Genomic DNA, 115343 nt, shown 5'->3' with positions numbered 1-115343 from the left:
CTGACGCGGCGCTTCGAGGAAGTGGCAGAGCGGTCCGACCGCGAGTTCGGCATCGTCAAGAGCGACCTCACCGCGCTCCGCCTGCAGGTAGGCAACCTTGATCAGAAGGTGAGCAACCTCGACGCGAAGCTGGGGGAGCTGGCCGAGAAGATGGACCGTAACCAGGCGCAGATCGTTGAACTGCTTACTCGGCTGGTCGGCCGGGACTCCGGCGTCGGCTGATTCGACCCACACATGGCTGTGGCCCCGAGCACCAGGTGAACCTGGTGTTCGGGGCCACAGCTGTATGCCACGGAGATCAGCTGGTGAAAGCGGCCCGGACCGGCTGCACGGTTGCCTGCTCTACGCCCCTTGCGGGCCAAGGGCCGGTGGTGTGCTGGGTCGCGGCGCCCGCTGCTGTATTCGGCCAGGCCCGATGGATTTGTGCCATTCGTCGGCAACCCGCCTCCAACGTCAATCAGGCGTGGCTTCATAAGGAGGCTGGGGCGGCGTGATGCCTCTCCGCGCGGTGGCCGGTCGTGTGGGGGAGGTTGTGACGGTTGCTGACCATCAACGTGGCGGTGTTGCTCGCAGTCATGGTGTTCTTCCGGCTGCGGCGTCGTACGGAGGCCCGTAGCCGCTTCGACGAGAAGCTGACCGTCGTCATCGTCCTGGCGCTGGGCATCCTGATCGCACCCACCCCGGCAGGCGAGGGGGTCCTGAACATCCTGGGGCAGCTCGCGAGCGGCGTCACCCAGGCTGGCCGATGAGCCCCCGCACACGGAAGGGCCGGACGGCGTTGCGCGGTGCGCGCTGCGGGGCACGGTTCTGGAGGGCGGGGGAGTGATGGCGGCACGACGGCGTCGGCGCTTGAAGAAGCAGACGCGCAGGCAGCTGCAGGGCTGGGGTGCGGTGGCGGCGGTGGCTGCCGCGGTGTGGGTGGCCCGGCACTGGTCGGTGGTGTGGCCCGTTCTGGTGACCGTGCTCGCCGCGGCCGTGGTGGGCGGGGCTGGCTGGGCGCTGCTGCGATCGCACCGTCTCGCGGTCAGCCAGGACCGCGCGTGGCGAGCGCGGGAGGAGGCCAGGGCGCGGGAGCTGTCGATGGCCGAGGTCGACGCGTTGTCGTGGCAGGAGTTCGAGGCGTACATCGCCGATCTGTGCCGGCGGGACGGTTGCAGAGACGTCGTCGTCAGCGGCAAGAGCGGTGACCTGGGCGCGGACGTCGTCGGCTATCTGGCCGACGGCCGCAAACTGGTCGTTCAATGCAAAAAGTATGCGCCGCACCGGAGCGTGTCCTCGCAGGACATGCAGAAGTTCGTCGGCACTGCCCGTCTTGAGCACGGCGCGGACGTCGCACTGTTCGTCACCACCTGCCGCACGTTCACGAAGGCCGCACTGGGCCTCGCGCTGCGCCAGGACATCGTGGCCCTGCACCGCGACCTGCTGGGCTCCTGGGCCAAAGGCGCTCACCTGGAAACCCTGATCCCACTGAACGGAAGCGGCGGCGGCATCAAGCGGCGCCCCTTTGCCTGATCGGCCCGTCAAGGACGTCACCCTCGTGGAAGGCCTACCGGTCACCACAGTCGACCGCACCGTCTGCGACCTTCTCAAAAGCCGGGCCGACGCCGGCCACCTCGGCCGCCTGATCGCGGACGCCGACCGCAAAGGTTTCACCGACACCCGGATCCTGGCTGCGCGCATTCAACCCTTCACTCGCTTCTACGGCCTGCACCGTACCGCCAGCGGCGACGAACTCATCGAGTCCCTGACCGAGCCTGCCGGCTCCACCTGCGCGACCACCAGCTGAAACCGGCCGGTGAACTCGCGGTCGTCGCCCCGCCCTCGATACGCGACCAGGCCGCGAGCGCCTGTGACCCGGAGGCGAGGAAGTGGCTCTGAAAGGACACAGCACAGCTTTCGCCGTTCGGCGGGGAGCTCGGCACAGGTGCCCTCGTCCAGCCGGGCGAGGGCACCAGGATGCCTTGAGACTCACTCAGGCGGGGGTGATGTTCTCGGCCTGGGGGCCCTTCTGGCCCTGCGTGACGTCGAAGTTCACCTTCTGGCCTTCCTGCAGCTCTCGGAAGCCGCCGCCAGAAATGTTGGAGTAGTGGGCGAAGACATCCGGTCCGCCCCCGTCCTGCTCAATGAAGCCGAAGCCCTTTTCCGAGTTGAACCACTTCACCGTTCCGCTGGCCATGCACGTCCTCCAAAGAACTCGGGGTACCGGCCTCGCACCGTGCGGGCCGGAGGTGATCGCCGGGCCCTCAGCAACGCTGGGCAGCAAAACCGCCCGCGCATGTGCTCCACGGGCGGAGAAGACTTCGGAACCGCGACATCTCGAGCCGAGGCTACACCGGCCGCGGACACGTAGCACCGGGACGTGCCGCGTGCTACCAGCCGTTCCCGTCCTGGGCGGGTGCCACGACAGGAAGGTGCTCGCACTGGGTCACGCGTTCGTGGGTGATCCAGGAAGGAAGTCAGGATGGTTGCTCCAGGACTTCGCGAGCACCAGCTGGATGGGGCACAGCCCATCGTGAACCGGCGTGTAGTCATGCGGGCCGACACACCCTGGGCAGAAGGATTCTGCATCCGGAGGGCCCGGGTGCCGCGGGATGGCCCTGGTCGCGGCGGATGCTGCCAGGCTGTCCGGCGCCCCGCCACGCCCGTCCGCATCTGCGTGGTGTAAGCAGTACGCGGAGGCCGACTGGGTGCGCGGACGTATGAGAAGAACCCGGCCCCCGCTGTGCGCATGGGAGCCGGGCTGCGGCACTGGATCGTCAGCAGGTGAGGGCGTCGTCCTGGATGGCGCCGATGAGCGTGGCGAAGGCCGTTACCGCGAGGACGATGGCGGGGCCGCTCGGGTTCTTCGAGTCTCGAACGGCGATGCCGCCGTGGGCGGGCACGTCGGCGATCTCGACGCACTCGCCTTCCCCACCCGAGTAGGAGGACTTCCTCCATGAAGCTCCTTCGAGTGAAGCGGTGTGCAGGTCGCTTCGGGATTCGATCACTGGTTCTTCTCCTTGACGATCATCTTCTTGATGACTTCCCTCGACTGGTCGGCGGGAAGGGCTGCGGCGGTGACCCGCTCGAAGGCCCCAGGACCGCGATGGTCCGCCGCCCGCTGCTCATGGCCTCAAGGGCGCCGAGGGCGGCCTTCACCGAATCGGGGTTCGCGTTGAACGCGTCGTTGATGACCCGTACCTGGTCGGGCCGGTCGGTGACCTCCATGCGGCCCGACGCCACCAGCACCGCACGGGATAGCGCGGCGGCCGTCTTGTCCACGTCGGCGCCCAACCCGATCGCGACCGCCGCCGCAGCCAGCGCGTTGGACACGTGGTGCGCGCCGTGAAGGGGCAGGGTCACCTGTGCGTCGCGGCCGGCGGCGACGTGGTGAAGGAGACCCGGCCCGCCGAGTCGAGCTTGACGTCCACCGCCCGTACGTCGGCGTCCTGCCCAGTGCCGAACGTCAGGACCCGGGCGCGGGTGCGGGGAGCCATGGCGGCCACCAGCCATCTGACCGAGACCTGCGCGTCCGACGGCCCCGACGTGATGACAGACGTGGCCACCACCGCGGCCACCACCCACGACAGCCGGGTCCTGCCCGGCATCCACACCCGCCTGTCCCGCCGCGGGCTGCTGCCCGCCGAACACCTGGTCGACGCCGGCTACACCTCCCTGCCTCATCTGGAACAAGCCGCCCGTGAACACCAGGTCACCGTCTCCGGGCCGCTGAAAAGCAACCCCACGCACCAGCACCGACGAGGCGAGGGCCTCGCCCGGGACGACTTCCACATCGACTTCGATCTTCGGCAGGTCACCTGTCCCCAGGACCAGGTCAGCGCGGGCCGGCACGGCCCCTACCCGACTTCCTCGCCCACCGCTGCCCCGCTGATCGTGGCACGGTTCACCAAGAGCCAGCACCGCCCCTGCCCGACTCGCACCCGCCCCGCCGCCCGACTGCCTTCCAGAACTACCTCGACCAGCGCGAGATCCCCCGGTCGAAGTCCTGGCGAACCCTCGGCACCTGACCTCGGCAGCACCAAGATCCCCGACAGAGTCAAGCTGAGACCAGGCCGGCAGTCATACCCGCCTGAGGACGCGCTCGTCGTCCCGCCGACGGCGCTGGACACCAAGATGCGCCGTAGGCTCGATCCCAAGAGGTGCTGTCGCAATTGTCTCAGTGCGGAGGACAGCCGCATGAGCTGCATGTACACTACTCCTTTTGACTCCGGCGCCGATGCGGCCACGGCGCGGTTCGGGGGCAAGTGCGCTGGGCTGCTGACGATGACCGCCGCCGGTCTCCCGGTGCCCACCGGGTTCGCGTTGACCACGGACGCCTTCGGCGCACTGCTCGACGGCGGCGGCCTGCGCGCGGAGATCGAAACCGTCCTCGCCGGGATCGATGTCACCGACACGGCCGACACCGAGGCGCGCGCTGTGGAGGTCCGCCGACTGGTGACCGAGTGGCCCGTGCCGTCCCCGGTCGCGGCGGCCGTCACCAGCGCCTACCAGGCCCTCGGGGAGGCCGGTGACACCCCGGTGGCGGTACGGTCCAGTGCGGGGATGGAGGACCTGCCTGCCATGAGCTTCGCCGGACAGTACGACACGTACCTGTGGGTCCGGGGCGCCGATGCCGTCCTCGACGCCGTACGCGGCTGCTGGGCGAGCCTGTGGACGGCCCGCGGGATCAGCTACCGCATCGCCAGGGGCGTGTCCGAGCGGGGGCTGGCGATGGCGGTCGGCGTGCAGAGGATGGTCGACGCCCGCACGGCCGGCGTCGCACTGACCCTGAACCCGTCCGACGGCGACCCGTCGAAGATCGTCATCGACGCGACATGGGGACTCGGAGGACCGATCGTGTCCGGTGAGATGACCCCCGACCACTACGTCGTGGACAAGGTGCTGCTCGTCCCCGTACGGACGACGGTTTCGCGCAAGCACCAGGAACTCGTCGCAGCGCCGGACAGGGGCACCCTCGTCCGGCGCCCGGTCGAGAACGCACGCCGGGAGGTGACCTGCCTGGCGTCGGCCGAGGTCACCGCAGTCGCCCGGCTGGCCAAGGCCGTCGAGAGTTACTACGGATGCCCACAGGACATCGAGTGGGCCATCGACCGCGCCCCCGCCCCGCTGCCGGACGGCAGTCCCCGAGTGCTGCTGCTCCAGACACGTCCCGAGACGGTCTGGAGCAGCAGGCCGCGCACGACCGCCGAGGTGGTGCCCGGGGCGGGTGTCATCAGCATCGCCGAGACCATGCTCGGCCTCCGCGGTGACTCGACCCGGGACCCTGGTCGGGGCACCGCGCACCCTCCGAAGGGAAGTCGCCATGGCGACCCAGCCGCGCACGACATCCGGAACACGTAGGACCTTCCCCAGCCCCCACGAGCTGCCGACACCCGCCGGAGCCGAGGACTGGCGGAGCCTGTACCCGTACTCCGTGCTCTTCCAGCCCGAGCGGCGTACGGCGGATGAAGCGGCGTTCTGGTTCTGCGACAGCCAGCACTGGCCCACGGTGCTCAAACCGTTCGAGACGATCGGCCCCGAGCTGGCGGCCAAGTGCCTGGGCCAGTTCAACACCCGCCACTTCCTCGTGCCGCCCGCCTCGGGCATGGAGTGCCGTGTCCACCTCGGCTACGTCTATCTCAGCCCGATCTCCGCACCACCGGACGAGGCCGCGGCGCGGGTCCCGGAGTTCCTCAGACGCGCGGGGTATTACTTCGAGCACTGGGACGCGCTCCTGGACAACTGGAAACGCAAGGTCCTCGCCACGATCCGGGAACTTGAGGCGATCCGCTTCGCCGAACTGCCCGACGCGCAGCCGTACGAGGAGATCGAGCGCGGCATCGGGCTGGACGCGGCCGACTCCCTGCTGGGCGACTACGACCGGCTGCTGACGCTGTGCCACCGTGCCTGGCAATACCACTTCGAGTTCCTCAACCTCGGCTATTCGGCCTACCTGGACCTATTCCAGGCATGTCGGCAGTGGTTCCCCGGCATCCCGGACCAGGGCATCGCAGCCATGGTCCAGGGCGTGGACATGGAGCTGTTCCGCCCGGACGACGAGCTGAAGCGGCTGGCGGAGCTGGCCGTCGAACTGGGCCTGGAAGAGCTGCTGACCTCCCCCACTCCCGGCTTCGCCCGGACGGAGGGACCTACGTCCGGCCCCGGCCACGACACCCTTGCCGCCATCGCCCGGGCGCCCCGGGGCCGTGTCTGGCTGGACGCCTGGGAGGCGGCTCGCGACCCATGGTTCAACTTCACCTCGGGCAACGGCTTGTACAGCGACGACCGGTACTGGCGGGACGAACCCGCGCTGCCCCTGGGGTACATCCGCGACTACGTCCGGCGGCTGCGGCGCGGCGAGTGCATCGGCCGCCGCCTTGCCGAGCTGGTCTCCGAACGCGTCCGGATCACCGGTGAGTACGCCGCTCTGCTCGACCCCGGTCGGCGCGCGGACTTCGAGGCCAAGCTGCGGCTCGCCCGCCAGGTCTACCCGTACGTCGAGAACCACAACTTCTACATCGAGCACTGGGCCATGGGCGTCTTCTGGCGCAAGGTCCGGCAGCTGTCCGCGCTGCTGCAGCGGGCGGGCTTCTGGCCGGGCGAGAACGACATGCTGTACCTCACCCGCGACGAGGTCCGCGGCGCGCTGTTCGACTTCGCAGCCGCCTGGGCGCAGGGCAGCGCACCGATCGGCCCTGCCTACTGGCCGCCCGAGGTGGAACGGCGACGGCGGCTCGTAGGGATCCTCGCGGCCCGGCGCCCGCAACCGGCGCTGAACCGCCCCCCGGAGGCCGTCACGGAGCCGTTCAGCATCATGTTGTGGGGCATCACCAGCGAACGGGTCCGTTCCTGGCTAACCGACCCCACTATGGGCGGCGATCTGACCGGCATGGCCGCCTCACCGGGATGCGCGGACGGCCGGGCCCGGATCGTCCACAGTCCCGCCGAACTGGACCTGGTACAGGACGGCGAGATCCTCATCGCGCCGGTCACCTCGCCCAGCTGGGCCCCGGTGTTCGGCCGGATACGTGCCGTGGTAACCGACATCGGCGGGGTGATGTCGCACGCCGCCATCGTCTGCCGCGAGTACTCCCTGCCCGCCGTCACGGGAACAGGGACGGCGTCCACCCGTATCAGGACGGGACAGCGGATCCGGGTGGACGGCATGGCCGGCACGGTCACCCTTCTCGACTGAGTGTGCCCGCGGCCACAGGAGACCGACATGCCCCACGACCATCCGCTTGACGCTTCGCAGACCGAGCACGCTGCGGTGCCGGTGGTCCGGGCCGCCACTGCCGGACCTGGCCACCCCTCGTGGACCCGTCCCTGGACGAGCCGGTCCGCCGCGGCGGGCGGACCTGCGCGACTGCTCGTACGGACGCAAGCCGTTGCGGCGCTTCGAGCCGTCCGGCGACCCGGGTGCCTGGATCCCGCCGATCGCCGCGTCCCGGGGTCACCTGCGTACGCCGGCGACCCTCGACGCGGCGTTCAGCCGCCGGTGGCCGGAGACCTCTTCGCGGAGGCCGGGATCCCGGCGTCGTCCCGAATCGCCGCCCACAGCTGTCCCGCCTGCGGTTCGGCCGCCACGACGCGGTTCGGGTCCACCGGGTCGTACCTGACCGGCAGCATGATCGTCTCCATGGAGGCGGGGTCGACGCCCTCCATGCTGTGAGCGAACTCCGCGAGCTTGGTGAGCGAGTCCAGCCCGGAGTCGGTGGTCAGCGACTTCGTGAGCGAGTCCGCGATGGTGTACGACTTGGCGGGACTGCCCAACAGGTCCTGCGACTTCACTTCGTTGAGCAGTGCCAGCATGAACTGCTGCTGCAGACCGATCCGGCCGAGGTCGCTGCCGTCGCCGATCCCGTGCCGCGTCCGTACGAACGCCAGTGACTCGGTGCCGTCGAGCTTGTGGGACCCGGCCGCGAGATCGAGCCCCGAGGCCTTGTCGTGGATCGGTTCGTCCATGTCGACGGTCACGCCGCCGATGGCGTCGACCAGTTCCTTGAAGCCGGAGAAGTCGATCTCCATGTAGTGGTCGATGCGGACGCCGGACATCTTCTCCACGGTCTTGATCACACAGGCGGGACCGGCGCTGGTGTAGACGGAGTTGAACATCACCCGCTGCGCCGAGGGAAGCGTGGAGCCGTCCTTCCTGGTGCACTCGGGCCGGGTCACCAGCGTGTCGCGCGGAATGCTCACGGCCACGGCTTTCTGCCGGCCCTCGGGTATGTGGACGACCAGGGCCGTGTCGGAACGGGCCGTGCCGCCCACGTTGCCGCCGGCGAGCGCCTGGTTGTCCCCCGAGCGCGAGTCGGACCCGAGCACGAGGATGTCCTTGGCGCCGGTGGCGAGCTTTTCGGGACGCTCACCGTTGATGGCGTCGTCGATGTCGAACGACTCGATGTTGCCGTCGAGACTGCTGTACAGCCAGTAGCCGGTCCCCGCCCCCGCGAGGACGAGTACGAGCAGCGTCCCGAGGATGATCCGCAGAACGGGCCGCTTCGCGGAACGGCTCCGCTTCCTGCGGCCGCCTTCGTGAGCCATGGTCGTCCAACCTTCGTACCGAGCCCGTTCGGGCATGTGTCATCGCGTCGCCGTGAACGGCCGTTGGGTGTGGGGAGCCGCTGCCACTGAGCTTCTTAAGCTCCGTCACTCGCTGGTGAATCAACGGCCATCTGACCAGCACATTCAGCGAGCCGTGTCACCCGATCGGTGACCAGCCTGAAGAGGCTCACTGAACGACCGGCCGGGGCCGGTGGGGACGGCCTCCTCCGACGTGCCTGTACCGAGCAGGGCAGCGGCGAAGCGATCGTACGTGAACGTAGTATGACTATCCAGCGGTCAAAATGTGAATGCGCATCTACTCGATCCGAACCCTACACACTGGCCGAGCACGGCCGGTCCGCGCCCCTCGAAGCGGCCGGACCGGTGGCCCCGGCGGGTGGCTCACACCCAGGAAAGGCGGCCCGCGGCATGGCGCGAGGAAGGCGTACGACCGCGGACCGCGGCTTCGCGACAGCGGTCCGTGGCGTACCCGGATCGTCGATCGCCGAGGCTCTGCGGGAGGGGGCGACCCCCACCGCGCGCTGGCTCTTCCTCGGGAAGGACGGCCGGCTCTCGGCGTACTGCCCGGTGCCGGAGGGCATCGTCCGCTGGACGGAGTCCGCTCCGGGGTCCACCGAGTGGACAGGCCCCGAACTGTTCCGCGTCGACGGCTGGACGGGCCGTGCCTTCCTGAGCCAGGGTTCGGATGGTTTGGTGTACTTCGCCGGAATGCGTCACCGGGACGGTGCGCCGGGCGGCCGCGAGATCGTCCTCGCCACGCAGTTCCAGACGGGACGTCCGCTCAGCTCCTGGCGCTCCGTCGGAAACCCCTTCCCCGACGACGCGTACACGGCCGAGCGGCTCGGCGAGCCGTCGGTCGCCGCCGACGCCTCGGGCGCCCTCCATGTCTTCGTCCACTGCTTCGGTCACGGGGTACGGGCCCGCAGACGAGACCCCGGAGGAATGTGGGGACCCTGGACGGACATGGGCAATCGATGGGTGCGCACACCCCTGGCACCCGTGGCCACCTCGCTCGGTTCCGTCCAGGCGCTCGCGACGTTCAAGGACGGCGTCGTGCACTGGGCGCGGGAGGCGCCGGGCGAGGACTTCCGGCTGCTGGGCAGGCCGAGCGGGCACGTCGTCGAGCTGACCCACACCGGCTGCGAGACCGGCCGCGGGAGCGTCACGTTCTTCTGGCGGCACCCGGCCGGCGCCGTGGTGGCCTATCGGCGACAGCAGGGCGGGCAGGGTGCACCCGGCGCGCTGACGTCCCTGGGCGGCGACGGCGGCGAGGGACCTGTCGGCGTGGTGCGGCATCCGATCAACGGGTACGACTGCACGGTGCTGGTCCAGCGCGGTGCCCACGGCGGACCCGAGGTCGCCGCCTACCCCACCGAGGGCGAGCACTACGGAGCCTGGTGGGCTCCGGTCGGCGAGCCGTGTGTCGGCCTGCCCTCCGTGCAGGTCGACGGCATGGGGCGGATCGTGCTGGCGATGATCCGCCCGGACGGAAGCCTCTGGCTGTCCCGGCAGAGCATGCTCGACCGCGGGCTGAGCTTCGAGGCCTGGCGCGGCGTGGGATGAGATCAGCCACTGCCCGCCCGAGGTCTTCCTCACATCGTGACAACCGCTACCAAGCAATGACCATCATTGGTCACTTATGACCGATTTTTACGGTGCCCATCGAGTGGAATGTCCCGATTCGGCACAGTGATTAAAGTGTTGACGATCTTCGGGTGTGGCTTAATATGTGCAAGCTCCATGAAGGATGTATTCCCTTTATGTTCGCTTGATGGACATCCTTGTCATGGACGGGAAGCCGGCGAAGACGCCGGCGCTGGGGGCAGGTCTACCGGTGGCCCGAACACTTTCCGTGGCCCGCCGCACAGGTTCAACGGAGGGGTGAGGGGTGGCGGACAGGCCTCGGCTGAGCGTCGTCGTGCCGTTCATGGACGTCGAGGAGTACCTCGGCGAGTGTCTGGAGTCGATCGCGCGACAGACCTTCAGGGAACTGGAGGTCCTTCTCGTCGACGACGGCTCCACCGACGCGTCGACCCGCATCGCCGCCGAGTTCTGCGGGCGCGATCCGCGCTTCAAGCTCATACGCCAGGCCTCGCACGGCCCCGGTCACGCGCGCAACACCGGCATCGGTGCCGCGCATCCGGAGGCCGAGTTCCTCGCCTTCGCCGACGGTGACGACGTCGTCCCGGAGCACGCCTACGAGCTGCTCATCCGTCGCCTGGAGGGCTCGGAGTCCGACTTCGTCTCCGGGAACGTGCAGATGATGAACTCCACCTCGAAGTGGCAGTCTCCCCTCCACAAAGGCGCGATGGCCAAGGACAAGCGCCATACGCACATCACCCGGTTCGACGCACTGATCTACGACCGCACGGTGTGGAACAAGGTCTTCCGGCGCTCATTCTGGGACTACCACTTCATCCGGTTCCCCGAGGGCGTCCTCTACGAGGACTCCTGGGTGAACATGGTCGCCCACTTCCGCGCCACCAAGGTCGACGTCATCAGCGACTTCGTCTACTTCTGGCGGCGCCGGGACGGCGCCTCGGCGCCCTCCATCACCCAACGGCACACCGAGCTGAGCAACCTGCGGGACCGTGTCGCCGCCGTACAGTCGGTGAGCCGCTTCCTCGGCCGCCACCGCTCCCGCGCCTACCTCGAACACAAGCGCAAGTACGACCTCGCCTGCCTGAAATCGGACCTGATGCTGCACCTCAAGGTGCTGCCCGACGCGGACGAGGAGTACCGGCACGCCTTCATGGAGTGGTCCAACGAGTTCCTCGACGAGGCCGCCGAGAACGTCATCGACGACCTCGACGCCGCGTCCCGGGTGAAGTGGCACCTCGTGCGCTCCCGGAAGCTCGACGAACTCCTGGAGGTCATCGCGTTCGAGCGCAAGGGCGGTCCGATGCCCGTCCGGCGCCGGCTCCACCGCTACCTGAATTACCCGTACCTCGGCGACCGCGAGATCGGACTCGACAAGAAGACGTACCGGCTCGACAAGGAACTGTCGCTGCACGGTTCGGTCGCGAACGCCCAGTGGTCGGGCGACTCGCTGCACCTCTCCGGTGCGGCGTACATCCGCTTCATCAATGTGCACAGGCGCCGGATGTCGGTGAAGGCACTGGCCCTGCGCAACAAGAAGCAGGGCCGGATGCTCGTGACCCCGGCCACGACCACGTACCACCCCCAGGCCACCGAGCACTCCAACCAGAACCGCTACTGCTACGACTGGTCGGGATTCGATGTACGGATCAACACCACGCGGCTCAAGCACAAGGGCAAGTGGGTCGAGGGAACCTGGGACGTTGCCGCGGGGGTGCTGAGCCGGGGCCTGTTCCGGTACAAGGGACTGGCCCGCGGTGGCGCGGGCAGCGCCTCCAACCCTCCGTACCGCTACGTCGACAAGAACACACGCATCGTTCCGCTCTTCCTCCAGGGCACCCTGAAGCTCCGGGTCGAGATCGTCCGGTGCCGCATCACCCGCCACCGGATCGTCGGTGACGCGCTCGAACTCGGCGGCGTGTACCTCGGTCCCACGGTTCCCGAGTGGGGCAAGTTCCGGGTACGCGGCCTCAGCGGCGCCGCGCAGCACGACTCCTGGGTGCACTTCTCCCAGGGAGGTGAGGGGTGGTGCACCTTCACCACCCGCATCCCGCTCGCCGGGCTCGTCCCGGGCTCGCGCGGCGAGGAGAGCGCCGGCCTCCCGAGCTCCTGGAACATGGGCAGCAACGGCTGGAAGACCACGCTCCACGTCGAGGGCCGGAAGGCGCCGATCTATCCGGTGATGGCCGAGGAGACCGCGGACGGCCGCTACCACCTGCCCGCCTCCCTCCAGACGCCAGAAGGTGACCGCGAGGTCGTGGTGCACCGCAACGGTTCCGGCTACGTCGTACTCTTCGAGCGGGCTTGCCTTCCGTCGACGACGAAGGTGGCCTGGAGGGAGGACGGCTCCCTGGAGATCTCGGGGCGCTACTCGGCGGTCGACCGGCTCACCAGCGCGGAGTACCTGGCCTCGCACATGGTCGTCCGCTCGCGTGCCCAGGGCGCGGAACGGAGGTTCTCTCTCGCCTGGACCGGCCACGAGTTCCGCTGTGTCGTCACACCGGCGGCCGTGCGGACCCTCGCCGGCGCCATCCCGCTCGCGGCCGGCCGATGGGACTTCTTCCTGCGCCGCCAGGACCTGTCCACGGTCGCGCCCGAAGAGCGACGCGAAGACCTGATGGTCAAGATCGAACAGGAGCTCATCGGCGAGCTTCCCCTCGCGGTCGAGGTCGACGGCCGGGAGTACGAGCTCCAGTCGGAGGCCTACGACAGGCTGTCGCTCCTGGTGCACTCCGCCATGCCCGATCGCGCGCGCGGACCGTACCGCCAGAAGCAGATGCGCACCGAGCTGTACCCGGCCGCCAGGCGCGACCCGATCCGCCCCGCCGTGCTCTTCGACGCGTTCAAGGGCACGCAGTACTCGGACAGCCCGCGTGTCGTGCACGAGGAACTCGTCCGCAGAGGGCTGCCGCTGGAACACCTGTGGGTGGTTCGGGACGACCAGGTCGACGTGCCCGCCACGGCCCGCGCGATCCGCATGTGGTCACCGGAATGGTACGAGGCACTGGCCACCGCGCGCTACGTCGTGGCCAACAACCATCTCCCCGACTGGTTCACGAAGCGTCCTGAGCAGGTGGTCGTACAGACCTGGCACGGCACGCCGCTGAAGAAGATCGGCCACGACATCGAGTCGGTGCATTTCGCCGACAAACGCTACCTCGAACGTGTCGAGAAGGAAGTGCAGAACTGGGACATGCTGGTGTCCCCCAACAGCTTCTCCACTCCGATCCTCCAGCGCGCCTTCCGGTTTCCCGGCGAAATGGTCGAGTGCGGCTATCCCCGCAACGACATCCTGCGCCGCTCCGGGACGGAGAACAGAGCGGCGCAGATCAGGCAGCGGATCGGTCTCCCGCGGGGCAAGCGCGTCATCATGTACGCCCCCACGTGGCGGGACGACCAGTTCTACGCACCCGGAAAGTACAAGTTCGACTTCCGTATCGATCTCGAGGATGCCCGCGCCCGGCTCGGAGCGGACCACGTGCTCATGGTGCGCCGCCACCCCAACGTGGTGGACCCGGTCCCCGGGGCGGGCGACGGATTCGTGTTCGACGTGTCGGACTACCCCGACATGGCCGATCTCTCGCTGATCACCGACGTAATGATCACCGACTATTCGTCGCTGATGTTCGACTTCGTCAACACGGGACGTCCGCTCCTGTTCTTCACGTACGACCTCGACCACTACCGCGACACTCTCCGGGGCTTCTACTTCGACTTCGAGGAAAGCGCTCCGGGACCGCTGCTCTTCGAGTCGGCGGAACTCATCTCCGCGGTCCGCGACATCGACGCCATCCAGGAGGCGTACGCCGCCCGCTACGAGTGGTTCCAGGAAGAGTTCTGCGATCTCGACGACGGCTACGCGGCGGCACGGCTGGCCGACCGGATTCTGATCGCCGGCGGGGACCTCGACCCCGCGCAGGCTAAGGCGCCGGCGGTCGGCGCCGCCAGGCACTACATCACCGACCAGGTCGTGTCACGGCACGATCGCACCCTTGCCGGGGTGCCGCAGCAATCGACGGGCAGATTGGACTCCGCGCATGTCTAAGGCAGCCTCCGGCGGGCGCCCGACACTCACCGGCATCGAGGCCTCCAGGACTCATCCCGTCGAATACCGGTTCGCGCACGCGAAGAACGGCAACCGGCACCTGGTGGTGGTGTTCGCCAACTTCTCGGCACCCGAGGAATACGGTTGGTCGAACGGTGTCTTCGACAACCTCCGGTCCAACATCCTCTGGATCCGGGACCTGTTCGACGGAAAGAACAGCTACTACCTGTGCAAGGGGATGGACTTCTCTCTGGAGCAGTCCGTCGTCAGGCTGATATCCAACGTCATGCGGTCCCTCGACCTGACTCCGGACGACTGCACGATGTTCGGCGGTTCGAAGGGCGGCAGCGCGGCGCTCTATTTCGGGCTGAAGTACGGCTTCCGGAACATCGTGTCCATCGTGCCGCAGTTCAAGGTCGGCAGCTACGTCCTGAAGCATCCGACGGTCGCGCAGTTCATGATGGGCGAGGTGACGGACGAGAACGTCCGCGTCCTCGACTCCGTCATTCCCGACCTGGTGCGGCAGGGAGCGAACCGTGGAGCCAACGTCTACATGCTCTCCTCGCCCCGGGACGAGCAGTACACAGAGCAGGTCGAACCGTTCCTGCAGCTCTTCAGCGGGTACGAGAACTTCAACTTCGTCTACAGCGAATCCCCGTACATCACCGACCACACGCTGGTGACCAGGCGGAACGTTCCGATTCTCATGGGAATCGTCAACCTCCTGATCGACGGGATCGCTCCCCGCCTGGGGTTCGTCCGCAACGGCCACGAACAGCCCGATGCCGACAGGTCGGGCATCAACGCCTACCTCGAAGCCACCTCGAAGGTGCAGTCGTCGTTCCCCGCGCCGGTGGTCTCGGTGCCGGCGGTCGGCGAGCGCGTGCCCGGCGGCATCGTACGGTTCACGGGGTCCGCCCCCGGCGCCGTGCGCGTGAGCATCTGGGAGAACGGGAAGTTCATGGGGTCTCCGGGTGTGGCCCCCGACGGCGGCTGGACCTGGGATCCGGGCAGAGCCTGGAGCAAGGGCGAGCACGTCGTCCGCATCTTCGCGGTGAGCGCAGCCGGCTACCACTCGGAGCGGACCGAGGTCACCTTCACGGTCGTGGAGGGGACGCCCACGCCGGTGTTCACGGTTCCGGTGCCGGGTCAGCAGGTGCCGGGGCCAGTCGTCGGCTTCATGGGTTTCGCCCCGGGAGCCGTGCGCGTGGGGTTCGAGGAGGGCGGCATCAGCCTCGGGTGGGGCGATGTGGCCCCCGACGGCGGTTGGGCCTGGGAATCCGGCTGGTCCTGGAGCGAAGGCCGGCACGTGGTCGAGGTCTTCGGGGTGGATCGGGCCGGCAACGAGTCCGCGCGGTCGTCGGTCGACTTCACCGTGACGAGCGCATTCGCCGCACACCAGCCGGACGGCTACTTCAGCCGGAGCCACTGACCGGAGTCGGCCGGCGGATCAGGCCCCGGCGGCGGGTGCCCGCCCCGTCCTCACCGACAGGATCAGCGCACGGTGGTCCGAAGCGCCGGTGTCCCGCACGGAGCAGCCGTTCCGCGGCAGCCCGGTGAAGAGGTGATCCACCTTGTGTCCGGAGCGGTGGGTCGGCGTCGCGCCTCGCGTCGCGGCGGACGACTGGTCGCACTCGCGGTAGCGGCGGTGGAGCTCGTGCGGCCAGAGCCGGCTGTCGGGATTGCGGAACGACGGCGGCCCGATGTTCAGGTCGCCGCCGAACACCGTCCGCGGACCCGCCGCCGCCCGGACCAGGGCCGTCAGCTGGTCGTCGCGGTACTCCCGGTCCGGATGGGCCCGATCGCCGCCGGGCAGGCTGAGGTGGGCGTTGCACACCCGGATGCCGTGCGCGGCAACCGTGGCGCAGACGATGCCGCGTTGCAGACCGGTCGCCGGCTGGTGCGAGCGCACCGGGGTGACCCGGGAAAGCGGGAACGCCGCCATGATCCCGTAGCCCGCCGAACCCTGCTCCGGCACCGCGCACCGCACCGTCCGGCGCTTCCCCGCCCCGTCCACGGAGACGTACGCCCGGAACGTGCTGTGCCAGGCGCTTCCCAGTTCCCTGCGGGCCGCGTCGAGGTCACCCGAGCAGGTCTCCTGGAGCAGGATCACCCGTGCGCCGTCGGCGGTGGCCAGCAGCGTCAGCTCGCGCACCTTGCGGCCGCTGCTCCCGGTCGCCCCGCAGCCCCACTGCCGCACGCCGCACATGTTCCAGGTGGCTACCTTCAGCTCCCGCACCTCCCGAGGTACGGCGATCGAGCGCTCGGCGTCCCCGGCGAGGTGCGCGGACACCGCGGCGACGAGGCAGGCCAGGGCCGCGCCCACGGCGAACAGCCGCCGGTGGCGGCGCGGTGCGGTGCCGTACGTGTCCCGAAGCAATCGATCGTCCTCCGGCGAAATCGTACGGGGTGTGGGGGAACGCATCCCGTGCGCCCCGTGGCTCGTGCGGCCGGCGTCCTCTGCTTGCTCGACGCCGACGCCGACGCCGACGCCGACGCCGACGCCGACGCTGGTGCCGTGCGGTCCGATGCGGGTCGGCTCGTCTAGAAGGCTGCTGAAAATCTTGTTGTGGGGGCGGTCCGCCGGTGGCGGGGCCGCCCTCCGTGCTTCACGGTGTGGCCGGGGTCAGGGTCCAGGTGCCGTCGGCGGCCACTTCGAGGCCGAGGTTGACGAGCCGTCGGAGGTTGAGGGCGGCGGCTCGGTTGCGGAGCCAGGTGTCGTTCTTGAGGGTGCCGAGGTAGCGCAGTCTGCGGTTGCCTTTGGTGGTCAGCCAGGCGATGCCGCGTTCGACGGGTGGCCGCCAGCGGCGGTAGGTGTCTTTCCAGGCGGGGTCGGTGGCCTGGGCACGGGCGTCGGCCAGGCGCTGGTGCTGGGGGTGGACTTGCAGGACGCGGCCGGTCTTGGAGGTGGTGCAGCGTTCGCGCAGCGGGCAGCCGGCACACAGCTTCTTGAACTGAGCCTGCCGCAAGCCGGTCTTCCGGGGCTTGCCGAGGGGGACGATGTGCCCGGCAGGGCAGGTGACCTGGCCGTTCTCGGTGTCGATGTGGAAGTCGTCGCTGGTGAAGCCGCCGGGCACGGCCGCGCGAAGCGGGGGTGGTTTGAGGACGGCGTCGTGGCCCTGCTGTTCGAGGTGGTCGCGCAGGTCGGCGGTGCCGTAGGCGGAGTCGCCGAGCACCTCGCACGGCTCGTCCTCGGCGGCGAGGAGGTCCTCGGCGATCTTCGCCTCGTGGTTCTCGGGGCCGCAGCCCGCGGCGAGGGCGACCTCGGTGAATAAGCCGGTCTCCGGCTCGACGGCGACGTGGCCCTTGAAGCCTTCCTGGTGGCGGGTGCGGTTCTTGTGGATGTGCCTGGCCTCGGGATCGACGGTGGACACCACGCGGTCGCGGACGGTCCCCTGGGTGATGCGCCAGCGCCCGTCGCGCCCGTCGGAGCCCTCGGCGGGCTCCACATCCTGGCCCGCGACCAGCGCCAGCAGGCCGACCGCGTTCGCGGCCCGCTCGCCCAGCTCCTGCTCGGGCAGGCGGCCCAACAGGTTGAGCGCGTCCGTGACCAGCGCGTCCACCAACCCGGCGCGGGCCTGCTCGTCGTCCCAGGCGATCTTCGGCTTGCCCGGGTCGGTGTAGTCGTGAGCGGTGCAATGCCCGGCGGCGACGCGGCCGGCGCCGGGGACCTCGCGGATCACCCGGCGGATCGCCGAGATCAGCTGGGTGACCGTGTCCTGGGTGGCCACCGCGTCGTCGAACACCGTGGAGTCCAGCGCGCGGCGCCGCTTCCCGCGCAGGATGCCGGTGGCGGCCACGACCTCCTTGACCCGGGTGAAGATCCGCCCCGGATCCGAGGACCGCTGCAGGCGGCGCCGGAAGTAGGTCAGCAGCGACGGGTCGAACGCCGTGTCGTTCAGCCCCAGTCCGCACGCCGCCTTCCACCGCAGGTCGCACCGCAGCTCCAGCACGGTCTCCACATCCGAGGTCCCGAACAGGCTCTGCAGCACCACCGCCGTCGCCAGCACCTGCGGCGGCAGGCTCGGCCGCCCGTTGGCCGAGGGGTACATGTCCGCGAACATCTCCGGCGGCAGCAGCCGCTCGCGGTGCTCGGCCAGGAACGCGAACACACTCCCTGCCGGGATCAGCTCCCGGCAGGTCTCCCACACATCCGGCCCGACCGTCTCCCCGGCCCATTCCCCCTGCACACACAGCAGTCTGGCCCCGCGGGGCCACCCGCGGGGCCCAAACCCGAGATTTTCAGTGATCTTCTAGGCCCAATGCCGCTGACTTTGGGGTGAGTTGCTTGTAGCTTGTGGTCGGGGAGGGGTGCTGTGCCACGGGCTGGGCAGGTGAAGCCGCCGGTTGAGGAGCGGTTGTCGGACCGGATTGCGTTGGGTGCGTTGACGCGGGCGTTCCCGGCGGAGTTGGTCGATGAGGTCGTCGCCGAGACGGGTCGGGTTGAGCAGCGGAGCCGGTTGCTGCCGGCTCGGGTGACGGTCTACTTCGTGCTGGCGATGTGTCTGTTCTCCGGGCAGGCGTATGAGGAGGTCGCGCGGCTGCTGACGGAGGGTCTGGCCTGGGCGGGCCGGTGGCGGGGCAGGTGGGAGGTGCCCTCGACCGGGGCGATCTCCCGGGCGCGTGCCCGGCTGGGGCCGGAGCCGCTGCGGGCCCTGTTCGGCCGGGTGTGCCGTCCGGTGGCGACGCCGGACACGGTCGGTGCTTGGTACCGGGGCCGGCGGCTGGTGGCGGTGGACGGCACGACCCTGGATGTGGCGGACACCCCTGCCAACGATGTGTTCTTCGGACGGCCGGGGTCCGGGCGGGGTGAGAAGAAGGGCGCGTTTCCGCAGGTGCGGCTGGTGGTGCTGGCCGAGTGCGGCACGCATGCGGTCTTCGCCGCGGCCACCGGGGCGTGCAGAGCGGCCGAGACGGTGCTCGCCGACACACTGCTGCCGCACCTCCAGCCGGGGATGCTGCTGCTCGCCGGCCGGGGCTTTCCCGGTTACGAGGGTCTTCGAAGTTAAGCGGTGCGTGCGTACATGACAGCTTCCGGGCGGACGGCCGACGCGGTGCGCTGCCCGTGCAATGACTGGCCTGACCGCCCTCCCGGCCGACGACCGTCGCATTGGCATGGCCATGCCGCACCGCTTAACTTCGAAGACCCCTCAAACGTGCCCACCACCGCACCTGGCTCCAGCCCGCCGCCCCCACGGCCGAAGCAGTCACCATCACCCCCGCCTCCAAGATCGCCCCGACCAAGCGAAAACCCAAGGCCACGGCTTAAAGCAGCGGCATTGGGTCTAGTACTCCAGCTGTAGATCGTGATCTTCATGTCTGGGATGCGGCTTGCCGCCGGTAGTGACTGGTGCGTGATCGTGCCTGGTGGCGGCGGCGCCAGTCGGACCAGGCAAGCCGGTGGGCCGCGTCGAGGACGGGCCGGACGACGAGCGCGATGAACAGGCGGCAGATCTCGTTGCAGGACAGCGGGATCAGGTCGTCCGGCGTGGGTCGGTGTGCGTGTTCGTCGGCGCGGACGACGGCGAGGAAGGCGTGGGCCAGCATCGCGAGGGTGACCCAGCGGGCCCACGAGGGGTAGCGGCGGACCTGGTGCTCATCCAGCCCGGCCAGTCCCTTCTCTGTTTGGAAGGTCTCCTCCACCCGCCATCTGGAACCTGCGACCTTGACCAGGGTGGCCAGGGATGCTGGCGTGGTGGAGTGACAGCGGTAGTAGGCGAGTTCACCGGTGCTGCGGTTGCGGCGGATCAGCAGCTGGTGGTGGCCCGGGGCTGCCTCGGCGAGGTCGATGACGGCCCAGTCGTAGAATCGCTGCCCCTTCGCGCCGTGTCCGGCCGAGAGCTTCTGCCAGGCCCGCTTCGGCACCTTCGCCGCCAGGGCATCGGCGCGGAACTTGCCTGCGCCGGTGGGCACTTCGGCCGAGCAGGCCACCGCGAGGACATAGCCGATGCCGCGTTCCTCCAGAGCCGTACGGAGTCTTGGGTTGCCGCCGTAGACCTCGTCCCCGGTGACCCAGCCGACGTGGTGTCCGGCGTCCAGGAATCGTTCGATCATCGTGCGGGCCAGTTCCGGCTTGGTCGCGAAGACGGTGTCCTGGCCGAGTCCGGCTGCCCGGCAGCGGTCCGGGTCGCACGTCCAGGAGCGCGGGATGTACAGCTCCCGGTCGACCGCCGCGTGCCCGCGCGTCCCGGCGTAGACGAGGTAGACCGCGACCTGGGAGTTCTCGATCCGGCCGGCGGTGCCGGTGTACTGGCGCTGGACCCCGACCGTGTGGGTGCCCTTCTTCACGTCGCCGGTCTCGTCGACAACCAGGACCGCGGCCTCGTCATAGAGGTGCTCGACGACGTATTCGCGCACGTCGTCACGGATGCCGTCGGCATCCCAAACGGCTCGGCACAGCAGATGCTGCATGCCGTGCGGGCTGGCCTCCCCGGCCCACTCCGCGATCGTCCAGCAGTTCTTGCGCGGCAGGTCCGCCAGCAGGCCCAGCACCAACCGCCCGGCCCGCATCCGTGGTTCGACCCGGACGAACCGGCCCGCGATCCGGCCCATGGCCACCTCGAACGCATCCCGCCAACGGACGGGATCTATGCTGTGACCTGCGGCCACCGTCTCATCGTTACTCCACACAAGTCACGATGATCAACGGTGGCCGCACCCGTCTCCACACCGGCCCACCTTGGCTGAGGGCCCTGCTTAGCCCGTTTCACCGTAACGCTCAACAGCACAGGCCGATGGGCCTACGGTGCCGACAGGGCTGTGCTCTCGGCTTTCTCCAGCCAGTCGGTGTACCAGCGGGCGAACGTCACCGGCGTACCGTCGTCGTCGAGCAGCGGGGCGAGGTCGACGTCGTCCACCCGGCAATCGGACCAGATCGTGCCACGGTGGCTGCCGTTGATGACCAGCCATTCTCTCTGGGCGCAGCCCAGGTGGGAGATCACGATGGCGCCGGCGGTGCGCTCCGGGGCGAACATGATGGCCTCCCACCGCTCGTCCCAAGCCTCGATGGCGTCGTCGAAGTCCTCGATGTCGTCGAAGTCCTCTTCCTCGGGGCGTTGGGCAAGAAGGTCGTCGAGCAGTTTCGGGTCCGGGCCCTGGTCGGGAAACGGCGCGGCAAGTCTCGTCAGGTCGGCCAGGTCCGCGCCGTCGCCTTCCCAACGCCAGCGGCCTTGCACGCGCCGAACTGGGAACAGGCCGTACGCGGGGCCGGCGCCACCCGCACCAACGTGGAGCAGGAATGTCCGGTACTCCTCCGGCAGCCGCACGCCCGTCTGAGCCTCGAGTTCGGCAAGCTCACCCTGGGTAAGCGGGTCCTCCACGATCCACCTGTGCCCCAATGCCCCAAACACCCTGCTGCCGGAAGGCCCTGCACCCGCCGCCTCGAGCCGCTGACGCACGCCCACCCACCACTGATCAGTCATGCGCAGACCGTACGTGCAGCCACCGACACCTGGGGCGCGGGCCCACTGCTACGGTCCCGACGGGCTCAAGACTGGCCCAACGCCCCAGACCCCTCAGCACAACACGCACATCGGCCAGCTGAGGCTCTCGATCACGCCCCCAGCAAGATCACGATCTACAGCTGGAGTACTAGAAGCCGCCGCCTGCCCGGGCCGCTGCGACGAGGCACGCACTCGACCAGGTACTGACCATGGGACCGTGATTGATCACGTAGTTGGCAGGGTGGTCGTGCTCACTGGGTAGCAGTTGCGCACGTCGCCGAAATGATCTCCGGCTACGAAAATCACGTCAGAGTCACGTTCACGAGTACGCCGACACGCAAGACACAAGTGGGCAGCCGGAAGACCGCACTGAGAACTCCCAAGAGTCGTATAATCGATGATAAGTATCACGTGCTCTCTGCGACTCAGGACATTCCTAGGCCAAGAGATTCCCGCAATCTTCGGCGATTCAAGCCCGTGACCCGATGCGCGGTCGACTGCATGCATCGTGAAGGACTATGCATCCTGCTTGCAATGAGAATTACGCGGACCAGGAGGGATCCTTTCCATGAGTGAGTCGCATTCACAAGCTTCGGAGATATCCGTCATTTGGGTGGAGCAGAGCCTTCCCGGTTTCCATAACTGGCCCGATGCGCCGCCCGAGCGCGACTTTCTTGCACATCGTCACCGTCATGTCTTTCGAGTGCGAGCGGAGATGCTCGTCAAGCATGATGAGCGAGACCTCGAGTTCTTCGATGTCGCGGACCGAATCCGGGCCTGGTGGGGGCCGGGCGAGCATGAATTTGGTTCTGCGTCATGCGAGGCGATGGCTCGCGAACTGGGACTGCACCTGATCCGAAGTGGTCTACCGGTGACGGAGACGTCTGTCGCGATAAGCGAGGAAGGGGGCTCGAGGGTGATCTGGCGTGACATCAGCACCTCGCCCTGACGGGACGGTACTCTGCCCACGTCTTCGGAGTCTCCGAGACGCGGATGGCGACGAGCTCGGGAATCCGTGGAGACCACACTTCGTAAACCCACATAGCAATATTCTCTGCACTTGGGTTACGTTCAGGGATGCAGTCGTTCAGATGGCGATGGTCCAATGTGGTATCGATCCAGTTTTTGAACTCTGCCAGGTCCCTGTAGTCGCGAACGAAGCCAGCTTCCGTGAGCTCATCGGGAGCCGCCGCGAGCTCGATGACGAATACGTAGTTGTGTCCGTGCATTCGTCCACATGGATGGTCCGGAGGGAGGCTGTCGAGCACGTGACTCGCCGAGAAATGGAATTCCTTGGAAATGGACAACATGGCTCGATATCTCCTTGCGGTAGTCAGTGAGAATTTATTTGGAATATTTCTCATCCGGTCGGGTTCGCTGGGACCTGGAAAGGAATCCCCTGTCGCGGCAGGGTAAGCCATCCACGGACCCGTACACCGGGCGAACCCGGGTGCCATCGTGCTTCCCGGATCCGTCGCGACCGACAATGGAACTCGAATGGCCGGACCAGATGCGGGCCTAACCGTTCACCACGGCGATGGCGTCGTGGCTGTGGATGCTCTCAAGATTCTTCACCCGGACGCGGTGCACGAGATCGCGCAGCTGGCAAGCCGCGGAGATTTCCCGGGCCATGTCCTCGACGAACACCGGGTTGTCGTAGGCCTGCATGGTCAGTACACGCTCGTCCGGGCGCTTGACCAGGGGAACGACCGGCGCCGAGGCGAGGGAAGTGACCAGAGCGACCATCTCATTCACCCGGACCGGATACGGCAGGTCGCCTTCTCCTGTCACCGTCAGTGTCACCTCACTGCGCTGATTGTGCGCGCCATAGTCAGATATGTGCTTCGAGCAGGGGCACAGACTGGTGACTTCGGAGGTGACCGAGGTGTCGAGCTTCACCTGCTCATCATCCCAGTGCATCGAAAACCCGACGTGGTGCACCGTCCAGGACGGGAGTCCGCTTGCGGGTGCAGTGACCTCGGTCGCCACGTTCATGGACAGGTGAACCGACAACCCCGGGGTGTCGAGGGCTTCGATGCCGGACTTGAGGACGGAACCGATGGCTCGGGGGTCGAAGTCCCGCAGCTCGTTGTGGACGAGTGCAACCATGCGGCTCATGTGTGTACCACGCCGGTCATGCTGGAGCCGTGCGGTGACCGTGAAGTCAGCGATGCCCTCCTGACGGATGTCACCGTCATCGAGCCTCACGGGATAGCGCAGACCGCTGATGCCGACCTTATCGATTTCGATGCCTCGTGTATCGCGCTCGTTCTGGACATCGTGCAGCGTGGAAACCTCACGAGAGGTGAGAGCCTGGCGATTCGCCCCACCCGTAAGCGTCTGAAGCATTTCCTGTCCCTTTCTGATACCCAGGAGTTTTTCCCAATCGTGTTGCCGCTCGCCCTCCTGGGCCGGGGCTTCCCGACAGGCACTACTTCAGACTGGTCCTCGTCGCTACTACCGGGTACCACTGATGGGTTGGTCCAACGGGTGGACGACCTTGCCCCCCGAAAAGGGGACGCCTCAGCTTTGAGGCCGGGGCCGAGTGGTCGGCGTCGGAAATCCTTCGGGGTTGACTCCCGAGCGAGGTCGTGCACGGACACGGTAGCTGTAGTTCTTGATCACGGCTGGTCGTGAAGGTGGTGTCGTTGCTGGTGGCAGGCGGTGGCGACGGCTTGGTGATGGCGCCTCCAGGCGATCCAGCGCAGGACGTGATCACGGTCGCGGGCGGGTGGGGGCAGCACGATGGTCCGCAGGAGACGGACGAGTTCGGGACAGGTCAGCGGGACGAGTCCGGGCCGCCGCTCGGGGACCTCATGGACGGCGGCGGCCGTGAGAGCGAGGACGACTGCGGCGATCAGGGAGAACAGTGACCAGCGCATCCAGGAGTTCCAGCAGGTCACCTGCCCCTGGTCGAGTCCGGTGAAGCCCTTGGCGAGCTGGAAGGCTTCCTCGATCCGCCACCTGCGCGAGATCACTTCCACCAGCGTGCCGAGCGAGACGTCGCCGGGCGCCCAGCAGCGGAAGTAGGACACCTCGCCGGTGTAGCGGTGCCGCCGTGCGACCAGCACACCCGTTCCCGCTCCGGCCGCGTTCTCGTTCTCGTCGGGGCGGACGTCGAGCCAGGCCCAGTCGTACTCGCGGGTGCCCTTCGTGCCGTGTCCGGTCTGCCGGCGCATCCACTGCTCAGGCCGCACCTTGTTGATCAGTTTGCGGGCCTCCCACCGACGGCCGGCCCCGTCAGTGACCTGGTGCGTAGCGGCGATACCGACCGTGTAGCCGAGACCCAGCGAGCGCATGCCCCGGCGCAGTTCACGGCCGCAGTACACCTCGTCGCCCGCGAACCAGCGGCTCTTCAGCCCGGCCTGGAGCGCGCCGGTGACCATGGACAGCGCCTGCTGCGGCTTCGTCGCGAACCCGATCTCCTCTGGCACCCCGGCGGCCTCGCGGCGTTCCTCGTCCTCGGCCCAGTCCGCCGGGAGATACAAGGCCCGGTCGATGATCACCTTCGTGGTCGCCGAGACCGCTGCCAGGTGCACCGCCACCTGACACAGTCCGACACCGCCGATCGCACCGGAGTACTGCCTGCCGGCCCCCACACACTCCGTGGACTACTTCGCATCGCCCGTCTCATCCACCACCAACACCACGTCCTGCCCGGCGAGTTCATCGGTCACCAGACGGACGACCTCCTCCCGTGCTTGATTGTGATCGAACCGGGCTCGCGACAACAGGTGCTGCAGCCGGTGCGGGCCCGGATGTCCCAGCGCCTGCGCGAGAGTCCAGCAGTTCCGCGTGTCCAGCTCCGGCAACAGGCCCGCGATCAGCTCCGCCGCCGTCGCGCGTGCCTCCCGGCGCGCGAAGCAGCCCGCGACGGCCGCCATGACCCTCCCGAATGTCTCGCCCCACGCCCGCTCGGCTACCGTGGCCTCTGCGGCCACCGTGTCTTGATACGTCGTCACAAACGTTCATGATCGCGGTGGCCGTCCTCATGCCCGCACGCACCCTGGCAAGGCGCTGACCAGCACAGACGCTGGAACTACAGCTGCCGTGGTTGATCCCGCAGAACAGCACCGCCAGACCGTTCGCGACCACATCGGGAACGAGGCGATCGCGGGCGGCCTCCAGCTCGTCTGGTGTGAGCCGGGGCGTCCGGTGCGGACGGGGAATTTCGAGGTGTCCGGTGTATCAGTGGTGTCCGGTGCTTATCGATCAGAGAATCGCGCCGGGGGCGTATCCGGCGGCATCCGGGTGCTGCTTGGCGATCTCCTCGACCCGCGAGACCACCGAAGCGACCTGGTCTCCCGCCGCACCCGTGAAGGACAGCTTGTCCGCCATGAGGGCGTCGAGGGCGGCCCGGTCCAGCGGGATGCGCTCGTCGGCCGCGAGCTTGTCCAGCAGTTCGTTGCGCTCCACACCCTGCTCGCGCATCGCCAGCGCGGAGGCGACGGCGTGCTCCTTGATGACCTCGTGCGCGACCTCCCGGCCGACACCGGCGCGCACCGCGCCCATCAGGACCTTGGTCGTGGCCAGGAAGGGCAGGTAGCGGTCGAGTTCACGCGCGACGACCGCCGGGAAGGCGCCGAACTCGTCCAGCACGGTCAGGAATGTCTCCAGCAGCCCGTCGAAGGCGAAGAAGGCGTCCGGCAGCGCGACCCGGCGTACCACCGAGCAGGAAACGTCTCCCTCGTTCCACTGGTCGCCCGCCAGCTCGCCGGTCATCGAGGCGTAGCCGCGCAGGATGACCATCAGGCCGTTGACACGCTCGCAGGAACGGGTGTTCATCTTGTGCGGCATCGCGGACGAGCCGACCTGGCCGGGCTTGAAACCCTCGGTGACCAACTCGTGCCCGGCCATCAGCCGGATGGTCTTGGCGAGCGAGGACGGTGCGGCGGCGAGCTGCACCAGTGCCGTGACCACGTCGTAGTCCAGCGACCGCGGGTAGACCTGGCCGACGGAGGTGAAGGCGTGCGCGAAGCCCAGATGGGCGGCGATGCGCTGCTCCAGGTCGGCGAGCTTGGCGGCGTCACCGCCGAGTAGGTCGAGCATGTCCTGGGCGGTGCCGACCGGCCCCTTGATCCCGCGCAGCGGATAGCGGCCCAGCAGCTCCTCAAGCCGCCCGTAGGCGACGAGCAGTTCGTCGGCGGCCGTGGCGAAGCGCTTGCCGAGCGTCGTGGCCTGCGCGGCGACGTTGTGCGAGCGCCCGGCCATCACCAGCTCCGCGTACTGCCCGGACAGGGCGCCGAGGCGGGCGAGAACCGCCACCGTGCGGTCCCGCATCAGCTCCAGCGAGAGCCGGATCTGGAGCTGCTCCACGTTCTCGGTCAGATCGCGGGAGGTCATGCCCTTGTGCACATGCTCATGACCGGCGAGGGCGTTGAACTCCTCGATACGAGCCTTGACATCGTGCCGAGTGACCTTCTCGCGCTCGGCGATCGAGACCAGATCAACCTGGTCGAGCACCCGCTCGTAGTCGGCGAGCGCGGCCTCGGGCACCTCGATCCCGAGGTCCCGCTGGGCGCGCAGCACGGCCAGCCAGAGCCGGCGCTCCAGCTTCACCTTGTGCTCGGGGGACCACAGGACGGCTAGCTCCGCGGAGGCGTAGCGGCCGGCCAGGACATTGGGGATGCGGGGCTTGGCAGTCACGTACACGGAGTTTACCCGGCGTCGGTGAGGGCTGTGGGACGTCCATAGAGTCCAGCGAGTGCAGGTCGCGTGTACTCCGACCTGCACTCTCCGGTGGGTCTGTGAGACGAGTGTGAGACGGCCGTTTTGCCGCTGTCAGGATTCGGTGGCTGGCGCGTCCTCTTGGGCACATCGTGCCTTGCCGCGCGTGCAGACGTGGCTGCCGCACTTACGTGATCGCCGCGTTCGCCGGTGGTGCCCGATGACCACCATCATCAGTGCCGCCGCCGACCGCATGATCGGCCAGTTCAACGCCTACCACGCCGCGAACATCGCCGCCGGGCTCCGCGGCCCCGCCCTGGGCGACTTCCACAACCTGGTCGTCGAGATGGTCGCCGAGGCTCTTGAGCTGAAGGCCCGCATGCGGGAGATCACCGATCTCCTCGCCAGCCCCTGCCCGTTCCGGGCGCCCCGCCGGGGGTGCCCGGTGACGAACCAGGCCGGGACGGTCCGCCCCACGCGGGCCGTTCCGGCCGCCGACTCGTCGCCGCCGGATTCATCCGCCGGACCACCGGCCGCACGCTCACCCTCGACACCACCGGACTACGGGTCATCTGCTCCTTTACCTGCAGGACGGAGGCCGGCCAGTGACCACCACCGACATCCCTGAGCCCGTCCGCGACCTACTCGCCGCGATCGTCGAGACCTCGCCGGTCGACCTGACGCTGTTGGCCGAGCACCGGCGCGGGCACGGCGCGATGTACGACGCGCTCAGCCAGGGCCGCATCGACGTGGCCAGGCTGCGCAAGGCCCTGGCGATGCTGCCGCAGCCCAAGGCCGCCGACAACCGTCTGGTCCTGGCCGTCGATGTCTCCGCGTGGCTGCGGCCCGACGCGCCGACCAGCCCGGACCGCCTGTTCTGCCACGTCTACGGCCGCTCGGGACGCTCCTCGGACCAGTTCATCCCCGGCTGGCCGTACTCGTTCGTCGCCGCGCTGGAAACGGGACGCACCTCGTGGTGCCAGCTGCTGGACGCGGTCCGGCTCGGCCCTGACGACGACGTCGCTGAGGTCACCGCGGTCCAGGTCCGCCGCGTCGTCACCGACCTGATCGACGGCGGCCAGTGGGAAGACGGAGACCCCGACGTCCTGGTCGTCTTCGACGCCGGCTACGACGCCCCACGCATGGCCTACCTCCTCGACGGCCTCCCCATCGAGGTGCTCGGAAGGATGCGTTCGGACCGGGTGATGCGCCGCCCGGCGCCCTCCCGCAAGGAGTGGGACCTGGCCCACCCCTTGGGCGGCCGCTATCCCAAGCACGGCAAGGAGTTCCGCTTCGCCAAGCCCGACACCTGGGGTGACCCGGACGCCGAAACCGTGCAGGTCACCGACCGCTACGGCACCGCACAGGCGATGGCCTGGGACCGCATCCACCCCCGCCTCACCACCCGCAGTGCGTGGATCGCCCACGACGGCGAACTCCCCATCATCGAAGGCACCCTGATCCGCCTCCAGGTGGACCATCTGCCCGGTGACCGCGAGCCGCTGCCCCTCTGGCTGTGGTCCTCCAAGACCGGGATGACCAGCGAAGACGTCGACCTGCGCTGGCGAGGATTCCTTCGCCGCTTCGATTTGGAACACACCTTCCGCTTCGAAAAGCAGACGCTCGGCTGGACGCGTCCCAGACTCCGCACTCCCGAGGCGGCGGACCGGTGGACATGGATCGTCATCGCCGCCCACACCCAGCTCCGGCTCACCCGCGAAGCCGCCGCCGACCTCCGCCGCCCCTGGGAGAAACCGGCCGAACCCGGCCGTCTCACCCCGGCCCGCGTCCGCCGCGGGTTCAGGAACATCCGCCCCCACCTGCACTGCCCGGCCCGTGCACCCAAACCTTCAACTCCAGGACCAGGACGCCCACTTGGCTCGAAGAACCGGCGGCCCGCCACCCGATATGACGTGGGCAAAACGACCAGACGCCCCGAGACCATCACCGAACGTAATCAACTCAAAGCTCGCAAACCATAAAAAACAAGCTCAGGGATCCCGTCGGTCCGTGGCCGCAGGTCCCCTGACGGTGCAGAGCCGGGGGTGCCCGCTGAGGCGAGCCCGGCCCGGCGACGCGGCAGCGCTGCGTGTCACCTCGGAGGGAGGCCGTCCTGGCCGGTCAGCGCCTTGTCGAGCTGCTCCAGGAGGGCATCGACGGTTGCATGTCCCTCTGTGGCCCAGATGCCGACGACATCGCGCAGTATGCGTCGGCGCGCGGCCGTCAGCTGTTTGGCGATCTCACGGCCCTCTCCCGTCAGGACCAGGGTGGTGCCGGAGACCCTGGCGAGAGCGCGGGCTTCGAGCGCCTCCACGGCGTTGCCGATGATGCTCGCGTCGACCACGCTGTGCTGTTCGAGCCCTCGCAGGTCCAAGGGCTCCTCATGGAGCGCCGTGATGAGCAGCCAGCAGGCATGGGGCGGCAGCCGGACGTCGGCGGTCTCGGCGATCCGGGTGAAGAGGCTGCGCAGTGCCTGCCGGTTGCCGGCCGCCGAGAGGATGCGCTCCATCTCCTCGACGGACGTGCGGGGGACCGGTGCGGTGCGGAGCGGGGCGGTGATCTCCGGGGGAGTGGCACCGGGCTGGAGCGGGATCTCCCGCAGGAACCACGACAGTGTGAAGGCGATGAGCGCCAGGCCGACGGACCCCAGGTACGTCTCCCTGATGGACAGCGTGTACGCGTCCAGCAGGGTCGGAACGGCGCGGAGGGCGGCGATGTCGAGATCGCGCATGTCCTCCTCCCCCGCGAGGTTGTGCCCCAACCGGGTGGCGAACACCGCGCCCACGACGGCGACGCCGAGTGTCCCGCCCAGGGACCGGAAGTAGCTGATGCCGGACACGGACACGCCCAAGTCCTCGTACCCCACCGCGTTCTGCACGGCCAGGGTGAGGATCGGAGCCGTGAGACCGAAGCCGACACCGAAGACGAGGAGCGTGCCGACGACCGTCCAACCGCTGCTCCGCGCGTCCAGCAGGTGGCTCAGTACGAGACCGGCGGAGGTCAGGCCGGCGCCGGCGATCAGGTACGGCTTGTAGCGTCCGGTCCGGCTGACCAGTTCCCCGCTCGCCAGCGATCCCGCGGTGATCCCGACGACCAGCCACACCATGATCAGGCCCGTACCGAAGGGGCTGGCGCCCATGGCGATCTGGAGGAACAGCGGGAGGTAGACGGACGTCGCGGCCATCGCGGCGCCCGTGAGGAACGCGACCGCGGCCAGGAGCGTGAAGACACTGCTTTCGAACAGCCTGGGTGGCAGCAAGGGATGCGGCGCCCTGCGCTCGCGGGCCAGGAACAACCCACCGAACATGACGGCGAGCACGAGGTACGCGATCACCTGCCAGGCCTTCCAGGACAGCCCCCCCGGGGAGAGGCTCAGCAGCAGGCAGGTACTGAGGGCGGCGAGGAGCCCCAGGCCGATGTAGTCGAAGCCGCGGCGCACCGCGTGCGGTGCGGGCACACGCAGGGCAATGCTGCTGGCGGCGAACGCGAGGGCGCTGAGGGCGGCGGTGCCGTAGAAGATCCAGCGCCAGGAGGCGTACTGCGCGAGGAGGCCTCCCGCCAGCGGGGCCAGCCCCGTGCCGATGGCGAACACCGCGTTCAGGGAACCCTGCCGGCGCCCGCGATCGTCCGGCGGCACCAGATCGCTGACCATGGCCAGCGAGAGCACCACCAGTCCGCCGCTGCCGAGGCCCTGGACGGCCCGGAAGGCGATGAGTTGGGTCATGCTCTGGGCGGCGCCTGCCAGGACGCAGCCCACCAGCAGGATGAGAAGGTCGGCCTGAAGTGCCCGCCGCCTGCCGTACATGTCGCCGAACTTGCCCCAGAGCGGGGCGGAGACAGTGGCGGCCAGCAGGTTGACCCCCACCACCCATACCAGGTCGTGCACGTGTCCGAGGTCGGCCACGAGGTTGGGCAGGGCGACACCGAGAGCCGTCTGGTCGAAGGCGGCCACGAGCATCCCGAGTTGGAGCACTCCCATGGTTGTCCGCACTGGACGCGGCTGCCGCGTGTGCCGTTTCCCGGATTCGAAGACTCCCAATGCCCCACCACGATCGTCACTCTCGAAAGGTCGAACCGATTGTGGTGGGCGGACTGCGGGCGATCTGTGGCGACACGCTGCTCGACTTGCCGCGGCGGCGGCCAGAGCCGCTGGTCAGGACGGATGGCCACCGACGCCACGTGGCCGTACCCACGCGAGAACAAAGCCCTGACCGTGGACGACACGGTGCCCCAGCCCTACCTCCCTTCGTCCGCCGCCGGGGAGACGAAGGCCCCACCGAGCACCTCCTGCGCGCCGCGACCCGGCTTCCTCCAGGGGGCCTGAGCCCTGTACGCCTGGCGCAGGTGGTCGGTGACCCTGCGCCGGGCGATGGTGAACAGCCACGGGGTGAACCGCTCCGGCTTCCGCAGGTGCGGCAGGCCTCGCACCACCGCGGTCCACATCTCCTGAGCAAGATCGTCCGCGGGGTGGGGCGAGCCGACCATGCCTTGCTAAGGGTTGTCCGGTGCGAGCAGGGACACGGCTCGCACCGCTACGGTCTCGACGAGGGAGATCCCGGCCGCTCGGCTGGGCTGGTCGTCGCTGAGGACGGCCACGAGGAACCGGTTGCCGTCCTTCTCGACCACACCGATGCTGTTGATCACCCAGAGCCCGGTCTCGCTCCTGGACAGCCAGCCGTTCTTCAGCCGGGCGGCGGAGGCGTCGTCGGCCGCGGCCGATATGCCCCAGTCCTGGTCTGCGGCGATGCCGCCCATGAGCTGCTGCGCATAGTCGCGGGAGGCCGAGGAGAGCGGTGAGTCGTCGGCGAAGACGGCCCGCGGCAGATGGAGCTGATCGGCCGCGGTGGTCTGGGGCAGGCCCCACAGCCCGTCGGAACCGGGCGTCGTCTCCGGCAGTCCCAGCCGCCGGTTCGCCTGCGCCAGGCCGTCCGCCCCTCCGACGGCGTCCCACAGGGCGGTCGCCGACGCGTTGTCGCTCATATGGATCATCGCCGCGGCCTGCCGGCGCTTCTGGCCGGTGAGCGCGCGATCCCCGTCCTGGGCTGTCAGGAGCAGTGCTGCGAGGATGTCGACCTTGACGATGCCGGCCGTGGTGAATGCGTGGCCGTCGCCGGCCGCTGCGCTCCGTCCCGTTGTCAGGCCCATGACTGCTGCGGCGACGTGGCCCGCGGTGCCGGCAGTCGTCGCGTCCGTCGCCTCCGCCAGGACCGCCATGAGTTATGAGCTGCTCCCGCGTGGACGGTTCGCCCTTCGCCGCACCGGCCCGGTCCTGGCCGTCGGCCTCTTTGCGGCAGCGCGGCGGTCGGGACGGCACTGCCCGCCGGGCCGGACCCGGCCTGGTACGGATCGCGGGGCTCCAGGTCGGTGCCGACGACTACCTCGTCAAGCTCTTCGCACTCCAGGAACTGCTGCTACGGTTGCGGGCCCTGCTGCGCCGGCGACCACCGGAGAGCTCCGGTCGGTTGCGGGCCGGATCCCTCACCATCGACCTCACGGCCCGCGAGGCTCAACTGGGCGGCTTCTTGCTGCCGTTGACCCGGCGGGATTCGAGCTGCCGAGGACACTGGCCCGCAACGCGGGCGTGGTCCTCACCCGGGACCAGTCGCTGGACCGGGTGTGGGGGGTACGACTTCGACGTCCGGACGGGCGTGGTGGATACCTTCGTCAGCTACCTGCGCCGTAAGTTGGAGGCCGACGGCTGGCCCCGGCTCCATCCACACCGTCCGGGGAGTCGGTTTCGTCCTGCGCGACGACGGAGGCACCACCCGTGACGCGGGCCCCGGGGCGGCAGGCCGGTGAGGCTCGCTGCCCGCCTGAGGCCGTCCACGCACATGAAGCTCTCCACACGGATCGCCCTCGTGGTGGGGATCACCGTCCCTCTTCTGGTCCTGGGCGCCGGTTGGCTGCTCGTCCAACTGGTGGCGGCCGGATCCGCACACCCAGCAGGACGCACAGTTGCGCGAACGGGCCGCCGTCGTCGCCGGGAACACCCGCGGACTGCTCCGGGCGGTGGTGACGGACCGCGCTCCGGCAGTAGAGCGCGCGCGGGAGCGCGGTCTGTACAACGCCGCACTCGATGTGGGCGTCCGGCTGATCGGACCCGACGGGACCGCCTGGGGCGGACCGCAGCCCGACGTGTCCGTACCGCTTCCCGACGACGCCCCCGAGCCGATCACGGTGCGGGACGGGGACACCGGCTGGCGGGCCCTGTCGGTGCGGATCACCGGACGGCGCAACGGAGTGGACGGCACGCTGTGGCCGTTCCCTCCCGATACGACGAGCGAGGAACAACTCGGGGTCGTCCGCACCCGTGTCCTCACCGTCGCCGGGGTGACCGCGCCCCTGGCGGGCCTCCTCGCCAGGGCCGTGGCCGCCCGGGCCACCGGCCGCTGCGGCACCTGCAGCAGCGCACCAGCGGGCTCGACCCGCGCTCCACTTCGACCCGGCTGGAGCATGCCCCGACCGGGCTCGCCGAGGTGGACGACCTGGCCCGCACCCTCCAGACGGTGTTGCCCCGATATGACGAGCAGGCCGCTCGTACCGCCGAAGGACTCGCCACGGCCCGCTCCTTCTCGGCCGCGGCCTCACACGAACTGCGCACCCCGCTGATGAGCGTGCGGACCAATCTGGACATCCTCGCCGACCAGCCGGATCGTCAGACTCCCCTTCGGGAACGCGGCCCGCGCCACCCGCACCGTCTCCGCCGGAATCTCCCCAGACCCCTTCTGCTGCAACGACATCCGCACCCACCCCATACGACAACGTCGGCCTTCAAGACCACAACCAGATCTCGAAGGCCGATGTGACGCACGGACCCCGGAATTGACCAACAGCATCAATGACCCGGCCGGGGCCACCGCCGCCGTACCGCACCCATCCACGTCCGGTGCCACTGACAGGCCGGCTTCCGGCTCACCCGCAGCGGCCGTGCCACTTCCGTAGGCTGGTCTTCTGCCCGAACAGCTCAGCCGCCTGCGTCCCTACCGTCTCCCGGCGCTGACGCCCCGCAGGGTCGGCACTGCATGCCTCACACGCCACGGGGTGCGCGCTCACCCTCGCCCTTGCCGGCCAGTTCCATCAGGGCGTCAGCCGCGGAAGCCGAGGAAGCGGGGTTCTGCCCGGTGATCAGCAGACCGTCCTGCACGACATAGGGCTGCCAGTCGTCGGTCTTGGAGTAGACCCCTCCGAGCCTGGTGAGTTCGTCCTCGACCAGAAAGGGGACGATGTTGCTGAGCTGGACGGCTTCCTCCTCGGAGTTGGTGAATCCGGTGACCTTCCTGCCCGAGACCAGCGCGGTTCCGTCATCGTTGACGGTGTGTCGCAGTACGCCGGGCGCGTGGCACACCAGTCCGACCGGCTTGCCGGAACGGAGCGCCGTTTCGATCAGCCGCGCAGAGACGGTGTCCTCGGCCAGGTCCCAGAGTGGCCCGTGCCCGCCGGGATAGAAGACGGCATCGAAGTCGCTGACCGAGATCGAGTCAAGGCGCACAGTGTTGGCCAGTGCCCGGGTCGCCTCGGGGTCGGCCTCGAAGCGCCGGGTCTGGTCGGTCTGGAAGTCGGGCTCGTTGCTCTTGGGGTCCAGCGGTGGCCTGCCGCCCTGGGGCGAGGAGAGCACGATCTGCGCGCCCGCCTGCTTGAAGCGGTAGTACGGTGCCGCAAGTTCCTCCAGCCAGAACCCGGTCTTGCGGCCGGTGTCCCCCAGTTCGTCGTGGGAGGTGAGAACAATCAGAACTTTCATGACACGCCCTTTACTCGGGTGACGTGGTCGAAGTTTCGGGTGGGCATGTCCACGCCCGGATCCGGCGTGGGGCGTGGACCTTCCAAAGGCGCAGAAGCCGGCGGGGTTGCAGTTGCGACGGCGTCGAGCGGGGTGGACTGCGATGCGTCCTGATCATGGCGTCGCTTGCGCCGAGCCGCATCTCGTACGGGCCGGTGCGACGTCGCGGGCCTCTCTGCCGACGGCAGACTCTCTCCAGGCCACGGCTGATCCTGAGCGCGATGCGGTCGACGATTTCACTCGCGCCTCCCTTCAGGGCCGGGCACATCGACTCGGACGAGTCCGCCAAGTCCGCGACCTCGGCGCCGAGTGTCACGGCAGGCGGTTGCTCCGGGACTCCTCGACGCCCGGCGCTCTCCGCTACCGCGCGCCAGTGGGCCATCACCCGCCCGGCAGTTCGGAGGGTCGTGCTGCCGCGTCCACGGAGAGGACGATCTTGCCGGTGGTCCGGTCTGTCTCACCCAGGGCGTGCGCCCTCGCCGCCTCGGCGAGGGGGAAGGTGGCTTCTATGTGGGCGCGCAGGGTGCCGGATTCGGCGAGGTCCGCGATGGTGTTCATGCCGGCGTGGTCGGCCTCGACCAGGAGGGTCTCCACGCGGATCTTGCGGGCTGCGGCCCTCGCCTCCTCGTCGGCGTCCGTGGCTGGCAGGAGGGAGACGAGAACGCCGCCGGGGCGCAGCACGTCGAGGGAGCGGCTGCGGGTGTCGCCGGAGAGGGGGTCGAGGACCATGTCGACGTCCCGGACGGCGTCGCGGAAGTCGGTGGTGCGGTAGTCGATCACTTCGTCCGCGCCGAGGGAGCGGACGAACGCGTGCTTGGGGGCGCTGGCGGTGCCGATCAGTTTCGTCCAGACCAGACGTGCTCCCAAGTGCTCGAACAGGCCCAGGGTCAGGACGAAGTACACCCCGACTCGAGACGGAAGGCTACGCAACCGTCGCTGCAGCGACCGAGTTTCGTCGAGGACTGCGTCGATGAGCTCAACTGGGAGGACCTGTGTCAACTCGCCGAGATGGCCGGGAGCGAACACGTCGACGTCGGGCGGACCGCCCACCATGACAGACTGGGACACGCGGGGCCTCGGCTCTCAGGAAGATCTTGGTCGATCCCTGAAACAGCACGGGCCCCGCCCCTTCTTCCCAGCTCATCGCCCCCCTTGACGCCCCCTCACCACCCCTTAACTACGCGGCATTGCACGATCAAGGGGAAGCTTCAGCCCAGGACCACCAGGCTCGGGTCGGCTAATCGCTTCCGGCTCTCGCGCAGATGCCAGCGCAGGAGGTCGTGAACGGTCTGGTCGGTGCCGTCCTCGCGCCAGGCGGCGAAGTAGTAGTACGTCGCGCTCTTCGGCGGCAGATCGTGCGGCAGGTACTGCCACTGACAGCCGGTGCGGTTCTGGTAGAGGATCGCGTTGACGATCTCCCGCATCGCGTATCTACCCTGGTGACCGGTGGCCGAGGGGTGCTCGGCCTTCCAGGCACTGATCACGGGCTCGACCAACTGCCACTGTTCGTCGGTGAGATCACTCGGGTACGGCTTGCGGTCACTCATCCGGCCACCCAAGCGAACCCCGAACGCCTGACCGGCAGACATGCTCCAACGTCACCCCATCGAGCGACACCAAACCCGGCATCACGGCGCGAACCGCACTCTCACACCGTCACGCCACGCCAATGGGGAACCTTCAGCCGGAATTCAAGGCATTCCACAGCCGCCCGCGCGGCGGTCACTGCCTCGTCGGCAGTCTTTCCAAGCGCACGTGCGTATGCCACTCGTGATTCTGATGTCTCGAGCCTGCCAACCTCCGCACCTTGGCGCGCCAGAACAGCGATCTCGCTCACGCCCGGGAGTACCCGGGCCTCATCGAGGCCGGACACGCCGTCGAGCACTCCGGTGGCGTCGAGCGAAGCGAACCAGATGGCCGAGCTATGTGCCGGACGGTCCTCGGCGAGGGTGGCGCGGATACCCGGCAAGACCTTCTCCCCCAGTGTCTGGCGGGCCGTGCAGTCGTCCACATCGACGCCGGTCGCGTCGAGGGTCAGAGCCGGGATCTGGTCTCCGCCCATGCGGACATGGGTCTCGATCAGACGAGGGCCCTCTTCACCAAGGACAACCTCTGTGTGGGTGGGGCCGAATTCCACCCCCAGTGCGTCGAGTACGCCGCCCACGTAGGCGTGGATCTCCTCACACAAGTCTGCGGGTAGCTCTGCGGGAGACACATGGCCGAGTTCAACGAAGGTCTCCGGCTCTGAGAACTTGCGGGTGATGACCACCACTTGGTGCTCGCCCAGCTCGGAGAAGGCCTCGACGCTGAATTGCGGGCCATCAAGGAACTCCTCGGCCAAGACACCCGTGTTCGACAGTCCGAGATAGCTGCCGCCGGCCCTTGCGAAGGCGTCGGCCAGCTCGCTCTCGTGCATCACCTTGGTGACGCCGGCACTGCCCGAGCTGGAGATCGGCTTAACCACACAGGGCAGGCCGTACTGCTTTACGAAGGTGTGCAGCTCGTCAAGATCGGCAGCTCGGGTGCTGTTGGTGGAGTCGACCCCTGCCTCGCGCAGACGGACCCTCATGGCTTCCTTGTCGTGGACCAGAGATACCGTGACCGGGCTGTGGGCGGACAAGCCCAGGGCCTCAGCGATCACTGCGTAGTGGTCCTGGTCCCGTTCACCGAAGGTGCCAATCCGAGTGAAGGGGTGCAGTGCGTGCACCGCTGCGGCCAAGTCGATCCACTCCTGCTCGGGTGCATCGCTGCGCACGCCGATAACCCGGGCGTTCTCGCCGGGGGTGCGAACCTTGCCAATGTAGTCCAGCTGGCAGATCACCGTGGTTCGGGTGCCGGGCTGAGCACGGCGGATACGGGCGGGAAAGTCGCGGCCTGGGCCGACGATCAGAACGTGCTCAGACAAGGCTGCTTGTCCTCTCTGGTTGTGAAGGGGGAAGGGAAGCGGGCTGACGTCCACTCGACGCGAGGCGCCGGTCTGGCGCTAGCGCCAGACGGTGTTCTCGTGCCACCACTCCATGGCTTCGGCAAGGAGCTTGCGGACCGCCTCGGCGGTATCGGCCTGGACGAAAACGCTGGCAGCCCCGTCCCCTACGTGCTCCACACCCTCGCAATGCGCCCCGGGTTCCCGCAGCAGCGTGACCTCCGTCCCGGGAACCGGGCAGGGCTGGGCTGGTGGTACGAAGGTGCCGTGCCCAGGCGGGAGGAGCACCCAGCCAACGGCAACCAAGGGGGCCGCAGGCTGGGCGGTCTGGGCGAGAGCCAAGCCGCACTGCGCCCGAAGCCCTTCCCGCGCCAAGTGAATGCCGAAGGCGCGCTCGAATTGCTCGCCGATCAGGGATCCGCCCGCACGGCTGGCGATCTCGCACAGCACCGGTACGCCGTCCTGGCCGATCCATGCCTCGAGGTGGAAGGCGAGGGGCAACGCGGCCGCGGGCAGGCTCGCAATGACATCCTTGGCCATCCGCATCATGACTGCAGTGCGCTCATCCTCTGGCGCGAGGAGGACACTCCCCACATGCAGCTGGTCACGGATCCGCTCCGCCAGGCCTCCGCTGTACTGCCCTGGCCAGGCGTAGACGATCCGACCGTTCTGCATGATGCCGTCGACGTGGAAGAAATCGCCGGTCACATAGCTCTCGACCATCCACTGGCCCGGCAGATAGGGCACGTCCGATGTCCGCTCACGACCGAGGAAGGCGGTCACGTCTGCGGCGGCGCGCAGGATCGCCACGCCCTCGGCTCCCGCCCCGGAGCGCGGCTTGACCACGGCGGGATAGCCTTCGGCCTCGATGAAGTCGAGCAGATCCTGCGGGTTGTCGACCGGGGCGAACGCGGGGACGCGGACGCTGGCCGCGCGCGCCAGCTGCTTCATCACCACCTTGTCCCGATACGCAGTCGCGGACGCGACGTCCTGTCCCGGCAAACCCAGGCGGGCCCGCAGCCGGGCGGCCCGCAGTACATCGCTCTCACTCGTGCTCGCAACGAGGTCCACCCCGTGCTCGCGGGCTGCTTCCTCGGCGGCCTGCTCCGTGGACCAGGAGTGGTAGTCGTCAACAAGCTTGTGCTGTGGAAAGCACGCGGCCAGGGCACTCTCCGAACCGACGACCGCCTTGGGAGTCGTGACCAGGACGATGTCGTCCGCAGTGCGGTCCAGCCACTCCTGCAGAGGGCGCGTGACGAGCGGCTGGCGAGAGAGCAACAGAATTTTGGGCATGCTTCAGGTCCTTGCTGGCGTGAGGGCTGTGACCGGCTGCAGGTTCCCGTGCAGATGCACCAGGCTGGCGCCCGGCATCCCGCGCTCCACGTGATCGACGGCACCCACCAGCAGGTGGTGGTCACCGAGCCTGACCTGGTGGTATCGAGAACAGACCAGCCAGCTCAGGCAGTCGTCAAGAAGCGGCACTCCGTGGGCGCCGTGGTGCCAGCCGGTGGGCGGTGCGAACCGATCGATGCCGGACATCGCGAACCGTTGGGCCACGTCCGCCTGGTGCGCGCCGAGCAGCTGTACGCCGAACCGGTCGCAGTCCTTGATCTGGGCCAAGGTGTTCGAAACCTCGGCGAGCGAGACGGAGATCAGTGCCGGTGTGGCGCTGACGGAGTTGAGCGACGTGACGGTCACTCCTACCGGGCCGTTCGCCCCAGAGGCAGTGAGTACTGCGACCCCCGAGGCGTGCGAACGCAGGACGGACCTCAGCGCCGATGCGTCGACGGTCACGTCTTCGTTCCCGGCTCGGACGGGAAGGCAGGCCGCGGCAGCCCGAGGTTCTCCCGGAGCGTGGTGCCCTCGTACTCAGTGCGTACGAGCCCGCGGCGCTGCAGTTCGGGGACAAGCAGGTCGACGATGGCGTCCAGACCGTCGGGGTGGAAGTCGGGCATGATGTTGAAGCCGTCGGCAGCCTCGTTGACGAACCAGTCCTCCAGCTCGTCGGCAATCGACTCGGCCGTGCCGAGCAGGAAGCGGTGCCCCCGCCCGGCCGCGACGGCGAGATACAGCTCACGGATGGTCAGGCCCTGTCTCCTGGCCTGCTCGTAGATCACCTGCTGTTTGCTGGTGCTGCCCTCGACGGCGGGCAGTTCGGGCAGTGGACCGTCGAGCGGGTACCCGGAGATGTCGATCATGCCTAGCTGGTACGCGAGCATTCCGAGGCCGACAACTGGGTCGACCAGCGACTGGAGGGTGGCGTACTTGTCCTCGGCCTCCGCCTGCGTGCGGCCCACGACGATGAACGCACCTGGCAGGATCTTCACGTCGTCCGGGTTGCGGCCGTAGTCGGCTATCTGCTTCTTCAGCCCGCGGTAGTAGGTCTGCGCCTGGTCCAGAGTCTGCTGCACCGTGAAGACGACCTCCGCCCAGCGGGCGGCGAAATCCTGGCCGTCCGGCGAGGAGCCGGCCTGCACGATCACCGGATGTCCCTGGGGCGGACGAGCTACGTTGAGCGGTCCCTGTACTGAGAAGTGCTCGCCCCTGTGCCCGAGGATGTGGAGCTTGTCCGGGTCGAAGAACCGGCCCGACTCCTTGTCGTAGAGGAAAGCGTCGTCCTCCCAGCTGTCCCACAGGCCGGTGACGACCTCCATGAACTCACGGGCGCGGTGGTAGCGAGCGGCGTGCTCTGGCTGCTTGTCCAGGTTGAAGTTGCGTGCCTCGGCGTCGGTCGCCGAGGTGACGACATTCCAGCCGGAGCGGCCCGCGCTGAGGTGGTCGAGCGAGGCGAACTGGCGGGCAACAGTGAACGGTTCGTTGTAAGTCGTGGATGCAGTCGCCGTAAGACCGATGCGCTCGGTGTGTACAGCGAGCGCGGAGAGCAGTGTCAGGGGCTCGAAGTGCACCATCCGGCCCTGACGGCTCAGCTCGTCGGCGTCCTTGTACTTGGTACGCACTCCGGCTCCGTCGGACAGGAAAATCATGTCGAACTTGCCGCGTTCGGCGGTCTGTACCAATGAGCGGTAGTAGTCGAAGTCGAGTCCGCCGTCGGGACGGGCGTTGGGGTGCCGCCAGGCGGCGACGTGGTGCCCCGGCGCGGGAAGGAAGGCGCCGAGCTTCATCATGCGGCGGTGCGGGCTCACCGGTGGTTCTCCAATGGGCGTGGGACGGGGAAAGTTCGGCCAGGGCCGAGGTCAGCCGAGGCGCCGTACGGGAGCACCGGCCAGGAACGCCTGGATGTCCTCGACGGCCTGGCCGTAATAGGTGCGGTAGTTGCTCTGCGAGACGTAGCCGAGGTGGGGGGTGGCCAAGAGCCGGGGCGCGGTGCGCATGGGATGGGCGGCGGGCAGGGGCTCGACGTCGAAGACGTCAACTCCGGCTCCGGCGATCCGCCCCTCCTGCAGCACAGCAAGCAGGGCGTCCTGGTCGACAAGGGCCGCCCGCGAGGTGTTCACCAGGTAGGCGGTCGACTTGAGCAGGGCCAGCTCTGGCACTCCGAGCAGCCCGCGGGTCCGGTCGCTCAGGACGAGGTGGACGGAGACGAAGTCGCTGGTGGCAAGGAGATCCTCCTTGGAGGCAGCCAACTGGACGCCGACCTCCTCCGCGCGTTCCTTGGTGAGGTTCTGGCTCCACGCCACCACCTCCATGCCGAAGGCGAGGCCCACCTGAGCCACCCGGCTGCCGATCTTCCCCAGGCCGAGCAGGCCGAGACGCCGACCGTGCAGGTCGGCACCGACCGTGGACTGCCAGGGGCCGTTTGCGCGCAGCGCGTCATTCTCGGTGACGATGCCGCGGGCGAGGCTGAGTAGCAGCGCCCACGTCAGCTCGACCGGTGGGGTCGACGTGCTTGCCGTACCGCACACGATCACCCCGTTGCGCTCGGCGGCCACGTAGTCGATCACCGAGTTGCGCATGCCAGAGGCGATGAGCAGCTTGAGCCGGGGAAGCTGGTCGAGCAGGGAAGCGCGGAACGGCACGCGCTCTCGCAGGGTCACCACCATGTCGAAGTTCTCAAGTGCGAAGGCCAGTTCGTTCTCGGTGGCAAAGTGCTCGGTGAAGCTGACGACCTCCACACGTTCCTGGACGGGGCTCCAGTCGGCCACGGTGGTGGCGATGTTCTGGAAGTCGTCGAGCACGGCGCAGCGAAGCCGCATGTCAGTCCTTTCCGTGGATTTCGTGGACGGGGGTGGCGCCGATGCCGGGCGCCACAGGCAGAGCGAGAACGCCGCGGTCGATGCGTACGCCGGTGAACGGGTCGTCGAGCAGGCCTACCGGTCCGTCCAGGTCGAGGTGGTCGGCGAGACCGGCGAGCTGCGCCATGGCGGTGGTGCCAAGAGCGCTCTCCACCTTGCAGCCGAGCATGGTCTTCAGGCCGCAGGCCCGGGCGAGGGTGAGCATCTCGTGCGCGTGGGTCAGGCCGCCGCACTTGACCAGCTTGATGTTGATGCCGCTCACGCGGCCGCGGAGCCGCAGCACGTCCTCGCGTCCGATGCAGTCCTCGTCGGCGAAGACGGGGATCGGGGAACGTTCGTGCACGTACCGGAGGTCGTCGAGCGTGCCGGGGGCGACGGGCTGCTCCAGCAGCTCCACGCCGTGCCGGTGCAACTTCTCGGCGACACGGAGGGCCTGGTCAGGGGTCCAGGAGCCGTTGCCGTCAACGCGGATGCGGCCGTCATAGACCGAGCGGAGAACGCCGGCGCGACTGCCGTCGTCCTCGGGGGTAAGTTTGAGCTTGAGGATCGGCCAGTCGGCCAACTGCCCTGCCTGCTTGACGAGTTCGTCGTCCGAACAGGCGCCGATGGAGAGCGCGGTGGGCTCGACGGGCAGACCGTCGAGACCGAGGAGCCGATGCAGGGGCTGCCCGGCCGCCTTGCCGAGCAGGTCGTGCAGCGCCATGTCGACGGCGGACCGGGTCGCGGGGCTCACCCGCGTAAGCCGATCCAGCGCACCGTGCAGTCCGTACGGTGAGGTCCCGGCCAGCAGCCGTGCGCAGGTGTCGAGTTCCGCGGGGTCGGCGCCGCGCGCGGTCCCGTGTCCGAGCAGTCCCTCCCAGGTCATCTCGACGATGCTCTGGCGCACTTCGGTGGTGACGCCGGTGTTGCTGACGAACGGCTCCATGAGGGCGATGACGACCTCGCGGTGGGCGAGCCTCATCCCAGTACCTCCTCGAACGCCCCGACCACACCGCATGCCTGGCGGAAGGTCAGCTCGCGGAAGCCCTCGGGCTCGATGGGCACGGCGGGGTCGCGCAGGGTGTTGTCGGCGGGCACTCCGCTGCCGCTCCTGAAGCGGCCGCGCAGATACTCCGAGAGTCGGTCGCGGTTGCCGTCCAGCCAGGTCAGCGTCGTGTCGTAGGCGACCTCAGGGCCCGCCGCTCGTACTCCGCGGAACAGCTCCCCCAGTATTTCGGCGTCGTACGGTGACGTACTCGGTGGGCAGAGCATGAAGGCCTGGGCGGGCAGCAGCACGAAGGCCACGGGGTTGGCCGCGTCAAAGTGCTGGACCAACGGGTCTGTGATGGCGCGAAGGGAGCGCACCGTGGAGCGCCGGGATAGATAGCCACCGCGCCGGGGCGGGCAGCCGGCCATGGCCCGGGCGCCCCAGTGGAGATGGGTGATGAAAGGGCTCTCGGGCGGGCCCGCCGGGGGGTCCGGGTGGTGCATGTCGAGCAGCGCGAACAGCACGTTGGTGAGCTGGAGCGACATCACTGGCAGGACCGGCGGTAGTCCGGGCAGCCGCGCGAAGAACTCTGCCGGTTCCACCAGCGCGTGCACCGTGAGCATGACTGCCTCGGCGAGGGCGTGGGCCGAGGGATAGCGCTGACCGTCGAGCACAAAACCGGCGCCGTCCGGCCGCAGATCGCAGCGGCGCACCTCACCGTCCAGGCGCACAGCCTGGCTGATCAGCTCGGCGAACGCCTGGTTGCGGCCCTGCGCGGCCGCCTGTTCCAGAAGGAGGGCGAGCATGTCGGTGACGAGCGGGGATTTGTCGGTGAGAGCGGCGGCCCACTGCCTGAAGCGGTAGCCGGGCAGGGCGAGCATCCGCTGCCAGTGCAGGTCGACCAGTGGGACCAGCTGCCCGTCCACCTCCGCCTGCACCAGGGGGCAGAAGAGAGGCTTGCCGCGGTCGCGGCGGACGAAGCGGGTGCCGTCCCATGTGTGCAGCGGAAGGGTGTGCCGCCTGCCTTGGTCGATGAGCGAACCGGGCTGGTACGCCTCGTCGCCGCCCTCGGTGTCGGCCTCGGTGCGGGTGAAGCCGTAGATCAGCGGATAGCCGTGACCACCGCCGCAGATCGCGGTGTTGAAGTCCATCGGTCCGGAGCGGCCGGCCGCGATGTCCTCCCAGTTGCCCAGGTGGCCGGTGCGCGGCGGCAGCAGCGTCGGGTCGGCGTCCAGTGCGTCGAGGAGGGCGCCGATGGGCACGTCGTGGGTACCGACGTGCACCGGGACGAAGGTCTTCGCCCCGGCGGTGAGAGCATCGGCGTCGACGGCCCGCCGGAGGCCGAGCCGGTCGAGAATGTGCGTCATGAGGACGCGCCCTCCTCCGCGTGCATCCGCCGCAGCAGGTACGGCAGCGTGCCGCCGGCCAGCAGGACGTCCCACTCCCCCGCCGACTGCACATCGGCCCGTACGGTGAATTCCTTCCCGTCGGCGGTGACCCGCACCTCGCCGGTCTCCCGCACCAGGTCCAGGTCCAGCGCGAAATGCTCCCGGCCGGTCAGGCCGAGGTCGGCCCAGCCGTACCCGGCGGGCAGCAGCAGAGGCAGGATGCCCATGGCGCACAGGTTGGCGCGGTGGATGCGCTCGAAGCTCTCCGCGAGGACGGCCCGGACACCGAGCAGCCAGGGTCCCTTGGCGGCCCAGTCGCGGGAGGAGCCCATGCCGTAGCTGCGGCCGGCCAGCACGATCAGGGGGGTGTCGGCTTCGGTGTAGCGCCGGGCGGCGTCGAAGACGGGCAGCACTGCGCCGCTCGGCAGGTGCAGTGTCGTACCGCCGCTGTCACCCTCGCCGACCAGCAGATTGCGCAGCCTGGGGTTGCTGAAGGTGCCGCGGGCCATCACTTCGTGATTGCCACGGCGCGATCCGTAGGAGTTGAAGTCGCGGACCCCGCGCTCGATGAGGTGTCGCCCGGCGGGCGAGTCCGCCGGGATGGCGCCGACCGGTGAGATGTGGTCGGTGCTGATGTCGTCGCCGAGCGCGAGCAGGGCACGGGCTCCGGTCAGCGGGCCGAGGGCGGGGGCCGGTTCGACGTAGGCGGGGGGCCGGATGTACGTGGAGGTCTCGTCCCAGGCGTACACCTCGCTGTCCGGTGCGGTGATCGCATCCCAGGACGCGCTGGGCGCTTCGTCGTGCGCGAACACCTCGGGGGTAACGAACTGGTCTTCGAGTTCCCGCAGTTCGCCGTTGTGCGGCCACAGATCCCGCAGGTGGACGGGCTGGCCGTCGCTGTCCCTGCCGAGCGGCTCGTTCTCCAGGTCAGCGCGAACGTTGCCGACCAGAGCCAGGGCGACCACGAGGGCTGGGGAGGCGAGGTAACCGGCGCGGACCTGAGTGTGGACGCGGGACTCGAAGTTGCGGTTGCCGCTGAGCACGGCGGCAACCGTGAGGCCCGCGCTGTCGACGGCTTCGCCGACCCCTGGGTTGAGCGGGCCGCTGCCGCCGTTGCAGGTCATGCAGCCGTATCCGGTGACATGGAAACCCAGCTTCTCCAGGTCGGCGAGCAGCCCGGAGTCCGCCAGGTAGCGGGTGACCGCGCGGGAGCCGGGAGAGAGGCTGGTCTTGACGTGCCCGGGCACCGTCAGGCCTCGCTCGACTGCGCGCCGGGCGAGCAGTCCGGCGGCCAGCATCGCCTTCGGGTTGGAGGTGCTGGTGCAGGATGTGATGGCAGCGATGACCAGGTCGCCGTCGGAGACGTCCGCCTCGGTGCGGATCTCGCCGGGGTGCAGCGTCGCGAAGGAGGCGGGCAGCTCGCCGACGGAGATCCGCTGGTCGGGGCGGCTCGGGCCGGCGAGGCTCGGGCCGACCTCGCCGAGGTCGAAGTCGATGGTCCGCCCGAAGACGGGCTTGGTGCCGTCGCGCAGCATCCGCTGGCGCAGGCAGTAGTCCCGTACCCGGGCCACCGCGGCTTCCGTGCGCCCGGTGCGTCGCAGATAGTCCAGGATCTCCTCGTCCACCGGGAAGAACGCGGACATGGCGCCGTACTCGGGAGCCATGTTGGCGATGGTGCAGCGGTCGGGCGCGGAGAGCTCGGCGACGCCCGGGCCGGTGAACTCCAGCATCAGGGCGCGTACGTTCTCCTGGCGCAGCCGGCGGGTCAGGGCGAGCACCACGTCGGTGGACGAGGTGCCGGGGCTCACCGCGCCGGTGAGGCAGACGCCGACGATCTGAGGGATGCGGATCGGCTGGGCGAGGCCCAGCATCTGGGCCTCCGCCTCCAGGCCGCCGACGCCCCAGCCGAGCACGCCGAGGCCGTTGACCATGGTGGTGTGGCTGTCGGTGCCGAGTACGGTGTCAGGAAACAGGGTGCCGTCCGGACCCTCGGTGACGACGGTGGCGAGCCGTTCCAGGTTGACCTGGTGGACGATGCCGCAGCCGGGCGGGATGACCCGCAGCCCTTCGAATGCGCCCTCGGCCCACTTGAGGAGCGCGTAGCGCTCGTGGTTGCGGGACATCTCCAGCGCCTCGTTGAGGCCGAGCGCGTCCGGACGGCCCGCCCAGTCGGTCTGCACGGAGTGGTCGACGACAACGTCGATGGGCAGCGCGGGGTTGACCCTGCCCGGCTCGGCGACGCGGTCGCGCAGCACGGCGAGGTCGACGAGCAGCGGTATGCCGGTGTAGTCCTGCACGAGGATGCGGGCGGGGCGGAACGGCATCTCCAACCCGGGCTCCTCGCCAAGTGCGAGGCGCTTGCCGAGGACGGCGGCCTGCGATGAGTCGCCGCCGCGTAGCAGAGATTCGAGCAGGACGCGGCCGGTGTACGGGACGGCTCCGAGGTCGAAACCGTGCTCCGCGGCGAAGTCGGGCAGCGAGATCGTCGTAGGTGTCGTACGGCTCATCGGTCGTCCGCCTTCCGGTACGTCTGCCCGTGCGGTCCCACATAGGCGAGCAGCGGCCGGATCAGCACGTTGTTGGACTGCTGCTCGAGTGCCTGGGCGACCCAGCCGGGGGCGCGGCCGACGACGAAGAGCGGCACCGCCAGGTCGTCGGGCAGGCCGAGCAGCCGGTAGGCGAGCCCGGAGTAGAGGTCCACGTTGGCGGCGACGCCGTGTCGGCTGTACGGGCGCATCGCGGCGGCCACAGCGTCGAGGATGTCGAGGCCGGTGGTGTCACCGCGCTCCGCGCTCAACTCGACGACCGTGGAACGCAGATGACGCACCCGGGGGTCCTCGGTGCGGTAGACGCGGTGGCCGAAGCCCATCACGGGCTCGCCCCGGCGCTGCAGCGCCGCGACATGGGCTTCGGCATTCTCCGGGGAGCCGACCTGGTCGATGAGGCCGACGACGCGCTCGGCGGCGCCGCCGTGCACGGACCCCGCGAAGGCCGCGACGGCGGCGGTGATCGCGGCCGTCATACCGGAGCGGCAGCCGATGGCGACGCGGGCGGTGAAGGCGGAGGCATTGGAACTGTGGTCGGCGTGGACGATGAAGCCCTTGTCGATGAACCGCACCGCGGCCGGCGAGGGCCGCTCGCCGAGCAGAACAGTGAGGAACGCCTCGGCGTGAGTGGCGTCCTCGGGCGGCTGCAGTGGCTCGCGGCCACTGCGGAAGGCGTGGTGGGCGGCGGCGATCATCGGTATCCGGGCAATCAGCGCGATGCCGGTCTCGCGGGCCTCGGTATAGCTCTCGTCGGTGCCAGGCACCCGCTGCAGACCGAACGCGCCGAGCGCCGACACACAGGTGCGCAGCGCCTCCATGGGGTGCGCGTGCGCGAGGGAGCGGACGAGGTCGAGGACGGGGGCGGGCAGCGCGCGGGCGGCACGCAGTTGCTTCTCGAAGGTCTGAAGGGCGGCGGCGTCCGGGATTTCGCCGTGCACCAGCAGATACGCGACCTCCTCGAACGAGGCACGCTCGGCCAGGTCGTGGATGCTGTAGCCGCGGTATTCGAGGATGCCCTCGGCGCCGTCGATGTGCGTGATGGTGGTCTGGTCGAAAGTGACGCCCTCCAGGCCGCGGTGCACGGTACGGCGCGCGCCCCGTTCGGGTGCGGCCGCAGCGGCGCCTGCTTTCCCGGGGGCCACCCGGGCGGCTCGGCCGGCAGCGAACTCACGGATAGCGGCCACCGAACGGAGCTCCAGCGTGAGGTCGTCGTCGACCTCGACGCCGTACTCCTGCTCGATGGCGACCATCAGCGAGACATGGCCGAGCGAGTCCCACTCCCTGATCGACTGGTATTCGAGCCCGTCCGTGACGCGGTCCTCGGCGATGCCGAGGGTGCGGGCGATGAGCTGGTCGGCGTTGCTCACGATTTCCTTTCTTCGGTTGAGGTCAGAGGCCTTCGTCGAGCCTGCTGCGTAGCGCACCACGGTCGATCTTGCCGTTGCCGTTGACCGGCATCGCCTCGACGACGTGCACGGAGGACGGCGTCATGTAGGGGGGCAGCGCGGCGTCGCAGGCCTCGGTCAGCGCGGCCGGGTCCATGGCACCGGAGACCACGGCGGTGATGGTGTCGGGGTCGGGCCACAGCAGGGCGACCGCCTCGACGGCGCCCGCGCGGCGCAGCACGGCCTCGATCTCGCCCAGTTCGACGCGGTGGCCACCGACCTTGACTTGCTGGTCGTTGCGGCCGAGGCAGACGTACTCGCCGTCCTGCAGCCGAACCAGGTCTCCCGTGCGGTAGTAGGTACGGCCCTGGTGCTTGAAGTAACGTTCGGCGGTGATCTCGGGAGCCTGCCAGTAGCCGGAGGTGGTCTGCGGTCCGGCCATGCAGAGCTCGCCGGTCTCCCCGTCCGGTATTGGCTTCAACTCCTCGTCCACCACAAGGGGTTGGAGTCCGGGATAGGGGCGGCCGATCGGCACGTTGTCGTGCACGCAGGCCGCGGGGCTGGTCGCAGGGTCCCAGCGGTGCACCGTGCAGGCGATGGTGAGCTCGGTCGGCCCGTACAGGTTCTCCACTACCGACTGCGGGGCGGCGGCCTGCCAGGCCTCGGCGGTGGCGCGGGGCAGCGCCTCACCGCAGAACAGGCTCCAGCGCAGCGTGGGCATGGTGCTCGGTCGGAGCACGCCGCGCTTGCGCAGTACGGCGGCGACGGAGGGCACGGAGAACCACACCGTGATCCCGTTGCGCTCAAGGTACTTGAAGGGTGCCAGGAGCTCTATGGACTCCATCGAGCAGAGCCGCGCGCCGTTCTCCCAGGCCATGAAGAGGTCGAAGACCGACAGGTCGAAGGTCTGGTCGAAGGTCTGGGTGACCCGGTCGTCGGGGGTGAGCCGGTAGCGCTCCTGGTTGGCGTCGAGGAACGCTCGTACGTTGCCGTGAGTGACCGGGACGCCCTTCGGGACGCCGGTACTGCCCGAGGTGAACAGCAGATACGCGATGTCGTCGGGCGCCACCTCAGGCAGCTCCTCCAGCGGCGCGGCCACGGCCAGGTCCATGGCGTCCAGCACCCGTACGTCTCCGAGGTCGCTGGCCTGGCTTCGTACGATGTCGGGCAGCAGCACGACCGGCTTGCGCGGCAGGTCCCGCAGCAGGTCGGCGAGGCCGGGCACCGAGGCGGCGTCGACGATGAGCGCGTCGACGTCGGCACGCTCGAGCATGGAGCGGGTGCGCTCGGCCGGGAACTTCCGGTTCAGCGGTACGAATGCGGCGCCGGCGCACAGCGCGGCGGCGACACCCAGGTAGGAGGCCTCGCTGCGGTGGGCGAATACTCCGACTCGGCGGGGGCGGCCGCCGGCCGCCTCGACCAGTAGAGCAGCCCACCGGCGCGCGGTGGCCGCAGCCTCTTCGTAGGTGTAGTCGCGGCGGCCGATGGTCAGGGCGACGCGGTCGGGCAGGACGCGCGCGTGGTGGTGGAGGCCGGCGCCCAGGCGCAAGTTCAGTGCTGTGGTCATGTCGATCCGAACTCATCGATGGCTGGACCCGGACGACGCTAGTCACGGCGTTTCCGGGTGGCTCTATTGCGTGCGCTGAACCCCTAAACGCTCTTAACCTGAGAAAAAGGCGTTCTGCTCGTTTGCCGCGCGGCGAGCGCCTGTTGGCTTCCGTGCGAAGGAAGTAACGCAGAAACGCGACGTACCCCGGGGTGTTGGCCCGGGGTACGTCGCTGAAAGGATTTCGGCTGAAGGGGTTTCGTGCGCGGACGGGGATCCGGTCAGCCGATGAAGCCCTGGTCACTCAGCGCCTTCTCGATGCGGGCGCGGTGGTTCTCCTCCCAGGCGTCAAGGGACTGCTCGGCCTCCTTGGCGAGCTTCGCCTGAGCGGCCGCGAGGATCTCCTCTTGGCGGGCGACGGGGACGACGACGATGCCCTCCTCGTCGGCGACCACGATATCGCCGGCGTGCACCAGCACACCGCCGACGCGGGCCGGCTCACCATGCGCGCCGACCTTCTTCTTGGTGCCGGGGATCGGGATGACGCCGCGCGAGAAGACCGGGAAGCCGGCCTCGCGCACCTCGGCGAGGTCGCGTATGACACCGTCGACCACGAAGGCCGCGACGCCCCGGCGCTGGGCGACGGCACACACGTTGCCGCCGGCCAGCGCGTAGTCCACGTCGCCCGACTCCACGACGACGATCGAGCCCGGCTCGGCGCGGTAGATCGCGGCGTGCAGCATCAGGTTGTCGCCGGGCTCGCACCGTACGGTGTACGCGGGTCCCGCGACGCGCGGCGAGTCCCACAGCGGGCGGATGCCGATGTCCATGACCTGCTCTCGGCCCAGCAGGTCGGCGAGGGTGGTGGGGGGAACGTCCTTGAATGCGTTGTCCATTGCTTCCTCTGTTCCTGTGTTGTGGTGGGTCGGTCAGCCGTGGGCGGCCGTGTCCTTCTCCGGGCTGTAGAAGTGCTGTTCCCAGGTGGCACCGCCGTCGGAAGTCGACAGTACGGTGCCTTCGTCGCCGACGATCCATGACTCGAGTTCGGAGAGGATCCGCACGTTCCACAGGGACATCCCGGTGCCGATGACGCCGACCTCCCAGGTCGTGCCGCCGTCGTGCGACGTCATGGCGGTGTCGCTACGGCCGACCACACAGCCGAGCCGGCCGTCGGGCGAGAAGTGCACGGCGGTGAAGTTCTGCCGGGTGGCGCTCTCACGGCGCTCCCAGGTGCGGCCGCCGTCCCCGGTGTGAAGCACGGTGCCGCGGTGTCCGACGGCCCAGGCCGTGGCGGTGTCGACGGCGTGGATGTCTATCAGGTCGTCCTCGCCGCCACTGTCCTGTGTCTCCCAGGTGGTCCCGCCGTCCCGGGTAGCGAAGACGGTGCCGCCGGTGCCGACTGCCCAGCCCGTGCAGTCGTCGGCGAAGTCCACCGCCCACAGGCCGCAGCCGGTGTACGGGCTGGGCTGGTGCACCCAGGTGGTGCCCCCGTCCCGGGTGCCGAGGATGGTGCCGCGGTCGCCGACGGCCCAGCCGGTGCGGGCGTCGGGGCGGACGTGGACTTCGAGGAGGTCCTTGGTGCTGCCGCTGGGCTGCAGCTGCCAGGAGGTGCCGGCGTCGCGCGTGACCAGGATGGTGCCGGCCCGGCCGACGGCCCAGGCGGTGGTGTGGTCGGCCGGCGAGACGGAGTAGAGGTTCGCGGCCGTGCCGCTGGGCTGCGGGGTCCAGCGGCGGCCGGCGCGGGTGGCCAGCACGGTGCCGCCGTCGCCTACCACCCAGCCGTCCTGGCCGCCGGGGAAGATGTGAACGCCGTAGAGGTTCCGGCCCGTGCTGGCGACGTGCGAGGACCAGGTTGCGCCGTGGTTCTCGGTGGCGATGACGGAACTCCCGTCGCCGGCGGCGTACACCTGGGCGCCGTCGGGCTGCGCCCACACGGTCTTCAGGTTGTCGACGACGCCGCTGTCCTGGTGCGCCCAGGTGACGCCGCCGTCCGCAGTGGCGAGGACCGTACCGCAGTCGCCGACCGCCCAACCGTGCTCGCCGGACACGGTGAACGCGACGCCCCAGAGGCTGACATCGGTACCAGTGACCTGCGTCTCCCAGGTGGCACCGCCGTTCGTTGTCGTCAGTACGGTGCCGGCACGGCCGACGATGCGTGCCGCGCCGCCGGTGCCGGCGTGGACGTGCGTCAGGGTGGTCTGTGTCGCGGCGTCCTGGCACTGCCAGGTGGTACCTGCGTCGTCGGTGCCGAGGATCGTGCCCTCAGGGCCAACGGCCCAGCCCTGCTTGCCACCAGGTTCGAAGTGGACGCTCAGCAGCGACAGTTCGGTGGGGGTGTCCATCAGGCGCCAAGTGGTTCCGAGGTCGTCGGTGGCCAGGACCGTACCGGCGGCGCCGACCGCCCAGCCGCAGTCGTCCTCGAAGTAGACGCCAAACAGGGGGACTTCGATGGGGGTGTCCTGGCGACGCCAGGACGTACCACCGTCCTCGGTGGCCAGGACGAGGCCGGCGTCGCCGACGGCCCAGCCGCGCCGCGCGTCGGCGAGGAAGGTGACGTCCCAGAGCTGTGCGCCGGTGCCGGTGTCGCCCATCTGCCAAGTGGCGCCGCCGTCCGTGGTGAGCGCGAGCAGGCCGTCCCGGCCGACCGCCCAGCGGGCGGTGCCCGCGCCGTGCAGGCCGGCGAGGTCCTTGTGGATGCCGCTGAGCTGCGGCGTCCAGGTACCGCCGCCGTCCGGGGTAGCGAGGATGAGCCCGGAGTCGCCGACCATCCAGCCGTGCCGGGTGTCGGGCATGAAGGCGAGGGACACCACGTCCTTGGCCGTGCCGCTGGACTGCGGGGACCAGGTGCGGCCGCCGTCGTGGGAGGCGAGGATGACGCCGTCGTCGCCGGAGGTCCTGACTTCGCGGCCGTCGGGTGCCGCCCACAGCCCGTACAGATCGAGGCCGGTGCCGCTGTCCGTCCTGGTCCATGTGGTGCCGCCGTCCTCGGAGCGCAGGACGGTGCCCATGCGGCCGACGGCCCAGCACAGCTCAGGAGAGACGGCGTAGATGCCGCGCAGGTCGACCTCGGCCTTGCTCTGCTGGACGACCCAGGTCGCGCCCGCATCGGTGGTGGCGTGGATCGTGCCGCGCTTGCCGATGATCCAGGCGGTCTTCTCGTCCAGAGTGAAGCAGCGGGTGAAGTGGGTGTCGTCGGAACTTTGCGGCTGCCAGGTCAACCCACCATCGAAGGAAGCGAGGATGGTGCCGCTGTCGCCTACGGCCCAGCCGGTGCGGCCGGCCGGCTCGAAGGAGATGCCGTATAGGTTCCGATCCGTGCCGGTCTCCCGCTGGTCCCAGTGCCGGCCGCCATCGGTGGTATGCAGGATGACGCCGTCACGGCCCGCTATCCAGCCGCGCTCGGTGTCGGCGAAGCAGACCGCGCGCAGATCCTTGTCGGTACTGCTCTGGGAGTGCCAGCGCGAGCCGCCGTCGTCGGTCGCGAGGATCATGCCTCCGTCGCCGACGGCCCAGCCGTGCGCTTCGTCCACTAGGCACACGCCTTGGAGGTTGACGCTCCGGGGAGCAATGGTGCAGGTCATGGGTGAAACCTCGCTGGGGTGAGGGAGGGGTGGGAGGCCTTGGGTAGGTGGCCGGCCGGCCCGGTCAGGCGGTGGCGGTCGCTGCCTCGGCGGTGGCCCGGCTGCGTAGACCGCGGGCGACGACTGCCGGCATGACGGCGCCCAGCACGGCGTACGACACGGCCAGGACGATCCAGCCGATCGCACCCTGGCCGATGATCAGCCAGGTGAAGACCGCAGGGGCGAATATCTTGCCGATGTCGCCGCCCATCTTGTACGTGCCTTGGTACTGGCCCTGGGCGTGGTCGGGCGCGAGGTCGAACGCGATGGTCCAGCTGCCCGCCGCCTGCCGGATCTCGCCGAGCGCGTGCAGCAGCGCGCCCACGACCAGCAGTGCGCAGGCGAGCAGCAGCCCGGTCCCGCTGGTCATGGCGAACATCAGGCAGGCGGTCGCCACACAGCCGGCGCCCTGCAGGCTCGCCCATGACGCGGACTTGGGATCGTCGATGCCGCGGGTGGCCCTGATCTGGAAAGCCACCACGAAGGCGGTGTTGATGAGCAGGATGACCGAGCTCATCCAGAGCGGGGCGTCCGTGTGGTGGATGACCCACAGCGGCAGCACGATATCGAGCAGCAGGGCATGCGTGACGAGCAGCCCGTCCACGGCGGTGAACATCAGGAACGGCACGTCGCGCAGCACCGCGAAGGCCGCGCCAGCCGCGGCTGGCACCGGTGGCACCGGTGCCTCCTTCAAGGTGAGCAGGCCGGTGGCGAGGAAGCAGAGGGCGGTGAAGAGGATGGCGCCCTGATAACCGACGCGTTCACCCCAGGCGAGGGTGAGACCGGAGAGACAGGCACCGATCGCCATGGTCACGTTAATGGCGGCCCGGATGTACGCCATGACGCGGGCCCGGTCGCTCCGGGGCACATTGGCCGCGATCATGGCCTTCCGGGCATTGTTGCCCGCACGATAGGCGAGGCCCTGGACTGACGTGACGATCAGATACGACCAGAAGCCGTCTACGAACAGCAGCGCAGCGGTCAGCGGGGCCAGCGACAGGAACGACCACATCTGAACGGTACGCGGCCCGGCCCGGTCGGCGAGATGGCCGAGCGGGATACTGGACACGAGGACGAGGGCGGCCGCGATGCCCACACTGATGCCGAGCTGACTCGGCGTGAGGCGGACCATCATCACCGCGTAGATGGCGTTGATGGCCATCCACAGCCCTTGCCCCAGGCTCATCACCATGGTGATGAAGGTGAGCATCCGGGCATGGCCGGGCGGGGGGAGAATGCGGGTCAGCACGGATCGGCTTCCTGTCTCATCGCTGAGGATTCGTTGGGGAGGCTAGGTCATGGGCGGTGCCGCGCCATTGTTGTGAGCGCAAACCGACTTGACTACGGAAAGCCTGTTCTTCTCGTAAATCCAACGGCCGTTCTGCTGACGGGTGCCAGGGCTGGTCCACGGCCGCGAGCAGGCGTATGCGGGCCGGGCCGGACAGCTCAGGGTCCGCTGCGCCGGCGCATGGCGGGGGTCTGGCAGGTCGTGCCGCCCGGCGAGCAGCTCCTGGACGCGTACCTTGGCGGCCATCATGGGCACCCGCAGCCTGCGCTCCCGTGCTTCCGCACGCCGCTGGTTGTCCGGGTGCCGGGTGCCGTACCTCCAGCGCGCCCAAGGCGCCTGGGGCCGGCTGAGCCGCAGTGCGCCGACGACCAGCAGCGGCGGGCAGAAGATCCCCACCAGCCCGGTCCAGGTCTTGCCCTTGAGCAGGGTGACCACGGCGAGGAGGAGCGAGCCGACCACCGCGACGACGAGGCCCGTGGTGCCCTCCTCGCGACCGGCGGCTCCCCAGCCGTACAGGCCGAGCGGGCGCAGCCCGATCAGCACCATGCCGCTCAGGGCTACGGCGGCGAAGACCGCATCGACGGAGGTGCGGCCACGCTCGGTCCAGTAGACGTCCTCAAGGTGCAGGATCAGCGCGAACTCGTCGAGGACGAGCCCGGTGCCGATCCCGAACACCAACGCGAGGACCGTGCGCCAGCCCGGCATCTCGTCCGGAACGGCGAGCCCGGCGATGCCCGCGGCCACCATGAAGGCCACGCCGAAGACGGCATGGTGGACATGGAGCCCGCCCAGCCGGACGTTCCCCGGCCACCAGCGGACCTTTGCACGGATCAGCCGGACGCTGACCCGGATCCCGACGAAGGCGGCGAGCAGCCCGACAAGGAAGGAGAAGAGCGGCAGCCGCCCCGTGGCCACGATGTACTGCTGGAACCAGGCGTGCAGACCGCTGTCGTACGTCGTCATCAAACACCGGAGTACAGATGCTCGGGCCGCCCGCTGTCGCCGTACCGCAGGGTGAGCCCCAGCTTGCCGCTCTCGGCGAGAAGCTTGAGGTACCGCTGGGCGGTGGACCGGCTGATCCGCGCCAGCTCGGAGACCTCCTGGGCGGACAGCTGCCGGTCGGTACCGTGCTCCCTGACGATGCGCAAGACCAGCTCGAGAGTGCGCTCCGAGTACCCCTTGGGCATGGCGGGCACGGCCTTCGGGGTGCGCGGAGTGCCGAGCGTCCGGTCGATGCGGGCCTGGTCCATCTCCGTGGCCTCGTCGATGGTGCCGCGAAGGTGGGCGTACGCCTCTAGCTTGCTGCGCAGGCCGTCGCAGGTAAACGGCTTGACGAGGTAGTGCAGGACGCCGGCGCGGAGGGCTTCGCGAACCGATTCGGGCCGACGGTCGGCCGTGACCATGATGACGTCGATGTCGTGGCCCAGGCGCCGGAGCCGACGGGTGAGAGACAGCCCGCTCTCGTTCGGCAGATGCTGGTCGAGGAGGACCAGGTCGATGCCGCCACGCTCCACGGCGACGAGGGCCGGGGGGGCGCTGTGTGCAATGCTGGCGACACGGAAGCCGGGCACTACGGACACGTAATGGGCGTTTATCTTCGCCACGTAGAAGTCGTCGTCGACAACGAGCACATTGATCATTGGTCCCCCCGAATCACCACCTGACACTGCCTGAGTCTGCCCGGCGCCTCACGCGCCGGCCGACGCCCGTAAGCGCTTGGCGACAGCCTTCATTCGTACGATGAAGACGGCACCGCCGCCCTCCCGGTCGGTGACCGCGACTGATCCGCCCCGTTCCCCGGAGATGGTCAGCACGAGCGCGAGCCCGATCCCCTGCGGTTGTCCGGGCGAAGGCCGCTTGGTGGAGGCCCCCCGGACGAATATCCATTGCCGTAGATGTGGGGCGACGCCAGGCCCGTTGTCGGTCACGCGCAGCTCAACGACGCCCCGTTCCTGGTGGAGCGCGACCTCCACCCAGGGCCCGGTCCGGCCGGTCTTCGTGACGGCGTCCATGGCGTTATCGATGAGGTTGCCGAGGACGGTGGCGACTTCACCGGACACCTCGAGGCAGTTGGGCAGGCAGGATTCGGGGCTGAGCCGCAGCTCCACTCCGCGCTCCGACGCGGCGAGCAGCTTCCCGACCAACTGGGCGCGGATCAAGGAGTCGCCGATCCGCTTCATGATCTCGCCGACCTTGGCGAGCGGGACACCGGTCGAGGCGGCGAACAGCTCGGGCTGTTTCTCGGCGTGCCGGGCGAGCTCCCTCAGGCCCTGCAGCGTGTGCAACGCGTTGCGCCGCTCGTGCCGCCGGATATGGGCGTCCGCGAGGTACCGAGCGCCGGGCGCGTCCAGCCACGCGCGCTGCATGACCACCAGGGGGAGCGACGCAGTGACGTTTCCTATGCGTCGTGCGGCCAGCGGCTGTCTCGCGGCTTGTGGCTGCGGAACGGCCAAATGTGGGCGATGAATCATGAGGGACAGCTTTCCAGTGGCAGATACACCTGGTCAGGGCGATCCATTGAATCCTGATCCCGAGGTGTGTATCAAGATCGGAAGGGTAAAGAGATCATCTGGACGGTCATGCGATGCGATCGGCCGGAAGGGCGCGCGTGCTCGAGGCGCTGCCGTGCCGCAACCGCGTGTTCCTCGGCCTCTCGGACCACCTCCAGCCAGGACTCGAGCTCTTCCCGAGCCCGGGCCTCACGCAACTCCAGCAACGCGATAGCCGACGGCACCACACACCTCCGAGGCAGAAACCAACCATCCGCTGGCTGCCCCTGACCGAACGCCCCCACACCACAGCCACCCGAAAGTCGCAGGTCATCGAGCTACAGAACGGTTCACCACCACGCTCTCAGCCGTCCGGATCACAAGATCGTCGACAGAACCAAGATCTTCACGTGGATCGCGTCGATGAAGATCACCGGGTGGCGCTGGTCCGCTCCGGCACCACGTTCGAGAACGGCCTCCTGGCCGAACGCGCGGAGGCCACCGCGGCCTGATGTCAGCGGGCCGGGGCAAGCGCAAGTGCCTGCCCGCCCTGGACGGCTGTGGCAGGCGATAGGGTCGTGACATGGACTTGACCGGGAGGCTCTGGGGCGCCACGAGCGCAGAGCAGAGTGCGCCGTATTCATGCGACCAGCTGGTGACGGCCCGGTCCGAGGGCTGGACACGGGCAGTCGACGTCGCGGCCCCACCCGGCCTCGTCTTCCGGTGGGTCCGCCAGTTGACCGTTGCTCCGTACAGCTACGACTGGATCGACTTCCGAGGCCGCAAGAGTCCGCACGCGCTTCTCCCGGCGCTGCCTGACCTGTCCGCCGGACAGCCGTTCCTCGTCTTCGAGATCGCCAGCTTCAGGACCGGCGAGCACATCACCGGCCTGCTTCCCGAGGCCATTGTCAGGCGGCACGGCCAGATGGCCGTGAGTTACAACGTGCGCCCGCACGGCGAAGGCTCTCGTCTGGTCGTCAAAGTCGTCGCGGAGGCCGGGGGAACAGAGGGCCGAAAGTTGCGTCGGCGGCTCCTCGCCTACGGCGATCTCGTAATGATGCGAAAGCAACTTCTGACTCTCAAGAAGCTGGCCGAAGGTATTGCGGGATCGGAAGCCAACGCCGCCGCCGAGTAGGCGGCCCGCATGAACCACATCCACAACTCTTGACAATTACTCCAGCACACAGCGGCACCGCTCCCGAACAGTGCCGCCGTGCACCGCTCCTGGGTGCGAGGCCGGACCGACGGGTGTAGCTCAGGCCCGGAGCTGCTGCTGGCGGCGGTGGGCGCGGATCTCGGTGATCGCGATGGCGAGTGCCGCGAGGTTGAGTGGGAAGGCCACGGCTGCGGCGATCTGCGGGATGCCGAACCCTCGCAGGAGGCTGGCCGCGAGGGCGGTCAGGAACAGGGCCAGCGGGAGGAAGCGCCGCCAGGCGGGCAGCTCCCGGAACCGGGCGACGGTCACGGCACACCACAGAAGGGCACCGTACAGGGCGGAGTTTACCCGGCGTCGGTGAGGGCTGTGGGACGTCCATAGAGTCCAGAGAGTGCAGGTCGCGTGTACTCCGACCTGCACTCTCCGGTGGGTCTGTGAGACGAGTGTGAGACGGCCGTTTTGCCGCTGTCAGGATTCGGTGGCTGGCGCGTCCTCTTGGGCACACCGTGCCTTGCCGCGCGTGCAGACGTGGCTGCCGCACTTACGTGATCGCCGCGTTCGCCGGTGGTGCCCGATGACCACCATCATCAGTGCCGCCGCCGACCGCATGATCGGCCAGTTCAACGCCTACCACGCCGCGAACATCGCCGCCGGGCTCCGCGGCCCCGCCCTGGGCGACTTCCACAACCTGGTCGTCGAGATGGTCGCCGAGGCCCTTGACCTGAAGGCCCGCATGCGGGAGATCACCGATCTCCTCGCCAGCCCCTGCCCGTTCCGGGCGCCCCGCCGGGGGTGCCCGGTGACGAACCAGGCCGGGACGGTCCGCCCCACGCGGGCCGTTCCGGCCGCCGACTCGTCGCCGCCGGATTCATCCGCCGGACCACCGGCCGCACGCTCACCCTCGACACCACCGGACTACGGGTCATCTGCTCCTTTACCTGCAGGACGGAGGCCGGCCAGTGACCACCACCGACATCCCTGAGCCCGTCCGCGACCTACTCGCCGCGATCGTCGAGACCCTCACCCAGCCTGAACCCAGCAGCGAGCGCGTGGACATGGTCCGCTTCGAGACGTGCGTCTCCGAACGCGTCCACCTGATCCAGCTGGCCGTTCGCGACGTCCTCGACGGCACGGCCACGAACGGCGTGAAGTGGGAAGCCGACTGCCTCCGTAAGAAGGCTGCCGACCGGCCTCCCCGCTACCGGACCGCCGACGAGTACCTCGCAACATTTGCGCAGCATCGCCAGCGGGGGTGAGCGCTCGTGAGCACCGAGGCCCGCACCGTCACCCTGGCCGCCAGCGACCACGGGAACGTCACCCTTTCCGAACCCACCTGGTGCGCCGGCCACAGCCGCCACGATCCCGAGACCCAGCGGGCCGACCCCATCCACGCGGGCCCGCTCGTCGAGTGCATCTATCAGCCCGGTCCAGCTGTACGACCTCCTCGGGCCCTCGACGGACATGCTGGCTGGTTCCGCGGTCTCGCCGCCGACCTTGCTGTCGGGTGGCTCTGAAGATTTCAGTAGCGCACGAAAGATTTCAGTGCGGCCACTGAGGGTGACCGGCATCGCCGGCCGGCCTGCCGGAAGGACTGGCCGGCCGTGGGGAACGGGCTGGTCAGCTCCTACTGGCCCGGATGCTTTCGGCTAACCACTCGCAGGACGGCTCCTGCCGCCAGCACAAGCGGGCCCAGGCTGATGACGGGAAGTCCCGGGCCGGGCAGGACGTACATGGCCGCTCCGGCCACGGTGAGGACGGCGCCGACGGCCATGAGTACGACGCCGAGTCGGGAGGGGCACATGGTGCTCCTCTGTAACGACTTGGTCGGCGATTGAGGTTCGGGCGTGCTGGCCTGGCGGTTCGGCTGGTGGGTGATCAGCAGACAGCCGAGCGGGCGAGCACCAGTTCGGTGCTGTGGACGGGACGGGTGGCCCGCCGGGCTGCGCGGTCGGAGACCAGTCCGGCGATGGCACGGTGGGTTTCGGCGTAGGTCTCGCGGCGTCCGGTGTAGCGCTGCAGTGGTCGCCAGTGGCGCATTTCGGCGTTGGCGTGCTCGACGACGATGCGGCGGGAGGACTGGCGGCGCCGCATCTCGCGCCATGCCCTCTTCTCCCCGTCGGGAGCCTCGTCCTTGGGCTTCTTCGGCGGGGCGGTGACCTGGCCGGGGAATTCGTTGGCCAGGCCCCGATACCCCTCGTCGACCTCGGCTTTCACACTCGGATGCAGGCGCAACTGCTCGGCGATGCCTTCGGTGCGCATGGCGGTCTGGTCGTGTATGCGCCCGGGCCGGTCGGCGCCGTTCCACAGCGTGCGGCCCTGGCCGTCGCTGATGGTCGTGGTCTTGATGGTGTTCTGCTTCTTCTTGCCGGAGACGAACGCACGGCGTCCGGGCCGGTGCGCCCTCGGGCGGCGGACCTGGGTCTCCATGCCGTCGATGCGCAGGCTGACGCCTTCGGCCTCGGCGTAGGCGAACACGTCGGCCAGCGTACGAAGCCGCAGCCCGGGCCGGTCGGGGACGGCAAAGCCGCGCCGGGCAAGCAGGGGGCGGATCTCGCCGATCGCCTCGCTGACGGTGGAGCGGCCAACGCCGTACAGCTCGGCCAGTGCGGCATGCGGCAGATGCGTGCGCAGGTGGACCACGGTGAGCACGACACGGTCGGTGAAGACCAGTTCTTGTTTCGGGCCGGCCCCCGCCGCCCTCAGTCGCTTGTGGCCGCGCCGTGCGTGCAGTGCCGCCTCGCGCAGCGCACACCACGGCTCGGCCAATTCAGCGATCAAATCGCCGAGATGTTGGCGCGAGACACCGGTGAAGGCAGGATGGGACAAGGCCGTGCGGGCCCACTTCTTGGTCACACTCGAAGAACCCGCACGGCCCGCTCGCGTTACGGCCGGGGCGCGCGCTCATCGTTGGCGGGCGGGACGAACGTTCTCCTCCGTCAGCAGGAACGCCGCAACCACCTCTATGAACGCCTCCGGCGCTGCGTGGTGGATCAGGTGCCCGACCGGGATGGTGACCATGTGCCCGCCGGGGATGCGGCGGGCCAGCTCGGCGACGCCGTCCTGAGGCACATGGCTGCGTGGGCCGCCGGCCACCACGAGGGTCTCGGCGGTGATCTTGCTGAGTCGCTCCAGCCACCTGGAATCGGGCTGGTCGATCTGCCGCCTGACGGCCAGCACCATCTCCCAGTCGAAGATCAGGTCGCCGTCCGGCCTGGTCGGGGTACTTGGCTCCCGAGGCCGGGGGACCGACACGTCCTCCAGGACCAGTCGACTCACCCGCTGCGGATGGTCCTGTGCCAGCAGGTAGGCCACGATCCCGCCCATAGAATGCCCGATCAAGTCAACGTGGCCCAGTCCCAGAGCGTCCAGGAACTGCAGCACATCGGCCCGCATCAGTTCGAGAGAGTAGTCACCCGGCCAGTCGCTCCGGCCGTGCCCCCGCAGGTCGAGGGCATACACCCGCCGACTGCGGGCAAGAGCGGGCACCACCTGCTCCCAGTCGGTGAAATTCTTGCCCAGCGCGTGGACCAGGACGAGCGGCGGAGCATCCGGCGGACCCGACAACCGATAGGCCAGCCGAGTCCCTCTCACGTCGACCAAGCGGTGATCAACCATGTCCGGAGGATAGGCGGTAGGGGCCTTCCGGAGGACCGGAGTTCACCGTCGGCCGAACCACCACCACCGCGGTCGGTGTCCCGGCTCCTCCGCCACACGGCACGGCCCCGATCTTCAATAGCCGACCACGTCGTAACGTCGTAGATGTTCCACAAGAGGAAGGTGACGGGTACGAGGAGTGGGCGACTGTGGTGTCGGCGATCCGCAGCAGGTCGGTGGCGACCGCGTGCAAGCCCTCGTCCCAGCCGTCCTTCAGGTTTGCTCTCCGGGGATCCGGACTGTCGGGTGGCCCTGTGCCCTGCACCACCAGACTGCCTTGCCTTCGTGCGTGACGGCGTGCAGGCCGCTGGCGTGCTCCGGGCAGAGCGGCCAGAGGTGGCCGTAGCGGTCGGTCAGGTAGGTCTGAATGGCGTCCGCGACTTCCGCACGCACTCCGGGCGGATCGAATGATTGGATTGGATGGCCGATTCGGCCACCGTCACCATCCCCACCGGGAAGTCCGGCGAAGGGGGAGTGGAGCCCGCGCGGATGTCGACGCGCAGGCCCGTGTCCCGCTCGGCTGCTGCGGCCACCGGGGGGAACGCGTCCAAGACGCAGCACAGCTTCCGCTCGAACGCGATCAGGGCGAACCGGGCCGCCGGCAGCTCCCCGTGCTCGCGATACGCCGCGCGGATCCAGCCCGCCGGACGGGTCTCGGCGATCTGCCAGCCCAGCTCGCCTTGGACTCGCTCCAGCCACTGCGCGAAGAGTCGTTCGTAGCACAGTTCAAGCTCGCTGCCGGGCATGCTTTCCTCCATCTGTGGATGGTAAGACGAATCGGCTGCCCCAGCCGGAGTGGTCGGGGCAGCCGATTCGCTGTGTGGCCGCGTGGTCGTCCGCGCGGCCGCGGTGTGTCGGGCTCCCGCTCGGGCCGTCAGTCCGGCTCAGCGGGGCTCACTGCGCATCGGTGCGGGGTCAGTACCGGTAGCTGCCTCCGCCGCCGAAGTTCTGGAACCGGTTCCAGTAGTACTTGGTGTAGCCGATCCGGGCGATGCCGGACGCGGAGAACTGCACCGAGTCACCGGGGTCCAGCCAGCACGTGAAGCCGTAGCAACTGTGCTTGCCGCGAGCGCCGTTCAGAGGTGTCCACCCTTCGGGGACAGGTCCCAAGGCCGGGAAGTTAGCCCGTTTGTGCTGGTGGCAAGGGGGTTGAGGTCCAGGCTGTGGCTGCGTAGAGGCCGGGGCCGATCTTGTGGATGAGTCCGCTGTCGGCCCATCGGGACAGCTGGCGATACATGGTGTGCAGGGTGATGTCGCCGAAGTGGGTTGCAATCTCCGCGGGTCTCCATAGGCGGGTCGGGTCGTCCTGAAGCAGGGCGAGGATGCGGTGTCGGCGGCGTTGGGCCGGGGCGGTGTGGCGATCGTCGCGGGAGATCGCGGGCAACGGCTGCTGTTCGGGGCCGGGTTCGAGGACGGTGACGGTGAGCTCGGTGATGGTGCGGCTGCGGTCGGGGCGGCCGTCGTCGCGACGCTCGCTGTAGCGGGAGACAGGGGACTTGACCTTGCGGGTGCTGGTCCGGTGACGGCGGGGCGCGAGGAGCCGGGCCAGCACCCTCCGGCCGATCAGGCCGATGGAGCCGGGAGCCTCGGGGATGATCCCGGCGGCCTGGACGACCTGGTCGCGGGCGGTCTGCAGGGCGACAGTGAAACTGCAGCGGTCGGGGTCGGTGCCGGGGACGGACTCGGCGGCCTCGACCATCACGGCGCGTAGGACCTGGTAGAGCGTGAGCAGGGCCCACATCTCCTGTTCGAGGCCAGCGGCATCGTGGGAGCGGAGGTTGTGGCCGGCGAGGATCGTGTGGCGGAGCGCGAAGTACGCGCTCTCGTGTTGTCGGGTAGGTGCGGCGCATTGCTGCGCCGCACCCCCCTCAGAACCGGACGGGCGGCGTTAACCGCATCCGGCTCAAGCAGGCCCTGAAGGCCCACGGGCAGCCAGAATGGCTGGTCAGCGTGGTTCACTGCCGCCGCGCCAGCGGTGGCAGTGAACGTGGGTGAGTCGGAAGGCGACGGGATCGTCGGACTGGCTTCCGTCCGCTTCGGCGGTGAGCGCGTTTGCGCGTACCGCCGTCCGGATCGCCCGCAGCCACTGCTCCCATTCCTGGGGGCTCTGCGGCTGCTGGTCGGCGTGCAGGAGAAGCGTTCCGCAGAGCGGGCACCGGCCGTGCTGTCCTTGGAGCAGACTCAGCAGGCGCGTGCTGAGCGGGGGCTTGTTCCTGCGTCGCCGCGAGGCCCAGTACTCGGTCAGCGCCGGGTCGTCCACGGACGCCCCTTTGACGACGAGTTGATGTCTGACGATCCTGGTCCAGGCGAATTTGGTGAGGTAGCGGCCGCTCTCGCGGTCACCGAACACCCACCGGTCCTGCCGGGACTCGTTGAACCGGCCGAAATACCGGGAGGTCACCCAGCCGTTCGGCTTGTTCGGGTGTGTGTGGCGGGCCCACTTGTAGACCAGCCTCCACACATGGTTGTCCAGCGAGGCGAACACCTCACTGGAGACCACTCCCCGAAAGTAGGCAGCCCAGCCCCGGATGATCGGGTTGAGCTTGGCGATCATCGCCGCCGCGTTCTGCCCCCGAAGGGCCAGCACCTCGGCGGCGAGCCGTGCCCGGATCCGTCGCACGGATGCCTTGCTCGGCTTGATCAGCAGCATGCCGTGGTAGCGGCGGACGGTGAAGCCCAGGAAGTCGCAGCCCTCGTCGAGGTGCGCGATGCGCGTCTTGTCCTCGTTGAAGGCCAGACCCCGGGGCCTGAGCCACCGGGCGAGCCGCTCCTTGACCTGTTGCGCCTCGTCACGACTGTGACAGAGCACCACCAGGTCGTCGGCGTACCTGACCAGAGTCGGCGAGCCGACTGCCAGTTCACCAGCCCGTGGGCCGGTGAGCCGGTAGTGGACTCCGGCAGCCTCTTCCATCCCGTGCAAGGCCACGTTCATCAGCGCCGGGGAGATGATCCCGCCTTGCGGAACCCCCTCCTCGGTCGGGGCGAGAACGCCGCGGTCGAGTACTCCCGCCTTGAGCCACTGCTCGACCAGCCCCCGGGCGGGGAACTGTCCGATCGAGGCCATGAGGCGGTCGTGATCGATGCGGTCGAACGCCGCTGCCAGGTCTGCGTCAAGGACCCACTGGCGCTTCGGGCTCTTGCCCTTGGCGGCCAGGAAGATCGCTCCGATCGCGTCGTGGCAGCCACGGCCGGGACGAAATCCATAGGATCTCGGCTCGAACCGTGCCTCCCACTCGGGTTCCAGCGCGTTCAGCGTCACGGCTTGAAGACACCGGTCGATGATCACGGGAATTCCGAGGCCGCGCTGACGGCCATTGGCCTTGGGGATATAGACCCGCCTGACGGGCAAGGGTCTCCACGGCGCTGCCCGGTGCTGCATCCAGTCGGCCAGTTCGGCCTTCCCCTGGGGCAGCAGGACAACCCGGCCGTCGATCCCTGCCGTCTTGCGGCCAGCGTTGATCTCCGTCACCCGCCGCACGCTCACCAGCGTGTTGGAGCGGGAGCGGAGCATTAGTTTCTGGAGATTGCGGACCTTCTTGAGGTCCCCTGCCTGCGATGCCGTGAAGATCCGCTGCCTCAGCCGCCGTACTTCGTTCTCCGCGCCCTGCCAGTCGATCGACTGCCAGTCGGTGATGTCGTCCTCAGGTCCGTTCGCCGTGACGGCACTGTCGTCCTGGACGGTGTCCGCCACGGGAGATGTTGTCGCCACGGTGTCCAACTTGCCCTTCGGTTTCAGCGTTGATGGTCATCCGGTCCTCACAGGCCCACCTGACCCACGTCAGCACCCTTGCGGGTCCGGGCTGAGCCCGTATCCGGCCGGTTATGCGAGGCGACCAGCGGAGGCGCTGGTCATCTGCCCCGGTTTCCCGCTGCCTTTCGGCGACCGGCGTTGGCTTCTTGGGTCATCCTGTGCCCGCTGGGGAGTTGGGCCTTCCTTACGGTCGGCTGACCGGACGCTGTCGCGTCCGGACCCCAGCGGGGTTTCCACGTTCCACACGAGTGAGATACGACCGGGGTGGGTGCCCCCTAAACTCCGGGACGGCGATGCTCTCCCGGCTGACGTTGGGTCTTCAGCCGGCGCCTGCCGCTTCTCAGCGACCAGTCCTGCACCCCGCTGGAGCAGTCCATCGGCGGGGCCCACGATCACGAAGCATCATCAGGGGTTCACTTGCGTTCACCCGTCCGGTCTTCCCCTTGCCTGTAATCCCCGGATGGCACGGGGGCCCTTGGGCTTCTCCTTCGAGCTCCACACCCCGCCGTTACCGGCGACGCATGTCGAAGTGGGGACGGGCCTTGAGCACTGGCCCGGAACTACGCTGTCGACATCAAGTCGATCCTCCGATCAGGTAGTTCACTCAATCTCGTGCGACTTCGTGTCGCACCCCAGCGCTCGTGGTAGAGGTCGATCAGCGTTCTGGCCGGGTGTCGGCGAGCGTCGGTCAAGGTGGTGACCAGCCGATAGGTGCTGGTGAAGGCGGTGCCGTCGTTGCAGGTCACCGTGATCTCGGCGTCGATGATCCGGACGTGCACGGTGCCGATCACTGACAGGTAGGAGCCGTCGTCGAGACGGGCCAGGACCGGGGCCCGTCGGTTGTTGCGGAGCCTTCCCAATACTTTCGCGCCGGTCGCGGCCGCTTGGGCGAGGAAGCTGTTCGCGTCGAAGCCCTTGTCCCACAGCACCAGCATGTCCGGCCTCAGCAAGTGCAGCAGTCGGCGGGCGTAGGCGGTCTCGCCCTCGTCGGTGGTGCCGAACACCGCCCCGATCAGCGCTCTCGTCCCGGTCTCGACCAGCGTCATCAGCTCCAGGGTGGGATAGCCGTGATGGGCCGTGCGCCCGAGCCAGGCCCGGTTGCGGGGCGAATCGGGCACCCGCAGCGAGCTGCAGCCATCGAAGGACACCGTCCGGTAGGTGCCGAAACGCACCCCGGGCGTCGTCGGCCGGGCCAGGGGCCCTGCGAGCAGGCCGCCAACGCCGCCGCCCGCACCGATACCTTCCTCGGCGCCCGTTACCGGCGCATCGTCAAACGCCGCGGCCATGCCAAAGCCCTGGTGGCCGTGGCCCGCTCGATACTCGTCATCGCCTGGCACCTGATCAACGACCCGGACGCCTCCTACCAGGAGCTCGGCGCCGACTGGCACCGTCGCCACCTCGATGCCGCCCGCAAGACCCGCGATCTCGTCCGCCAGCTCCAGGCCCTCGGCCACCAAGTCGCCCTCGCACCGTCAGCCTGACCGTCCGTCTCACCGTCATCCGGTCCGCAAGCGGCCCGGATGCTGCCGCCTGCCCTCCCGGAGATCGATTTTCCGTTCAGCGTCTGTCACGTACGGATCTGTGGGAGCCCGGGGCTGAGACGCCCCGGGCTACCCGACCATTCGGGTTCAGACGGGGATGCAGCTGTGCCTGTTCTTGTCCGATATCTGAGAGCACTCTGGCAGGAAGCGGTTCAGCATCTCCAGGGTGCGGGTGACGCGTGCGACGCGTTCACGGGTGGTCGCGTCACTCACCGAGTCGTACGGGTGGCTTTGCGCGCTGGCACCGATCTTCAGCATGACCGGGGCGGCGACCTGCACGATCTCGGCGGCCTCGTAGAACCTGATGAAGCCACCCTTGGTGCGGTAGACGTCCATGGGGACGTCCAGCGGCAGGCCGGGATTGAGCCGTCGCATCTCCTGCAGAACCGGCAGGCCGAGATCATGAGCGGTCGTGATGCTGTCCGCGCCGTTCTCCGCGAAGATCTTGGCCAGGAAGGGATTCGTGGCCATGCAGTGGCTCGATGTCTTCAATACCAGATCGGACGGGAGTGTTCCGTCCGCGCGCATCTCGGCGAGCACCCGGGCCACTCCGAGGTCGTAGACGATCACCCCACGACACCCGAGGTCGGTGAGCCTGATGACTTCCTCCACGCAGGCCCGGAAGGCGTCGTGGTTGTTGATCTGGCGCCCCATCTCGAGGCCGAAGGACGTGCGGTAGAACGAACTCTTGATGTCGTACTCGGGGCGCGGGCCGAGACTGATGAGGATTCCCTCCCCACGGTCGCGGCACAGCGCGAGCATGTCCTTGATCTCCGCGTCGGAGAGCAGGATCGACCCGTGCGTCTCGTTGTACCGCGTGACGGTGATGCCCGCCTCGTCGAGGCAGGTAGTCACCTGCAACAGGTCCCGGTAGCTGTTGATGACGGGGATCTCCACCCCATACTGGCCACCGCCGTCGTACTGCTCGGTGGATGCGGCGAGGTCGATACCGTCTCCCACGGGGTATCCCTTGCGAAGGAGCCAATCGCGACCGGGCCCCGCCGAGATCTTCACTTTCTGCATGTCTGTGCGACTCCTAGCCATGTCGAATGGGTCGACGATCAGATTTCGAGACGCACAGATGGAACGTTTCGCCTCCTCCGTGGATGCGTCGATGAAGCACAACAGTCGATCCCGAGGAGTGAAGTGGCGGCGGAAGAAGTCATCCACCAGCTCGTCCCGCGTGGCCGGGAAGCTCGGCCAGAAATCGCCCGGCACTTGCCCCCGCCGCCCAGCACGACTCCGTGCGTGGTCGAAGTGGCCTGCACCGCAGGTTGACTCGGTCGCAGTCGTGTGCATGACGCGCATTCCACATCCTTGGATGTGGAACAAGGCGCGCAGTACTACGTCAGGATGTCAGCGGCCTGCGGTGATCTCCCCGCAGGCCGTTCCGCAAGTCGTTCTACAAGTAGTGTTCCAAAAGGTATGCACGGAGGCAACTGGGGATGCGGCCAACGCCGCCGCCTTCGCCGAGCTGCTGGCCGACCGGCTGCGGGTGCTCGGCCCGGACCACCCGACACCCTCGCCACCCGCCACAACCTCGCGTACTGGCGGGGTCGGGCCGAAGGCGGGGGTTCTGATGTCGGGTAACGATCGTTCGTGAGACACAAAGATCGACATGACGTTCTCGCAGGCCGGGAATGTATTGAGCCTGGATCCACCGAGCGGTGCCTGCGCGGTGCCAGCCCAACGAAGAAGACGTGCCCTGTGACCTGCGAGGATGGGAGTTCTCTACGCTTCCAGCCCGCAGCAAGACAAGGCACGTCGTAAGTGAAATCTTCCCATACCGTCGCAGCGACCTTCGCGGCGTTCGATGACCCGAATCTCCTCGCGTACGGTGGGCTGGCTCCGGCGGTCCGACTGGCCGAGCGGTGCGGCCTGCCGGACCTGGCTGTCACGAAGGTGCGGCTCAAGGGTGTTGCGAACGGGGCCGGGGCAGCGGTCGGCGCGAAGGTGATGTCGCTGGTGGCGGGGATGCTCGCCGGAGCGGACAGCATCGACGACACGGATGTGCTGCGGCACGGGGCGGTGGCCAGGGCATTCGACGGAGTTCGCGCCCCGTCGACGCTGGGCACGTTTCTGCGGGCGTTCTCCTGGGGTCACGTGCGTCAACTGGAGTCGGCGGCACGGGCGTTCACCTGCAACCTCGCCGGACACTGCAATCTGCTGCCCGGCGGCGACCAGGTGGTGCACCTGGACATCGACTCCAAGGTCAAGCAGGTCTACGGGGCGGCCAAGCAGGGCGCCGAGCACGGCTACACCAAGGTGAGGGGCCTGCACTTCCAGATCGTCACCGCCTCCACTCCGCTGGCCGCGCCGGTAATCGTGGCCACCCGCCTGCGCAAGGGCTCGGCCGGCTCCGCCAAGGGCGCGGCCTCGCTGATCGCCGAGGCGATCAAGGCGGTGCGGGCGATGGGCGCCACCGGCACGATCGTGGTCCGCGGCGACTCGGCGTTCTTCTCCCACAAGGTCGTCGCCGCCTGCCGCCGCGCAGGCGCGCGGTTCTCCTTCGCCGTCGCGCAGCGCAAGAAGATCCGGGAGCTGATCGCCACCGTTCCCGAGGACGCCTGGACGGCGATCAAGTACCCGAAGGCGATCTGGGACAAGGACGAGCAGCGGTGGATCTCGGACGCGGAGGTCGCCGAGGTCGAGTACACCGCGTTCACCGGCAAGGCCAAGCGCTACCACGCCACCGCCCGGCTGCTGGTCCGCCGGGTCAAGCGCCTGAACGACGCCCACGTCCTGGACGGTCAGGGTGAGTTGTTCACTGTCTGGCGGTTCCATGCGGTGTTCACCGACCAGGTGCTGCCGCTGGTCGAGGCAGAAGCCGATCACCGCCGCCACGCGATCGTCGAGCAGGTCTTCGCCGATCTTGAGGACTCGGCCCTGGGGCACCTGCCCTCGGGGAAGTTCACCGCGAACGCGGCCTGGCTGACCCTGGCAGCCCTCGCCCACAACCTCACCCGGGCGCTGGGCGCGCTCGCCTCGGCCTTCCACGCCCGGGCCCGCACCGGCACCATCCGCCGCCAACTCATCGCGGTTCCAGCCCGATTGGCAGCCGGAGCACGCACCCTGACCTGGCACCTGCCGCAGCACTGGCCCTGGCGAGAGGCCTTCAGCGACCTGTGGACGGCCGTCGGCCACCGCCTGCGAACCTGACCACCCGGACGCCTGCCCGCCCACGACCAAGGACCTCGGAGACCCCGCCACCGGGACGGCCACCCGGCGACCACTCCTGCCCGCCAGCAGGAACGCCCCCGAATCCGCTCCGAAAATCACAGAGCCGCACTCATCGAATACGGCCCTGTGGATCCAGGTTGAGGCGGAACTGTGGGGTTGCCTGGCTCGTTGGTGGGGTGTGACTGGGGCTGGGGATCTGCGGCGGGTGGCGCCGGCGGGGCGGGAAGTGGTGCGGTTGCGGGTCGTGGCCGCGTTGGAGTCGGGTCAGGTGAAGGGGTACCGGCAGGCGGCTGAGGTGTTCCAGGTCGCCGAGCGGTCGGTGGGGACCTGGTGGCGTGCGTACCGGGCGGGTGCCGGGAGGCCCTGGCGGTGCGGCGGACAGGCCGTCCGCGGCTACTTCCACGCCCGCCACGTCCGCTACATCCTCGAATAGGCAAAAGAACAGTTCCGCCTCAATAACGCTTCCGGCTCGGGCTCACTTTCGATGGTGACGGACAGTCACGAAAGGAAGGTCGTCCCACTCAGTGTCAGCGACGAGCTCGTGATCCCGGTGCTATACAGCCTGAGCTGCATAGATCGCCGAAAGCGGCGGGCATTACCGCCTGTTACCACCGGAAGGGAGCCAGAGCCCAATTCCGGATAGACCCGACGACCTGGTTGCGTGATCTTGTGAGTTTGCTGGTCAGGACAGGCAGGTTGGGAGTCGTTGATCGGCTGATCGACTGAGGCGCTCGGGGATCCGTGCGCGCCTCCCGGGAGTGGTGCTGGTCGTGGGGCACGGTGTCGGTGGGGCAGGCCCGTACTGCGGGCGTTGCCGCGTTTGCTCACCTGTCGTGCCCAACGGGGAGAGACTTGTGCTGTTGCTGCCATCTCGCGTCTCACGTTGGAGGAGACGGCTGTGCGTGGGGCTTGTCGTCGGTCTGGTCGGGGTTGGCGCGGTGCCTGTCGCGGCTTCGTCCCCCGGGTCGTTGGAGCGGGACTTCGCTGACGCGGCGGCCGAGTTTCACGTACCGGTTCCGTTGCTGCTGGCAGTGAGCCATGAGTCATCCTGGTGGGAGTCCCACGACGGGCTGCGAAGCAGCAGCGGGGGATATGGCCTGTTCGACCTGGGCGAGAAGGGCGCGGTGAGCGGTTCTTCGGCTCGCCCTTTGGACCGGGCCGCAGCGCTGGTAGGTGCTGCTCCGGCGGTATTGCGTAGGAACGATCGGGAGAACATCAGGGGTGGAGCGGCGCTTCTAGCGCTCCACCAGAGGTCCCTGACGGGAAGCAGTCCCGAGGATCCCGGGCGGTGGTACGGGGCGGTTGCCCGCTTCGGCGGCTCCTCCTATCGAGGTGGCGGCGCCGCCTTCGCGGACGCTGTCTACCGGACCTTGCGGGAGGGAGCACGGTCGGTCCGGCCGGACGGTCAGACGGTGCGCTTGACCGCAGACCCCGGTGTCTCGCCCGCAAGAGGACAGCGTTCGATGCCGGGGACGGCAGGTCATGGCCGGGAAGCGGAGGAGACGGACCTGTGCCGCCCCCAATGCCGCTTCCTCGCGGCGGACCCCAACAACTTCCAGCTCGCCGACAAACCGGCCAACGGGCTTATCCCTGAACAGTCAGCGGAATTCGATGATCTGACGGCCCGGTAGCAGAAAAGGTGCCCTGAACTGCGAGGATGCGACTGTCGAGGAAGCATCGGGTGCAGGAGTCAGGACACCTTTCTGGTGAGCGAGCGTACAGGGTGGGACCGGGGCCTGGTCGTGAGGGCTGACGGGAAAGGTTTGGTCGGGCATGCCGGGGTGGTGTTGCTGCGGCGCCTTGCGGACCGGTCGGGGCTGACCGGGGCCCTGTCCGGGGTGTTCCCGACCGGCGGTCCGGGCTGGCGGGACCGGGCAGTGGTCCTCGTCCACCTGGCGATATCGATCGCGCTCGGCGCCCGCAGTGTGGCCGAGGCCGGACAGCTCGCCTGGCACCATGAGCGGGTGATGGGCCCGGGCGTCTCGGACTCCACGGTGCACCGCACCCTGAACCTGTGTGACGCCGACCGGATCGCGGCGATCAACCGGGCCCGGGCGCGGATCCGCCGTACGGTGTGGTCGTGGCTGGCGCTGCGGCCCGGCGGATTTCCCTGGCTGACCATCGCCGGGAAACGCCTGCACCACTGGGTGATCGTCGATATGGACGCAACGATCATCACGGCCGCCTCGAAGAAAGAGGGCGCGGCGGCGACCTGGAAGAAGAGCTTCGGGTTTCATCCTCTGGCCGCGTGGTGCGCGAACACCGGCGAGTGTCTGGCGATGCTGCTGCGGAGCGGCAACGCGGGCTCGAACACGGTCGCCGACCACAAGGCGGTGCTCGCCGATGCGCTCGCCCAGATCCCGGGCTCCTCGCGCGCGAAGATCCTCGTGCGGGTCGACGGGGCCGGCGCGACCCACGGCCTGCACGAACATCTCCTCGGCTTGAACACGCGTCGGCGCACGGTCCGCTTCACCACCGGCTGGACCATCACCGAGGCCGACGAGCAGGCCATCGCGAAACTGCCCGAGGCAGCGTGGGAGGCATCCCTCAACCAGGACGGCAGCGTCCAGGAGGGCTACTTCGTCGCCGAGTTGAGCGGACTGAACGGACGCGAGGGCTGGAGCCGGGGCCTGCGGCTGATCGTCCGCCGGGTCAGACCCTCCAGCCGCCACCTGGCGAACCTGACCGACTTCGAGAAGAAGACCGGCTGGAAGTACTCGGTCATCGCCACGAACATCAACAAGATGACCCGGGTCGTCGGCTCCCACCAGATCCAGTGGCTGGACGCCGTGCACCGCCACCATGCCGTGGTCGAAGACCGCGTGCGCACGAACAAGGCCATGGGCTTGCACAACCTGCCCTCGAAATCCTGGCAGAACAACACGAGTTGGATGCTGACCGCGAACCTCGCGGCCGACCTCGACGCCTGGCTCCGTCTCCTGGCCCTCCACGACCAGGACGGCCTCGCCGACGCCGAACCCGACACCATGCGCTTTCGGATCTACCACCTGCCCGCCCGCCTCGCCCACCACGCCCGCCGCCGGCACCTCCGCCTCCCTGCCGACTGGCCCTGGGCCAGGGCATTCGCCACGGCCTGGCGGCGTCTGACCGAGCTTTCCGCCGTCACCTGACGCGCGGACCCCGCCCCGACGAAGACCAGGAAGGAGAGACCGGCACCACCACCGGGACCGTGGAACCCGGCGCAGCCGCAGCGACACGCGACGGCCCCACCCGCCAATACGCGGGACAAACAGGGCGAGCCGAAGACGCTACCCGGCAGCGATCACCGCTGACAGATCGAGGTTATCCTGAATACGATCGTCATCAACAACTCGGAAACGACGTACGACGCCGCGCTCGCCGATTATCAGAATCCGGCGCTGGAGGTCTCGGTCAACTACGAGGTGCGTTCTAACGACGGATACGTCACCGAAATGGTACGGCCGCAGAGAATTCCCTTCTTCACCGACAACTACACGTATAATCTGCATGCCGTCGGGATCCAAGTTGAGGGTGCGGCGGCGCAGGGAGCGAAGTGGTACACGCCTTCCGTTTACCGCACTGTAGCGATACTGGTGAGGGGGCTCTCGGCGAAGTACAAGGTGCCGCTCGACCGGCAGCACATCATCGGGGAAGACCAGGTCCAAGCCGACTCGACGGGCGCCATCGCCGACATGGGATGGGGCCCGGGCCCTTACTGGGACTGGGAGCGTTTGATGGCCTTGGTCTCGTGGAAACACCCGGACCGGTCCCCGAGGGCCACTGCAGAACATGTGCCCCGACCCGGCTCGGTGGTTACTATCTCACCCGACTTCAGCAGAAACCTGCAGACTCTCCGGGTGTGCACCGGCGCGTCTCCGCAGTCGTGCAAGCTTCAGACACAGCCTTCGAACTTCCTGTTCGCGCGTACTGGCCCTAGCCACCTCGCCCCGCTGTTCCCCGATCCGGGTCTTCCTGCGGGCATCGCGGGGACCGATCGGATCGAGGATTGGGGGGACAGACTCAATCAGGGGCAGCAGTACGTGGTCGCGGAGCAACGGGGTGACTGGACCGCCATCTGGTTCTGTGGCCAGAAGGTCTGGTTCTTCAACCCGGGCGGCAAGTACACCCGTCTCTCCGGCAAGAGTTCGCTGCTGATCGTGCGTCCCCGGCCCGGCCGTACGTCCATCCCCGTCTACGGAACTAATTACCCGGGCCCCGCCGCGTACCCACCCGGTGGAAAGGCGCCTTCTCCGCAGATCCCCCTGGGCGTTTACACCATCCTCAAGGGGCAGGCCTACGTGGCCACAAGGTCGGCGACACCCGCCCAGGACTTCTCCCCGGACCCGCCCGACACGGTCATTACCGGACCTGAGCGGTATATCAGCGTCCAATACAACCACAGGCTTGCCTGGTTGAAATCCACGGACGTCGAAGTGACCCGCCGATAAACCCGGTGGGCGAGCGATACGAGAGAGCGAGACCGATGGCCGACTGGACCAGCCGGACCGCCCGAGCGAGATGGGCGCGAGCCTCCGCCACGACGCTGGCGACCGTACTGTGTGTTGGCGGCCCTGCATGGGCCGACGGACCGTACGGGTCCTCTTCGTACCGTGACTACTCTGTCGGGGCCCGACCGCTGTCCACAGCCATCGCCGACCTGAACGGTGTGGACGGGCCTGATCTCGTCACCTCGAACTTCGCCGACAGTACGGTGTCGGTTCTCATCAACAGGGGGGACGGTACCTTCGAGCCCGCTGTTGCCTACGCCACTGGCGTCAATCCGACCTCCGTGGCCGCCGCCGACCTGAACGGTGTGGACGGGCCTGATCTCGTCACCTCGAACTTCGCCGACAGTACGGTGTCGGTTCTCATCAACAGGGGGGACGGTACCTTCGAGCCCGCTGTTGCCTACGCCACTGGCGTCAATCCGACCTCCGTGGCCGCCGCCGACCTGAACGGCGACGGTAGAGTCGACGTCATCACCGCTGACAACGGTACGAACACCGTGTCCGTACTCAGGAACAACGGCCACGGAGTCCTTGAATCTCGCGTCGCCTACCGGGTCGGGCGCCAGCCCCGCTCCGTGACGGCCGTCGCTCTGCGGGCTGGCGAGAAGCCTGACATCATCACGGCCAACCGCGGCGACAACACCGTTTCGCTGCTCTTCAACAGAGGCGACGGCACCTTCAGGTCCGCCGTCACCAAGCGCACCGGCATTAACCCGACCGGCGTGACCACCGCAGACCTGGACGGTGACGGCAGCTTGGAAATCATCACCTGCGACTTTGACAGCAACACGGTCTCCGTCCTCGCACGGCACAGCCGTTGGGGACGGTCTGAACGGACCTCCTACCCCACCGGTACAGGCCCCTACGGGGTGGCGGCAGGTGACCTCAACGGCGACGGCAGACCGGACTTCGTCACCGCCGACCGCTCTGCCGACTCCGCCTCGGTCGTAAGTGTTCGCTGACTTCGCCAGGCGACCGCACTGACAGGACCATCTCGTCCACGCCGCCCAGACGCCGCTGGCGCTTCTTGACCAGCCGTGTCCACAACATCCTCGATATCGCCGAGGCGGTGCGCGAGCTGCAGGCCGAGGGCTGAAAGGTGGAGCCTGATGATCTGGCGGAGGTCTCCTCCACCTCACCGAGAAGATCATTCGGTTCGGCGAGTACTCCACTCACGAACTCGGCTTGGCGCCAGAGGCGTACGAGCCGCACACGGACGGCGACTTCGCGAAGCGCGACCCGCAAGAGCCAGGCCAGGGCCGCCCTGGCACGCAGGGGCTTCGCGCTCTACCTTGACGGTCGTCCACGTCTCCGGCTCCGCGCGACGGTATGCCTCGAATAGCTGCAGGATGTGGAACGCCTGCTCAAGCGAGCCGAGTTCGGGTGAGGTGCCGTTCAGCACGCAGTCGCAGAAGTACCTGATCTCGTCGACGTAGCCCGGATAGAACAGGTGGAGGGCCTTCTGGTCAGGGCTGGAGAGCAGGACGCGTGGCATCAGGGGGTCGTTGTCGTGACTCCATCCGCAGGCACGGTGGAGGGGGATGGTGATCCAGGCGGGGTCGCCGCTGCCGGCGCGCGGGGTGATGAAGTCGACCTTGAAGGTCTCGGGAGGCGGGGGCCTGGTCACTTCCGTGTCGCGGTTCGCCGGGCGGGGGTCGGTGTGGGGCAAGGGGCGAAGGGGCTTTGCGGGCTGCGGTGTTGATTTCCCGGAGCGCCGAGCCGTGGTTGGCCCAGTCGTTGAGGTAGCTCCACGCCTCGGCGTGGTACTCGGCGAGGGCGTCGGCGTATGCGGGACTGCGGGCATCAATGCCGGCGAGGAGGCCGGTGCGGGTCGTGTGCCACCCCTCGCTCAGGGTGTCGAGTCGGTCGAGTGCGTAGGTGAGGGTGGCCAACTGCCATACCCAGGTGCTTCGCACGGAGTGGGTGGGCAGGGCGGCGAGTTGTGTGTGGGCGGTGGCGAGCAGAGCGTGTGCGGCGGGGCGGACCTGCTCGAACGCCGCGGCGGTATCGGCGTCGCGCCGGCTCTGGCGTATGCCGTAGGCGTGCTTGTCGTAGGGCCAGCCGTCGAGTCCGGTGGCCTCCTCGGAGTAGGCGTCCCAGGCGGGGAGGATCTCCTCGCCCCTCTGGACGAACCGGGCGAGCTGCGCGTGCGGCGCACGCGGGGTACGCGGGGTACGGGGGGAGCGGCGTATGGGAGACGTCCTTCACGGGAGGAGGGGCAAGTGAGGTGAGGGGCCGCGGCCGAAAGGAATGTCTTTGGGTGCGTATCCTGCTCGGGTGACTCGTTGGGGTGGTTCGGTGGGATTTACGGTGCCGCGGGCCGCGTGAGGTTCCTACCTTTGGCGGTGAGTCGTTCGCTGTCGGAGCGGACACCAGTCGGGGGTGGGTGGGGTTGTGGTTGGCTGCGTTGGAGTCCAAAGAGGGTGCGGCCCGGTCGCGGGCCGAGGAACTGCGTGAGCAGATCGCCAAGTTGTCCGAAGCGTTGACGCTGGTGGAGGCCGAGCTGTCCCGGTTGCAGATCACGCGGGAGACGATGACCGGACGCGCTGCGCGAGGCCACCGCCAGGGCAGCCGCCGCCAAGGGCGGCAACAAGCTGGACAAGCGGCTCTCGGCCGGGGAGAAGAACGGCCGCAAGCGGATGGCCACGCTGGGCACCGTCTACGACGCCGAGCCGGTCCCGCGCGACGTCGACGACATCATCGCCGACCCCGACGCCGAGCGGGCCACCGACGGGGCCGACCGTCCGGCCCGGGCCCCGAAGGCCCGCTCCAAGTGGCTGTGCGGCTCGGTCAACGACACCGCCGCCGAGGTCGTGGCCGCGGTGTTCGACCAGGCCGAGGCCCGCGACCCCGGCCACTCGCGCACCTGGGTCGTCCTGGTCGACGGCGCACCCCACCAGATCGACCTGATCAACACCGAGGCCGCGCGTCGAGGCGTCGCCGTCCACATCGTCATCGACATCGTCCACGTCCTGGAGTATCTGTGGGGCGCCGGCCACGGCCTGCACGAGAGCGGCGACAAGACCATCGAGGCATGGGTCGCCCACACCGCCCGCACCGTCCTGGCCGGAGACTGCGGCAAGGCCGCCACGGCGATCCGAGCGGCCGCCGAACGTGCCGGGATCGCCGCCGGCCACCACAAAGGCATCGACGACGCCGTGGCCTACCTCACCAACAAGGCCGAATACCTCCGCTACGACACCGCCCTGAGTGCCGGCTGGCCGATCGCGACGGGCATCATCGAGGGAGCCTGCCGCCACCTGGTCAAAGACCGTCTCGACATCGCCGGAGCCCGCTGGGGCCTGTCCGGAGCCGAGGCCGTGCTGAAACTCCGTGCCCTGCGCGCCAACGGCGACTTCGACACCTACTGGGCCTGGCACGAACAACAGGAGTTCACCCGAAACCACCAGGCCCGATATCGCAACACCCTCAGCCTCGCAGCCTAATCAACCAGCCACCCCCATCGGATACGCACCCGTCCCGATTCCTTCACCTCACGTTCCGGAGCTGAAGCAGGTATGTGGCAGTTAGCGCAACAGCACGCTCCTCGTCATGGGACAACTCCACGAGGGCATGTGACGCCGTCGTTCCCGGGATGTCCGCCAATGCTTGGGTCAGCCGCCCGCGTGCAGGTGCCTTGGTTGTGTTGTCGGCAAGGCGGTCGACGAGCCTGGTCGCGATCTGATCTGCCGTCGCGATGTCGCTCGCCAGCACGCTCAGTGCATCGGCTGCATCGGTGTCGTTCCTTCCCTCCACGATCATGTCGATGAGCGCCGGGACTGCATCGGCCACACCACATGTACCGAGCGCCAAAGCCGCATGCCCACGGACCACGGCGTCGGAGTTCGCAAGGGCATCCCGCAGCCGCGCGGTAGCTTCGTCACCAGTGACCATCCCCTCGTAGCGTGGAGCCCGTGATTGCAGGGGAAGTTGGGATTGACAGCTCCCCAGGCTGCAATGAGGGTTAAACTGAAATTGCCAGCCCGCTGTGATCGACTGGCCGCAGACCTCAGGAGGCGCCGATGGGTCCCAAGGCTGTAGCAGCCGCCGGAGTGGTGGTGGGGATAGCCACCGGCGTCGTCACCAACCTCATCACCAGCCGCTGGAGTTGGTCCCTCGCTGCTACCTTGGCCGTACTGGCCATCGCCGCTGTTGCCATCGCCGTCCAAAGTATCGGCAGCGGCACGCAGAGCCGCAGCTGGGTACGCGTACGGGCAGGCCACGGCGGTCAGATCACCGGCTCCGGCGTTACCGTCCGCGACGGCGGCTCCGCCACCCAAACGGCAACCCGCGAGGGAAACATCACCGACTCGCCTGCCACCAGCCGCGCGGCCGACACCCGCCAGAGCGCGACCCGCGGAGGCGCAATCACCAACAGCCCTGTGGACGCTAGCTGAGAGACCTTCACGCGTCGACGGATGGCAGTGAGAACAGCAGGCGAGGTGAGCATTGACCTGTGCCGCTGCCCGCCCTGCTCTTCCCAGCCCAGGCACCAACGCGCCGGCGAACGCATCCCCCTCGGCCCGGTGACTGGGGTCTGCGTAGCGTCGTCTGCCTGGCGCGTTGAGAAAGCCCGGGCACGATGTGCCCATGACCGCCAGCACCACGCCTGCAACCCCTCCCTGCCTGCCGACACAAGGACAAACCGAACGAATTGAGTCCGCTGTTCGCTACCGACCGGAACGGGCCCAAGTCGCCGAGGAGCAGCACGAATTGGAACGTTGAGGGCTTGACCAAGCCAGGAGTCGACCGTACAGCGGGCACAGTGGAGATGCACAAGACCTGCCTTCAGAAGCAAGGGAATCTGGTCGACAGGCGTGATGTGCTAGTAGATTGTCGCACCTAAGTATGGCTCTGATTGGTGGAGTTGACGGTCGGGCAGTCTCCCCTCGTCGCTTCACTTCGGCCGGGCGGGGGTGCCATGTCGTCACAAAAGAAGTATCCGGTTGCCTTGAGTGCTGAGGATCGTCAGGCGTTGGTGCGGGTGACCACGACGGGAGTCCGCAGCGCGTCGATGATCAGACGGGCGCGGGTGTTGCTCGCGCTGGATACGTCGGTCGGCGAGGTCGATCCGCGGGCGGTGATCGCGGACCGGGTCGGGGTGTCGTGCGAGTCGGTCCGGCTGGTCTCGAAGCGGTACGCGGAGACCGGCGGCGATGTGTGGGCCACGGTCGGCCGGAAGGAACGCGCCTGCCCCCCGGTGCCCTCCCCGGTGACCGGTGAGGTCGAGGCGAGGCTGATCGCGCTGGCCTGCTCGACACCGCCCAAGGGCCATGCCCGGTGGTCGCTGCGCCTGCTGGAGAGGCACGTGGCGCTGATCGAGGACATCCCGAACCTGGACCACTCCACGATCGGCCGGGTTTTAAAAAAACGGAACTGCGTCCTCACCTGAAGAAGTGCTGGACCATCCCGCCACGAGCGAACGCGCAGTTCGCGGCCCGGATGGAAGACGTGCTGGCCGTCTATGCCCGGCCCTATGACCCGGCGCGTCCGGTGGTGTGCATGGACGAGAAGCCGTACCAGCTGCTCGGCCACGTCCGCGATCCGCTTCCCCCGCGGCCCGGCCGTGACCGCCGCGAGGACAACGAGTACGTCCGCTCGGGGACCTGCTCGATCTTCTGCTGGGTTGAACCGCTGCGCGGATGGCGACGCGTGGATGCCCAGCCCCGCCGGACCAAGGTCGACTGGGCGCACCAGGTCGAACACCTGCTGACCGTGGACTATCCCGACGCCGCCACGGTCGTGCTGGTGATGGACAACCTCAACACCCACACCACCGCCTCGCTCTACGAGGCGTTCGACCCGGGGAAAGCCTTCGCGCTGGCCCAGCGCCTGGAAATCCACCACACCCCCAAACACGGGTCCTGGCTCAACATCGCCGAGATCGAGCTCTCCGCGCTCACCCGCCAGTGCCTGGACCGCCGCATCGACGACCTCACCGTGCTCAACACCGAACTCGCCGCCTGGCAGCAGCACACCAACAGCAACCAGCGCCAAGTCGACTGGCACTTCACCACCGACGACGCACGCGTGAAACTACGCCACCTCTACCCAACCACACAGCAAAACTAAGCCGCGACAATCTACTAGTGGGACTGTCCAACGTAGCGTCCCGGCCGTCGCGGCGCATTCCTATTTTGCCCCGTGGCCTGTCATCATGTCAGGCAATGTCGCGAGAAAGCCGAGATGACGTCGGCGGTGATGAGTCACCGTGGGGAGACGTCGGGGAGCTGTTCACTGATCGCAGGGACGCACTGGATGTGGTTCGCCAACTGCTGCACGGCGAAGGCCACGCCCGCTTGCTGGCCTTCACCGGGGTGTCTGGCATAGGCAAGTCCACCCTCCTGGCACGGATAGCGGCCCAGCAGCAGACAGACGCCCATGTCCGATTGCTGGACGCGACAAGTCTGTTGGCCAGCATGGCCGTACCCGGCGAAGGCGGTGAGCAGGCCGCGCTGGAGCTGCTGCGCCAGGTCGGCCGGGCATTGGCGGGAAGCGCGCCGTGGTGGCGTCGACGCTGGGTACACCAGCAGGCGGAGGCGATCGGCATACCGCGGACCTTGAAGGCGCGCGTGTGGCAATGGGCGAGCCGCGGCGCACTGATCTCCGACTCTCCGGTGACGGTCACCGGGGGCGACCCCACCCAAGGACAGAGACGCTTGGCTTGGGTCCAAGACCTGCGCGTCGTGGCCCGGACGGTGCGCCGACGGCGGTGCCTGCTGTTGATCGACACGTGCGAGTGGTTGGTGTTCTTCGACGACAGCCAGGCACAGGTCGATCGGCCCCGGCCGGGGGAGTCGCTCGGTGTCGGCGGCTGGTTCGCCGAGGTGCTGAATGAGCTGCTGGAGCAGGCTCCCGGGCTCCGGGTGGTCCTGGCTGGCACCGTAGGCCCCGACCCCTGGGTGAAGGACGCCCGAAGAGACGGGCGGTACTACCTGCATGAGTTGACGCCGTGGGAGCCGGCCGACACCCGGGCGTATCTGGCCCGAAGGGGACTGCACGTGCCGGATGACCTGGCAGGGCCGGTAACCGAGCGCAGCCGGGGACTGCCCGCGGAGGTCTCCTGGATCGCCGACGTGCTCACCGGCACACTCCTCGACGAGCCTGCGGCCGACGGCACGCAGGTAGCCCCTACCGCGCTTGTGCACGTGGAGGAACTGGCTCACGGTGACCGCCAGGAGTGGCTCCGCACCCATGTGATGGCACGTATCACCGATCGCAACCGCCGGTTCCTGCACGCGGCGGCAGTGCTGGGCACCTTCACGCCGCAGGCCTTGCACGCCGTTACCTCAGCACCGGGCCCGCAGCCGGACGCAGGAAACGAATCATGGTTCGAGCCCCTTCGCCGCATGTCGTGTGTGCGAAGCCTGCCTGGCTCTCGTGGGCATTGGCAGCTGCACCGCACGATCCAGGAGTGGCTCCTGGCCGCACTGGCCGAGGAAGATACCCACCTGCCCGAGGCAAAGCGCAGCCTGCCCCTGCTGCACAAGAGGGCGGCCGACTACTTCGAGGCAGTGTCCGGCGGCGCATTCCGCTTTGAGGCAGCACACCATCGGTTCGCGCTCGGGGACCCCCGGCACGCCGCCGCATGGGCGGCCCACGTCATCCGCGCCCTTGAGACCGAACCGGTCGACGGCTTGTCGCTCCATCTGCTAAGCAATGCCGCACTTTCCGCCCCGACTGTCCGTGACACCCTCCCGGTCATCTTCGCGGACGCCCATCTTGTACGGGCCCGCCTAGCCTATGGGAGGGGCGATCATGCGTTGGCGTACGACCACGCCGAGCAGGCTCTCACGGTGTACGGACAGGCCGGCCATCCCGGTGTGCGCACGGCCGCGATGCTGGCCGGGCAGGCGGCGTGGCGCCGCGACCGCTACGCCGACGCCGCCACCCAGTGGACCACAGCCCTGGAAGCCCTGCCGAGGGAGGACCCCATGGCCGGGAAGCTTCTCTGCGCCTTGGCACAGGCCGTTCTCAATACCGGAGATTTCGCCCGAGGGGACGAACTCCTCTCACAGACTCTTGGTCTACCCGACCCTGAAACCGACGAGAGCGATGCCCTGTCGGCAGCGCGCGAGCCGGGCCCGCTGGCCGACCTGTGCGAGGCCCTTCTCGTCGTGCCCACGGCCGATGCCGTTCCCGCCGGGCTGCGCCGTGCCCACCTGCACGTCTTGGCCGCTCAGGCGTCCGCACACCTCTGCGACTGGCCCCGCTCCTCCGAGCATGCCGACCGCGCGCTCGAGCACGCCGACGATGACCCTCACATCGCTGCACACGCGCATCGAATCCACGCCGAACGAGCCATCTTCACTTGGGACCTCAATAACGCGGACGATCACGTAAAGGCAGGGCTCGCGGCAGCGAGTGACTGCACCGATCAGCGTTGCACGGTCCTCCTACGGCTTCTCCATGCCGACCTAGCCGAACGGAAGGCCGTCTGGGCAGACCCGGCAGCAGCCTCAAGCGCTCATATCACGGCCATGGCCGTGACCCCCGCTACCGCGCCGTCCCATACCGCCAACCTGTCGCTTGCCGCTCGCGCCGAGGCAGTGCACCTGCGGAAGTCGGCTCGAAAAGCCCGCGCTGCGGCGCGCACCCTCGCCGGTGAGCTCAACGATCCACGAACCCTGGCAATGGCCCAGATCCATGACCGTCCTGACGACTCCTTGACCGTCTTCTCGTCCATGGGCGACCGGTTCGGCCAGGCCAACACACTGCGTACGCTGGCGACCATCGCACGGAAGAGGAATGAGCATGAATTGGCTGAGCAGTGGGCCACCGAGGCATTGGCCGTCTTCTCGGCCATCGGCGACCGGTTCGGCCAGGCCAACACACTGCATCTCCTGGCTGAAACAGCACATATGCGACATGACTTCGAAGTCGCTGAGCAGTGGGCCACCGAGGCATTGGCCGTCTTCTCGGCCATCGGCGACCGGTTCGGCCAGGCCAACACCCTCTGCACTCTGGCGACCATCGTCCGGCTGCGAGGTGACCTGGAGACAGCGGAGCAGCACGCGTCGGAGGCTTTGGCGCTCTCTCACGCGATCGGCGACCAGAACGGCCAAGCCAACACACTGCGTACGCTGGCGGCTATCGCCCAGCTCCGGAGCGACTTCGACACAGCTGAGGAGCGCGCCACCGACGCATTGGCCCTGTGCGGCAGTGTCGATGACCCGCTAGGCCAGGCCACCACCTTGAACCTTCTGGCAGATACCGCTCGGCTCCAGGGCGACCTGTCGAAAGCGGAGCGGCGAGCAGAAAATGCCCTCGATCTTTACCGCTCCATTGCCGACGGGCTCGGCGAGGCGAACGCCCTGCGTATCCTGGCGACTATTGCCCGGTTGCGGAGTGACCTGCCGAAAGCCGAGAAATGTGCCAGGGAAGCTCTCGGCCTGTACCGAACCATCGGCGACCGGCACGGCGAGGCCACCACCCTCAACAGCCTCGCAGAAACCGTCCGGTTGTGGGGTGACCTGCGGGCAGCCGAGCGGTTTGCCATCGCGGCTCTCACGCTTCACCGTTCCATCGACAGCCGACTCGGTCAGGCCAACACCCTCAACAGCCTTGCTGCAACGGCTCGGATGCTGGGCGACCTGCCGAGAGCCGCGACCCACGCCGCTGAAGCCCTCGCCCTGCACCGATTCCTTGCCAACCAGCCGGGTCAGGCCAACTCCTTGAACCTTCTCGCCGATGCCATGCGGCTGAGGGGAGACCTGCTGGCAGGCAAGCGGCATGCGACTGAAGCCCGGGACATTGCCCATAGAATCGGCGACCGGCTTGCACAAGCCAACGCTCTGAGCATACTTGCCGAAACCGCCTTGCAGCAGGGTGACCGCAAGAGTGCCGTCTTTATGTTCGAACGAGCCGCCATGCTCTTCGAGGAAGTCGGGGCCGACTCAGCGGCCGAGTTCTCTCGCCTGAGACGACGGGTTTCCCGAGGTGACAAGGAGTCGTAGTGCGAAGGGCCATGTCAGCTCCGCCGTTCCGTCCGCACGCTGGGCCGAGCCGGAGCCCGCGATCTGGAGTACGGCCAGGTTGAGAGACCGGCTCAGCGAGCCTCCCTGCCAAGTGATCTCGCTCACAGGCGGAGGTCAGAAAGGGACACGACGATTCTAAGGCGGCCCGAGGGCAGCGCTCAGTCCCCAAGTAGAACGACACAAGCTGCGGGGGACACGGCGAGTGCCGCGATACGCGACGGGCACGTGAGCTGGCAGCGGGAGGTGAGCTCCAGCGAGAGGTGATCGAGCAGAGTGGCAGAGGGGCGTTCGTCCAGCACGGTCATCGGGAAGCTCCTTGCTCGTACGGCCCAGCATCCCGGGCCGGGATGGGGTTCGTGGGCAGGACGGTCGTATTGGTGGAACGGGCCAGCGGAATCAGTCGGGGGATCCGCGAGCCCTGCCTCGTCGCCGGTTCCGCCGCCGGGGTGGATGCCAGCCGGTCGTGGTGCTCGGGGTCGTGGGTGACGTGGTGCGTATTCATGACGTCGCGGAGGGAATCGCGGGGTGCTGTCACGTTGTCGGGTGCGTGAGCGTCTGATGGTGTGTCGGGGTGTGGTGGGGCTGGTTTTCGGGTCCTGGGTCAGGCTGTGGTGGGCAGGCCGGCTGTGCCGGTGATGTGGTCCCAGAGGGTGAAGCGGAGGGTCATCTCGAAGCGGTACCGAGCGGCGGTCAGGAGGTGGCGTCGGGGCCGGAAGTGGGGCGAGATGCCGCTGAACGCGGACAGGAACCGTTGCGCGGCGCCGGGTGAGCGGAAGTACTTCATGGCGCGTTCGCGCTGGCGGGTGGGCTGGTGGCTGTTCTCGGCCCGGTTGTTCAGCCCCTTGTGCGAGCGGTGCTCGACCGAGGCCATGAGGTCGCGGTGGGCGGCGCCGTCGCACTTCAGCTTGTCGGTCAGCAGGACCCGCGGGACGCGGCACTGCTTCTTCATGAGCCCGGCCATGAACCGCTTGGCGGCCTTCGCGTCACGGCGGGACTGCACGAGAACGTCCAGGACGTTCCCGTGCTGGTCGACGGCCCGCCACAGGTACTGCCGCTCGCCGCCGATCTTCACGAAGACCTCGTCGAGGTGCCATTTGTCGCCAGGCTCGGGCCAGCGGTGCCGCAGCCCGTCGGCGTATGCCTGCCCGAACTTCGCACACCAGCGGCGCACGGCCTCGTAGGAGACGATCACCCCGCGCTGGAGCATCATCTCCTCCACCTCGCGGAAGCTGACCGGGAACCGGAAGTACAGCCACACGCAGTGCGCGATGATCTCCGCCGGGTAGCGGTGACCCCTGTACGACGGCGACGCGCTCTCCACGACAAGCCCCTCCCGAGCGTGATCAACCCGAAGAGCATCTCACCCACCGGCTAACGTGACAGCACCCTGCCGAAGGCCCAACTCCTTTATTCGGCCACGGAATTGGGTCGACGTGTACTCGCTGCCGCGATCACTGTGGATCACGCAGCCGAGCTCCAGGTCCCCCCGGCCGTGGGCCATGTCCAGGGCGTCGATGACGAGCTCGGCGCGGTGGTGATCGGCCATGGCATAGCCGACGACCTCGCGGGTGGCCAGGTCCAGCCAGCAGGCGAGGTAGAGCCAGCCCTCCGCGGTGGGCAGGTAGGTGATGTCACCGACCAGCTTGATCCCGGGACGCTCGGCGTGGAAGTCGCGGCCGATCAGGTCCGGGGCCGGCTTCGCCTTCGTGTCCGGCCGGGTCAGCGAGCGGTGCTTGCGCCGTGTGACGCCGCGTATGTCGCGCTCGCGCATCACGCGGGCCACACGCTTGCGGTTCACCCGCCGCCCCAGACGACGCAGTTCAGCGTGGATGCGCGGGACACCGTAGGTGCGGCGGGAGGCGACGTGCAGCACCGTGATCTCGTGGGCGAGCGCGTCGTCGGCGGCCTGGCGGGCCCGGCGGGCTGCCTCACCCTCGCGCCACGCGTAGTAGGAGGAGCGGGTCACGTGCAGCACCCGGCACAGCAGAACGACCGGGTAGTTCGCCTTCTCCGCGTGGATGAACCGGTACAGCTCGCTCACCGGTCGTTCTCCTTCACGAAGAAGGCGGTCGCTTTTTTCAGGATCTCGATCGTCTGCTGCTGTTCGCGGTTCTCCCGCCGCAACCGCTTGAGCTCCTCACGCTCGGCGCTGGTCAGCTCGCCGCTCTGCCCCTCGCCCCGGTCCGCCTTCGCCCGGCGGTACCAGCCGCGCAGGGACTCCGAGCTGATGCCGAGTTCCCGGGCCACTGCCGTGACCGTCCTGCCCGAGGAGTCGACGAGCGCGATCGCGTCCCGGAGGCCGTCCGCCGGTACGTGTTACGTCCACGCCGCCCGGGCTCGTTCGGTCGACGACCTCGCCCGTGAAACCCGACGCTTCCTCCACCGCCGACAGCAACAGCCCCACCACGTCCGCGGCTACTTCCACGCCCGCCACGTCCGCTACACCCTCGAATAGGCAACTGAACAGTTCCGCCTCAATAACTACCCGGCCTTGAATCGGCCTTACACAGCCGGACACCATGCCGCGGTTCAGTTGTCGCCGCCGATGAGAGTTCCGACCGCGATGTCCTCGGTGCGCATCGTCGCACCGGTGGACATCGTGAACTTCCAGGCCACGGGCTGGCGTGTGACCGGGTCCACGAGGACACGGATGTCACCCGTTCCGATACCGTCCCGGTCACCGGCAGGGTAGGCGGACCGGGTGTCGTCGCTGTGGGGACTGCCCGCGGAGTCGGTGATCCGGACCCGGAACTGGGCGTACGACGACTGGCTGGAATCGTGGTCGTCGGCCGTCTCGGAGATGGGCACGACCGACTGGACCAGGCCCATGTGGCCGCTCGTGGAATTGCCCGCCGGGTGCTTTATCGCCAGGATGTCGCCGCGCCGGACCAGCACCTCACCGCTAGGGTCCATCCACTGGGGCCGCTGGACCAGGGCCACGGTGTTGTCATTGCCAGGAGTGTCGTTGGTACTCCTCCCGTCGACGATGGCGTCGTGCCATTCACCGGCGTTGGAGAATGTGCCGGCGTCGGGCCCGTCGACCAGATCGACGATCGTGCCGGTGTCGATGTTGGCCCAGGCCTGGGTGGTAAGAAGGTTGATGAAGTGACTGCACTCCACTCGGGCGTCGGTGACACCCTCGGCGTTGCGGTTGAGATGCGCTGTGGCTCCGCCCGCGTAGGTGTTGAGGGTGCTGTCGGTAGCGGAGAGCACATAGCTCTCGGCCAGGTCGACGGCGGCCAGCGGCTGAGGTTCAGCGTGTGCGGGAGCGGTCAGGGCGAAGGCGGCGATGGTGGTACCCGCCAGGATGGCAAGCCTGTGGACGGTCGGGTCTCGCAGCATGAGGTCACTTTCTCCGAGGGTGAAGGATGATCCGGGCAGGTGTGGTGACGGCGGTCCCGACCCCGCCCCCTGTATCGGGGTCGGGACCGCGGAAAGTAGGGCGTCCCTCCAGCGACTGCGCGATGTGCGCATTCGAGGCGGTACCTCCCCTCGTGGACGGCCGCTTCTGGCTGGGCCCGAGGTGAGGCGGTGCCCGTGGCGGGCGCTCTCGCCGACGTCCGGGCCCAGGAAGGCGCCGACGTCGTCGATGTCGCCCAGTTCCCTCCTCTCGCACGGGACTTGTCCGGTGCCGGCCAGGGCTTCGACCTCGGATGGGCGCATCCGTGTCATGCAGGCTGGTCACCCGCAGACGGCCGGGCGTGCGCCTGCGCCAGGCAGCCCGCTTGCAGGAGTGCGAGGAACGCATCGGGGCATCGGCGTCGCCCCTGGACATCTGTGTCAAGGCGACGGCGGCGCCCTCGCTGAGCTGAAGCCGTTGTCCGCGAAGGCAGGTTGGCGCTGCGTCTGCGGTCGGCGGTGCCGGTGCCGATGGTGGTCCAGGTCCTGATCAACCAGGGATCGGCACGGCATGACCGGTAATGCGCACCCGCGGGTCGTGGGAGTCCACTTCGATGATCAGATCACTCGGCCGTCCCATGTCCTCGCCTTGGCGGATGGCGATCGTATCCGCTGCTGCCACCAGGCCGAGTGTACGCAGATAACCACCGAACGCGGCTGCCGCTGCTCCGGTGGCCGGGTCTTCGATGACGCCCCCGACGGGGAAGGGGTCACGCGCGTGGAAGCGGCCGTCACTCTCGCGCCAGACCAAGTGCACGGTCGTCCAGCCGTGGATCTTCATGACAGCCGTGAGGGCCTCGAAATCGTAGTCGAGATCGGCCAGTCGGGCACGAGTGGCAGCCGCGAGCACCAGGTGCTCGTTACCACCGAAGGCCACGTGCGCCGGCAGCGCCGGATCAAGGTCGGCCTTTCCCCACCTCAGAGCCGAAAGCGCAGCGTCTACCTCGGCGGTCTGCGCTGGACGGGATCGGGTGGGGACACTGGTCAGCGTCGCCCTCACAAGACCCGGACCATCGGCCACGGTCTCCACCCTGATCTCGCCGGCGAGTGTGTCGTAGACCAGATCGCCGGGGCCTATGCGCTCGGCGAGTGCCACCGATGCGGCGACGGTTGCGTGCCCGCAGAAGGCGACCTCGGCGAGAGGGCTGAAGTAGCGCAGTGTGAACCGGCGCCGCTGCTCGTCTCGCGACGTGACGAACGCGGTCTCCGAGTACCCGACCTCCGCGGCGACCGCCAGCATCTGCTGCTCGTCGAGTGGTGAGGCGTCGAGGACGACGCCGGCCGGATTTCCGCCGCCAAGGCGGGATGCGAACGCCGAGTAGCGGAGGACAGAGGTGGTTGCTGGGAAGGTCATGCCGTCATACTTCCGCCATCGCCACATTATTACCAACGATGGTTTTACATGAAAGCCATCGACTTTCACGATTGCTTGCTAGGGTGCGGCCATGGATACCCGGCTGCTGAAGACCTTCACCGCGCTGGCCCGGACGGGGAGCTTTACCGCCGCCGCCGCTGAGCTGCAGCTCGCACAGTCCACGGTCACCGTGCAGATCAGGACCCTGGAGAAGGCGTTGGGCGCCCGGCTCTTTGACCGCCTGTCCAGAGGCGCGCTGCTCACCGAGCCGGGGCAACGGCTGCTTGCTCTGGCCGAAGAAGTCCTTGAAGCCGAGTCACGGTTGTTCGCGGCGGCCACCGACGACGGGCCGGTCACCGGGACCGTGGTGGTGGGCGCGGGTGAGACCCTGTGCTCAGCCCATCTGCCGAGGGTGGTCGCCGCGCTGCGCGGTCTGTACCCGGACGTGGAAGTGCACCTGCAGCCATGCGGCACCGGCAACGCCGTGGAAGGGCTCAGGGCCGGAAGTCTGGACTGTGCGCTGTTGCTGGAAGAGCGGGTTGACTTCCCGGACATCACGGCTGAGCACATCGCCAGCCAGCCCTTGGCCCTCCTGTGTGCCCCCGACCATCCCCTTGCCGGCCGCAAACAGCCGGTAACCTGGCAGGAACTGGGGAAGGAGAGTTTCTTCCTCCACGAACAGGGATGTTCCTACAGCGACTGGCTCGCTCGACGCCTGCAAGCGATTGAGGGAGCCCAGCCCCGACTGACGCGGTTCGGCAGCATCGAAGCCGCCCGCTCCTGTGTGGCGGCCGGACTCGGCCTCACCATCCTCCCCCTCGCCAACGCAGCCGAGTCGCTACGCGATGGACGTCTCAGGACGGTGCCCAGCCCCTCCCTCCCCGATGCCTCCGTCCACCTGGTACGCCACAGCCGGCGACAACCCTCGCGCGCAGCGCGCATCGTCACAGCCCAAATCGCACACCACTTCCGTAGTTACTGACTGTGACGTGCAGGAGGGGACCTGTCCCCGGGCATTCCAGCGAGTCACCGACTCGGGAGCACGCGTCGATGGTGGAGACGGCGCCGAAGCCGTTGCCGCCGGCGCTCTTGTCGCCAGCGCCCTCCCGGACAGCCCCATCGTGATCGATCCCGATGACGGCCCCGGAGAACCGCTGCCCGAACTACCTGCTTCGCTCCGCGCGTCGGCCAGGCTCGCATTGGACCGGGTTCTCCAGGACGGATCAGAGATGGCGACGGGCTGGGTGGATAGTGGTGACCTCGACCAGTGGCGCCAGGAAGTGCGCCAGATCCCCCTGGTCCTCGAAACATCCACTGATCACTGATCGTGACCGGCTCACGGAACTTGTGCCAGACCCCAGAACAAAGCGTTAAAGCCACGCAGCGGCCAGGGCTGCCGCCGTGCTGTTGATCGAGGAGCGACCGACGCTGCAAGCTCCGTCCATCCCAGCGCGCGATGGTGGCACTGGTGTATCTGGGAGAACACACCGCTCTGGCGAAGATCGCTGCCGGGTTCGGGATCAGCGAGTCCACCGCCCACGACTACACCAGCGCGGTCGTCGACCTTCTCGCCGCACGTGCACCGGGTCTGCTGAAGACGCTGCGCGAGCGTGATCCTGACTGCGTCCTGCTCGACGGGACTCTCGCCGAGTACGACCGGGTCGGCGACGGCCGGGCCGACTGCTCCCACGAACACCGGCGCCACGGTGTGAACGTGCAGGTGGTCACCGATCCCGACGGCCGGCTGTTGTGGCTCTCACCCGCACGGCCGGGCCGCACCCACGACCTGACCGCCACCCGCACCCACCGGATCATCCGCATCTGCGAGCGCCAGGGCGTTCCCATCGTGGCCGATCTCGCCTACCAGGGCGGCGGTCCCTGGCTAACCACTGGCATCAAGCGCAGGCCCCTGCAGAGACTCACCCCCATCGACAAGACCCGCAACCGTGCCTTGGCCGTGACATGGGCACCCGTCGAACGCGGCGTCGCCCGCCTGAAGTCATGGCGGATCTTCCGCAGGTCCCGATGCAGCCCCAACAGCATGACGTCAACCGCCAAGGCCATCCTCACACTGGAGCGGCACCCTCCGAGCCCCCGAGTTGCGATGGAGGCCGCCGATCAGCGGTCATCTGAGCTGCGTGAAGCGTGGCGAGGTCAGAAGGAGTGGTGGGAGGGAGAAGACCAGATGGTCCACCTCCCTCTCGTGGACGTCATGCCGCTACATCGCGCCGCCTTGTGAGGCGTCCTCCTTCGGCAGGCCCTTCACGGATACGTGCTGCTGTGCTGGTGCTGTTCGGGGAGCAGGCTCTCGGGGTGCACCCACAGCACCACGTTGTCCAGGCGCCCGTCGCCGGAACCCCTGCCCTCCCTCCCGAAGAAGTCGAGGATGTCCTGCTCCGAGTGGCGCAGGCTGAAATGGGTCAGCACGAACAGGGTCTCGGGATGTGCCTCGACCACGGGGCGGAGGCGGCTCCAGACGGTGTGCCCGACCCGATCCGCCCGCTCCAGCTCGCTGTCGTAAAGGAATGTGCACTCGGTGACAATCACCGGATACGTGAACAACCACGGGTTCCCTTCGAACACGCTGACGTGGGTATCGCCGAGGAAAGCGAACAGCGGCCGCAGCACCTCCTGTTCGACCTCGGTACCTTCCCTGCGTCGCTGCGCCACGATACGCCCGAACTCCCCGCCCCGCCCCTCCTCGACCAGCAAGCGGCGCAGCTCCTCGTACTCGGGCCGCAGCGCCTTGCCGACCTCGGAGACGGCGTACCCCACGCAGGGCACCTTGTGCTCGCACTCCACCACCCGCACACGATGTGCCCGCCGCCCGAAGGTGAACTCGTCGCCCTGCCGTACCCCGTGCAACCGGTAGCCGCCGGCAAGGTCCGGGTCGTACCCCGCCCCGTGGTTCAGCTCCGCCGACGCCCGCAGAAAGGACTCCACGTAGGGCACGGATCCGGCCGGCAGGTAGATGTCGGTACCCGCCCGGGAGGCGAGGAAGTCCAGGTCTTTTACGTGGTCGTGGTGGGTATGCGTGAGCAGTACCGTATCCACCTGACGTCCTTCACAAAGCCCCGCGTCCAGACTGCACCGCAGCTCGGGGATGTGGAAGAACGTCTTGTCGTTCGCACGCGAATAGCCTGTGAGGGTGAACGCGGTACCGGGTATCTTCCAGGTCTTCCACTGACGGAACGGATGTCCCCGTTCGAGCCGCTCGGGATTGCCTGCCGACGGCTTCGGAGCCTGCCTCATGGATGCGCCCTCCAGTACCCGCAGTGAACCGGTCCGTCCACTGGCGGACCACGGACGGTCGATCGTAGCGAGACCGCCAGAATGAACACCACGCATATCTGCACCGGCCGCCACCCACGTCGGGTCTCCCCGACGATGCCGCACGCACGCCACGTCAAGGGGAATACTCATCTATCGACTGATTCATGGGTCTTCGAATTTAGTGGGGGTGCGCCTGCCGTCGGCTCCGGCGGGTGGTCGCACAGCGTGAGCGTAGGCGCTGGTTGGCGCGGTTGCGGAAGCCGAAGGCGTTACGCGCTTCGAGCTTGATGAGGCGGTTGTTGCCTTCGGAGGCGGCGTTGGTGATGCCGGTGGTCAGGTAGGTCTCGATGCCGTCCCACCACTGCTCGATGGTCTCGGCGAGGGTGAGGAGTTCGTGCAGGTGGGCGTGGTCGGCGACGTGGGTGAAGAAGCGGTGGCGGGCGGCGGAGATCGCGGAGCGGTCGGGGGCGTGGTGGGTGCGGCTGACGGCCAGGCCGAGGAGGTCGCGCAGGAGTTCCTTGGCCTGCCAGGCCGCGTGGATCTGCCGGCCGTAGGTGCCCATGTACTCCAACTCGGTCTTCAGGAGGAGGCGTTGGTCTTCGGTGAGGTCTTCTTTGTTGCGGCGCAGGAGTTTGCGGACGGTGTAGATGCCGTCGCCCTTGCGGGCCCGGCGGCCGTGCTGCCGCCAGGTGAGGCGTCGGCGCAGGTCGGCGAGGTGGCGCTGGGCGAGTTGCACGATGTGGAAGCAGTCGACGACCACGGTCGCGTGCGGCAGGGCACGGTGGACGGCGGCGCGGAAGGTGGAACACAGGTCGATGGCGACGTAGCGCACCTGTGCCCGCCAGGATGCGGGCTGGGAGCTGAGCCAGTCGGCGACCGAGGTGGCGTTGCGGCCTTCGACCTGCCCGAACAGTCCTTGCCCGCCGATCACGTCGACGAAGCCGATGTGCCAGGCGTCCGCGACCAGTTCCCACTTCTGCGTGGCCGGGTTCTGGGCCCAGACCGGCTTGCCCCGCCGGGTCTCGTCGATCCCGACCGCCTCGGTCGCGGGCGGCGTCTCGGGCAGGACCGTCGCGGCGTAGTCCTCGAAGCATCGCTGCACGATGGGCCAGCTCAAGGACAGGTCGCGGCCGGCCTGCACGACGGTGCGGGATCCGTCGCAGACCGCGGCCCCCGCCGCCCGGCGCAGGGCGGTGGTGGTGCGCATCCCGGCGGGCACCGCGTGGATCGCCTCGGTGAACGAGCCGCGCTCGCACGCGGGTTCGGCGCAGTACCAGCGTGCCTTGCGCCACCGGATACTCACAGGGCGTCCACCGCAGGGCAGGTGCCGGGGCCGGGTGGTGCGGTAGTCCTTCAGCCGGGTGGCGAAGACCCCGCACGAGGGGCAGGCCCGGGCGGAGTCCTCGCTCGTGACCACGTACACCGTCGAACCGCCCGCCCCGTCGTCCTTGACCTGCGTCACACTCACCCCCTCCAGCCCCAGAAGTCGCGTTGCCGCTTCGTTGATGCCGGTATCGTCGCTGTTCAAGCCCGTGGGGTTTCATGATCGGTTGCCTAGACAACAACCATGATCACGAAGGCCCGCGGGCTCCTTGCGTCCAGGGCGCCCGCACCCCAACCACCTCACACAGCGTGACCGGCGAGCGCGCCCGTCACCGCCGCACCCCCCACTAAATTCGAAGACCCTGATTCATGAGCAAGATCGACAAGCGGCGGCGTGTGGCAGGATCGACTGTCAGTTTCCGAAGTTGCGTGCATGGGTGAACGGGGGATTCGTTGCCGAGTGCAGGGAACTGCGGATGTCCGGACGCGTGGAAGTCGCCTGCGCTACGGTCGTTTTGGGCCGTAGTCGTGTGCGCGACGAGGGGGCTTCCGCATGGCAGATGGGCCGGGTTGAGCTGCCCCGCAAGTGCCTGCCTCACGGCCCTGGAGATCCCCACATCTGCGGCTGTGCTGTTCCTCTCGACCACGACGGGCAGAACTCCACATGGAATTGTCCCCATCCGCGGCTATCCAGATCTGGCCAGTGGTAGAGACTCCGGCAGACGTGGTAGTTGCATCCGCCTGAAATATACAGCTCGGTCGCAGCAGCAGGCGGCCCGTCCTTCGTGACGGCGAATATATGCGGAGCGGCTTCCTTGAACGCCGCCGTGCTGCCAGTCAGAAACAGGGTCTCGGCGTGGACGTGCTGGTGTAGCAGGTTCCTGTGCTCCGGATTGCTGGGGGCCGCATAGTTAATCTCGGGGGTGTCGGCCGGCAGATCCCTCTCCGGCACGCTCGCTGTGCGCAGTTCGCGGGGAGCGTTCCCTGCACGAATGCGTGCCCGCAGCTTCTTCCATTGGGAGGGCCGGAACTGTACCGCCCGGTGGACCAACACAAGGTCGAGGGGGCATCTCCTCCTCGTCGGCCCCCTCGAACTCCCCTGCCGGGGCGCGCGTCGGCAGGTAGACCAAGGACCGCGGGGATCGCGCCGCGAGCAGCCACAGAGCGCCAATACGTCGACCGTCTGCACGGTCCACATACATGTTGTATGAGTCTTTGAATTTGTAGAGTGCCCCGTTTCTCAGTGGTTTCGACGGACTGATCACTCTGTATTCCTCGTCCCCGAGTCGCACCTGCTGCACAGTGATCTTCAATCGCAGGCTGTCTCGTGTGAGGGCGGCCCTCGATGCAGTCATCCCATTGACTCCCTCTGTCGATTCGACCTCTCGCATCACTGTCCCAGCCGGAGACGAGGAAGGTCCCCGGGACGTAGATGGGGCCCGACATCTTCGCAACCCCCTCGGCCGACGTAGGAGGGGGCTCGTCCGGGGCCACCTTCTGCCTCCCGCATCCGGGACGCGAGGAGTCGGGTCTCAGGCCGGATCGGGACCGGGCCATGCCTCGTGGGCCCTGAATGCCTCGACGAGTGACCGGCGGCCGCTCACGCCGAGCTTCCGATACACCTTCTGGAGTGTGTTGTCGACCGTTCTGCGGGACAGGAAGAGTCGCTCGGCGATCTCGTTACTGGAGAGCCTGCGCCCTGCGAGGACGGCGACCTCGCGCTCTCGCTCCGTGAGAGAGGAGCCCAGCAGCGAGTGTCCATCGCGGGACGCACCGGGCAGCGTCCCCTGGACCCGAGCCGTGGCGGCCTGCGCCATTCGATCGGCCTCGGCGGCGGCGCGATGCCGCCGGTCGCCGCGGAGCACCGCCGCAGCGTGAGAGGCGCTCTCCGCAGCCAGCATGTGGGCTCCGATACCGCTGAGCACCGCGTAGACGGAGAGGAGCCGGTCTGCGTCCCCGGCGGCAACGGCGGCGGCGAACTCGGCACGTGCCGGGGCGAATGCGCCCTCCAGCGCGTCCGAGAGGGACCGCAATTCGCGGGCTGCCTCGTCCGCGAGGCCGAATCGTGCCAGATCGGTGAGCAGGAGGGTGCGCGACGAAGTCTGGCCGGCGGCGCGTGCCCCTCGCACGGCCTGGCGCAGCACCTCCCGTGCCGCGGTCATGTTCCCCCGTAGCGCCAGCAGCCATGCCTCGCCGATCCGCTCCTCCCCTGCAAGGAGCGCGCAGGGCGGGTGGTCTGCCGCTCTGCCCACCGCCCGCGCCGCTGCCGTTTCGTCGCCGAGGGCCGCAGCGGCGGCTGCGACGCCGGAGTACGCGAGGGAGAGGATCTTGGTGTGCCCGGCTGACTCCGAGGACGCGACGGCCTCCGCGAAGTAGCGGCGGGCATCGGCCGCCCGTCCCGCGGCCCACGCGCACCGGCCGCGGTGGAAGGCGAGCCAGGTCGCGGTCAGCGGAGTCGACGCGCTTGCAGCCGCCGACACTCTTCCGGCGAGTGCCTCCGCCTCCTCCAACCGACCCAGCTCCACCAGGGCGTACAAGCGAAGGACGTCCACCGCGTGCCGGTGCACGGAGAGGGCCCGCTGATCGGCGGAGAGCAGGCTGCGCTCGCAGTGGTCAGCCGTGTCCAGCCCCTGGGCCGCCCGGCCGACGGCCGTCAGAGCCAGGACCCTCATGCTCAGGACCATGGTTGGAGAGCCGCTGCCGGTGGGTGAGTGGTCCGTCAGCGCGAGACCGGCCACGGGGTGCCCGGACACGGCGATCAGGGCTCCCGCCACCTCGCGCAGCACCACGGTGCGCTCGGCCGGGTCGACCAGGTGCGCACGGGCCTGCCGCCCGATCCGCAGCACCTCGGTGATCGGTCTGCCCGCCCAGAACAGGTTCAGCATCCTGGTACGTGTCGCGGTCGCGGTTCGCCCCGGGGGGCCGAACAGGCCAGGCGCTTCAGTGTGGCTTCGGCCTGTCTCCAGTCGCCGAGCTGGAAGTGGCTCTCCGCCAGCATGTGGCGGGTGGCTGCCGAGTGCTGGTCCTCTGACAGGGAGGTCGAACGCGATGACCTGCTGGTAGTCGTGACAGCGACGGGCCAGCCCCGCCGCATGGGTCAGCAGTCCGGGTTCCGCGATGTCGACGGCCGCCTCCCAGACAGCGATCCGCAGCACGTCCCCCCTTCGTCGGAGGCCGCGACCTCTCACCCACTCGGCGTGCTCCCTGAGCAGCCTGCGGCGCCGCAACGCGCCCATCCGCGAAAGCAGTACCTGTCCGTACACGGGGTGTGCCAGGGTGGCCTTCAGCCGTCGGCCGTCCTCATGGACCCGGATGGCGTTCGACGCTTCCAGTCTCTCCAGGACGTCGGCTCCCGCCAGCGCCCGCAACTCGCTCACTCCCACCGGCTCGGCGAGGGCGAGCAGGTCCAGAGCCGTGCGACCCGTCGGGCCCACCACTGCGAGCCTGTCCTCCACGAGCCGGTCGAGTCGCGGTGTGCCGAACTCCTCAGGGCTCGTCGCCCGCCAGAGTTCCCCGGTGGGTGAGCCGCCCCCGGGCCAGAGCGCCGCAGACCAACTCGTAGAGGTAGAGCAGGTTGCCGCCGCTGGCCCCGTACAGGTACCGCACGGTCTGCTCCCCGACGGTGCCGGACAGTACGTGCTCCAGGACTGTACGGGTTCCGGCGCTGTCGAGATCGCCCAACTCGACCCGGAGCAGTGTGCCGATCCGCTCCCGGACCGAGACGGAGCAGTTGCGGGGCACGCCGTCCTGGAACGTCGCGAGCAGAAAGGCGTCGCCGGCGTCGAGCAGGCGACCGATCACGAACATCGAGGTCGCGTCGAGGAGATGGAGGTCGTCGACGAACAGCAGGTAGCGGCCCGGTCCGGAGCCGAGCGTCGCCCGGACGCTGCGGTAGGCGGAGACCGGATCGCAGGGTACGGCCTCCGCGGCCGTGAGGTGGGCGAGGGCGCCCAGCGGTATCTCGCGCGCATGCGCGGTGGCCAGGGCCCGACCGCCCCGGTGCCCCGCGCGTCGGCATAGCACTCCTCGGCCAAACGGGACTTGCCGACCCCGGACGGCCCCTCCACGACGATTCCTCTGACCGCCGGATCGTCCACGGCATCCAGGACGGTCCTGCGGTGCGCCTCCCTGCCGACGAAAGGCCACACCGCTCCACCGGGCGCCACCGGGTCCCGTTCCTGCATGCCGTAGACAGCCATTCTGATCCTTTTTTCCTGTCTTGCCGCAGCCTGCCACAGCCGTCCGCGACACGATCAGTGAGGCCCGAGGGGTGGAAGGAGTATCCGCCGGCCGACGCGGCGGAACGCGTCCCACCCGGACGCGCGGGTCGAGCAGAGTCGGCCGGCGTGGCCGTGGTGCGAGGCAGGACGGGTAGTTGTTGCTCTCCCGCCACCGTCGGAGCCCGCAGACCATGGCTTCAGCGCCGGCTGCCACCGCGACGGAACGGCCGGCGCAGGTCGGCTTCTCGAACCCACGCGAGGCACGGCGACGCTCGCATCTGCGAGAGCGCCCAAACTCCTCGGAGCCGACAACATCGCCAAGACCACCCGAGCCATCCGCGACGAACCAGGGCGAGCACTCCCGATCCTGGGCGTCTTCAACACCCCGGACCCTCACTGAACTTGATCAAGCCCTGACCTGGCTCCGGGGCATCGCCCACACCATCCCTGAACGAACCGACCACTGAGGAGAGCAAGACATGCGACGACTTATCCGCCTGAGCCTGGCCATAGGTGCGGTCACTGCGCTCGGAGGCGGCCTGCTTGCGGTCGCCGAGACGGGGTCGGCTGCGGTGCCGGAATCGGCCCTGACCGCACCCGAAGCCGCGCTGGCCCAGGCCGCGACCTCGGGGCCGACCCCGGCCCCGACCCCGGCCCCGACCTCGGCCCCGACCTCGGCCGCCGCCAAGCCCGACTTCAACGGGGACGGCCGTGCGGACATCGCTGTGGGAAACCCCAACGCTACTGTTTCGGGGCAAACGGGGGCCGGAAAGATCACTGCGTTTTACGGGGGCGCTGATGGTCTGTCCTTCAGCCGCCGCCAGGTCATCACGCAGAACACCCCCGGTATGGCCGAGGAGGCCGAGGAGGACGACGGCTTCGGCTACGCGCATGCGGTCGGGGACTTCAACGCCGACGGATACAGCGACCTCGCCGTATCCGCGCCGCATGAGGGAGTCGTCGGCCGCGTCTTCGTCCTGTGGGGCTCGCCGGGCGGACTCACCGGTGGCACCGCTATCTCCCGGCCTTCTACAACGGTAAGTTCTTGGGGATCCACGATGACCGCCGGCGACTTCGACGGCGACGGCCGGAGCGATCTCGTGGCGACCGGGCACAGCAACGTCGTCTTTACGTACGACAACCTGTCTCCGTCTCCCGGAAGCCGTAGCGTCAGCAGCAGACTTCTGCCGATCTCGATGGCGTTGGGCGGAGTGGAGGGGCTCACCGCGGGTGACGCAAACGGCGACGGTCGGGACGATCTGATTGCCAGAGGCATGTCCGCCGCCAACGGGGTGCACGACACACACTTCTGGGTGCCGGGAACGGCTGCTGGTCTCGCCGTCCCACCCTTTACGCGGACGCTGCCTGCCGGCGAATCGGTCGCCATCGGCGACATCAACGGTGACAGCTACGGTGACGTCGTCATCGGTCTTCCCTGGGACGACAGCTGGAACCCCGGGGTGCCTGGGCACCTTCCCCCGGGCACAGTCCCGGGCGGCAAGGTCACGGTCCGCTACGGATCCGCCTCCGGCCCGTCGCACTACGGGAGGATAATCACTCAGGGGACAGACAACATCCCCAGCAGCGCATCACCGAACAGGGACCAGTTCGGATATTCGCTGAGTCTGGGGGACATCAACGGAGACGGCAAGGCCGACCTTGCGATCGGTGCCCGGGGCAAGGACATCAACGGGGTGGAAGGACCCGGCGCCGTCACGGTGCTGTACGGCACCGCTGCCGGGCCCAACACCTCCTTGAGAATCCAGCAGTACGCCCAGAGCAGCCCGGGCGTCCCCGGTGACGACGAACCGGGCGACTTTTTCGGACATTCCCTGGGTCTGACAGACGTCAACGGCGACGGCAAGGCCGACCTGACCATCCTCGCCCCCCAGAAGGGACAGAATTCCCTCACCACTCTTCTCTCCAACGGCCAGTTCATCACCACGGTCGGCGCCACGGTCTTCGATCCCCATGCACTCGGCGTCACACACCAGTTGCCGGGGACCAACAGCTGATCACGCACGTACCTTCGGGCATCCGGGTCTGTTCGGCATATCTGGAAAGTCTGCCCGCTCATGTGGTCCAGAGGTGGGCATCCATGCACAGGGGATGTCGTGGAAGCGACGGTATTTCAGGTGGGAGACACGGTCAGTCACTTCACCGAGGCCGGGCGCGCCGACGTGGTGGTCCACGTCCGGCGGCCCTGGTGGACCCGGGCGCGTGTACTGGGTGGACTGGGGCAGGGTGCCTGTCCCGAGCCTTAGGCTTACGGCCTATGGCACGACCCACGGCGGGACAATTCGGCGTGAACGACGCCGAGTACGTGACGTGAACTACGACGTGCGGCGGGCGGCCCTCATCTGGGCCGTGCCGCGGTGCCCGCCGCGTATGTCACGGCGGTCGGGCAACTCGGCGGCCCGATCACGCTCATCTGGGACGAACTCAACGTCCACAAAGCCGCCGACCTACAGGCATGCGCCGCGTCTCGGGACCGGCTCACCTCCGGGTGGGTGCGTTAATTCTTGAGGGATGGGGGGCGGCTGTGGTCACGCGGCGAGGGCGAGTTGTCCCTGGTAGCGGACGGTGTGGGTGTGCAGGTGGTCGAGTTCGGTGAAGTAGCTCCAGTGCCGGTCGAAGTCGCCGTTGTCGATGACGGCGCGTAGGAGGAGGACCGCCTCGGCGCCGGTCAGGCTCCATCTCGCCCCGGTCGCGTCCAAGGGGTCCTTGACGAGGAAGCGGCAGCTTCCCTCGATCACCCCGGTCGCGATGGGCCAGCCCATGGCGAGGGCGAGGTGGTCTTCTCGGGCGGCATGGCGAACGGACCTGTCAGAGCTGCAACTTGAAGCCCACGTGCGAGCCCGTGAAACCCAAGCGCTCGTAGAAGCGGTGGGCGTCGGTGCGGGCCGAGTCCGAGGTGAGCTGCACCAGTTGGCAGCCCTGGCGGCGGGACTCGTCGACGGCCCACTCGATGAGCTGGGCGCCGAGGCCGTGGCCGCGCTCGGAACTGTGGATCCGTACCCCCTCGATGATCGAGCGGGTCGAGCCCTTGCGGGACAGCCCCGGAATGATCGTGAGCTGGAGGGTACCGACGACCTCGCCGTCGCGATCGGCGACGACCAGCAGCTGGTTCGGATCGCTTTGCAGTCGCTCATAGGCTGACCGATAGGGAGTCAGATCGTCCGGTGACTCACGGGTAGCGCCCAGTGCGTCGTCCGCGAGCATGGCGACGATGGCTGCGATGTCATCCCGCACGGCGGGACGGATACCGATAGTGGTCATACGCCGCATGCTAACCAGACGCCCCATGCGGCAACCGACTGCTCGACCGGAAGCGAATCAGACCCATTCAGACCCGGTTCACCTGGGAAATGTCCGGCACTTAAGCAGGTCGGAAGCCTTTTGGTTCCCGTGATTCACCTCACAACTTGACCGTTGCGCCCCCGCCCGCCCCTCCCGGAAGATCACCCCGGGATGCGCCGGGGGGGGGCTCGATCTCGACCGGACCATCGGAGCATCACCCGGCCGTAAGATCAACCGAGGATGGGAGAATCCTTCATGTCTAAGGCCCTTGATGTTCACACTCGGGAACTTGCTGAGCAGGGGTACACGCTGCTCGAGGGGATCACCACGGACGAGGAGGCAGCCGCTGCGGTCGGCGTCTTCGGTGAGCTGGTCCCGCAGTACGACGGCTCGCTGCGCTACCAGGTGAAGGCCGCCCCAGGATTCGAGGAGCGCCGCTACTCCAAGAGCGTCAACACGATCCTGGTACACACCGAGGCACCGGGCTGGAAACCGCCGCCCACCTACCTGGCCCTGCACTGCCGGGTCCAGGCCACCTGCGGCAGCGGCCACACCGAACTCGCCGACATGCGGCAGTTCGTCGCCTCGCTGCCCGAGCGCGACCGGGCAGCGCTCTACGAGCACACCATCGACTGGATCGGCCACAACACCGGAGGCGTCGGCACCGAAGGCGTGCGCCGCCCTGTCGTCGAGGTCACCGACGGCGGCCAGGAGGTCCTGCGCTTCAGCTACAACCTGCTGACCACCGGCCAGTACGACCCGCCGGTCGACGCCTCCGTCGACCCCGACCAGCTGCCGCTCGGCAGCTTCGGCATCCACCTCGCGGAGCAGGCCGAGGCCTTCTTCCGGGAGTACCGCGTCTCGGTACTCATCCCCGAGAACCACGTTCTGGCCTGGGACAACCAGCGCATGGTGCACGCGCGTTCCGCCTACACGGACAAGCGGCGCCACCTCACCCGCTACTGGATCGCCGCCCAGCGCTGACCCGCGACCGGCCGCCGCCGGCCCGTACCGCCGCCGGTCGACCGCGCGCCGTCGCGCCCGCAGTGAGCCGTCCAGGCACTTGCGGCCCGCGCCGCCACGGCAGCGGCTGTCACCAGTCCACCGACATTGACACCACGTGAGGCCCAGAACCATGGCTGACGACCGGAACGAACCGGTTCAGGACGAAGAGTTCCCCACCGGACTGCCGGAGGAGCTCCGGGGACTGCCCGAGGGCGTGCCCCGCCACAACCCCGACGACCAGATCGAGAGCGCCGTCATCCGCCGCCTGGTCGGCAACTGGCAGCGCCGCGCCACCGTCAAGCGCGACGAGCCGAACCTCGACGAGCTCTTCGAGCTCGACCGGCCGGACTACCCCGAGCGGATCCTGCCCTTCCGCGACCACCCCACGTTCCAGGCGCTGGACCCGGGGAAGAAGACCCAGCTGCTCAGCTGGGCCTGGATCGCGTACAACCGGCACACCATCATGGCCGAGCAGAAGGTGGCCAACCCCGCCTTCGCCCTGGTCATGGAGGGCGAGTACCCCGAACTCCAGGACGAGGCGCTCAACATCTCGCTGGCCCAGGCCATGGTCGACGAGCAGTACCACACGCTGATGCACCTCAACGCCAGCGCCGTCACACGGCGCAAGCGCGGCTGGGCGATGCCCGACCACGAGCTGCCGATCTCCCACACGGCGCGCGAGCACCTGCGGCTGCGCGAGAGCGCGAGCGAGCGCTGGGAGGCCTCGCTGACCACCCTCGCCTTCGCGACGGTCTCCGAGATCTCCATCAACGCCTACCTGGACCTGCTCGCCGACGACCCGGACATCCAGCCGATCAACAGCAGCACGGCCAAGCTGCACAACCGCGACGAGTACTGCCACGCCTCGATCTCCGCCGTGCTGGCCGAGGTCGTCCACGACCGCCTCGACGAGAAGAAGCAGCGCTTCTTCCGCGACATGCTCTTCGAGGGCCTGGAGGCCTTCGTCGCCACCGACTACACGACGTGGCACCGGATCATGGACCTCGTCGGCGTCGAGGGCGGCCACGAGATGCTCCAGGACTGCCAGGCCGAGCAGAGCCGCAGCCGCCTCGTCCGCGACTACACCGGCCTGCACACCCTGATCGAGCGCATGGGCGTCCAGGACCTCGTCGAGTTCGACTGGTCCAAGTCCCACGTCGCGCGCTGAGCGGGAATCGAGAAACCTGGTGAAGCACTACGCGAACGAGCGCCTGGCGCAGCTCGCGCGGGACCGCGGCATGCCGGACGAGTACGTCCGCGACCTGCGCGTGGTCTCCGGCGTCCTGCCGTTCAAGGTCAACGAGTACGTGGCCGACGAGCTGATCGACTGGTCGGCGGCGCCCGACGACCCGATCTTCCGGCTCACCTTCCCGCACCGCGACATGCTGCCCGCACCGGTCTTCGACCGGATGGCGGCGCTGCTGGACGCCGGGGCGCCGCGCGCCGAGCTGCGCGAGGCGGCCACCGCCGCCCAGCGGGACCTCAACCCGCACCCGGGCGGCCAGCTCGAGTCCAACGTGCCCACCCTGGACGGCCGCCGTTTCGACGGACTCCAGCACAAGTACGCCGAGACGGTGCTGGTCTTCCCCTCCCAGGGGCAGACCTGCCACTCGTACTGCGGCTACTGCTTCCGCTGGGCGCAGTTCGTCAGCCAGGAGGAGCTGCGCCAGGCACTGCGCGACCCGGCGGATCTCACGGGCTACCTGGCCCACCACCCCGAGGTCACCGACGTGCTGTTCACCGGCGGCGACCCGATGATCATGCGGACCGACGTGGTACGCCGCTGGGTCGAGCCGCTGCTCGCACAGACCCCGTCGGTGCGCACCCTGCGGTTCGGCACCAAGGCCCTGTCGTACTGGCCGCAGCGGTTCACCACAGGACCGGACGCGGACGACCTGCTGCGGCTGCTCGAACAGTGCGTCGCACAGGGCCGGCACGTGGCCCTCATGGCGCACTTCTCGCACCCGCGGGAGCTGGAGACGGACCAGGTGCGCGAGGCGATCGCCCGGATCCGCGCCACCGGCGCCGAGATACGGGCGCAGGCCCCGCTGGTCGCGCACGTCAACGACGACCCGGCCGCCTGGTCGCGGATGTGGCAGCTCCAGGTCGAACTGGGCGTCATCCCCTACTACATGTTCGTGGAGCGCGACACCGGGGCGAGTAGCTACTTCGGCCTGCCCCTCTCCCGCGCCCTCGACATCTACCGCGAGGCCGTCCGCGGCGTCTCAGGCCTGGCCAGGACCGCCCGCGGCCCGGTGATGTCGGCCGCACCCGGCAAGGTCATGCTGCACGGCACCACGGAGGTGGCGGGCGAGAAGGCGTTCATCCTCAGCTTCCTCCAGGCCCGCCGGCCCGAGTGGGTCGGGCGGCCGTTCTTCGCGGCGTACGACGAGCACGCCCAGTGGTACGACGAGCTCAAGCCCGTCTCCTTCGGTACCACCCTGTCGGCGTACGCGGGGGAGCAGTGGTGAGGCTCCAGGTCCACGAGATCCGCCTCACGGACCGCGATGTCTGGCGCAGCGCCCGGGAGGCGATCCCGGTGCAGCCGGGCGTGCTCGTCGAGCTGACGGCGGGCGGCCGTTCCGGCTTCGGCGAGGCCTCGGCCTTCATGACCGACCGCTACAACTCCTCGCTCGACGCGCTGCACGCCTCGCTGCGCTCCGCCGCCGGCGTCCTGCGGGAGCTGCCGGCCGACGACCCCGAGGGCGCCTGGTCGGTGCTGGCCCCGCGGCTGGCCGACTCGCCGTTCGCGCTGGCCGCGCTGGACGTGGCCGCGCACGACCTAGCGGCCCGGCTGGCCGGCGTACCGCTGTGGCGGCGGCTGGGCGCCGACGAGCCCGGGGAACTGCACTCCAGCTACAGCATCGGGCTGGACGAGCCCGATGTGATGGTGCGCAAGCTCCTTGACCGACCGGGCTGGCCCGCGTACAAGGTCAAGCTGGCCGCCCCCGGTGACCTGCACATCCTGAAGGCGCTGCGCGAACACACCGACGCGCCGTTCTTCGTCGACGGGAACTGCGGCTGGGAGCCCGCCGCGACGGCCGCCGCGCTCGGCGCGATGGCCGAACTCGGCGTGACGCTCCTTGAGCAGCCCTTCCCCCGCGAGTCGTGGGCGGCGGCCAAGGCGCTCAAGGAGATCTCCCCGATCCCGGTCTACGCCGACGAGAGCATCATCGGGCCGCACGACCTCGACGCCTGCGCCCAGGCGTTCCACGGCGTGAACCTCAAGTTGATGAAGGCCGGGGGTGTCACGCCGGCCCTGCGGATGCTACGCGCGGCACGGGCCGCCGGCCTCGGCACCATGCTCGGCTGCATGCCTGAGTCCAGCGCGGGCGTCTCCGCGACGGCCCACCTGGGCCCGTTCGTCGATCACCTCGACGCCGACAGCATCGCGCTCCTGGCAGTGGACACCGGCACCGGCATCCTGCTGGACGACACGGGCCGCATCACGCTGCCTTTGGCGGCCGGCACGGGCTTCGTGCCCGAGTATCGGGGACCGGCCTTCACCGTGCGTCCCGCGGCGGCCGGCCAGGCCGGCTGGGACGGCGACGAGCTGTCCGTACACCGCGACGGCACGGCGCTGGCCTCGGTACGGATCCGGCGTCGGCCGGTGCCCGACCGGGCACCGGCGGACACGGTCCGGCAGCTCGACGTGCTGCCCGCGCCGTCCGCAGACCCGGCGACTGCCGAGGAACTGGCGGCGCTCGTCCGCGGAGCGGTGACCCGCGCGGTCGCCGACGGGGCGGACAACGTCTGGCTCCGGACCGGACACGACGGCGCCCGGGAAGCCTGCCGCGCGACCGGTTTCCGCGCCCTGCCGGGTAGCGCCGGACATGACGGCGGCAGCGCTTACGACGGCGACGGCCCCGACGACGGCAGCGCTTACGACGGCGACGGCCCCGACGACGGCAGCGATCTCGACGGCGACCGGCCCGGCGACGGCACCCTCCCGGACGGCCACGGCCCGTCCTCCCTCATGCTCTGGAAGGCGAACCGACCCGCATGACCCACGTGCACGACGTGCAGTACCCCACGGCCGCCGGGGAATCCGCCGGCAGCGCGGCCCCTGCCGCGCCCCTGCTCCCGGCCGCCACGGCCGTGGCCCTGGCCGAGACGGCCCTGACCGGCGCCGGCCTGTCCGCCGAGGACGCCGGGGAGGTGGCGCAGGCCCTGGCCGAGACGTCACTGCGCGGCATCGACACCCATGGCCTGCGGCTGCTGCCGCAGTACCTCGACGAGTTGGCCGACAAGATCGCCACCGCCCGTCCGGAGATCCGTACCGTCCGGGACAGCGGCGCGGCTGTGATGCTCGACGCCGACGGGGCGCTGGGCGTGGTGGCCGGCCTGGCCGCCGCCCGGATCGCAGCCGAGCGGGCCCGCAGCCACGGCGTGGCCGCGGTCGGCGTCCGCAACTCCAACCACTTCGGCGCGGCCTCCGTCTACAGCCGGTACCTGGCCCAGGAGGGCCTGGTCGGCATCGTCACCACCTCCGCCGCCTCGCGGGTCGCCCCCTTCTCCGGGACCGAACCGCTCTACGGCACCAACCCGCTGAGCTTCGCCGCCGCCGTCGAGGACGACGAGTTCGCCCTCGACATGGCGACGAGCCAGGTCTGCTTTGGCGAGATCAAGGAGCGCCGCAAGCAAGGCCGGGCACTGGACCCCGGCTGGGCGACCGACGCCGAGGGCCGCCCGGCCACCGACCCCGAGCAGGCGTACGCGCTCTCGCCGCTGGGCGGCTACAAGGGGCAGGGCCTGGCCATGGTGGCCACCCTGCTCGGCGCGGTGCTGACCGGTTCGCCGGCCGACTGGGAGCTGGAGCACATCGGCGCGTCCACCCCCGGCCGCAGCCGCGGCATCGGCCACCTGATCGTCTGCCTGGACCCGGCAGCCTTCGCCGGCCGGCAGGACTTCGCGACGGGGCTCGCCGGCATGCTCGACACCACCCGCGGCACCCGGCCCGGCGCCGATGCCGAGCAGCCCGTCCAGGTGCCCGGCGACCCGCAGCGGCGGATCGCCGCCGAGCGCACGGAGCTGGGCATTCCGCTGGACCCGCACACCGCTTCGGCCTTCGCGGTGCTCGCCGCGGAGCAGGGCGTGGCCTGGCCGGAGGTGTCGGCGTGATCCTTGTCCTGCTCAGCCCGCGCAACGCGGGCCTGCCGTTCGCCGAGTGGCTGCAAGAGAAGTCGGGCCGGCTCCTTGCCGTCACCGCGGAGGGCGTGGACCCCGGGCCCGGCTTCGCCGAGGTCGAACGGGTCCCGGACTACACCGACGACGCCGCCGTCCTCGAGGCCGCCCGGCGGATGGCCGGCCGGCACGCCGTCACGCGCGTACTGGCCCTGGCCGAGGTGGACGTGGAGCGGGCCGCAGCGCTGCGCGCCGAACTCGGTCTGCCCGGCCAGCTCCCCGAAAGCGCCCGCGCGTACCGCGACAAGGTGCTGATGAAGGAGCTCGCGGCGGCGGGCGGGGTGGCGGTGCCGCCGTTCGCGGCGGTCGCCTCCGCGGCCGACGTCGAGGCATTCATGGCCGCCCACCCGGGCCCGGTCGTGGTCAAGCCGCGCGGCGGATCCGGTTCCACCGGCGTCACGGTGCTGCACGACCCGGCGCAGATCCCGGAGCTGGCCGACCGGTTGACCGCTGGGGACTACGAGGTCGAGGGGTATGTCACCGGTCGCATGTGTCATGTGGACGCGCTGCACGTCGGCGGGGAGCCGGTGGTGTGCGTGCCGTCCGTGTACACCGACGGCGGCTGCCTGTCGCACTGGACCGACTCCGGCAACGGCAGCTGGACGCTGCCCGCCGACGACCCGCTGTACGAGCGGCTGGTCGCGGAGACCTGGAAGCTGGTCGGTGCGCTGCCCGCCGCCCCCGCGCTCTTCGTGCACGCCGAGTTCTTCGTGCCGGACGCTGGCGGGATCGTGCTCTGCGAGATCGCCGGCCGGGTGGGCGGCACCCCGATCCCGGCCATGCTGGAGGCCCTGCTCGGTCTTGACCCGCGGCACCTGTGGGCCAGGCTCGAGTGCGGGCTGCCGGTGGACCTGGACGCCGTACGCGCGCACGCCGCCGCCGCGCCGCTGGTGGCTAACTTCGGCCTGCCGCCGCGCGACGGTCGTATCGTCCGGCTGCCCGCCGAAGCGCCGGCCGGGACACGGGAGTTCGCCGTCCTCGCCCGGCTCGGCGAGGACTGGGGCGGCGCCCGGTACGCGGGCCGCAAGTCCGGCGACTTCATCGCGACCTGGCTGGTCGAGGCGCAGGACGCCGGGGAACTGCTCGCCCTCCTCGACAAGACGGGCGCGGCGGCGGAAGCGGCGTTCGGCTGGGAACCGGCAGGCGCCGAGCCTGAGGGGGCGTCCCGGTGAGCGACCTGACCGCGGAGGTCCTGCACCCCGACCAGCGGCCCACCGCCGCCGCGTTCCCGGCCCTCGCCGCGCCCGCGGTGTTCTGGGAGGACGACCGCTGGTGGCGCTTCACCGAGCGCACCGACCTGCACGAGGTCTGCTACCTCGCCGTACGCGAGTCCGGCGAGCTGGTGGCCCTCGCTCCCCTGCTCGTCACCCGCGACGGCGGCGGGCTGCTCTTCTACGACACCCCGAAGATGACCGGCGAGCTCAACGCCTTCGGCGCCCCGGAGCTGCTGGCCCCGGCCGAGCGGGCACGCTGGGACGAGCTGGGCGGCAGCCTGGCCGAGGCCCGCCGCGGCCAGTACCCCTCCGTGGCACTGGCCATGTTCGGCTCGCACCACGGCATCGTGCACGCCACCGGCCGCGACACGGCCGGCCGGACGCGGGTCCTCGCCGAGCTGCCGCGCCTCCTGGACGAGGCCGCGGCCGAACTCGGCTGCCGCAGCAGCTCCCTGCTGTACGCCACCGACGAGCAGGCCGCTGTTCTCGGCCCGGCGGCGGAGGCCCGCGGCCACGTCCCGGCCGTGCTCGGCGCCGAGTCCGTCCTGCGGCTCGACGCGCCGGACTGGGACGCGTACCTGGCGGGCCTGGCCAGCCGCAAGCGCAGGCGTGCCCACCGGGAGCTGGGCGAGTACGCAGAGGCCGGCTTCCGCACCGTGGTCCGCGAGGGACCGGAGGCGCTCTCGGACTCGGTCGTCGACCTCCAGGTCGCCCTGCGCGCCAAGTACGGGCTGCCCGGCGGACGGCCCCGCGTCCAGCGGGACTTCGACGCCATCCGCGAGACGGTCGGCGACAGCTGTCTCGTCCTGAGCGCCGAACGCGACGGCGAGACCCTCGGCTTCGTCCTGTACCTGCGGGCCGGCCGGGCCCTGTACGGGCGGACGGCGGGCTTCGACGACGACCGGGCCAGGGGCGTCTACTTCGCCCTCACCTACCACGAGACGATCCGCTGGGCACTGGCCCACGACGTGCGCGAGATCTGGTACGGCCTCGCCGCTTACGACGCGAAGAAGCTGCGCGGCTGCGACCTCGAAGCGCGGCACGGCTGGTTCCGCTTCACCGGCGAGGGCCGCGCAGAGCTCGACGAGACCGTACGCCTGCAAGGGGCGAGCGAGCGCGACCGGCTGCTCGGCCTCGGGCAGGACAGCACCACCTCACAAGGAGACTGAGCAGACATGCCACTGACCCCGACCCCCTTCATCTGGATGGACGGCGAGCTGGTCCCCTGGGACGATGCGAAGGTGCATGTGCTCACGCCGAGCCTGCACTACGGATGGGGCGTCTACGAGGGCATCCGCGCCTACGCCACGGACTCGGGCCCGGCCGTGTTCCGGCTGCGCGAGCACATCGCGCGGCTGCGCGACTCGGCACGCGTGTACCTGATGGAACTGCCCTGGACCGACGAAGAGCTGATCTCCGCGGTGCTCGAACTGGTCCGGATCAACGGCCACGAATCCTGCTACATCCGCCCCATCGCCTACCTGGGCTACGGGGAGATGGGCGTCGCGCCGCAGCTGGACGCGGTGAAGATGTCGATCGCGGTGTGGCCCTGGGGCTCGTACCTCGGCGACAAGGCCGAGGCGGAGGGCTGCCGGCTGATCGTCAGCAACTGGCAGCGCAACTCCCACCAGACGGTGCCACCGCTCGCCAAGGCCACCGGCGCCTACGTCAACAGCGCGCTCGCCAAGGTGGGCGCGCTGCGTGCCGGATACGACGACGCGCTGATGCTGACCGCGACCGGACACGTCGCGGAGGCCTCGGCCGCCAACCTGTTCCTGGTGCGCGACGGCGCCCTGGTCACGCCGCCGGTCAGCGACGGGGTCCTGCCGGGCATCACCCGTGACAGCGTCATCACCATGGCCCGCGACCTGGGCCTGCAGGTGACGGAGCGGAGGATCCCGCGCAGCGAGGTCTACATCGCGGACGAGGCGTTCCTGACCGGGACCGCCGCCGAGATCGTGCCGGTCGCCTCGGTGGACGAGCGCCCGCTGGGTGCGGGCGGCGTCGGCCCGGTGACCAAGCAGCTGCGCGACCTCTTCCGTGACGTGGTCGGCGGCCGGCACGACGGGTACGCGCGCTGGCTGGAGCAGGCATGAGCGCAGTGGAGGCGACCGGGGAAGCGGGTGCGGCCGCCGCGGCCGCCTCGCTGGAGAAAGCCACGCGGCGGCTGCGGACGGTACTGGACGCACCGGAGCCGGGCGAGGCCGGTCCGGCCGGTGCCTCTGCCTGGCGGGCCGCGCTGGACGAGGAGCTGTGCGACCGGCTGATCGACCTGGCGGCCGCCCGGGCCTGGGCCGCGCATCAGGCGGCCCCGGCTGGCGGGCAGGACCCGGCTCCGGCGGCCGACGTACTGCGCGGGTGCGCGCTGTGGGCCGTGGAGACGGACACCGCACGCGTCCTGGCCATGACCGGAACGGGCCGGTCCGCGACGGACGCCGACGTGCCGGACGGCACCGCACGTGCCGCCGTGGCGGCGCACGGCCAGGTGGCGGCCCTGGTCACCGCGCTGGCCGCGGCCGAGATGTACGACGGGGTGCGCGATCGGCTGCGTACCGCGCTGGGCCCGTGCCCGGTCGGCCGGGCGGCCGCCGCCTGGGAGATCGCCGAGTCGGCGCTGTCGGGCCTGGGCACCACGCGAGACGAGTGGGTCGGGGCCGACCCGGCGCACACCGCCGCCGGCGGCTGGGTGCTGGTGGACCGTATCGGCCGGCTTGCGCTGGCCGTGGTTCTGCTGTCGGCCGCTCCGGCGTACCCGGACGAACAGGCCGAGACCTGCGTCAACGCGGCCCGCCAGTACACCTGGAACCACCTGCGCCAGCCGGCCCCGGAGGCCGCCACAGCCGTCCACGTACGACGTACCGCCGAACTGGTCGACTGGATCGTCGGATCCGCGTCCGCGGAACGGAGCGGCATATGAGCGGGCAGCCGAGCGGCACGAAGGAGGAGGAACAGCGCGCGGCCGGCCGGATCGCCAGCGTGCTGCTTGCCATCCTGCCCAAGACACCCGCGGGACGCCGGCTGGCGGCCGGCGCCGCGGTCGACTCGGTCGGCTCGGGCATGTTCCTGGCCGCCTCCACCCTGTACTTCGTCACGGTCGTCGGCCTGCCCGCCGCCCGGGTCGGCCTGGTGCTGTCCGTCGCCGCGGTGGCCGGGCTGCTCAGCCCCGTGCCGCTCGGCCGGCTGGCCGACCGAGTGGGTCCGGTACGGGTGTACGTCGCCCTGCTGACGCTGCGCGGCCTCGGCTACGCCGGATTCGCGCTGATCGACGACTTCTGGCCGTACGCCGTGCTCACCTGCGTACTCACCGCCCTGGACCGTGGCTGCTCACCCCTCCAGCAGGTGGTTGTGGGCATCGTCGAGGGCGGGCAGAGCCAGACCCGGACGATGGCCTCCATCCGCTCGGTGCGCAACATCGGCCTGACCGCGGGCTTCCTGCTCGCGGGCGCGGTCCTCGCGATCCAGGAACGGGCGGCGTTCGTCGCGCTGTTCCTGGCGAACGCCGCGACCTTCTGGGTGATCGCCGCCGTGGTGGAGCAACTGCGCCGCCGGGCCGCGGCCGTGCCTCCGGCAGCCCCCGCACCGCAGGCGGATGCCGCCGAGCCTCAGCCCACGGCGGTCCGCAGCCCCTTCCAGGACCTGCGGTTCATGCTCTTCACCGTCTCCAACGGCGTGCTGTCACTGCACGACTCGGTGCTCTTCGTACTCCTGCCGCTGTGGCTGACCACAGCCACCGACGCACCGTCCTCGGCGGTCTCGGTGCTGCTCGCGGTCAACACCGTGCTGACCGTGCTGCTCCAGGTGTACGTGGCCCGGTTCGCCGAGACCACCGCGGGCGCCCTGAGACTCGTACCCGTCGCCCTCGTCCCGCTGCTGGTCTCGTGCGCGGCGTTCGCCGGCGCCGAGCACGTCCCGGTGTGGCCCGCCGCGGCCTGCGCGGTACTCGCCGTGGTGCTGCTGACGGTGGGCGAGAACCTGCACTCGGTCGCCGTGTGGAACCTGTCGTACGAGCTGTCGCCCGCGCCGGCCCGATCCCGCTACCTGGCCGCCTTCAGCCTGGGGATGACCGGCCAGCAGATCGTCGGCCCGGTCCTGATGACGGGCGTGCTGCTGCCGCTGGGCACGGCGGGCTGGGCCGTGCTCGCCGCGGTGTTCGCGCTGGCCGCCGTGGTGGTACGGGCCACTGGCGCACCCCGCGCGACGCCCGCCCCGGCGCTCTCTTCCCCTTCCAGTTCTCCCAGCGAGGTGACCCCATGACAGAACACGTACTGATCGTCGGCGGCGGCAGGGAAATCCCCGGCCTGATCCGCGACGCGGGCGGCCCGGACGTCGTCACGACCATCCTGTGCCGGATGGACCTCGTCCCCAAGATCCGCAAGCCCGGGCAACACGACCGCGTGCTGGCCCTGCGCAGCGACGCCCCCGACGCGGAGTGGATCGCGCTGGCCGCCGCCGTCCACGAGAGGCAGCCCTTCACCCGCGTGGGCACCTTCGGCGAGCGGGACCAGGACCGGGCCGCGGCGGTCGCCGCCGCCCTCGGCCTGCCCTGCCACTCGCCGCAGACCATCGCCTATGTCCACGACAAGGACGCGATGCGCCGTCGGCTGGCGGAACTCGGCGTGGACGAGACCCCGGGCGGGCGGGTCGCCGACGTGGCCGAACTGCGGGCCTTCCTGGCGGAGCACGGCACTCCGTGCGTGGTCAAGCCGGTGCAGGGAGCGGGCAGCTTCGGCGTCTCCGTGGTCCGCAGCGCCGACGAGGCGGAGGCGGCCTTCGCCCGCGCCGCGGCAGACTTCGAGGTCATCCCGGACGCGGGCGTGCTGGTGGAGCGCTTCCACGAGGGGCCGCAGTTCAGCGTCGAGGCCTTCTCCGAGGACGGCGAGCACGAGATCCTCGCCGTGACGCGGAAATTCTCCGACCCGGTGGGCTTCGTCGAGCTCGGCCACGTCGTGCCCGCCGAACTGTCCCCCGAGCAGACCGACGCGGTGCACGGGTATGTGCGGCGGCTGCTCGATGCCCTCGACATCGCGTACGGCGTCACCCACACCGAGGTCGTGCTGACGGCGGCCGGACCCCGGGTCATCGAGACCCACATCCGCCTCGCCGGCGACGAGATCCCGTACCTGGTGCACGACGTCACCGGAGTCGACCTGGTGGACTGCGTGGTGCGCCAGACGCTGGGACAGCCGGTCCTTGCGGACATCCGCAAGACGCTGGCCGACCCGTCGGTGGACCGCAGCCCGGAGGCGATCTGGTTCGCCGTCCCGCAGGCCCGCGGCACCCTCGCGCGGATCGGCGGCCTGGACGAAGCCGCCGCCCGGCCGGGCGTGGTGGCCGTCGAGGCCCTGCTCGGCGCCGGCGACGCGCTGGGGGACCTGGACAGCTCGGAGTCCCGGGCGGCCTTCGTATGCGCCCGGGGTACGGACGCGGCCGAGGCCATGGAGCGCGCCCGGCAGGCCGTGGCGGCCCTGGAGTTCGAGGTCACGGTGTCCGGTGACGGCGCGGCCGGCGGCGCGGGGGACTGGGTCTGACATGACGGCGACACAGGAACTCTCCGGCTCGGCGAGCGCCGGCATCCGCGCGTCGGGGGAACTGGCAGAGCGGGTGCGCAAGGTCCTGCCCAGGGCCGCGTACGAGTTCTACGCCACCGGGTCGGACGAGGAGATCAGCACGGGCGAGGCGGTGGCCGCCTGGCGCGGCCGGCGGCTGCTGCCACGCGTCCTGCGCGACGTCTCGTCCGTCGACACGGGCCTCGACCTGCTGGGGACCAGGCTCGCGTCGCCGGTGCTCGCCGGCCCGACGGCCTTCCACCGCATGGCGCACGACGAGGGCGAGACGGCCACGGCGGCGGGCGTCGCCGCGGCCGGCTCGCTGCTCGTGCTCTCCTCCCGCGCGACCCGCCACCC

101 protein-coding genes and 8 pseudogenes (2 of these 109 cut by a window edge) are annotated in these 115343 nt (G+C 69.0%); 48 read left to right on the top strand and 61 right to left on the bottom strand.

Features of this window, described 5'->3' with window-relative positions:
- From V1460_RS21145 to V1460_RS21130, 4 genes are all read left to right on the top strand, one after another.
- A protein-coding gene (locus tag V1460_RS21145; protein WP_338675209.1) for a hypothetical protein crosses the window boundary here: on the top strand, positions 1-222 show its 3' portion. It extends 39 nt beyond the left edge of the window; the window shows 222 of its 261 coding nt (coding positions 40-261); its start codon lies off the left edge, out of view; it ends in the stop codon at positions 220-222.
- A 317-nt stretch (positions 223-539) separates the two neighbouring features.
- On the top strand, positions 540-749 hold the full coding sequence (locus V1460_RS21140; protein WP_338675208.1) for a hypothetical protein: 210 nt from the start codon (positions 540-542) through the stop codon (positions 747-749).
- A gap of 76 nt (positions 750-825) precedes the next feature.
- Entirely contained in the window at positions 826-1512 is a 687-nt protein-coding gene (locus V1460_RS21135) for a restriction endonuclease (protein WP_338675207.1), read from the top strand.
- A 25-nt stretch (positions 1513-1537) separates the two neighbouring features.
- Complete coding sequence (locus V1460_RS21130) at positions 1538-1786, top strand: hypothetical protein (RefSeq protein WP_338675206.1); 249 nt, start codon at positions 1538-1540, stop codon at positions 1784-1786.
- Between the two features lie 186 nt (positions 1787-1972).
- Here V1460_RS21130 and V1460_RS21125 read toward each other — a convergent pair whose 3' ends face one another.
- From V1460_RS21125 to V1460_RS21110, 4 genes are all read right to left on the bottom strand, one after another.
- On the bottom strand, positions 1973-2176 hold the full coding sequence (locus V1460_RS21125) for a cold-shock protein (RefSeq protein WP_338675205.1): 204 nt from the start codon (positions 2174-2176) through the stop codon (positions 1973-1975).
- A 580-nt stretch (positions 2177-2756) separates the two neighbouring features.
- Entirely contained in the window at positions 2757-2987 is a 231-nt protein-coding gene (locus V1460_RS21120) for a DUF397 domain-containing protein (protein ID WP_338675204.1), read from the bottom strand.
- 19 nt (positions 2988-3006) lie between these two features.
- Complete coding sequence (locus V1460_RS21115; RefSeq protein WP_338675203.1) at positions 3007-3342, bottom strand: glutamate ligase domain-containing protein; 336 nt, start codon at positions 3340-3342, stop codon at positions 3007-3009.
- Positions 3339-3476: a hypothetical protein gene (locus V1460_RS21110; RefSeq protein WP_338675202.1), complete on the bottom strand. Its 138-nt coding sequence runs from the start codon at positions 3474-3476 to the stop codon at positions 3339-3341. The genes V1460_RS21115 and V1460_RS21110 overlap by 4 nt, the downstream gene beginning before the upstream one ends.
- On the opposite strand from V1460_RS21110, the gene V1460_RS21105 reads away from it, so the two are divergent.
- On the top strand, positions 3475-5340 hold the full coding sequence (locus tag V1460_RS21105; protein ID WP_338675201.1) for a PEP/pyruvate-binding domain-containing protein: 1866 nt from the start codon (positions 3475-3477) through the stop codon (positions 5338-5340). The genes V1460_RS21110 and V1460_RS21105 overlap by 2 nt on opposite strands.
- Entirely contained in the window at positions 5303-7174 is a 1872-nt protein-coding gene (locus V1460_RS21100; protein WP_338675200.1) for a PEP-utilizing enzyme, read from the top strand. Before V1460_RS21105 ends, V1460_RS21100 begins: the two co-directional genes overlap by 38 nt.
- A 293-nt stretch (positions 7175-7467) precedes the next feature.
- On the opposite strand, the gene V1460_RS21095 is transcribed toward V1460_RS21100, so the two are convergent.
- Positions 7468-8523, bottom strand: coding sequence for an LCP family protein (locus tag V1460_RS21095; protein WP_338675199.1), 1056 nt, complete (start codon positions 8521-8523; stop codon positions 7468-7470).
- A 429-nt stretch (positions 8524-8952) separates the two neighbouring features.
- Between V1460_RS21095 and V1460_RS21090 the strand changes: the two genes are divergently transcribed.
- The 3 genes from V1460_RS21090 to V1460_RS21080 all read left to right on the top strand — a co-directional run bounded on the left by V1460_RS21090 (position 8953) and on the right by V1460_RS21080 (position 15620).
- On the top strand, positions 8953-10107 hold the full coding sequence (locus tag V1460_RS21090; RefSeq protein WP_338675198.1) for a hypothetical protein: 1155 nt from the start codon (positions 8953-8955) through the stop codon (positions 10105-10107).
- Between the two features lie 325 nt (positions 10108-10432).
- The gene (locus tag V1460_RS21085) at positions 10433-14188 is read left to right on the top strand and encodes a bifunctional glycosyltransferase family 2 protein/CDP-glycerol:glycerophosphate glycerophosphotransferase (protein ID WP_338675197.1); all 3756 of its coding nucleotides are present in this window, start codon (positions 10433-10435) and stop codon (positions 14186-14188) included.
- Entirely contained in the window at positions 14181-15620 is a 1440-nt protein-coding gene (locus V1460_RS21080) for a hypothetical protein (protein ID WP_338675196.1), read from the top strand. Before V1460_RS21085 ends, V1460_RS21080 begins: the two co-directional genes overlap by 8 nt.
- An 18-nt stretch (positions 15621-15638) precedes the next feature.
- On the opposite strand, the gene V1460_RS21075 is transcribed toward V1460_RS21080, so the two are convergent.
- A complete protein-coding gene (locus V1460_RS21075) occupies positions 15639-16568 on the bottom strand; it encodes an endonuclease/exonuclease/phosphatase family protein (protein WP_338675195.1) in 930 nt (309 codons plus the stop codon).
- A gap of 229 nt (positions 16569-16797) precedes the next feature.
- Positions 16798-18378: an IS1182 family transposase gene (locus tag V1460_RS21070; RefSeq protein WP_338671414.1), complete on the bottom strand. Its 1581-nt coding sequence runs from the start codon at positions 18376-18378 to the stop codon at positions 16798-16800.
- A gap of 126 nt (positions 18379-18504) precedes the next feature.
- Between V1460_RS21070 and V1460_RS21065 the strand changes: the two are divergent.
- Positions 18505-19179: pseudogene (locus tag V1460_RS21065) on the top strand (IS4 family transposase); the annotation flags it as partial.
- 322 nt (positions 19180-19501) lie between these two features.
- Here V1460_RS21065 and V1460_RS21060 read toward each other — a convergent pair.
- Together V1460_RS21060 and V1460_RS21055 are read right to left on the bottom strand one after the other, a co-directional pair.
- Positions 19502-20740, bottom strand: a complete 1239-nt coding sequence (locus V1460_RS21060) for an IS701 family transposase (protein WP_338673491.1) — start codon at positions 20738-20740, stop codon at positions 19502-19504.
- A 188-nt stretch (positions 20741-20928) separates the two neighbouring features.
- On the bottom strand, positions 20929-21609 hold the full coding sequence (locus tag V1460_RS21055; RefSeq protein ID WP_338675194.1) for an SMI1/KNR4 family protein: 681 nt from the start codon (positions 21607-21609) through the stop codon (positions 20929-20931).
- A gap of 589 nt (positions 21610-22198) precedes the next feature.
- On the opposite strand from V1460_RS21055, the gene V1460_RS21050 reads away from it, so the two are divergent.
- On the top strand, positions 22199-22579 hold the full coding sequence (locus V1460_RS21050; protein WP_338675193.1) for a hypothetical protein: 381 nt from the start codon (positions 22199-22201) through the stop codon (positions 22577-22579).
- On the opposite strand, the gene V1460_RS21045 is transcribed toward V1460_RS21050, so the two are convergent.
- The 4 genes and pseudogenes from V1460_RS21045 to purB all read right to left on the bottom strand — a co-directional run bounded on the left by V1460_RS21045 (position 22563) and on the right by purB (position 27276).
- The gene (locus V1460_RS21045) at positions 22563-22940 is read right to left on the bottom strand and encodes a 6-carboxytetrahydropterin synthase (RefSeq protein WP_338675192.1); all 378 of its coding nucleotides are present in this window, start codon (positions 22938-22940) and stop codon (positions 22563-22565) included. The two genes, V1460_RS21050 and V1460_RS21045, sit on opposite strands and share 17 nt — an antisense overlap.
- 208 nt (positions 22941-23148) lie before the next feature.
- A complete protein-coding gene (locus V1460_RS21040) occupies positions 23149-23979 on the bottom strand; it encodes a GTP cyclohydrolase I FolE2 (protein WP_338675191.1) in 831 nt (276 codons plus the stop codon).
- 272 nt (positions 23980-24251) lie between these two features.
- Positions 24252-25514 (bottom strand): annotated as a pseudogene (locus tag V1460_RS21035) (IS701 family transposase).
- Between the two features lie 328 nt (positions 25515-25842).
- Complete coding sequence (gene purB, locus V1460_RS21030) at positions 25843-27276, bottom strand: adenylosuccinate lyase (protein WP_338675190.1); 1434 nt, start codon at positions 27274-27276, stop codon at positions 25843-25845.
- A 241-nt stretch (positions 27277-27517) separates the two neighbouring features.
- Here purB and V1460_RS21025 point away from each other — a divergent pair, with 241 nt between their 5' ends.
- Positions 27518-27925 carry a hypothetical protein gene (locus tag V1460_RS21025; protein ID WP_338675189.1) on the top strand — a complete coding sequence of 136 codons (408 nt, stop codon included), beginning with the start codon at positions 27518-27520 and terminating at the stop codon, positions 27923-27925.
- Complete coding sequence (locus tag V1460_RS21020; protein WP_338675188.1) at positions 27903-29279, top strand: NF041680 family putative transposase; 1377 nt, start codon at positions 27903-27905, stop codon at positions 29277-29279. The genes V1460_RS21025 and V1460_RS21020 overlap by 23 nt, the downstream gene beginning before the upstream one ends.
- Positions 29280-29389: 110 nt before the next feature.
- On the opposite strand, the gene V1460_RS21015 is transcribed toward V1460_RS21020, so the two are convergent.
- The 3 genes from V1460_RS21015 to V1460_RS21005 form a co-directional block, all read right to left on the bottom strand.
- On the bottom strand, positions 29390-31288 hold the full coding sequence (locus tag V1460_RS21015) for an MDR family MFS transporter (RefSeq protein ID WP_338675187.1): 1899 nt from the start codon (positions 31286-31288) through the stop codon (positions 29390-29392).
- Positions 31289-31533: 245 nt separating this feature from the next.
- Positions 31534-31782, bottom strand: a complete 249-nt coding sequence (locus tag V1460_RS21010; protein ID WP_338675186.1) for a sigma-70 family RNA polymerase sigma factor — start codon at positions 31780-31782, stop codon at positions 31534-31536.
- 6 nt (positions 31783-31788) lie between these two features.
- Entirely contained in the window at positions 31789-32511 is a 723-nt protein-coding gene (locus tag V1460_RS21005; RefSeq protein ID WP_338675185.1) for a serine hydrolase, read from the bottom strand.
- Positions 32512-32639: 128 nt separating this feature from the next.
- On the opposite strand from V1460_RS21005, the pseudogene V1460_RS21000 reads away from it, so the two are divergent.
- Positions 32640-33096: pseudogene (locus tag V1460_RS21000) on the top strand (DNA-binding response regulator); the annotation flags it as partial.
- A gap of 156 nt (positions 33097-33252) precedes the next feature.
- Positions 33253-33906 carry a hypothetical protein gene (locus tag V1460_RS20995; protein WP_338675184.1) on the top strand — a complete coding sequence of 218 codons (654 nt, stop codon included), beginning with the start codon at positions 33253-33255 and terminating at the stop codon, positions 33904-33906.
- 418 nt (positions 33907-34324) lie between these two features.
- Here V1460_RS20995 and V1460_RS20985 read toward each other — a convergent pair whose 3' ends face one another.
- The 19 genes and pseudogenes from V1460_RS20985 to V1460_RS20895 all read right to left on the bottom strand — a co-directional run bounded on the left by V1460_RS20985 (position 34325) and on the right by V1460_RS20895 (position 57296).
- Positions 34325-35035: a type 1 glutamine amidotransferase domain-containing protein gene (locus tag V1460_RS20985; protein ID WP_338675182.1), complete on the bottom strand. Its 711-nt coding sequence runs from the start codon at positions 35033-35035 to the stop codon at positions 34325-34327.
- A 420-nt stretch (positions 35036-35455) separates the two neighbouring features.
- Positions 35456-36127 carry a zinc-binding dehydrogenase gene (locus tag V1460_RS20980; RefSeq protein ID WP_338678137.1) on the bottom strand — a complete coding sequence of 224 codons (672 nt, stop codon included), beginning with the start codon at positions 36125-36127 and terminating at the stop codon, positions 35456-35458.
- Positions 36128-36288: 161 nt separating this feature from the next.
- Positions 36289-36621, bottom strand: a pseudogene (locus tag V1460_RS20975) (transposase); the annotation flags it as partial.
- A 101-nt stretch (positions 36622-36722) separates the two neighbouring features.
- Positions 36723-37979, bottom strand: a complete 1257-nt coding sequence (locus V1460_RS20970) for an ATP-grasp domain-containing protein (RefSeq protein ID WP_338675181.1) — start codon at positions 37977-37979, stop codon at positions 36723-36725.
- A 78-nt stretch (positions 37980-38057) separates the two neighbouring features.
- The gene (locus V1460_RS20965) at positions 38058-39290 is read right to left on the bottom strand and encodes a hypothetical protein (protein WP_338675180.1); all 1233 of its coding nucleotides are present in this window, start codon (positions 39288-39290) and stop codon (positions 38058-38060) included.
- A gap of 3 nt (positions 39291-39293) precedes the next feature.
- The gene (locus V1460_RS20960; protein ID WP_338675179.1) at positions 39294-39791 is read right to left on the bottom strand and encodes a flavin reductase family protein; all 498 of its coding nucleotides are present in this window, start codon (positions 39789-39791) and stop codon (positions 39294-39296) included.
- A complete protein-coding gene (locus tag V1460_RS20955) occupies positions 39788-41140 on the bottom strand; it encodes an LLM class flavin-dependent oxidoreductase (RefSeq protein ID WP_338675178.1) in 1353 nt (450 codons plus the stop codon). Before V1460_RS20955 ends, V1460_RS20960 begins: the two co-directional genes overlap by 4 nt.
- 51 nt (positions 41141-41191) lie before the next feature.
- Complete coding sequence (locus V1460_RS20950) at positions 41192-42151, bottom strand: D-2-hydroxyacid dehydrogenase family protein (RefSeq protein WP_338675177.1); 960 nt, start codon at positions 42149-42151, stop codon at positions 41192-41194.
- Between the two features lies 1 nt (position 42152).
- Positions 42153-43151, bottom strand: coding sequence for a dipeptide epimerase (locus V1460_RS20945; protein WP_338675176.1), 999 nt, complete (start codon positions 43149-43151; stop codon positions 42153-42155).
- Positions 43148-44524: a DUF6025 family protein gene (locus V1460_RS20940; RefSeq protein ID WP_338675175.1), complete on the bottom strand. Its 1377-nt coding sequence runs from the start codon at positions 44522-44524 to the stop codon at positions 43148-43150. Before V1460_RS20940 ends, V1460_RS20945 begins: the two co-directional genes overlap by 4 nt.
- Positions 44521-47052 (bottom strand): aconitate hydratase AcnA, encoded by a 2532-nt coding sequence (acnA, locus tag V1460_RS20935; protein ID WP_338675174.1) that lies wholly within the window; start codon positions 47050-47052, stop codon positions 44521-44523. The genes V1460_RS20940 and acnA overlap by 4 nt, the downstream gene beginning before the upstream one ends.
- Positions 47049-48458: a citrate/2-methylcitrate synthase gene (locus V1460_RS20930; protein WP_338675173.1), complete on the bottom strand. Its 1410-nt coding sequence runs from the start codon at positions 48456-48458 to the stop codon at positions 47049-47051. Before V1460_RS20930 ends, acnA begins: the two co-directional genes overlap by 4 nt.
- A 22-nt stretch (positions 48459-48480) precedes the next feature.
- Positions 48481-50043: an amino acid adenylation domain-containing protein gene (locus V1460_RS20925; protein ID WP_338675172.1), complete on the bottom strand. Its 1563-nt coding sequence runs from the start codon at positions 50041-50043 to the stop codon at positions 48481-48483.
- Positions 50044-50303: 260 nt separating this feature from the next.
- Positions 50304-50918, bottom strand: a complete 615-nt coding sequence (locus V1460_RS20920) for an RraA family protein (RefSeq protein ID WP_338675171.1) — start codon at positions 50916-50918, stop codon at positions 50304-50306.
- Positions 50919-50951: 33 nt separating this feature from the next.
- Positions 50952-53603 (bottom strand): YCF48-related protein, encoded by a 2652-nt coding sequence (locus V1460_RS20915; RefSeq protein ID WP_338675170.1) that lies wholly within the window; start codon positions 53601-53603, stop codon positions 50952-50954.
- Between the two features lie 64 nt (positions 53604-53667).
- A complete protein-coding gene (locus tag V1460_RS20910) occupies positions 53668-54891 on the bottom strand; it encodes an MFS transporter (RefSeq protein WP_338675169.1) in 1224 nt (407 codons plus the stop codon).
- A 42-nt stretch (positions 54892-54933) separates the two neighbouring features.
- The gene (locus tag V1460_RS20905; RefSeq protein WP_338675168.1) at positions 54934-55893 is read right to left on the bottom strand and encodes a hypothetical protein; all 960 of its coding nucleotides are present in this window, start codon (positions 55891-55893) and stop codon (positions 54934-54936) included.
- A complete protein-coding gene (locus V1460_RS20900; RefSeq protein ID WP_338675167.1) occupies positions 55893-56570 on the bottom strand; it encodes a response regulator in 678 nt (225 codons plus the stop codon). Before V1460_RS20900 ends, V1460_RS20905 begins: the two co-directional genes overlap by 1 nt.
- Before the next feature lie 48 nt (positions 56571-56618).
- On the bottom strand, positions 56619-57296 hold the full coding sequence (locus V1460_RS20895; RefSeq protein ID WP_338675166.1) for an ATP-binding protein: 678 nt from the start codon (positions 57294-57296) through the stop codon (positions 56619-56621).
- A 706-nt stretch (positions 57297-58002) separates the two neighbouring features.
- Here V1460_RS20895 and V1460_RS20890 point away from each other — a divergent pair.
- Positions 58003-58554 (top strand): hypothetical protein, encoded by a 552-nt coding sequence (locus V1460_RS20890; protein ID WP_338675165.1) that lies wholly within the window; start codon positions 58003-58005, stop codon positions 58552-58554.
- A 120-nt stretch (positions 58555-58674) separates the two neighbouring features.
- On the opposite strand, the gene V1460_RS20885 is transcribed toward V1460_RS20890, so the two are convergent.
- Positions 58675-58884: a hypothetical protein gene (locus V1460_RS20885; protein WP_338675164.1), complete on the bottom strand. Its 210-nt coding sequence runs from the start codon at positions 58882-58884 to the stop codon at positions 58675-58677.
- Between the two features lie 265 nt (positions 58885-59149).
- Here V1460_RS20885 and V1460_RS20880 point away from each other — a divergent pair, with 265 nt between their 5' ends.
- From V1460_RS20880 to V1460_RS20870, 3 genes are read left to right on the top strand one after another with little or no spacing between them, the layout of a single operon-like run.
- Positions 59150-59557 (top strand): hypothetical protein, encoded by a 408-nt coding sequence (locus V1460_RS20880; RefSeq protein WP_338675163.1) that lies wholly within the window; start codon positions 59150-59152, stop codon positions 59555-59557.
- Positions 59535-59831 (top strand): hypothetical protein, encoded by a 297-nt coding sequence (locus tag V1460_RS20875; RefSeq protein WP_338675162.1) that lies wholly within the window; start codon positions 59535-59537, stop codon positions 59829-59831. The genes V1460_RS20880 and V1460_RS20875 overlap by 23 nt, the downstream gene beginning before the upstream one ends.
- A gap of 6 nt (positions 59832-59837) precedes the next feature.
- Positions 59838-60089 carry a DUF6907 domain-containing protein gene (locus tag V1460_RS20870; protein ID WP_338675161.1) on the top strand — a complete coding sequence of 84 codons (252 nt, stop codon included), beginning with the start codon at positions 59838-59840 and terminating at the stop codon, positions 60087-60089.
- A gap of 110 nt (positions 60090-60199) precedes the next feature.
- On the opposite strand, the gene V1460_RS20865 is transcribed toward V1460_RS20870, so the two are convergent.
- The 8 genes from V1460_RS20865 to V1460_RS20830 all read right to left on the bottom strand — a co-directional run bounded on the left by V1460_RS20865 (position 60200) and on the right by V1460_RS20830 (position 67266).
- On the bottom strand, positions 60200-60376 hold the full coding sequence (locus V1460_RS20865) for a hypothetical protein (RefSeq protein WP_338675160.1): 177 nt from the start codon (positions 60374-60376) through the stop codon (positions 60200-60202).
- 74 nt (positions 60377-60450) lie between these two features.
- Positions 60451-61428: a transposase family protein gene (locus V1460_RS20860; protein WP_338675159.1), complete on the bottom strand. Its 978-nt coding sequence runs from the start codon at positions 61426-61428 to the stop codon at positions 60451-60453.
- Between the two features lie 48 nt (positions 61429-61476).
- Positions 61477-62190: an alpha/beta fold hydrolase gene (locus tag V1460_RS20855; RefSeq protein ID WP_338675158.1), complete on the bottom strand. Its 714-nt coding sequence runs from the start codon at positions 62188-62190 to the stop codon at positions 61477-61479.
- A 392-nt stretch (positions 62191-62582) separates the two neighbouring features.
- Positions 62583-62987 carry a hypothetical protein gene (locus V1460_RS20850; RefSeq protein WP_338675157.1) on the bottom strand — a complete coding sequence of 135 codons (405 nt, stop codon included), beginning with the start codon at positions 62985-62987 and terminating at the stop codon, positions 62583-62585.
- A 157-nt stretch (positions 62988-63144) separates the two neighbouring features.
- Positions 63145-63339, bottom strand: a complete 195-nt coding sequence (locus V1460_RS20845) for a hypothetical protein (protein ID WP_338675156.1) — start codon at positions 63337-63339, stop codon at positions 63145-63147.
- A gap of 10 nt (positions 63340-63349) precedes the next feature.
- On the bottom strand, positions 63350-63970 hold the full coding sequence (locus tag V1460_RS20840; protein ID WP_338675155.1) for a hypothetical protein: 621 nt from the start codon (positions 63968-63970) through the stop codon (positions 63350-63352).
- Between the two features lie 204 nt (positions 63971-64174).
- Complete coding sequence (gene ltrA, locus V1460_RS20835) at positions 64175-65920, bottom strand: group II intron reverse transcriptase/maturase (RefSeq protein WP_338674543.1); 1746 nt, start codon at positions 65918-65920, stop codon at positions 64175-64177.
- A 620-nt stretch (positions 65921-66540) separates the two neighbouring features.
- Positions 66541-67266: a transposase gene (locus tag V1460_RS20830; protein ID WP_338675154.1), complete on the bottom strand. Its 726-nt coding sequence runs from the start codon at positions 67264-67266 to the stop codon at positions 66541-66543.
- A gap of 18 nt (positions 67267-67284) precedes the next feature.
- Between V1460_RS20830 and V1460_RS20825 the strand changes: the two genes are divergently transcribed.
- Positions 67285-67461: a hypothetical protein gene (locus tag V1460_RS20825; RefSeq protein ID WP_338675153.1), complete on the top strand. Its 177-nt coding sequence runs from the start codon at positions 67285-67287 to the stop codon at positions 67459-67461.
- A gap of 147 nt (positions 67462-67608) precedes the next feature.
- On the opposite strand, the gene V1460_RS20820 is transcribed toward V1460_RS20825, so the two are convergent.
- Positions 67609-68481 (bottom strand): hypothetical protein, encoded by an 873-nt coding sequence (locus V1460_RS20820; protein WP_338675152.1) that lies wholly within the window; start codon positions 68479-68481, stop codon positions 67609-67611.
- Between the two features lie 810 nt (positions 68482-69291).
- On the opposite strand from V1460_RS20820, the gene V1460_RS20815 reads away from it, so the two are divergent.
- The 6 genes from V1460_RS20815 to V1460_RS20790 all read left to right on the top strand — a co-directional run bounded on the left by V1460_RS20815 (position 69292) and on the right by V1460_RS20790 (position 76153).
- Positions 69292-70680 carry an IS1380 family transposase gene (locus V1460_RS20815; protein ID WP_338673281.1) on the top strand — a complete coding sequence of 463 codons (1389 nt, stop codon included), beginning with the start codon at positions 69292-69294 and terminating at the stop codon, positions 70678-70680.
- Between the two features lie 199 nt (positions 70681-70879).
- The gene (locus tag V1460_RS20810; RefSeq protein WP_338675151.1) at positions 70880-71134 is read left to right on the top strand and encodes a hypothetical protein; all 255 of its coding nucleotides are present in this window, start codon (positions 70880-70882) and stop codon (positions 71132-71134) included.
- A 1030-nt stretch (positions 71135-72164) separates the two neighbouring features.
- A complete protein-coding gene (locus V1460_RS20805) occupies positions 72165-72332 on the top strand; it encodes a hypothetical protein (RefSeq protein ID WP_338675150.1) in 168 nt (55 codons plus the stop codon).
- Between the two features lie 75 nt (positions 72333-72407).
- A complete protein-coding gene (locus V1460_RS20800; protein ID WP_338672180.1) occupies positions 72408-73832 on the top strand; it encodes an IS1380 family transposase in 1425 nt (474 codons plus the stop codon).
- 165 nt (positions 73833-73997) lie between these two features.
- Positions 73998-75131 carry an N-acetylmuramoyl-L-alanine amidase gene (locus V1460_RS20795; RefSeq protein WP_338678135.1) on the top strand — a complete coding sequence of 378 codons (1134 nt, stop codon included), beginning with the start codon at positions 73998-74000 and terminating at the stop codon, positions 75129-75131.
- A gap of 218 nt (positions 75132-75349) precedes the next feature.
- Positions 75350-76153 carry a VCBS repeat-containing protein gene (locus V1460_RS20790; protein ID WP_338675149.1) on the top strand — a complete coding sequence of 268 codons (804 nt, stop codon included), beginning with the start codon at positions 75350-75352 and terminating at the stop codon, positions 76151-76153.
- Positions 76154-76338: 185 nt separating this feature from the next.
- Here the strand turns inward: V1460_RS20790 and V1460_RS20785 are convergent, their stop codons facing one another.
- A complete protein-coding gene (locus tag V1460_RS20785; protein WP_338678400.1) occupies positions 76339-76860 on the bottom strand; it encodes a hypothetical protein in 522 nt (173 codons plus the stop codon).
- Positions 76861-77830: 970 nt separating this feature from the next.
- Here V1460_RS20785 and V1460_RS20780 point away from each other — a divergent pair.
- Positions 77831-78637, top strand: a complete 807-nt coding sequence (locus V1460_RS20780; RefSeq protein ID WP_338675148.1) for a hypothetical protein — start codon at positions 77831-77833, stop codon at positions 78635-78637.
- Between the two features lie 43 nt (positions 78638-78680).
- On the opposite strand, the pseudogene V1460_RS20775 reads toward V1460_RS20780, so the two are convergent.
- A pseudogene (locus V1460_RS20775) lies at positions 78681-79076 on the bottom strand (MerR family transcriptional regulator); the annotation flags it as partial.
- Between the two features lie 137 nt (positions 79077-79213).
- On the opposite strand from V1460_RS20775, the gene V1460_RS20770 reads away from it, so the two are divergent.
- The 4 genes from V1460_RS20770 to V1460_RS20755 all read left to right on the top strand — a co-directional run bounded on the left by V1460_RS20770 (position 79214) and on the right by V1460_RS20755 (position 85147).
- Positions 79214-79588 carry a hypothetical protein gene (locus V1460_RS20770; protein ID WP_338675147.1) on the top strand — a complete coding sequence of 125 codons (375 nt, stop codon included), beginning with the start codon at positions 79214-79216 and terminating at the stop codon, positions 79586-79588.
- A 554-nt stretch (positions 79589-80142) separates the two neighbouring features.
- Positions 80143-80583 (top strand): helix-turn-helix domain-containing protein, encoded by a 441-nt coding sequence (locus V1460_RS20765; protein WP_198602818.1) that lies wholly within the window; start codon positions 80143-80145, stop codon positions 80581-80583.
- Positions 80472-81263 carry an IS630 family transposase gene (locus V1460_RS20760; protein WP_338672555.1) on the top strand — a complete coding sequence of 264 codons (792 nt, stop codon included), beginning with the start codon at positions 80472-80474 and terminating at the stop codon, positions 81261-81263. The genes V1460_RS20765 and V1460_RS20760 overlap by 112 nt, the downstream gene beginning before the upstream one ends.
- A 95-nt stretch (positions 81264-81358) precedes the next feature.
- On the top strand, positions 81359-85147 hold the full coding sequence (locus V1460_RS20755; protein ID WP_338675146.1) for a tetratricopeptide repeat protein: 3789 nt from the start codon (positions 81359-81361) through the stop codon (positions 85145-85147).
- A gap of 179 nt (positions 85148-85326) precedes the next feature.
- Here V1460_RS20755 and V1460_RS20750 read toward each other — a convergent pair whose 3' ends face one another.
- From V1460_RS20750 to V1460_RS20735, 4 genes are all read right to left on the bottom strand, one after another.
- Positions 85327-85473 carry a hypothetical protein gene (locus V1460_RS20750; RefSeq protein WP_338675145.1) on the bottom strand — a complete coding sequence of 49 codons (147 nt, stop codon included), beginning with the start codon at positions 85471-85473 and terminating at the stop codon, positions 85327-85329.
- Positions 85474-85769: 296 nt separating this feature from the next.
- On the bottom strand, positions 85770-86489 hold the full coding sequence (locus V1460_RS20745; protein WP_338675144.1) for an IS6 family transposase: 720 nt from the start codon (positions 86487-86489) through the stop codon (positions 85770-85772).
- A gap of 39 nt (positions 86490-86528) precedes the next feature.
- Positions 86529-87209: an IS3 family transposase gene (locus V1460_RS20740; RefSeq protein WP_338675143.1), complete on the bottom strand. Its 681-nt coding sequence runs from the start codon at positions 87207-87209 to the stop codon at positions 86529-86531.
- Positions 87206-87415 carry a transposase gene (locus tag V1460_RS20735; RefSeq protein WP_338675142.1) on the bottom strand — a complete coding sequence of 70 codons (210 nt, stop codon included), beginning with the start codon at positions 87413-87415 and terminating at the stop codon, positions 87206-87208. Before V1460_RS20735 ends, V1460_RS20740 begins: the two co-directional genes overlap by 4 nt.
- A gap of 4 nt (positions 87416-87419) precedes the next feature.
- Between V1460_RS20735 and V1460_RS20730 the strand changes: the two genes are divergently transcribed.
- On the top strand, positions 87420-87623 hold the full coding sequence (locus tag V1460_RS20730) for a hypothetical protein (RefSeq protein ID WP_338675141.1): 204 nt from the start codon (positions 87420-87422) through the stop codon (positions 87621-87623).
- A gap of 74 nt (positions 87624-87697) precedes the next feature.
- Here V1460_RS20730 and V1460_RS20725 read toward each other — a convergent pair whose 3' ends face one another.
- On the bottom strand, positions 87698-88510 hold the full coding sequence (locus V1460_RS20725; RefSeq protein WP_338675140.1) for a hypothetical protein: 813 nt from the start codon (positions 88508-88510) through the stop codon (positions 87698-87700).
- Positions 88511-89057: 547 nt separating this feature from the next.
- Entirely contained in the window at positions 89058-89921 is an 864-nt protein-coding gene (locus tag V1460_RS20720; RefSeq protein ID WP_338675139.1) for a PhzF family phenazine biosynthesis isomerase, read from the bottom strand.
- A gap of 91 nt (positions 89922-90012) precedes the next feature.
- On the opposite strand from V1460_RS20720, the gene V1460_RS20715 reads away from it, so the two are divergent.
- The 3 genes and pseudogenes from V1460_RS20715 to V1460_RS20705 all read left to right on the top strand — a co-directional run.
- Positions 90013-90903, top strand: coding sequence for a LysR family transcriptional regulator (locus tag V1460_RS20715; RefSeq protein ID WP_338675138.1), 891 nt, complete (start codon positions 90013-90015; stop codon positions 90901-90903).
- Entirely contained in the window at positions 90806-91246 is a 441-nt protein-coding gene (locus tag V1460_RS20710; RefSeq protein WP_338675137.1) for a DUF4259 domain-containing protein, read from the top strand. Before V1460_RS20715 ends, V1460_RS20710 begins: the two co-directional genes overlap by 98 nt.
- A gap of 95 nt (positions 91247-91341) precedes the next feature.
- Positions 91342-92001 (top strand): annotated as a pseudogene (locus V1460_RS20705) (transposase family protein); the annotation flags it as partial.
- 182 nt (positions 92002-92183) lie between these two features.
- Here V1460_RS20705 and V1460_RS20700 read toward each other — a convergent pair.
- From V1460_RS20700 to V1460_RS36455, 6 genes and pseudogenes are all read right to left on the bottom strand, one after another.
- Entirely contained in the window at positions 92184-93173 is a 990-nt protein-coding gene (locus V1460_RS20700; RefSeq protein WP_338675136.1) for an MBL fold metallo-hydrolase, read from the bottom strand.
- 199 nt (positions 93174-93372) lie between these two features.
- Entirely contained in the window at positions 93373-94722 is a 1350-nt protein-coding gene (locus V1460_RS20695) for an ISL3 family transposase (RefSeq protein WP_338671528.1), read from the bottom strand.
- A 1327-nt stretch (positions 94723-96049) separates the two neighbouring features.
- Positions 96050-96334 carry a LuxR C-terminal-related transcriptional regulator gene (locus tag V1460_RS36465; protein ID WP_407077629.1) on the bottom strand — a complete coding sequence of 95 codons (285 nt, stop codon included), beginning with the start codon at positions 96332-96334 and terminating at the stop codon, positions 96050-96052.
- 1061 nt (positions 96335-97395) lie between these two features.
- Positions 97396-97515 (bottom strand): hypothetical protein, encoded by a 120-nt coding sequence (locus tag V1460_RS36460; protein ID WP_407077501.1) that lies wholly within the window; start codon positions 97513-97515, stop codon positions 97396-97398.
- 488 nt (positions 97516-98003) lie between these two features.
- A complete protein-coding gene (locus tag V1460_RS20685) occupies positions 98004-98540 on the bottom strand; it encodes a hypothetical protein (RefSeq protein ID WP_338675134.1) in 537 nt (178 codons plus the stop codon).
- Between the two features lie 32 nt (positions 98541-98572).
- A pseudogene (locus V1460_RS36455) lies at positions 98573-98701 on the bottom strand (hypothetical protein); the annotation flags it as partial.
- 515 nt (positions 98702-99216) lie between these two features.
- Here V1460_RS36455 and V1460_RS20680 point away from each other — a divergent pair.
- Positions 99217-100752 (top strand): FG-GAP and VCBS repeat-containing protein, encoded by a 1536-nt coding sequence (locus V1460_RS20680; RefSeq protein ID WP_338675133.1) that lies wholly within the window; start codon positions 99217-99219, stop codon positions 100750-100752.
- A 531-nt stretch (positions 100753-101283) separates the two neighbouring features.
- Here V1460_RS20680 and V1460_RS20670 read toward each other — a convergent pair.
- Both V1460_RS20670 and V1460_RS20665 read right to left on the bottom strand, forming a co-directional pair.
- Positions 101284-101523 (bottom strand): annotated as a pseudogene (locus tag V1460_RS20670) (ISKra4 family transposase); the annotation flags it as partial.
- 40 nt (positions 101524-101563) lie between these two features.
- Positions 101564-102016: a GNAT family N-acetyltransferase gene (locus tag V1460_RS20665; protein ID WP_338675132.1), complete on the bottom strand. Its 453-nt coding sequence runs from the start codon at positions 102014-102016 to the stop codon at positions 101564-101566.
- A gap of 276 nt (positions 102017-102292) precedes the next feature.
- Between V1460_RS20665 and V1460_RS20660 the strand changes: the two genes are divergently transcribed.
- The 12 genes from V1460_RS20660 to V1460_RS20605 form a co-directional block, all read left to right on the top strand.
- A complete protein-coding gene (locus tag V1460_RS20660; RefSeq protein WP_338675131.1) occupies positions 102293-103021 on the top strand; it encodes a TauD/TfdA family dioxygenase in 729 nt (242 codons plus the stop codon).
- A gap of 151 nt (positions 103022-103172) precedes the next feature.
- The gene (locus V1460_RS20655) at positions 103173-104210 is read left to right on the top strand and encodes a diiron oxygenase (RefSeq protein ID WP_338675130.1); all 1038 of its coding nucleotides are present in this window, start codon (positions 103173-103175) and stop codon (positions 104208-104210) included.
- 19 nt (positions 104211-104229) lie between these two features.
- Positions 104230-105513 (top strand): lysine 2,3-aminomutase, encoded by a 1284-nt coding sequence (locus V1460_RS20650; protein WP_338675129.1) that lies wholly within the window; start codon positions 104230-104232, stop codon positions 105511-105513.
- Positions 105510-107048, top strand: a complete 1539-nt coding sequence (locus tag V1460_RS20645) for a dipeptide epimerase (protein ID WP_338675128.1) — start codon at positions 105510-105512, stop codon at positions 107046-107048. The genes V1460_RS20650 and V1460_RS20645 overlap by 4 nt, the downstream gene beginning before the upstream one ends.
- Positions 107045-108163, top strand: coding sequence for an Ldh family oxidoreductase (locus tag V1460_RS20640; RefSeq protein ID WP_338675127.1), 1119 nt, complete (start codon positions 107045-107047; stop codon positions 108161-108163). Before V1460_RS20645 ends, V1460_RS20640 begins: the two co-directional genes overlap by 4 nt.
- Positions 108160-109398: a hypothetical protein gene (locus V1460_RS20635; RefSeq protein WP_338675126.1), complete on the top strand. Its 1239-nt coding sequence runs from the start codon at positions 108160-108162 to the stop codon at positions 109396-109398. The genes V1460_RS20640 and V1460_RS20635 overlap by 4 nt, the downstream gene beginning before the upstream one ends.
- Entirely contained in the window at positions 109395-110609 is a 1215-nt protein-coding gene (locus V1460_RS20630; protein WP_338675125.1) for a GNAT family N-acetyltransferase, read from the top strand. Before V1460_RS20635 ends, V1460_RS20630 begins: the two co-directional genes overlap by 4 nt.
- Positions 110610-110615: 6 nt before the next feature.
- Positions 110616-111536: a branched-chain amino acid transaminase gene (locus V1460_RS20625; protein WP_338675124.1), complete on the top strand. Its 921-nt coding sequence runs from the start codon at positions 110616-110618 to the stop codon at positions 111534-111536.
- Entirely contained in the window at positions 111533-112357 is an 825-nt protein-coding gene (locus V1460_RS20620; RefSeq protein WP_338675123.1) for a hypothetical protein, read from the top strand. Before V1460_RS20625 ends, V1460_RS20620 begins: the two co-directional genes overlap by 4 nt.
- Positions 112354-113694, top strand: a complete 1341-nt coding sequence (locus tag V1460_RS20615; RefSeq protein ID WP_338675122.1) for an MFS transporter — start codon at positions 112354-112356, stop codon at positions 113692-113694. Before V1460_RS20620 ends, V1460_RS20615 begins: the two co-directional genes overlap by 4 nt.
- Positions 113691-114968, top strand: coding sequence for an ATP-grasp domain-containing protein (locus tag V1460_RS20610; protein WP_338675121.1), 1278 nt, complete (start codon positions 113691-113693; stop codon positions 114966-114968). The genes V1460_RS20615 and V1460_RS20610 overlap by 4 nt, the downstream gene beginning before the upstream one ends.
- Before the next feature lies 1 nt (position 114969).
- Positions 114970-115343, top strand: the beginning of a protein-coding gene (locus V1460_RS20605; protein WP_338675120.1) for an alpha-hydroxy acid oxidase. The gene runs 697 nt beyond the window's last position; only the first 374 of its 1071 coding nucleotides appear in the window; its start codon is at positions 114970-114972; the stop codon falls past the right edge of the window.

Source organism: Streptomyces sp. SCSIO 30461 (assembly GCF_037023745.1).
GTDB lineage: Bacteria > Actinomycetota > Actinomycetes > Streptomycetales > Streptomycetaceae > Streptomyces.
Note: the sequence above shows the minus strand (reverse complement) of the source record. Positions and strands in the feature narration are given on the sequence as shown.

What these genes read in the sequence shown, in the direction of transcription:
- V1460_RS21125 (WP_338675205.1), bottom strand. Translation starts at nt 2,176, where the DNA reads ATGGCCAGCGGAACGGTGAAGTGGTTCAACTCGGAAAAGGGCTTCGGC.
- V1460_RS20625 (WP_338675124.1), top strand. Translation starts at nt 110,616, where the DNA reads ATGCCACTGACCCCGACCCCCTTCATCTGGATGGACGGCGAGCTGGTC.
- V1460_RS21110 (WP_338675202.1), bottom strand. Translation starts at nt 3,476, where the DNA reads ATGGCTCCCCGCACCCGCGCCCGGGTCCTGACGTTCGGCACTGGGCAG.
- V1460_RS21050 (WP_338675193.1), top strand. Translation starts at nt 22,199, where the DNA reads ATGAGTGAGTCGCATTCACAAGCTTCGGAGATATCCGTCATTTGGGTG.
- V1460_RS21135 (WP_338675207.1), top strand. Translation starts at nt 826, where the DNA reads ATGGCGGCACGACGGCGTCGGCGCTTGAAGAAGCAGACGCGCAGGCAG.
- V1460_RS20965 (WP_338675180.1), bottom strand. Translation starts at nt 39,290, where the DNA reads ATGCCCAAAATTCTGTTGCTCTCTCGCCAGCCGCTCGTCACGCGCCCT.
- V1460_RS20895 (WP_338675166.1), bottom strand. Translation starts at nt 57,296, where the DNA reads ATGCAGCGCGCGTGGCTGGACGCGCCCGGCGCTCGGTACCTCGCGGAC.
- V1460_RS20855 (WP_338675158.1), bottom strand. Translation starts at nt 62,190, where the DNA reads ATGGTTGATCACCGCTTGGTCGACGTGAGAGGGACTCGGCTGGCCTAT.
- V1460_RS20665 (WP_338675132.1), bottom strand. Translation starts at nt 102,016, where the DNA reads ATGACCACTATCGGTATCCGTCCCGCCGTGCGGGATGACATCGCAGCC.
- V1460_RS20680 (WP_338675133.1), top strand. Translation starts at nt 99,217, where the DNA reads ATGCGACGACTTATCCGCCTGAGCCTGGCCATAGGTGCGGTCACTGCG.
- V1460_RS20640 (WP_338675127.1), top strand. Translation starts at nt 107,045, where the DNA reads ATGACCCACGTGCACGACGTGCAGTACCCCACGGCCGCCGGGGAATCC.
- V1460_RS20905 (WP_338675168.1), bottom strand. Translation starts at nt 55,893, where the DNA reads ATGACGACGTACGACAGCGGTCTGCACGCCTGGTTCCAGCAGTACATC.
- V1460_RS21010 (WP_338675186.1), bottom strand. Translation starts at nt 31,782, where the DNA reads ATGGTCGGCTCGCCCCACCCCGCGGACGATCTTGCTCAGGAGATGTGG.
- V1460_RS20805 (WP_338675150.1), top strand. Translation starts at nt 72,165, where the DNA reads ATGCCGGGGACGGCAGGTCATGGCCGGGAAGCGGAGGAGACGGACCTG.
- V1460_RS21025 (WP_338675189.1), top strand. Translation starts at nt 27,518, where the DNA reads ATGACCACCATCATCAGTGCCGCCGCCGACCGCATGATCGGCCAGTTC.
- V1460_RS20725 (WP_338675140.1), bottom strand. Translation starts at nt 88,510, where the DNA reads ATGCTGCGAGACCCGACCGTCCACAGGCTTGCCATCCTGGCGGGTACC.
- V1460_RS21040 (WP_338675191.1), bottom strand. Translation starts at nt 23,979, where the DNA reads ATGCTTCAGACGCTTACGGGTGGGGCGAATCGCCAGGCTCTCACCTCT.
- V1460_RS20720 (WP_338675139.1), bottom strand. Translation starts at nt 89,921, where the DNA reads ATGACCTTCCCAGCAACCACCTCTGTCCTCCGCTACTCGGCGTTCGCA.
- V1460_RS20840 (WP_338675155.1), bottom strand. Translation starts at nt 63,970, where the DNA reads ATGTGGGCCCTGCTCACGCTCTACCAGGTCCTACGCGCCGTGATGGTC.
- V1460_RS20620 (WP_338675123.1), top strand. Translation starts at nt 111,533, where the DNA reads ATGAGCGCAGTGGAGGCGACCGGGGAAGCGGGTGCGGCCGCCGCGGCC.
- V1460_RS20660 (WP_338675131.1), top strand. Translation starts at nt 102,293, where the DNA reads ATGTCTAAGGCCCTTGATGTTCACACTCGGGAACTTGCTGAGCAGGGG.
- V1460_RS21105 (WP_338675201.1), top strand. Translation starts at nt 3,475, where the DNA reads ATGGCGGCCACCAGCCATCTGACCGAGACCTGCGCGTCCGACGGCCCC.
- V1460_RS20945 (WP_338675176.1), bottom strand. Translation starts at nt 43,151, where the DNA reads ATGAGGCTCGCCCACCGCGAGGTCGTCATCGCCCTCATGGAGCCGTTC.
- V1460_RS21060 (WP_338673491.1), bottom strand. Translation starts at nt 20,740, where the DNA reads ATGGGCCGGATCGCGGGCCGGTTCGTCCGGGTCGAACCACGGATGCGG.
- V1460_RS36460 (WP_407077501.1), bottom strand. Translation starts at nt 97,515, where the DNA reads ATGCTGGCGGAGAGCCACTTCCAGCTCGGCGACTGGAGACAGGCCGAA.
- V1460_RS20770 (WP_338675147.1), top strand. Translation starts at nt 79,214, where the DNA reads ATGGGTCCCAAGGCTGTAGCAGCCGCCGGAGTGGTGGTGGGGATAGCC.
- V1460_RS20880 (WP_338675163.1), top strand. Translation starts at nt 59,150, where the DNA reads ATGACCACCATCATCAGTGCCGCCGCCGACCGCATGATCGGCCAGTTC.
- V1460_RS20920 (WP_338675171.1), bottom strand. Translation starts at nt 50,918, where the DNA reads ATGGACAACGCATTCAAGGACGTTCCCCCCACCACCCTCGCCGACCTG.
- V1460_RS20900 (WP_338675167.1), bottom strand. Translation starts at nt 56,570, where the DNA reads ATGATCAATGTGCTCGTTGTCGACGACGACTTCTACGTGGCGAAGATA.
- acnA (WP_338675174.1), bottom strand. Translation starts at nt 47,052, where the DNA reads ATGAGCCGTACGACACCTACGACGATCTCGCTGCCCGACTTCGCCGCG.
- V1460_RS20940 (WP_338675175.1), bottom strand. Translation starts at nt 44,524, where the DNA reads ATGACGCACATTCTCGACCGGCTCGGCCTCCGGCGGGCCGTCGACGCC.
- V1460_RS21045 (WP_338675192.1), bottom strand. Translation starts at nt 22,940, where the DNA reads ATGTTGTCCATTTCCAAGGAATTCCATTTCTCGGCGAGTCACGTGCTC.
- V1460_RS20615 (WP_338675122.1), top strand. Translation starts at nt 112,354, where the DNA reads ATGAGCGGGCAGCCGAGCGGCACGAAGGAGGAGGAACAGCGCGCGGCC.
- V1460_RS36465 (WP_407077629.1), bottom strand. Translation starts at nt 96,334, where the DNA reads ATGGCGCAGGCCGCCACGGCTCGGGTCCAGGGGACGCTGCCCGGTGCG.
- V1460_RS21080 (WP_338675196.1), top strand. Translation starts at nt 14,181, where the DNA reads ATGTCTAAGGCAGCCTCCGGCGGGCGCCCGACACTCACCGGCATCGAG.
- V1460_RS20890 (WP_338675165.1), top strand. Translation starts at nt 58,003, where the DNA reads ATGGACTTGACCGGGAGGCTCTGGGGCGCCACGAGCGCAGAGCAGAGT.
- V1460_RS20715 (WP_338675138.1), top strand. Translation starts at nt 90,013, where the DNA reads ATGGATACCCGGCTGCTGAAGACCTTCACCGCGCTGGCCCGGACGGGG.
- V1460_RS20865 (WP_338675160.1), bottom strand. Translation starts at nt 60,376, where the DNA reads ATGTGCCCCTCCCGACTCGGCGTCGTACTCATGGCCGTCGGCGCCGTC.
- V1460_RS20980 (WP_338678137.1), bottom strand. Translation starts at nt 36,127, where the DNA reads ATGGTGGGCGGTCCGCCCGACGTCGACGTGTTCGCTCCCGGCCATCTC.
- V1460_RS20830 (WP_338675154.1), bottom strand. Translation starts at nt 67,266, where the DNA reads ATGGCCGCGGCGTTTGACGATGCGCCGGTAACGGGCGCCGAGGAAGGT.
- V1460_RS21095 (WP_338675199.1), bottom strand. Translation starts at nt 8,523, where the DNA reads ATGGCTCACGAAGGCGGCCGCAGGAAGCGGAGCCGTTCCGCGAAGCGG.
- V1460_RS21100 (WP_338675200.1), top strand. Translation starts at nt 5,303, where the DNA reads ATGGCGACCCAGCCGCGCACGACATCCGGAACACGTAGGACCTTCCCC.
- V1460_RS20915 (WP_338675170.1), bottom strand. Translation starts at nt 53,603, where the DNA reads ATGACCTGCACCATTGCTCCCCGGAGCGTCAACCTCCAAGGCGTGTGC.
- V1460_RS20700 (WP_338675136.1), bottom strand. Translation starts at nt 93,173, where the DNA reads ATGAGGCAGGCTCCGAAGCCGTCGGCAGGCAATCCCGAGCGGCTCGAA.
- V1460_RS20985 (WP_338675182.1), bottom strand. Translation starts at nt 35,035, where the DNA reads ATGAAAGTTCTGATTGTTCTCACCTCCCACGACGAACTGGGGGACACC.
- V1460_RS20655 (WP_338675130.1), top strand. Translation starts at nt 103,173, where the DNA reads ATGGCTGACGACCGGAACGAACCGGTTCAGGACGAAGAGTTCCCCACC.
- V1460_RS20610 (WP_338675121.1), top strand. Translation starts at nt 113,691, where the DNA reads ATGACAGAACACGTACTGATCGTCGGCGGCGGCAGGGAAATCCCCGGC.
- V1460_RS20750 (WP_338675145.1), bottom strand. Translation starts at nt 85,473, where the DNA reads ATGACCGTGCTGGACGAACGCCCCTCTGCCACTCTGCTCGATCACCTC.
- V1460_RS20710 (WP_338675137.1), top strand. Translation starts at nt 90,806, where the DNA reads ATGCCTCCGTCCACCTGGTACGCCACAGCCGGCGACAACCCTCGCGCG.
- V1460_RS20950 (WP_338675177.1), bottom strand. Translation starts at nt 42,151, where the DNA reads ATGCGGCTTCGCTGCGCCGTGCTCGACGACTTCCAGAACATCGCCACC.
- V1460_RS20755 (WP_338675146.1), top strand. Translation starts at nt 81,359, where the DNA reads ATGTCGCGAGAAAGCCGAGATGACGTCGGCGGTGATGAGTCACCGTGG.
- V1460_RS21055 (WP_338675194.1), bottom strand. Translation starts at nt 21,609, where the DNA reads ATGACTGATCAGTGGTGGGTGGGCGTGCGTCAGCGGCTCGAGGCGGCG.
- V1460_RS21005 (WP_338675185.1), bottom strand. Translation starts at nt 32,511, where the DNA reads ATGGCGGTCCTGGCGGAGGCGACGGACGCGACGACTGCCGGCACCGCG.
- V1460_RS20780 (WP_338675148.1), top strand. Translation starts at nt 77,831, where the DNA reads ATGGCCACGCTGGGCACCGTCTACGACGCCGAGCCGGTCCCGCGCGAC.
- V1460_RS21090 (WP_338675198.1), top strand. Translation starts at nt 8,953, where the DNA reads ATGGCGCGAGGAAGGCGTACGACCGCGGACCGCGGCTTCGCGACAGCG.
- V1460_RS20850 (WP_338675157.1), bottom strand. Translation starts at nt 62,987, where the DNA reads ATGGAGGAAAGCATGCCCGGCAGCGAGCTTGAACTGTGCTACGAACGA.
- V1460_RS20925 (WP_338675172.1), bottom strand. Translation starts at nt 50,043, where the DNA reads ATGACCACAGCACTGAACTTGCGCCTGGGCGCCGGCCTCCACCACCAC.